The 115343-nt window shown below is 68.0% G+C and carries 109 protein-coding genes, 1 pseudogene and 1 riboswitch (2 of these 111 cut by a window edge); of the genes and pseudogenes, 55 read left to right on the top strand and 55 right to left on the bottom strand.

Features of this window, described 5'->3' with window-relative positions:
• From Q9K23_RS09660 to Q9K23_RS09605, 12 genes are all read left to right on the top strand, one after another.
• On the top strand, positions 1-37 hold the end of the coding sequence (locus tag Q9K23_RS09660; RefSeq protein WP_053777417.1) for an MmgE/PrpD family protein. 1355 nt of this gene lie to the left of the window's left edge; 37 of the gene's 1392 nt are visible here — the last part of the coding sequence; its start codon lies beyond the left edge, outside the window; the stop codon is at positions 35-37.
• A 66-nt stretch (positions 38-103) separates the two neighbouring features.
• On the top strand, positions 104-1267 hold the full coding sequence (locus tag Q9K23_RS09655) for an acyl-CoA dehydrogenase family protein (RefSeq protein WP_020793201.1): 1164 nt from the start codon (positions 104-106) through the stop codon (positions 1265-1267).
• On the top strand, positions 1264-2103 hold the full coding sequence (locus tag Q9K23_RS09650; protein WP_053777416.1) for a CoA ester lyase: 840 nt from the start codon (positions 1264-1266) through the stop codon (positions 2101-2103). The genes Q9K23_RS09655 and Q9K23_RS09650 overlap by 4 nt, the downstream gene beginning before the upstream one ends.
• Positions 2104-2270: 167 nt before the next feature.
• A complete protein-coding gene (locus tag Q9K23_RS09645) occupies positions 2271-3599 on the top strand; it encodes an MFS transporter (RefSeq protein ID WP_160319600.1) in 1329 nt (442 codons plus the stop codon).
• Between the two features lie 44 nt (positions 3600-3643).
• Positions 3644-4549, top strand: coding sequence for an SMP-30/gluconolactonase/LRE family protein (locus Q9K23_RS09640; protein WP_305950487.1), 906 nt, complete (start codon positions 3644-3646; stop codon positions 4547-4549).
• A 36-nt stretch (positions 4550-4585) separates the two neighbouring features.
• Entirely contained in the window at positions 4586-6523 is a 1938-nt protein-coding gene (locus Q9K23_RS09635; RefSeq protein WP_053777412.1) for a helix-turn-helix domain-containing protein, read from the top strand.
• Between the two features lie 151 nt (positions 6524-6674).
• A complete protein-coding gene (locus Q9K23_RS09630; RefSeq protein WP_020789501.1) occupies positions 6675-7949 on the top strand; it encodes a hydroxymethylglutaryl-CoA reductase, degradative in 1275 nt (424 codons plus the stop codon).
• Complete coding sequence (locus tag Q9K23_RS09625; RefSeq protein WP_053777411.1) at positions 7946-8908, top strand: hydroxymethylglutaryl-CoA lyase; 963 nt, start codon at positions 7946-7948, stop codon at positions 8906-8908. The genes Q9K23_RS09630 and Q9K23_RS09625 overlap by 4 nt, the downstream gene beginning before the upstream one ends.
• A gap of 124 nt (positions 8909-9032) precedes the next feature.
• The gene (locus Q9K23_RS09620; RefSeq protein WP_020789503.1) at positions 9033-9935 is read left to right on the top strand and encodes a PPK2 family polyphosphate kinase; all 903 of its coding nucleotides are present in this window, start codon (positions 9033-9035) and stop codon (positions 9933-9935) included.
• 108 nt (positions 9936-10043) lie between these two features.
• Positions 10044-12398 (top strand): endopeptidase La, encoded by a 2355-nt coding sequence (gene lon / locus Q9K23_RS09615; protein WP_053777410.1) that lies wholly within the window; start codon positions 10044-10046, stop codon positions 12396-12398.
• Between the two features lie 151 nt (positions 12399-12549).
• Positions 12550-13548, top strand: coding sequence for an intradiol ring-cleavage dioxygenase (locus Q9K23_RS09610; protein ID WP_053777488.1), 999 nt, complete (start codon positions 12550-12552; stop codon positions 13546-13548).
• A gap of 1153 nt (positions 13549-14701) precedes the next feature.
• The gene (locus tag Q9K23_RS09605; RefSeq protein ID WP_261977944.1) at positions 14702-15202 is read left to right on the top strand and encodes a hypothetical protein; all 501 of its coding nucleotides are present in this window, start codon (positions 14702-14704) and stop codon (positions 15200-15202) included.
• Positions 15203-15290: 88 nt separating this feature from the next.
• Here Q9K23_RS09605 and Q9K23_RS09600 read toward each other — a convergent pair whose 3' ends face one another.
• The 4 genes from Q9K23_RS09600 to Q9K23_RS09585 form a co-directional block, all read right to left on the bottom strand.
• Positions 15291-16322, bottom strand: a complete 1032-nt coding sequence (locus tag Q9K23_RS09600; RefSeq protein WP_305950541.1) for an IS630 family transposase — start codon at positions 16320-16322, stop codon at positions 15291-15293.
• Between the two features lie 236 nt (positions 16323-16558).
• Positions 16559-18460, bottom strand: coding sequence for a DUF2339 domain-containing protein (locus Q9K23_RS09595; protein WP_305950486.1), 1902 nt, complete (start codon positions 18458-18460; stop codon positions 16559-16561).
• A 103-nt stretch (positions 18461-18563) separates the two neighbouring features.
• Positions 18564-19184, bottom strand: coding sequence for a response regulator transcription factor (locus Q9K23_RS09590; protein WP_053776294.1), 621 nt, complete (start codon positions 19182-19184; stop codon positions 18564-18566).
• Positions 19185-19222: 38 nt separating this feature from the next.
• A complete protein-coding gene (locus Q9K23_RS09585) occupies positions 19223-20434 on the bottom strand; it encodes an ATP-binding protein (protein ID WP_082365702.1) in 1212 nt (403 codons plus the stop codon).
• Between the two features lie 299 nt (positions 20435-20733).
• On the opposite strand from Q9K23_RS09585, the gene dnaK reads away from it, so the two are divergent.
• From dnaK to Q9K23_RS09560, 5 genes are all read left to right on the top strand, one after another.
• On the top strand, positions 20734-22584 hold the full coding sequence (gene dnaK, locus Q9K23_RS09580; protein ID WP_020790090.1) for a molecular chaperone DnaK: 1851 nt from the start codon (positions 20734-20736) through the stop codon (positions 22582-22584).
• Positions 22581-23207 (top strand): nucleotide exchange factor GrpE, encoded by a 627-nt coding sequence (gene grpE / locus Q9K23_RS09575; protein WP_053776290.1) that lies wholly within the window; start codon positions 22581-22583, stop codon positions 23205-23207. The genes dnaK and grpE overlap by 4 nt, the downstream gene beginning before the upstream one ends.
• 137 nt (positions 23208-23344) lie before the next feature.
• Positions 23345-24556, top strand: a complete 1212-nt coding sequence (dnaJ, locus tag Q9K23_RS09570) for a molecular chaperone DnaJ (protein ID WP_053776289.1) — start codon at positions 23345-23347, stop codon at positions 24554-24556.
• A gap of 3 nt (positions 24557-24559) precedes the next feature.
• Positions 24560-24961, top strand: a complete 402-nt coding sequence (locus tag Q9K23_RS09565; RefSeq protein WP_053776288.1) for a helix-turn-helix transcriptional regulator — start codon at positions 24560-24562, stop codon at positions 24959-24961.
• Positions 24962-25134: 173 nt separating this feature from the next.
• Positions 25135-26346 (top strand): hypothetical protein, encoded by a 1212-nt coding sequence (locus tag Q9K23_RS09560; RefSeq protein WP_305950485.1) that lies wholly within the window; start codon positions 25135-25137, stop codon positions 26344-26346.
• A gap of 48 nt (positions 26347-26394) precedes the next feature.
• On the opposite strand, the gene Q9K23_RS09555 is transcribed toward Q9K23_RS09560, so the two are convergent.
• Positions 26395-27546 carry an FAD-binding oxidoreductase gene (locus tag Q9K23_RS09555; RefSeq protein WP_020790001.1) on the bottom strand — a complete coding sequence of 384 codons (1152 nt, stop codon included), beginning with the start codon at positions 27544-27546 and terminating at the stop codon, positions 26395-26397.
• Positions 27547-27722: 176 nt separating this feature from the next.
• On the opposite strand from Q9K23_RS09555, the gene Q9K23_RS09550 reads away from it, so the two are divergent.
• Positions 27723-28838 (top strand): amidohydrolase family protein, encoded by a 1116-nt coding sequence (locus tag Q9K23_RS09550; RefSeq protein ID WP_020790000.1) that lies wholly within the window; start codon positions 27723-27725, stop codon positions 28836-28838.
• A 63-nt stretch (positions 28839-28901) separates the two neighbouring features.
• Here Q9K23_RS09550 and Q9K23_RS09545 read toward each other — a convergent pair whose 3' ends face one another.
• Both Q9K23_RS09545 and Q9K23_RS09540 read right to left on the bottom strand, forming a co-directional pair.
• Entirely contained in the window at positions 28902-29843 is a 942-nt protein-coding gene (locus Q9K23_RS09545) for a serine/threonine-protein kinase (protein ID WP_020790004.1), read from the bottom strand.
• A 9-nt stretch (positions 29844-29852) separates the two neighbouring features.
• Positions 29853-30275 carry a nitroreductase family deazaflavin-dependent oxidoreductase gene (locus Q9K23_RS09540; protein WP_053776293.1) on the bottom strand — a complete coding sequence of 141 codons (423 nt, stop codon included), beginning with the start codon at positions 30273-30275 and terminating at the stop codon, positions 29853-29855.
• 31 nt (positions 30276-30306) lie between these two features.
• On the opposite strand from Q9K23_RS09540, the gene Q9K23_RS09535 reads away from it, so the two are divergent.
• Positions 30307-31674, top strand: a complete 1368-nt coding sequence (locus tag Q9K23_RS09535) for an FAD-linked oxidase C-terminal domain-containing protein (RefSeq protein ID WP_020790006.1) — start codon at positions 30307-30309, stop codon at positions 31672-31674.
• Between the two features lie 15 nt (positions 31675-31689).
• Here Q9K23_RS09535 and Q9K23_RS09530 read toward each other — a convergent pair whose 3' ends face one another.
• The 5 genes from Q9K23_RS09530 to ald form a co-directional block, all read right to left on the bottom strand.
• Complete coding sequence (locus Q9K23_RS09530; protein WP_053776287.1) at positions 31690-34107, bottom strand: acetyl-CoA acetyltransferase; 2418 nt, start codon at positions 34105-34107, stop codon at positions 31690-31692.
• Positions 34108-34180: 73 nt separating this feature from the next.
• Entirely contained in the window at positions 34181-35872 is a 1692-nt protein-coding gene (locus Q9K23_RS09525) for an acyl-CoA dehydrogenase family protein (protein WP_053776292.1), read from the bottom strand.
• Positions 35873-35931: 59 nt separating this feature from the next.
• Positions 35932-36564, bottom strand: a complete 633-nt coding sequence (locus tag Q9K23_RS09520) for a TetR/AcrR family transcriptional regulator C-terminal domain-containing protein (RefSeq protein ID WP_053776286.1) — start codon at positions 36562-36564, stop codon at positions 35932-35934.
• A 100-nt stretch (positions 36565-36664) separates the two neighbouring features.
• Entirely contained in the window at positions 36665-38566 is a 1902-nt protein-coding gene (locus Q9K23_RS09515; RefSeq protein ID WP_305950484.1) for a DUF222 domain-containing protein, read from the bottom strand.
• A gap of 503 nt (positions 38567-39069) precedes the next feature.
• Positions 39070-40170 carry an alanine dehydrogenase gene (ald, locus tag Q9K23_RS09510; RefSeq protein WP_020794216.1) on the bottom strand — a complete coding sequence of 367 codons (1101 nt, stop codon included), beginning with the start codon at positions 40168-40170 and terminating at the stop codon, positions 39070-39072.
• Between the two features lie 446 nt (positions 40171-40616).
• Here ald and Q9K23_RS09505 point away from each other — a divergent pair, with 446 nt between their 5' ends.
• Entirely contained in the window at positions 40617-42071 is a 1455-nt protein-coding gene (locus Q9K23_RS09505) for an NAD-dependent succinate-semialdehyde dehydrogenase (protein WP_053778147.1), read from the top strand.
• Between the two features lie 12 nt (positions 42072-42083).
• Here the strand turns inward: Q9K23_RS09505 and Q9K23_RS09500 are convergent, their stop codons facing one another.
• From Q9K23_RS09500 to Q9K23_RS09485, 4 genes are all read right to left on the bottom strand, one after another.
• Positions 42084-42725: a helix-turn-helix domain-containing protein gene (locus Q9K23_RS09500; RefSeq protein ID WP_082366034.1), complete on the bottom strand. Its 642-nt coding sequence runs from the start codon at positions 42723-42725 to the stop codon at positions 42084-42086.
• Between the two features lie 127 nt (positions 42726-42852).
• Positions 42853-44046, bottom strand: a complete 1194-nt coding sequence (locus Q9K23_RS09495; RefSeq protein ID WP_020791250.1) for an FAD-binding oxidoreductase — start codon at positions 44044-44046, stop codon at positions 42853-42855.
• A gap of 54 nt (positions 44047-44100) precedes the next feature.
• Positions 44101-45327, bottom strand: coding sequence for an allantoate amidohydrolase (locus Q9K23_RS09490; RefSeq protein WP_082366035.1), 1227 nt, complete (start codon positions 45325-45327; stop codon positions 44101-44103).
• 3 nt (positions 45328-45330) lie between these two features.
• Positions 45331-45924 carry a HutD family protein gene (locus tag Q9K23_RS09485; RefSeq protein ID WP_020790721.1) on the bottom strand — a complete coding sequence of 198 codons (594 nt, stop codon included), beginning with the start codon at positions 45922-45924 and terminating at the stop codon, positions 45331-45333.
• A 111-nt stretch (positions 45925-46035) separates the two neighbouring features.
• Here Q9K23_RS09485 and Q9K23_RS09480 point away from each other — a divergent pair, with 111 nt between their 5' ends.
• A complete protein-coding gene (locus Q9K23_RS09480) occupies positions 46036-46929 on the top strand; it encodes a LysR substrate-binding domain-containing protein (protein ID WP_020790717.1) in 894 nt (297 codons plus the stop codon).
• A gap of 165 nt (positions 46930-47094) precedes the next feature.
• Here Q9K23_RS09480 and Q9K23_RS09475 read toward each other — a convergent pair whose 3' ends face one another.
• The gene (locus Q9K23_RS09475; RefSeq protein ID WP_082366039.1) at positions 47095-48756 is read right to left on the bottom strand and encodes an MDR family MFS transporter; all 1662 of its coding nucleotides are present in this window, start codon (positions 48754-48756) and stop codon (positions 47095-47097) included.
• Positions 48757-48990: 234 nt separating this feature from the next.
• The gene (locus Q9K23_RS09470; protein WP_020790714.1) at positions 48991-49470 is read right to left on the bottom strand and encodes a MarR family transcriptional regulator; all 480 of its coding nucleotides are present in this window, start codon (positions 49468-49470) and stop codon (positions 48991-48993) included.
• 182 nt (positions 49471-49652) lie between these two features.
• Here Q9K23_RS09470 and Q9K23_RS09465 point away from each other — a divergent pair, with 182 nt between their 5' ends.
• Complete coding sequence (locus Q9K23_RS09465; protein WP_053778150.1) at positions 49653-50153, top strand: hypothetical protein; 501 nt, start codon at positions 49653-49655, stop codon at positions 50151-50153.
• Between the two features lie 34 nt (positions 50154-50187).
• Here Q9K23_RS09465 and Q9K23_RS09460 read toward each other — a convergent pair whose 3' ends face one another.
• The gene (locus Q9K23_RS09460; RefSeq protein ID WP_053778151.1) at positions 50188-50814 is read right to left on the bottom strand and encodes a glyoxalase; all 627 of its coding nucleotides are present in this window, start codon (positions 50812-50814) and stop codon (positions 50188-50190) included.
• Between the two features lie 112 nt (positions 50815-50926).
• On the opposite strand from Q9K23_RS09460, the gene Q9K23_RS09455 reads away from it, so the two are divergent.
• The gene (locus Q9K23_RS09455) at positions 50927-51562 is read left to right on the top strand and encodes a TetR/AcrR family transcriptional regulator (RefSeq protein WP_053778152.1); all 636 of its coding nucleotides are present in this window, start codon (positions 50927-50929) and stop codon (positions 51560-51562) included.
• A gap of 16 nt (positions 51563-51578) precedes the next feature.
• On the opposite strand, the gene Q9K23_RS09450 is transcribed toward Q9K23_RS09455, so the two are convergent.
• Complete coding sequence (locus Q9K23_RS09450) at positions 51579-52451, bottom strand: oxygenase MpaB family protein (RefSeq protein ID WP_053778153.1); 873 nt, start codon at positions 52449-52451, stop codon at positions 51579-51581.
• A gap of 97 nt (positions 52452-52548) precedes the next feature.
• Positions 52549-53154: a TetR family transcriptional regulator gene (locus Q9K23_RS09445; RefSeq protein ID WP_020791172.1), complete on the bottom strand. Its 606-nt coding sequence runs from the start codon at positions 53152-53154 to the stop codon at positions 52549-52551.
• Positions 53155-53336: 182 nt separating this feature from the next.
• Here Q9K23_RS09445 and Q9K23_RS09440 point away from each other — a divergent pair, with 182 nt between their 5' ends.
• The 3 genes from Q9K23_RS09440 (at position 53337) to Q9K23_RS09430 (ending at position 55596) form a co-directional block, all read left to right on the top strand.
• The gene (locus Q9K23_RS09440; protein ID WP_020791170.1) at positions 53337-54488 is read left to right on the top strand and encodes an acyl-CoA dehydrogenase family protein; all 1152 of its coding nucleotides are present in this window, start codon (positions 53337-53339) and stop codon (positions 54486-54488) included.
• A 78-nt stretch (positions 54489-54566) separates the two neighbouring features.
• Positions 54567-54884: a putative quinol monooxygenase gene (locus tag Q9K23_RS09435; RefSeq protein WP_053778154.1), complete on the top strand. Its 318-nt coding sequence runs from the start codon at positions 54567-54569 to the stop codon at positions 54882-54884.
• A 4-nt stretch (positions 54885-54888) separates the two neighbouring features.
• Positions 54889-55596, top strand: coding sequence for a nitroreductase (locus Q9K23_RS09430; RefSeq protein ID WP_053778155.1), 708 nt, complete (start codon positions 54889-54891; stop codon positions 55594-55596).
• A gap of 16 nt (positions 55597-55612) precedes the next feature.
• On the opposite strand, the gene Q9K23_RS09425 is transcribed toward Q9K23_RS09430, so the two are convergent.
• From Q9K23_RS09425 to Q9K23_RS09410, 4 genes are read right to left on the bottom strand one after another with little or no spacing between them, the layout of a single operon-like run.
• Entirely contained in the window at positions 55613-56767 is a 1155-nt protein-coding gene (locus Q9K23_RS09425) for a CoA transferase (RefSeq protein ID WP_053778156.1), read from the bottom strand.
• Between the two features lie 2 nt (positions 56768-56769).
• Positions 56770-57996: an acetyl-CoA C-acetyltransferase gene (locus Q9K23_RS09420; RefSeq protein ID WP_020791167.1), complete on the bottom strand. Its 1227-nt coding sequence runs from the start codon at positions 57994-57996 to the stop codon at positions 56770-56772.
• A 19-nt stretch (positions 57997-58015) separates the two neighbouring features.
• Positions 58016-58762 carry a 3-oxoacyl-ACP reductase FabG gene (gene fabG, locus Q9K23_RS09415; protein ID WP_020791176.1) on the bottom strand — a complete coding sequence of 249 codons (747 nt, stop codon included), beginning with the start codon at positions 58760-58762 and terminating at the stop codon, positions 58016-58018.
• Between the two features lie 43 nt (positions 58763-58805).
• On the bottom strand, positions 58806-59984 hold the full coding sequence (locus tag Q9K23_RS09410) for an acyl-CoA dehydrogenase family protein (RefSeq protein ID WP_020791169.1): 1179 nt from the start codon (positions 59982-59984) through the stop codon (positions 58806-58808).
• 133 nt (positions 59985-60117) lie between these two features.
• On the opposite strand from Q9K23_RS09410, the gene Q9K23_RS09405 reads away from it, so the two are divergent.
• On the top strand, positions 60118-60795 hold the full coding sequence (locus Q9K23_RS09405; RefSeq protein WP_053778157.1) for a GntR family transcriptional regulator: 678 nt from the start codon (positions 60118-60120) through the stop codon (positions 60793-60795).
• Positions 60796-60826: 31 nt separating this feature from the next.
• Here the strand turns inward: Q9K23_RS09405 and Q9K23_RS09400 are convergent, their stop codons facing one another.
• Together Q9K23_RS09400 and Q9K23_RS09395 are read right to left on the bottom strand one after the other, a co-directional pair.
• On the bottom strand, positions 60827-61636 hold the full coding sequence (locus tag Q9K23_RS09400; RefSeq protein WP_020791168.1) for an SDR family oxidoreductase: 810 nt from the start codon (positions 61634-61636) through the stop codon (positions 60827-60829).
• 23 nt (positions 61637-61659) lie between these two features.
• Complete coding sequence (locus Q9K23_RS09395; RefSeq protein WP_020791171.1) at positions 61660-63195, bottom strand: MFS transporter; 1536 nt, start codon at positions 63193-63195, stop codon at positions 61660-61662.
• 111 nt (positions 63196-63306) lie between these two features.
• Here Q9K23_RS09395 and Q9K23_RS09390 point away from each other — a divergent pair, with 111 nt between their 5' ends.
• A complete protein-coding gene (locus tag Q9K23_RS09390; RefSeq protein WP_261978041.1) occupies positions 63307-63849 on the top strand; it encodes a MarR family winged helix-turn-helix transcriptional regulator in 543 nt (180 codons plus the stop codon).
• Between the two features lie 55 nt (positions 63850-63904).
• Positions 63905-64768: an SDR family oxidoreductase gene (locus tag Q9K23_RS09385; RefSeq protein ID WP_053778168.1), complete on the top strand. Its 864-nt coding sequence runs from the start codon at positions 63905-63907 to the stop codon at positions 64766-64768.
• A 275-nt stretch (positions 64769-65043) separates the two neighbouring features.
• Here Q9K23_RS09385 and Q9K23_RS09380 read toward each other — a convergent pair whose 3' ends face one another.
• Entirely contained in the window at positions 65044-65877 is an 834-nt protein-coding gene (locus tag Q9K23_RS09380; RefSeq protein WP_020789792.1) for a siderophore-interacting protein, read from the bottom strand.
• Between the two features lie 151 nt (positions 65878-66028).
• Between Q9K23_RS09380 and Q9K23_RS09375 the strand changes: the two genes are divergently transcribed.
• The 7 genes from Q9K23_RS09375 to Q9K23_RS09345 are packed head-to-tail and all read left to right on the top strand — an operon-like array spanning position 66029 to position 71295.
• Positions 66029-67258 (top strand): alkane 1-monooxygenase, encoded by a 1230-nt coding sequence (locus tag Q9K23_RS09375; protein WP_053778158.1) that lies wholly within the window; start codon positions 66029-66031, stop codon positions 67256-67258.
• Positions 67255-67419 carry a rubredoxin gene (locus tag Q9K23_RS09370; RefSeq protein WP_020789789.1) on the top strand — a complete coding sequence of 55 codons (165 nt, stop codon included), beginning with the start codon at positions 67255-67257 and terminating at the stop codon, positions 67417-67419. Before Q9K23_RS09375 ends, Q9K23_RS09370 begins: the two co-directional genes overlap by 4 nt.
• Positions 67416-67595, top strand: a complete 180-nt coding sequence (locus Q9K23_RS09365) for a rubredoxin (RefSeq protein WP_020789793.1) — start codon at positions 67416-67418, stop codon at positions 67593-67595. Before Q9K23_RS09370 ends, Q9K23_RS09365 begins: the two co-directional genes overlap by 4 nt.
• The gene (locus Q9K23_RS09360; RefSeq protein WP_053778159.1) at positions 67592-68770 is read left to right on the top strand and encodes an FAD-dependent oxidoreductase; all 1179 of its coding nucleotides are present in this window, start codon (positions 67592-67594) and stop codon (positions 68768-68770) included. The genes Q9K23_RS09365 and Q9K23_RS09360 overlap by 4 nt, the downstream gene beginning before the upstream one ends.
• On the top strand, positions 68767-69378 hold the full coding sequence (locus Q9K23_RS09355; RefSeq protein ID WP_020791317.1) for a TetR family transcriptional regulator: 612 nt from the start codon (positions 68767-68769) through the stop codon (positions 69376-69378). Before Q9K23_RS09360 ends, Q9K23_RS09355 begins: the two co-directional genes overlap by 4 nt.
• 5 nt (positions 69379-69383) lie before the next feature.
• Complete coding sequence (locus tag Q9K23_RS09350; RefSeq protein ID WP_244882730.1) at positions 69384-70250, top strand: sulfurtransferase; 867 nt, start codon at positions 69384-69386, stop codon at positions 70248-70250.
• Positions 70251-70284: 34 nt separating this feature from the next.
• Positions 70285-71295, top strand: a complete 1011-nt coding sequence (locus Q9K23_RS09345) for a putative zinc-binding metallopeptidase (RefSeq protein WP_020791318.1) — start codon at positions 70285-70287, stop codon at positions 71293-71295.
• A 1-nt stretch (position 71296) separates the two neighbouring features.
• On the opposite strand, the gene Q9K23_RS09340 is transcribed toward Q9K23_RS09345, so the two are convergent.
• Both Q9K23_RS09340 and Q9K23_RS09335 read right to left on the bottom strand, forming a co-directional pair.
• Positions 71297-72535, bottom strand: coding sequence for an NADH:flavin oxidoreductase (locus Q9K23_RS09340; RefSeq protein WP_059037729.1), 1239 nt, complete (start codon positions 72533-72535; stop codon positions 71297-71299).
• Entirely contained in the window at positions 72532-73164 is a 633-nt protein-coding gene (locus Q9K23_RS09335; protein ID WP_305950483.1) for a TetR/AcrR family transcriptional regulator, read from the bottom strand. The genes Q9K23_RS09340 and Q9K23_RS09335 overlap by 4 nt, the downstream gene beginning before the upstream one ends.
• 140 nt (positions 73165-73304) lie before the next feature.
• On the opposite strand from Q9K23_RS09335, the gene lpdA reads away from it, so the two are divergent.
• Positions 73305-74690: a dihydrolipoyl dehydrogenase gene (lpdA, locus tag Q9K23_RS09330; protein ID WP_082366038.1), complete on the top strand. Its 1386-nt coding sequence runs from the start codon at positions 73305-73307 to the stop codon at positions 74688-74690.
• 372 nt (positions 74691-75062) lie between these two features.
• On the top strand, positions 75063-75560 hold the full coding sequence (locus Q9K23_RS09325) for a hypothetical protein (protein WP_053778160.1): 498 nt from the start codon (positions 75063-75065) through the stop codon (positions 75558-75560).
• Position 75561: 1 nt separating this feature from the next.
• On the opposite strand, the gene Q9K23_RS09320 is transcribed toward Q9K23_RS09325, so the two are convergent.
• The 6 genes and pseudogenes from Q9K23_RS09320 to Q9K23_RS09295 all read right to left on the bottom strand — a co-directional run bounded on the left by Q9K23_RS09320 (position 75562) and on the right by Q9K23_RS09295 (position 79877).
• The gene (locus Q9K23_RS09320) at positions 75562-76377 is read right to left on the bottom strand and encodes a hypothetical protein (protein ID WP_053778161.1); all 816 of its coding nucleotides are present in this window, start codon (positions 76375-76377) and stop codon (positions 75562-75564) included.
• The gene (locus Q9K23_RS09315; protein ID WP_053778162.1) at positions 76374-77090 is read right to left on the bottom strand and encodes an ATP-binding cassette domain-containing protein; all 717 of its coding nucleotides are present in this window, start codon (positions 77088-77090) and stop codon (positions 76374-76376) included. Before Q9K23_RS09315 ends, Q9K23_RS09320 begins: the two co-directional genes overlap by 4 nt.
• Positions 77087-77452: pseudogene (locus tag Q9K23_RS09310) on the bottom strand (hypothetical protein); the annotation flags it as partial. The pseudogene Q9K23_RS09310 and the gene Q9K23_RS09315, both read right to left, overlap by 4 nt.
• A gap of 559 nt (positions 77453-78011) precedes the next feature.
• Positions 78012-78677 carry a helix-turn-helix domain-containing protein gene (locus tag Q9K23_RS09305; RefSeq protein ID WP_053778163.1) on the bottom strand — a complete coding sequence of 222 codons (666 nt, stop codon included), beginning with the start codon at positions 78675-78677 and terminating at the stop codon, positions 78012-78014.
• 40 nt (positions 78678-78717) lie between these two features.
• Positions 78718-79065 carry a hypothetical protein gene (locus tag Q9K23_RS09300; RefSeq protein WP_020793809.1) on the bottom strand — a complete coding sequence of 116 codons (348 nt, stop codon included), beginning with the start codon at positions 79063-79065 and terminating at the stop codon, positions 78718-78720.
• Positions 79062-79877 carry a class I SAM-dependent methyltransferase gene (locus tag Q9K23_RS09295; protein WP_053778164.1) on the bottom strand — a complete coding sequence of 272 codons (816 nt, stop codon included), beginning with the start codon at positions 79875-79877 and terminating at the stop codon, positions 79062-79064. The genes Q9K23_RS09300 and Q9K23_RS09295 overlap by 4 nt, the downstream gene beginning before the upstream one ends.
• 192 nt (positions 79878-80069) lie before the next feature.
• On the opposite strand from Q9K23_RS09295, the gene Q9K23_RS09290 reads away from it, so the two are divergent.
• The 6 genes from Q9K23_RS09290 to Q9K23_RS09265 all read left to right on the top strand — a co-directional run bounded on the left by Q9K23_RS09290 (position 80070) and on the right by Q9K23_RS09265 (position 87461).
• Entirely contained in the window at positions 80070-80954 is an 885-nt protein-coding gene (locus Q9K23_RS09290; protein WP_053778173.1) for a 3-methyladenine DNA glycosylase, read from the top strand.
• A 546-nt stretch (positions 80955-81500) separates the two neighbouring features.
• On the top strand, positions 81501-83084 hold the full coding sequence (locus Q9K23_RS09285; protein ID WP_305950482.1) for an HNH endonuclease signature motif containing protein: 1584 nt from the start codon (positions 81501-81503) through the stop codon (positions 83082-83084).
• Positions 83085-83655: 571 nt separating this feature from the next.
• Complete coding sequence (locus Q9K23_RS09280) at positions 83656-84705, top strand: ABC transporter substrate-binding protein (protein ID WP_261977891.1); 1050 nt, start codon at positions 83656-83658, stop codon at positions 84703-84705.
• Positions 84702-85556 (top strand): ABC transporter permease, encoded by an 855-nt coding sequence (locus Q9K23_RS09275; protein WP_020791754.1) that lies wholly within the window; start codon positions 84702-84704, stop codon positions 85554-85556. The genes Q9K23_RS09280 and Q9K23_RS09275 overlap by 4 nt, the downstream gene beginning before the upstream one ends.
• The gene (locus Q9K23_RS09270; protein WP_187343544.1) at positions 85553-86290 is read left to right on the top strand and encodes an ABC transporter ATP-binding protein; all 738 of its coding nucleotides are present in this window, start codon (positions 85553-85555) and stop codon (positions 86288-86290) included. Before Q9K23_RS09275 ends, Q9K23_RS09270 begins: the two co-directional genes overlap by 4 nt.
• Positions 86291-86297: 7 nt before the next feature.
• Positions 86298-87461, top strand: a complete 1164-nt coding sequence (locus Q9K23_RS09265) for an LLM class flavin-dependent oxidoreductase (protein WP_053777181.1) — start codon at positions 86298-86300, stop codon at positions 87459-87461.
• Here the strand turns inward: Q9K23_RS09265 and Q9K23_RS09260 are convergent.
• Genes Q9K23_RS09260 through Q9K23_RS09250 form a run of 3 tightly spaced genes read right to left on the bottom strand, consistent with a single transcriptional unit; the run spans position 87442 to position 90517 of the window.
• The gene (locus Q9K23_RS09260; RefSeq protein ID WP_261977890.1) at positions 87442-89028 is read right to left on the bottom strand and encodes a glycerol-3-phosphate dehydrogenase/oxidase; all 1587 of its coding nucleotides are present in this window, start codon (positions 89026-89028) and stop codon (positions 87442-87444) included. The two genes, Q9K23_RS09265 and Q9K23_RS09260, sit on opposite strands and share 20 nt — an antisense overlap.
• A complete protein-coding gene (locus Q9K23_RS09255) occupies positions 89025-89852 on the bottom strand; it encodes a phosphotransferase (RefSeq protein WP_020791441.1) in 828 nt (275 codons plus the stop codon). The genes Q9K23_RS09260 and Q9K23_RS09255 overlap by 4 nt, the downstream gene beginning before the upstream one ends.
• Positions 89849-90517: a class II aldolase/adducin family protein gene (locus tag Q9K23_RS09250; RefSeq protein WP_187343543.1), complete on the bottom strand. Its 669-nt coding sequence runs from the start codon at positions 90515-90517 to the stop codon at positions 89849-89851. Before Q9K23_RS09250 ends, Q9K23_RS09255 begins: the two co-directional genes overlap by 4 nt.
• A gap of 83 nt (positions 90518-90600) precedes the next feature.
• Between Q9K23_RS09250 and Q9K23_RS09245 the strand changes: the two genes are divergently transcribed.
• The gene (locus tag Q9K23_RS09245; protein ID WP_261977888.1) at positions 90601-91305 is read left to right on the top strand and encodes a TetR/AcrR family transcriptional regulator; all 705 of its coding nucleotides are present in this window, start codon (positions 90601-90603) and stop codon (positions 91303-91305) included.
• Here Q9K23_RS09245 and Q9K23_RS09240 read toward each other — a convergent pair.
• From Q9K23_RS09240 to Q9K23_RS09220, 5 genes are read right to left on the bottom strand one after another with little or no spacing between them, the layout of a single operon-like run.
• On the bottom strand, positions 91287-92546 hold the full coding sequence (locus tag Q9K23_RS09240; protein ID WP_305950481.1) for an MFS transporter: 1260 nt from the start codon (positions 92544-92546) through the stop codon (positions 91287-91289). The genes Q9K23_RS09245 and Q9K23_RS09240 overlap by 19 nt on opposite strands.
• Positions 92543-93331, bottom strand: coding sequence for an ethanolamine ammonia-lyase subunit EutC (eutC, locus tag Q9K23_RS09235; protein ID WP_053777180.1), 789 nt, complete (start codon positions 93329-93331; stop codon positions 92543-92545). Before eutC ends, Q9K23_RS09240 begins: the two co-directional genes overlap by 4 nt.
• On the bottom strand, positions 93328-94734 hold the full coding sequence (locus Q9K23_RS09230; protein WP_053777179.1) for an ethanolamine ammonia-lyase subunit EutB: 1407 nt from the start codon (positions 94732-94734) through the stop codon (positions 93328-93330). The genes eutC and Q9K23_RS09230 overlap by 4 nt, the downstream gene beginning before the upstream one ends.
• Before the next feature lie 6 nt (positions 94735-94740).
• On the bottom strand, positions 94741-96090 hold the full coding sequence (locus tag Q9K23_RS09225) for a polysaccharide biosynthesis protein (protein ID WP_053777178.1): 1350 nt from the start codon (positions 96088-96090) through the stop codon (positions 94741-94743).
• A gap of 11 nt (positions 96091-96101) precedes the next feature.
• The gene (locus Q9K23_RS09220) at positions 96102-97457 is read right to left on the bottom strand and encodes a M1 family metallopeptidase (RefSeq protein WP_053777177.1); all 1356 of its coding nucleotides are present in this window, start codon (positions 97455-97457) and stop codon (positions 96102-96104) included.
• A 162-nt stretch (positions 97458-97619) separates the two neighbouring features.
• Here Q9K23_RS09220 and Q9K23_RS09215 point away from each other — a divergent pair, with 162 nt between their 5' ends.
• Complete coding sequence (locus Q9K23_RS09215) at positions 97620-98042, top strand: DoxX family protein (protein ID WP_053777176.1); 423 nt, start codon at positions 97620-97622, stop codon at positions 98040-98042.
• Between the two features lie 39 nt (positions 98043-98081).
• Here Q9K23_RS09215 and Q9K23_RS09210 read toward each other — a convergent pair whose 3' ends face one another.
• Entirely contained in the window at positions 98082-98660 is a 579-nt protein-coding gene (locus tag Q9K23_RS09210; RefSeq protein ID WP_053777183.1) for a hypothetical protein, read from the bottom strand.
• Between the two features lie 91 nt (positions 98661-98751).
• Between Q9K23_RS09210 and Q9K23_RS09205 the strand changes: the two genes are divergently transcribed.
• Positions 98752-99234, top strand: coding sequence for a DUF5709 domain-containing protein (locus Q9K23_RS09205; RefSeq protein WP_053777175.1), 483 nt, complete (start codon positions 98752-98754; stop codon positions 99232-99234).
• A 24-nt stretch (positions 99235-99258) separates the two neighbouring features.
• Here Q9K23_RS09205 and Q9K23_RS09200 read toward each other — a convergent pair whose 3' ends face one another.
• Complete coding sequence (locus Q9K23_RS09200; protein ID WP_305950480.1) at positions 99259-99972, bottom strand: Clp protease N-terminal domain-containing protein; 714 nt, start codon at positions 99970-99972, stop codon at positions 99259-99261.
• Between the two features lie 173 nt (positions 99973-100145).
• Between Q9K23_RS09200 and egtB the strand changes: the two genes are divergently transcribed.
• Positions 100146-101399: an ergothioneine biosynthesis protein EgtB gene (egtB, locus tag Q9K23_RS09195; protein WP_020789802.1), complete on the top strand. Its 1254-nt coding sequence runs from the start codon at positions 100146-100148 to the stop codon at positions 101397-101399.
• Positions 101396-102340, top strand: coding sequence for an L-histidine N(alpha)-methyltransferase (gene egtD / locus Q9K23_RS09190; protein WP_305950479.1), 945 nt, complete (start codon positions 101396-101398; stop codon positions 102338-102340). The genes egtB and egtD overlap by 4 nt, the downstream gene beginning before the upstream one ends.
• A 599-nt stretch (positions 102341-102939) precedes the next feature.
• On the opposite strand, the gene Q9K23_RS25180 is transcribed toward egtD, so the two are convergent.
• Positions 102940-103170, bottom strand: coding sequence for an atrazine chlorohydrolase domain protein (locus tag Q9K23_RS25180; protein ID WP_020789800.1), 231 nt, complete (start codon positions 103168-103170; stop codon positions 102940-102942).
• Between the two features lie 413 nt (positions 103171-103583).
• On the opposite strand from Q9K23_RS25180, the gene Q9K23_RS09180 reads away from it, so the two are divergent.
• Complete coding sequence (locus Q9K23_RS09180) at positions 103584-104825, top strand: HNH endonuclease signature motif containing protein (protein WP_305950478.1); 1242 nt, start codon at positions 103584-103586, stop codon at positions 104823-104825.
• Positions 104826-105628: 803 nt separating this feature from the next.
• On the opposite strand, the gene Q9K23_RS09175 is transcribed toward Q9K23_RS09180, so the two are convergent.
• On the bottom strand, positions 105629-106669 hold the full coding sequence (locus Q9K23_RS09175; RefSeq protein ID WP_082365860.1) for an LLM class flavin-dependent oxidoreductase: 1041 nt from the start codon (positions 106667-106669) through the stop codon (positions 105629-105631).
• A gap of 102 nt (positions 106670-106771) precedes the next feature.
• On the opposite strand from Q9K23_RS09175, the gene Q9K23_RS09170 reads away from it, so the two are divergent.
• Together Q9K23_RS09170 and Q9K23_RS09165 are read left to right on the top strand one after the other, a co-directional pair.
• Positions 106772-107155, top strand: a complete 384-nt coding sequence (locus Q9K23_RS09170; protein WP_020794859.1) for an SHOCT domain-containing protein — start codon at positions 106772-106774, stop codon at positions 107153-107155.
• Between the two features lie 201 nt (positions 107156-107356).
• The gene (locus Q9K23_RS09165; RefSeq protein WP_020792680.1) at positions 107357-107740 is read left to right on the top strand and encodes a cupin domain-containing protein; all 384 of its coding nucleotides are present in this window, start codon (positions 107357-107359) and stop codon (positions 107738-107740) included.
• A 16-nt stretch (positions 107741-107756) separates the two neighbouring features.
• Here the strand turns inward: Q9K23_RS09165 and thiD are convergent, their stop codons facing one another.
• Positions 107757-108611 (bottom strand): bifunctional hydroxymethylpyrimidine kinase/phosphomethylpyrimidine kinase, encoded by an 855-nt coding sequence (gene thiD / locus Q9K23_RS09160; RefSeq protein ID WP_020792681.1) that lies wholly within the window; start codon positions 108609-108611, stop codon positions 107757-107759.
• A complete protein-coding gene (gene thiC / locus Q9K23_RS09155) occupies positions 108608-110197 on the bottom strand; it encodes a phosphomethylpyrimidine synthase ThiC (RefSeq protein ID WP_053777148.1) in 1590 nt (529 codons plus the stop codon). The genes thiD and thiC overlap by 4 nt, the downstream gene beginning before the upstream one ends.
• Positions 110191-110302: riboswitch (TPP riboswitch) on the bottom strand. Its footprint overlaps the gene before it by 7 nt.
• A gap of 215 nt (positions 110303-110517) precedes the next feature.
• Here thiC and Q9K23_RS09150 point away from each other — a divergent pair.
• The 3 genes from Q9K23_RS09150 (at position 110518) to Q9K23_RS09140 (ending at position 112162) form a co-directional block, all read left to right on the top strand.
• The gene (locus Q9K23_RS09150; protein ID WP_020794869.1) at positions 110518-110868 is read left to right on the top strand and encodes a GNAT family N-acetyltransferase; all 351 of its coding nucleotides are present in this window, start codon (positions 110518-110520) and stop codon (positions 110866-110868) included.
• A 72-nt stretch (positions 110869-110940) separates the two neighbouring features.
• On the top strand, positions 110941-111699 hold the full coding sequence (locus Q9K23_RS09145) for a siderophore-interacting protein (protein WP_053777147.1): 759 nt from the start codon (positions 110941-110943) through the stop codon (positions 111697-111699).
• A 52-nt stretch (positions 111700-111751) separates the two neighbouring features.
• A complete protein-coding gene (locus Q9K23_RS09140; protein ID WP_261977869.1) occupies positions 111752-112162 on the top strand; it encodes a hypothetical protein in 411 nt (136 codons plus the stop codon).
• A gap of 1 nt (position 112163) precedes the next feature.
• On the opposite strand, the gene Q9K23_RS09135 is transcribed toward Q9K23_RS09140, so the two are convergent.
• The 5 genes from Q9K23_RS09135 to Q9K23_RS09115 all read right to left on the bottom strand — a co-directional run.
• Entirely contained in the window at positions 112164-112682 is a 519-nt protein-coding gene (locus tag Q9K23_RS09135) for a barstar family protein (protein ID WP_020794608.1), read from the bottom strand.
• Positions 112679-113248: a ribonuclease domain-containing protein gene (locus Q9K23_RS09130; RefSeq protein WP_053777146.1), complete on the bottom strand. Its 570-nt coding sequence runs from the start codon at positions 113246-113248 to the stop codon at positions 112679-112681. The genes Q9K23_RS09135 and Q9K23_RS09130 overlap by 4 nt, the downstream gene beginning before the upstream one ends.
• Positions 113245-114099 carry a hypothetical protein gene (locus Q9K23_RS09125; protein WP_053777145.1) on the bottom strand — a complete coding sequence of 285 codons (855 nt, stop codon included), beginning with the start codon at positions 114097-114099 and terminating at the stop codon, positions 113245-113247. The genes Q9K23_RS09130 and Q9K23_RS09125 overlap by 4 nt, the downstream gene beginning before the upstream one ends.
• A gap of 113 nt (positions 114100-114212) precedes the next feature.
• Positions 114213-114833 (bottom strand): peptide deformylase, encoded by a 621-nt coding sequence (locus Q9K23_RS09120; protein WP_020794065.1) that lies wholly within the window; start codon positions 114831-114833, stop codon positions 114213-114215.
• A 10-nt stretch (positions 114834-114843) separates the two neighbouring features.
• Positions 114844-115343, bottom strand: partial view of a hypothetical protein gene (locus Q9K23_RS09115; RefSeq protein ID WP_020794067.1) — the 3' portion only. 325 nt of this gene lie beyond the right edge of the window; 500 of the gene's 825 nt are visible here — the last part of the coding sequence; the start codon falls outside the window, past its right edge; it ends in the stop codon at positions 114844-114846.

Here is a 115343-nt window from a genome sequence, read left to right as displayed (position 1 = left end):
CCTCGCGGCCGCCGTCGTCGCCGGTCACCGACCGTAGCCTCCCCCCGCCTGCCGGCCATGCCGGCGGACTCTTCGGACATGTCTCCAGATCAAGGATGATGCAATGGATTTCAGCTTCACAGAGGAGCAGCGCGACTTCCGGTCGGCGCTTCGCCAACTCGTCGACAAGGAGATCATCCCGGTCGCCAACGAGTGGGAGCGCACCGGACGCTATCCCACCGAGATCGTCGCCCGGATGCGGGAGATGGGGTTGTTCGGCATCACCACGCCCGAGGCCTACGGCGGTCTCGAACTCGACATGGTGTCGTTCACGCTCGTCTACGAGGAGATCGCCCGCGGCTGGATGGGTGTCGCCGGCATCCTCGGTAGCCACAATCTGGCGTGCTGGATGATCGCCCGGCACGGTACCGAAGAGCAGAAGCAGCAGTGGCTGCCGCGGCTGGCGAGCGGTGAATGCCGCACCGGTATCGGTCTCACCGAGCCCGGTGCGGGTACCGATCTGCAGGGTATCGCCACCACCGCCACCCGCGACGGTGACGAGTACGTCATCCGCGGCACCAAGACGTGGATCACCAACGCCCGCCATGCGAACGTGCTGCCGGTGCTGGTCAAGACCGACCCGTCGGCCGCGCCGGCACACAAGGGGATGGCCATCCTGCTGGTCGACACCACCACGCCCGGGTTCGAGGTGCAGCGCGACCTCGGCAAGCTCGGCTACAAGGGCACCGAGTCGTGCGAGATCCTGCTCGACGAGGTCCGCGTCCCGGCTTCCGCGCTCCTCGGCGGGGTCGAGGGCCGCGGGATGCAGCAGGCCCTGTCCGGTCTGGAGATCGGCCGGCTCAACATCGCCGGCCGTAGCGTCGGGATCGCCCAGGCGTCCTACGACGCCGCGCTGACCTATGCCCGCGACCGTCATGCCTTCGGCAAGCCCATCGCCGACTTCCAGGCCATCCAGCTGAAACTCGCCGACATCGCCACCCAGCTGCAGGCCGCCCGGCTGATGACGTATTGGGCTGCGGCCAAGGCCGATACGGGGGCGCGAGTGGACGGCGAGGCCGGGATGGCGAAGTACTTCGCCTCCGAGACCGCGATCACCGCCAGCCTCGAGGCGATGCGCATCCACGGCGGTTACGGCTACTCCACCGAGTTCAACGTCGAGCGCTACTACCGTGACGCACCGCTGATGTCGATCGGCGAGGGCACCAACGACATCATGCGGACGGTGATCGCCAAGTCGTTGGTCAACGGCACCGTGACGGTCGGATGACCACGGAGCTGATCTTCCTCTACGTTCCCGCCGATCGTCCCGAACGGTTCGACAAGGCGGCGGTGTCGGGCTGCGACGCGGTGGTCCTCGACCTCGAGGACGCGGTCCCGTTGGCGGCCAAGGACACCGCTCGCGCAGCCGCGGGGCGGTGGCTCGGGTCGCGTGAGCGGTCGGCGGCGGGCGCGTGGGTGCGGGTCAACCCCGGGACGGAACTCCTCGACGACCTGGCCATGGCCGTCCGGTCCGGTGCCGACGGGATCTGGCTCCCGAAATGTGACGACGCCGCGACCCTGCACCGCGTGGACCAGGTGCTCACCGAGCTCGAGAATCGTTGGGGCCGGCCGCGAACACCGGTCTCGCCGTTGATCGAGACCGGTGCCGGGCTGTGCAACGCCGTGCAGATCGCGGCGGCCCCGCGCGTGGCATTCGTCCAGATCGGTGAGGTCGACCTGGCTGCCGATCTCGGGGTGTCTCCCGTCGTCGGGGAGGAATTGCTCTGGGCTCGTTCGCAAGTGGTGGCGGCCTCTGCTGCCGCCCGGATCCGCCCGCCGCTGGGTGCGGCGTCGCCGGTGATCGACGATCCGGAGACGTTCGCCGCCGAGACCAGACGCCTGACCGGTCTGGGTTTCTTCGGCCGGGCCTGCATCCATCCACGGCAGATCCCGCCCGCCCGCGCCGGGATGGCCCCGTCCGACGACGAGATCGCCGGTGCGCGGGAGGTGCTGGCCGCGTTCGGTGCCGCGGGCGGGGCCGCGGTCACCGACCGCAGCGGCCGGCTCGTGGACGAGGCGGTGGCCCGAATCGCCCGCCGCACGCTCGCCCGGGGCCGCGGCTGATCGTCGCCGATCGGCATGTGTTCTGGGCCCACAACAATCGGTCTTCGATGGGGCCTCGACCCATATTGCGTTCGTGTTCGTCCGCTTAGCCTGTGATGGCCGCCACTTGGCGAGCGACGAGTACGCACCCCCTGATCTGGGGCGGTGAACAGCAAGAAGGGCAGCTCATGTCGAATGAGGTTCCTGCGGCCGTGCCCGCGACATCCGGTGACCGGCAGGCCCCGTCGGGTCCGGTGGACTCCACCGCTCGGCGACGACCGGGCCTTCTGATCAGAGGCGTCAACCGAAGGGCATGGCAGATCACCCTGCTCTCGCTCGGCGGCTGGCTGCTGGTCAACATGGACGGCAGTCTGTTCAATCTCAACTACCCACTGCTGCAAGAGGATCTGGGTCTCTCCGACAACGACATCGGCAACCTGTACGCGATCATCTACGCCGTCGGTGCAATCTCCACCATCATCTCCGGGCCGTTCATGGACCGGTTCGGGCGTAAGCCGGTGTTCCAGCTGTGCATGTTCGCCGCGGCACTGGGCAGTCTCGTCACCGCGGGCGCCGGTGGCTTCATGATCCTGCTGCTGGGCCGGGCGATCACCCAGGCCGGGGCCACCACCGAGTGGATGGCCGGCCAGGTGATGGTCGCCGAGGAGTCGCCGGCCCGCTCCCGTGGACGACTGATCGGATTCGCCCAGATCGGTTACCCGCTGGGGTTCTTCGCCGGCTCGCTGCTGTCCTGGCTGATCGTTCCCAACTTCGGCTGGCGCTGGCTGTTCGTCGTCGGCGTGATCCCGATCTTCCTGTTGCTGTGGGCACGTCGCGGGGTCGACGAGACCGAGCGGTTCCGGCTCCACTCCGAGGCGGTGACCACCACGTCCTCGCCCGCCCCGGGCCGATTCCGCCAGCTGTTCGCCGCGGACCTTCGTCGCTCGTCGATTCTGGCCTCGACCTGGCATCTCGTCTATGCCTTCGGCGTCGCAGGCATCCTCAGCTACCTGCCGTCGGTCTACACCCACTACGGCGTCTCGATGGAGAACCTGTACGTGTCGTCGGCCATCGCCACCGGCATCGCCGCGGTCGGCTACTACCTCTGTTCGGTTGTCGGTGACCGTATCGGCCGACGTGAGGCCGCCGCGCTGTGGCTGATCCTCGGCGCGGGGTCCGGTGCCCTCCTCGCATTCGCCGGCCGCGACGTGATCGCGCTGACGATCTTCTACTCGATGGTGTACTTTTTCACTCTCGGCCACATCACCGCCGCGGCAGGCTTTGCCGCCGAGGTCTTCCCGACGCGGGTGCGTGCCACCGGCGCGAACCTCGTCGCCGGTATGGAGTGGGTCGGATTCGTCGCCGCGGGTCTCGCCGGACCCCGGATGTTCAACGGGATCGGGTTCGCATGGACACTGACCATCTGGCTGGTGATCTGCCCGTTGATCGCCGCCGCCTGTGCTCTGGGCATGAAGCGGGTGGCCCCGGGCGCCACGTTGGAAGAGATCGCCCGCTGACCGACCGCACCGCCCCACCCTGTACCCGAGGATTGGAGAACATCATGGTCTCGACCGAGATTGCCGTGACCGGACTGCATTTCGCCGAATCGCCGACCACCGGCCCCGATGGCCGCCTGTACGTCTCGGACTTCTACGCACACCAGCTCCTGGCCGTGGACCCGAGCACCTTCACCACCGAAGTGGTGGCCGAGGTCCCCGGCCAGCCGTCGGGCATGGGCTGGCTTCCGGATGGCACCCAGCTGGTGGTGTCGATGCGCGACAAACGGGTACTCGCCGTAGCCGCCAACGGAACCACCTCGTGCCACGCCGATCTGAGCGGTCTCGCCCGCGGGGCGACCAACGACATGCTCGTCGACACGGCGGGTCGGGCCTGGGTCGGGACCTTCGGATTCGACTTCTACGCCGAGCTGGAGGCCGATCCCGCGGCAGATCCGCTCTTCGGTCCCGGCGCAAATCCTCCGACGGCAGATCTCATCCGAGTCGATCCGGATGGATCGGCGGAGGTGGCTGCAACCGGTCTCCGTTTCCCCAACGGGACGGTGACCCTGGCCGACGGCACGCTGGTGATCGCCGAGACGGTGGGCGCCGCTCTGACCGGATTCACCGTCGGTGCGGACGGCGCGTTGGGGGAACGACGCACCGTCGTGGACCTGTCGACCGCCGGGGTCGACGGCGCCGCGGTGCTCCCCGACGGGATCTGCGTGGATGCAGCGGACGGGATCTGGGTCAGTGATCCGGTCTCGGGCCGGGCGCTGCGGTTCGACGCCGCCACCGGCACGCTGACCGAGGTGGTCACGACCTCGCAGCCGTGTTTCGCCGTGGGCTTCTGCGGCGACGACCTGCGCACGCTGGTGTGCTGCACCGCCGAGTCGTCCAACCCGAACGTCGCGGGCACCCGCCGGGGCGGCCGTCTGGAGACCGTCACGGTCGGCGTCGGCGGACGGTGATCGCCTGCGCGGCGGTCGATGGGGCAGGGTGAAGGGATGCACGATTCCCCGTCATCGTCGGCCGTGATCGCCGCGTTGCTCACCGACATCGTCGACGGTGAGGCCGGAACCGCCGATCATGGCACCGGTCTGGACCACCTCGACGTGCCCGCCGCCGAGCGTGCCGAGGTCATCCGGGCCGTCGATCGTCTCCGCGCCGAACTCACACGTCTGCGACGTCGCGAACACGAGCTGTCGGCGTTGTTCTCCAGCGCCCGCGAACTGGCCGAGTCCCGAGACCTCGACACGTTGCTGGTGCGGCTGGTGTCGCGTGCCCACCAGATCATGGGAACCGATGTCACCTATCTGTCCGAGTTCGACCCGTCGTCGGACGAACTGAACGTCCGCAAGACGATCGGGGCGGTGACCCCGCAGTTCCAGAGCCTGCGGGTGCCACCGGGGATGGGTCTGGCCTCCGGGATCGCCGCGTCACGGACCGCGCAATGGACGCAACGGTATGCCGAATACAGCGGGGACCCACACGATTCGGGCATAGACGATGCGGTGACCGCGGAGGGGATCGTGTCCATTCTGGGGGTGCCGCTCCTCGCCGACGACGAGGTGCTGGGCGTGTTGTTCGCGGCGACACGCCACGAGCACGTGTTCACCGCCGAGGAGATCGCCCTGCTGTCGGCGTTGGCGGACCATGCGTCGGTGGTCATGCAGACGGCGGGAATCCTCAAGCAGCTGAGGGAATCCGAGGACGAGGCGCGAACGGCCTTCGCGCGGCTGACCGAGCATGTGGAGGAGCGTGACCGGTCCAATGTGGTTCACCAGCAACTCATCCAGGCGGTGCTGTCGGGGCAGGGGTTCCCCGCGGTCGCCGAGACCCTGGCCGCATCGCTGGGGCGTGGAGTGGCCATCGTCGACGCCGGTGATCGTGTCATCGCATCGGCCGGTGATGCGACGCGGCTTCGCGCCGACGACGTCACCGGCCCCGGGGCCCGCGCTGCGCTGGTGGCCAGCCGGCGCTCCGGACATTGTTGCGAGGTCGAGTCATCGTCGGGATCGTCCATCGAGGCGCTGGCGGCGATCACGGTGGGAGCCGACCACTACGGAGCCGTACTGCTGAGCCACGGTGAACTCGAGCTCGGGGCGGTGGACCGACGCACCATCGAGCGGGCCGCGCAGGTGTGTTCGCTGATGACATTGCAGCAGAATGCGGCAGACGATGCCGAGGGACGCACTCGAGCCGAGCTGGTGGCCGATCTGCTGGACCCGGCGCCGGCCCGCAGGCGAGATCTCGACCGTCGACTGCGTCATCGCGGTGTCGATCCGTCGAGGCTGAACACCGTGCTGGTGTTCGGGATCGAGTCCGAGCGGCGTACGTTGCTGGCGCGGCACCTCGCTGGTATCGACGCCGATCCCCTCCTGGTCGCCGAGGTCGACGGAACCGTTGTCGCCGTGATGGTCTCCGAGAATCCGGTGACGGCCGCGCAGACCGTACACCGGTCGATGTCGGCGGCGACGGGCGCTCCGGTCCTGGTCATCGCACCTCCCGTGGCCGCGTCGCCCGACGGTCTTCCGCGCGCCTTCGACGCCGCGCTGCGTACCGCCGCACTGGTCGATGTGCTCGGCATCGTCGACGGTGCCGTCGACACCCGGGACTACGAGTTGTTCTCGGTCCTGTTCGCCCACGATCCCGATGGTGTGGATCGATTCGTCCACGCCGCCATCGGTGCCGTGCTGGACTACGACGCGGCCCACAACACCGACCTGGTCACCACGCTGCGTGCCTTCGTGCGCAACGAGGGCTCGCCGACCAAGACCGCCCGCGTGCTGAACTATCACCCGAACACCATCCTGCAGCGACTCGAACGGATACGAAAACTGCTGGGGGACAACTGGCGTGATGACGAACGTCTGTTCCGGATCTCGGCGGCGGTCCGGCTGGAGGAACTCCGTGGGCACCGACTCGGCGACAGCCGCGGATAGTGGGTCGACACCACATGGATCGGGCGGTTTGATGTGTCATCGTCACATGGAATCGTCGTCGCGGTGGGACTTAGCGTTGGGGGGTGACCCGCGCGGATCATGATCTGGTGTATCTGCGCCACTCGATGAAACATGTTGTGGAGGAAACGTAGTGAGCACCACGAGCCGACTCTCTGGATTCAAGGACAGCACCATCGCGCAACGCCGCGAGACCGTCGCCGCCAACAGTGGTGTGGACCCCGCCGAGATGGGAGTGTTCGACCCGGCCGGCGGTCTCGGTGTCGAGTCCGCGAACCACATGGTGGAGAACGTCATCGGTACGCTGGCGGTACCGGTGGGAGTGGCCACCAACTTCACCGTCAACGGGATCGATCGCCTGGTGCCGATGGCCACCGAGGAGCCGTCGGTGATCGCCGCGGCCAGCAACGCCGCACGGATGGCGCGGGTGCACGGTGGTTTCCACACCTCCCACACCGGTCCGGTGATGCAGGCGCAGGTGCAGCTGTTGGACGTGGCGGACCCGGAGGCGGCCCGGCTACGCATCCTCGAGGCGGCACCCGAGATCATCGCGGCCGCCGATTCCCTCGATCCGATGCTCGTGGAATTCGGTGGGGGAGTGCGGGATCTGACCGTGCGTATCCTGCCGACCCGTGCCGGAACCCACGTCGTGGTGCACCTCGTCGTCGACGTGCGTGATGCCATGGGCGCCAACGCGGTCAACACCATGGCGGAGTCCGTGGCACCCCGGCTGGCGGAGATCGCGGGCGGACGGCCGCTGCTGCGGATTCTCACCAACAAGGCCGATCTGCGTGTGGTCCGTGCGCGAGCGGTCTTCGACAAGGATCTCCTCGGCGGTGCGGAGGTGGTCGACAACATCGTCGCCGCATCGGCATTCGCCGAGGCGGACCCGTACCGTGCCGCGACCCACAACAAGGGCATCATGAACGGCATCACCGCGGTGGTCCTCGCCACGGGCAACGACACCCGGGCCGTCGAAGCCGGATGTCATTCGCATGCAGTCGGTTCCGATGGACGCTACACCGCACTGTCACACTTCGAGAAGACACCGGACGGCAACCTGTCGGGTGTGTTGGAGACCCCGATGGCGGTGGGACTCGTCGGCGGGGCGACCAAGGTGCATCCCGTGGCGCGCACCACGATCAAGATCCTCGGTGTCGAGACGGCGACCGAACTGGCCGAGATCATCACCGCGGTCGGACTCGCCCAGAACCTCGGTGCCTGCCGGGCCCTGGCGGCCGAGGGAATCCAGCGGGGACACATGAGCCTGCACGCCCGGACGATCGCCGCGACTGCGGGTGCGACGTCGAGCGAGCTGGATCTCGTCGTCCGACGGCTTGTCGACGACAGCAACATCCGCGCCGAGCACGCCCAGGAGATCCTTGCCGAGCTCCGGTCGGGGCGATGACCGCAGTGGGATCCGCGTTCCCCGACGTCCATCCGCGTGCCGGTCTGCCCCGGCGTGTGACGGTGTACGAGGTCGGGCCGCGCGACGGTCTGCAGGCCGAGGCGACGACCGTCCCGGTCGAGATCAAGGCGGAGTACTGTCGCCGGCTCATCGGGGCCGGGATCAGCACCCTCGAGATCACCAGCTTCGTCTCCCCGCGCTGGGTGCCGCAGCTCGCCGACGCCGAGGTGCTCCTCGATCGGTTACGCACCGAGGGTGTGCTCGACACCGACGGGCTGCGGTCGGTGGTGTTGACGCCCAACGCCCGCGGCCTCGCCCGGGCGATCGCCGCAGGTGCGCGTGAGATCGCGGTCTTCGTCTCTGCCACCGAGACATTCGCCCGTCGGAATCTGAACTCAACCGTCGCAGAAGCCCTCGCGGATGCGAGTCGGGTGATCGCCGGGGCCCGCGCGGCGGGAATCGCTGTGCGCGGATACATCTCGATGTGCTTCGGGGACCCTTGGGAGGGGCGTGTGTCCCCGCGTGAGGTGGTCGCGATTGCCCGGCAACTCCTGGAGATGGGGTGTGCAGGGATCTCACTCGGCGACACCATCGGCGTGGCCACACCCGGCCACGTTCTGGCGTTGCTCGACGAACTCGGTCGGGCCGGGATAGCGGCCGACCGGCTCGCGGTGCACTTCCACGACACCTACGGTCAGGCACTCGCCAACGTTCTGTCCGCCCTCGAGTACGGGATCACCGAGTTCGACAGTTCGGCAGGCGGTCTCGGACGATGCCCGTACGCCGAGGGCGCGACCGGGAACCTGGCCACCGAGGACCTGGTGTGGATGCTGCACGGGCTCGGCATCGACACCGGGATCGATCTGGAGGAACTGGTCCGGACTTCGATGTGGATGAGCACGCATGTGGGGCATCCACCTGTGTCGCCGGTGGTGGCAGCGCTGACCTCGGGTGCGTGACGCGTACCGACCAGTTTGCGACACGGGTTCGTCGGGCACGTGTGCTCGTCACATCCCGACGCTAAGGTCCAGTGTATCCGAGGGCGCACCGCTCGGCGTCGCCCGGACACGAAGGGGCGTGCGCATGGGATCCGGAATCGACTACGCGAAGCTGGCACACAAGAGTGTCGTGAAGCCCGGCCGGCACGTGGACCTGACCGCCCACTTCGATCCGGGGCGCAAGCCGAGCGGGATGACCAAGGCGCAGGGTGCAGAGGCGTTGGAGGAGGCCAAGACGCGCCTGTTCGAACTCCAGGAGAAGCTGTACGCGCAGTCGGGTCGGGCCGTCCTGGTGGTGTTGCAGGCGATGGATGCCGCCGGCAAGGACTCCACCATCAAGCACGTCATGTCCGGTCTCAATCCGGTCGGCGTGGACGTGTACTCCTTCAAGGCGCCGTCGGCGACCGAACGCGAACACGACTTCATGTGGCGCCACCAGCTCGTGGTGCCCGCGCTGGGCCGCATCGCCGTGTTCAACCGCTCCCATTACGAGAACGTGATCGTCACACGCGTGCACCCCGAGATGCTCTGGCCGAGGACGTCGGTGGTCCGGCACGGACACGACCCCGACGCGATGTGGGACGAGCGCTACCGCGAGATCAACGACTGGGAACGGCGCCTCACCGAGAACGGCACCACCATCGTCAAACTCTTCCTGCACCTGTCGAAGGAAGAACAGCGCAAGCGTTTCCTGGCCCGGATCGACACCCCGTCGAAGAACTGGAAGGTCTCCCCGTCGGACATGGCCGAGCGCGCCTACTGGGACGACTACCAGGACGCATTCTCGCAGATGCTCAGCCACACCAGCACCGAGTGGGCGCCGTGGCATGTGATCCCCGCCGACCACAAGTGGTTCTCGCGCCTGACCGTGCTGTCGGTGCTGCTCACCACCCTCGACGGCCTCGGCCTGCACTATCCGGAGCTCGACGACGCCACGCGCTCCCACCTCGGGGACATCCGCAAGCAGCTCGTCGCAGAGAAGGGGTAGCCGTCGGTTCGGACACGGCCCGGCGTGTTCACCCCTGGCGAAATATCCCCGGGAACAAACATCCTGCCACCTGAGTTGAGTCGGTCAGACTGAACTTTGGAGGTTTGGATGTCTCAGACATATTCAGTGCCCGTCCTGTTCGTTCCCGACCTGGTCGTCCTGCCCGGCATGGTGGTGCCGGTTCCCCTCGACGATGCGGCGCAGGCGACGGTCGACGCGGCCCGGGCCAGTGAGTCCGGAAAACTGCTGGTTGCTCCCCGGCTGGACGACCGCTACCCGACGCATGGCGTGATCGCCTCGATCGTCCAGGTCGGGCGGATGCCCGGGGGCCAGCAGGCCGCCGTCGTCAAGGGCGAGAAGCGTGCCCAGATCGGCACCGGTGCCCCCGGCCACGGCACTGCGCTGTGGGTGGAGATCACCGAGGTCGACGACGCGCCGATCACCGACGAGACCAAGGCCCTCGCCGCCGAGTACAAGCAACTCGTGCTCGCGATGCTGCAACGCCGTGAGGCCTGGCAGATCATCGATGCGGTCAACAAGATGACCGACCCGTCGGCCCTCGCCGACACCTCCGGCTACACCGCGTGGCTCACCGACGTCCAGAAGCGTGAGCTGCTCGAGACCGCCGACGTCACCGCACGGTTGCGCCTGCTGATCGACTGGACCGGTGAACATCTCGCCGAGACCGAGGTCAACGACAAGATCGCCGACGACGTCCGCAACGGAATGGAGAAGCAGCAGAAGGAGTTCCTGCTGCGCCAGCAACTCGCCGCCATCCGCAAGGAACTCGGCGAGGACGAGCCGGACGGCGCCGACGACTACCGTGGCCGGGTCGAGACCGCCGATCTGCCCGACAACGTCCGCGAGGCGGCGCTGCGGGAGGTGGGCAAGCTCGAACGCGCCAGCGACCAGTCCCCGGAGACCGGCTGGATCCGCACCTGGCTCGACACCGTGCTCGACCTGCCGTGGCAGGTCAGCACCACCGATTCCACCGACATCGCCGGTGCCCGAGAGATTCTCGACGCCGACCATCACGGACTCGACGACGTGAAGGACCGTATCGTCGAATACCTCGCGGTCCGTGCCCGCCGTGCCGATCGGGGGCTGCAGGTGGTGGGCGGTCGCGGCTCCGGTGCCGTGATGGTGCTCGCCGGTCCGCCCGGTGTCGGCAAGACCTCGCTCGGGGAGTCCGTCGCCCGTGCGCTCGGCCGCGAGTTCGTGCGTGTCGCGCTGGGCGGTGTGCGCGACGAGGCCGAGATCCGCGGTCACCGTCGAACCTACGTCGGCGCCCTGCCCGGCCGCATCGTCCGTGCCATCGGCGAGGCGGGATCGATGAATCCCGTTGTGCTGCTGGATGAGATCGACAAGGTCGGCTCGGACTACCGGGGCGATCCGGCGGCTGCGCTGCTCGAGGTACTCGACCCGGCGCAGAACCACACCTTCCGTGATCACTACCTCGATCTGGATCTGGACCTTTCCGACGTCCTGTTCCTCGCGACCGCCAATGTCGTCGAGAACATCCCGTCGGCGTTGCTGGACCGGATGGAACTGGTGACCATCGACGGCTACACCGAGGACGACAAGGTGGTCATCGCCCGCGACCACCTGCTGCCGCGGCAGCGGGAACGGGCGGCGCTCACCGACACCGAGGTCGCCGTCACCGATGACGCGCTGCGTGAGGTGGCCGCGAACTACACCCGCGAACCCGGTGTGCGACAGTTCGAACGGCTACTCGCGAAGGCACTGCGCAAGGCCGCCACCAACATCGAGAGCGGCAAGGCGCAGATACCGGTCACCATCGACGAATCCGACCTCAAGGATTATTTGGGACGTCCTCGGTTCACCCCCGAATCCGAGGAGCGCACCGCGGTTCCGGGTGTCGCGACGGGACTCGCCGTCACCGGGATGGGTGGCGACGTGCTGTTCATCGAGGTCGGTAGGGTCGGTGGCACCGGCGCCGACGGCGAATCGGCCGGCGGCACCAGGCTGCAGCTGACCGGTCAGCTCGGTGACGTGATGAAGGAGTCCGCGCAGATCGCACTGTCCTATGTGCGTTCGCACGCAAGCGAACTCGGCATCGATCCGCACGCACTCGAGGGCACGGTGCACGTGCACGTCCCCGCCGGGGCGGTCCCCAAGGACGGCCCGAGCGCCGGTGTCACCATGGTCACCGCATTGGTGTCGATGGCGACCGGCCGCAAGGTCCGTGCCGATGTCGGCATGACCGGTGAGGTCACGCTCAACGGTCGGGTCCTGCCGATCGGTGGCGTCAAGCAGAAACTGCTTGCCGCACAACGCAACGGGTTGAAGACCGTCTTCATCCCGCAGCGCAACGAGCCCGACCTCGACGATGTCCCGGCCGAGGTGCTCGATGCGCTCGAGGTCAAGCCGATGGTCGACGTCGCCGAGATCGTCGCCCAGGCACTCGAACCCGTCCAGAACGGGGCGAGCGCCGCGGCCTGACGGCCGCACAGTGACCGGCCACCTGCACAGGGGTGCGCGGGTGGCCGGCCGCTCTGCGGTGTCCGCACCGCTACCACGTCACGCCGGTTGTACGCGGACTCGTCGTGAATCCGAAGCAGATTCACAGGCCGGGTCCGTAATGTTCGGTTCCATGACAGCCCAGCACGGCGATGTGACCGCGAACCCCGACAGTCCCCGCTCCACGAGACGATTCCCCAGCCGGCGTTCCGTGCTGGCCGGCACCGGTTCGCTGAGCATCGCCGGGTTGCTCGCCGCGTGCGGCGTCGGGTCATCCGACGACGACTCCGCATCGAGTGCGTCGTCGTCGGCGTCGAGTGGGTCGGTCGCGGCGTCGGCCTCGGTGACCGCTGCCGACCGCGAGATCCTCGACGGGCTGCTCGCCAAGTCGCCGGCATGCCCGCTCTCCAAGGACGTCACCGAGGGCCCCTACTGGTTCGACGTCGACCGCATCCGCTCCGACATCCGCGAGGATCGCCAGGGCGTCCCGCTCGAACTGGCGCTGCGCGTGGTGGACCTGGAGAACTGCACCGCCGACGGCGACGGGACCCCGATCCGCGACGCCGTCGTCGAGATCTGGCACTGCGATGCCCTCGGCATCTACTCCGGCTTCGAGGCGACGTCGAGTCAGCCGAACGGCGGCCTGGGTGCTCCCGGTGGCGACGGTGCACCGCCCGCCCCGCCGAGCGGTGCGCCCGGTGGTCCGCAGCCCCGCGACGGCGGCGCCCCGCAGATGCCCGACTCCGGTGTCGCCGACTCCGACGGCTCCTACAGCGAGGGCGAGCGGCAGAGCAAGACAACCGATTCCGAGAAGCACCTCCGTGGCGCCCAGCCGACCGACCAGAACGGGATGGTGTACTTCACCTCGATCTTCCCCGGCTGGTACTTCAGCCGGACCGTCCACATCCATGTGCGAGTACACATCAACCGCAAGGAAGTACTCACCACCCAGCTGTACTTCGACGACGAGCTGAGCAACAAGATCTACAGCACCACCGCGCCGTACAACACCCACACCAACCGCGACACGACCAACGCCACCGACCACATCTTCGACGCCACAGGGCTGCTGCAGGCGTCGCAGGCCGGCGGAAAAGTCTATGCGGCAATCAACCTGGGTGTGGATACGTAGTCACGACTGACGGGGCGTCGGCGGCTCGGTGCGTCGCACCCTGCCTCGCTCCGTGTCCTGACCAGCCCACCTCTCCCTGAAACCAGGGGAAGATCGCCTTCTGACCAGCCCGCTTCCCGAAACCAGGGGAAGGTCGCCTTCTGACCAGCCCGCTTCCCGAAACCAGGGGAAGGTCGCCTTCTGACCAGCCCGCTTCCCGAAACCAGGGGAAGGTCGCCTTCCCCTACTTTCGCTGCCTTCCCCGTGTTGCAACCCGGGGAAGGAGTCAAAACCAGGGGAAGGTGCGCTTTCCCTACTTTCGGGTAACAACGGTTCGGCTGGGCTCCGAAACCAGAATGGGCCCGCTTCGTCGAAGGCATGTCCCGGTGTGTGGAACCACTGCTCGCCAGGTTTCCTGCCCCGGGCCCATACCCCACACACCGAAACCAGGGGAAGCTCGTCTTCCCTTGGTTATCCAATGTTCCCCTAACTGCAACACGGGGAAGGTGGCGAAAGTGGGGGAGCGTCACTTTCCCCCACTTTCGGGCGGGTGGGTGACGTAGCGGCGGTAGCCGGACCGACGACGCGCTATCCACAGTCTGCGATATCCCCAGGTTTATCCACAACCTGTGAATTGTTGTCCGAATGGTCTCGATTCGGCTGCGAGCATCGGCGGATGACCGACATCGACGGCTTCGACTTTCGTACTCGAGAGAGTTCTGACGACCGGCGATCCTTCGCCGGAACGTGATCCGGACCGGTGCGACCGATCAAGATCTCCGACGTGCCGTGAACGACAACGCGATCGGCCGGATTCGCTGGGGAGCGTATCTGCCGGTCGAGACGCGAACGGGCGTCGACTCTCATGAGATCCAGATGTATCGATACCGCGAGATGATCCGGGCTGCTGTCGAGACCGGAACGGACCGAAGGTTTCTCAGTCATCAGTCCGCGGCGGTCGTGCACGGACTGCCGATGCTGAACCCCGACCTGACGACGGTGAACTTCACCGCGGTGAAGTCCGGTCGTACATCGCCCGGTCTGATCGTTCACCAAGCACGGATCACCGAATCCGACCTCATCACCATCACGGGCACAACGCTGACATCGCTCGGTCGTACCGTGTGCGACGTCGCCCGTTCTGGCACACTGCGCCAGGCGATCTGCGTCGTCGATGCCGGCCGGGCGATGGCTGCAGCAGGAGGAAGACCTCGATCTCGACGGTGTCGTCGGCCGCATGACCGGCCTCCACGGAATGCCCACCGTACGTTTGGCGATCGAGCACTCGGTGGAGGTATCGGGGAGTGTCGGCGAATCACTGAGCCGGGCCATCATGCTCGAGGAGGGGGTTCCGGTGCCCGAATTACAAGTTTTGGTGGAGCTTGCGGACGGCAGTACCAAATTCGGCGACTTCGGCTGGCGTGACGCGGAGGGTCGGCTGTGCGTCGTCGGCGAGTTCGACGGCCGATTCAAATACCACCGAGAATCCGCGGCGAGTGGTGGGCGTCTGGCCGAGGACGTCATCTACGACGAGAAGCTGCGCGAAGACGCCATTCGCGACTGCGGGATCATCGTCGTCCGATGGACGTGGGACGACCTACGCAATCCGCGGCGATTCCGGGAGAAGATTCTGACCGCGCTTCGTCGTGCCGGGCTGCTCACCGAGCTCGCCTGAAAGTAGGGGAAGGAGATCCTTCCCCTACTTTCGCAACCTTCCCCGTGTTGCAACCAGGGGAAGATGGAGAAACTAGTGTCGCGTGTCGTTAATTGGTAGGCGGTTGTGCTTTCGCGAGGATCTCGTCGGCGGTTTTGGTCCAAACGAAGGGGTGTTTGCGGGTGTTCCAGCCGTTGATGAATGCCCGGATCTTCGCGTTGAGGTCTTTGACGGAGGTGAAGATTCCGCGGCGGATGGCTTGGCGGTCGAGGATGCCGAACCAGACTTCGACGAGGTTGAGCCATGAGCCCGAGGTCGGGGTGAAGTGCACCTGGAATCGAGGGTGAGTGGCCAGCCAGGCTTTGACGGCCGGGGTTTTGTGGGTGGCGTAGTTGTCCATGACCAGATGCAGGTCCCCCTCGGGGTAGGCGCGATCGAGCTGACGCAGAAACGCCAGGAACTCCTGGTGTCGGTGTTTGGGTTTGACTGTGGCAGTGACGTTTCCGGTCGCAATCTCCAACGCGGCGAACAAAGTGGTGGTGCCGTGGCGGCGGTAGTCGTGGGTGTGACGTTCGATCGCGCCGGGCCGTATCGGCAGCATCGGTGCGGTGCGGTCGAGCGCCTGGATCTGGGACTTCTCATCGACACAGAGCACGATCGCGTTGTCCGGTGGGGCGAGGTAGAGGCCGACGACGTCGGTGACCTTGGCGACCAGTTCGGGGTCGGTGGAGAACTTGAACGTGCCCGCCCGCCACGGCTGTACCCCGTATTCCCACCAGGCGCGGGCCACCGTGGCGTTGCCGATACCCAAATGCGTTGCCAGCAACCGTGAGGACCAGTGGGTGACGCCGTACTTCTTCGGTGGCGGTCTGAGCGTGGCGGCCACGACATCAGCGTGGTCGAGCGTGCGGGGCCGGCCCGAGCGTGCGGCATCGCCGAGCCCGGCGATTCCGTGTTGCAGGTAGCGTTTACGCCACTTCAAGACCGTCACCACCGTCGTGCCGACCCGTTCGGCGATCCGAGTATTGGCCAGCCCCTGCCCGGCCAGCAACACAATCCGCGCCCGCATCACCAACCCCGCCGAGGCTGTGGTCGACCGCACGATCCGCTCCAACTCCTCGCTGTCACTGTCGCAGATCATCAATGCCGGAGCCGCAGAATTCGCCATAACTCATTCTCGCAGCATTGAATCCATTTAGGTACTTACGACACGCGGCACTAGGGGAAGGTGACCTTCCCCTAGTTTCGGCACGCCGCCCTGGTTTCGGTGCTTCCCCGGGTTTCGGACCTTCCCCGGGTTTCGGACCTTCCCCGGGTTTCGGACCTTCCCCGGGTTTCGGGACCTCAACCGGGTGAAGATCCGAAAACCGCAGTGGCTCAACCGATATGCATCGGCATGGTGGGTGGGCCGTTGGGGGTGAGGCGGTCGGTGTCGTCGGATCGGCCGGTCAACGACTGTGCGTAGGCCACACCGAGGGAGAGCAGCAGCAGTCCGACGACGATGAAGGCGATGGCCCGGAACAGGCCGTCGAGTGCGGTCAGATCGAACAGGAACAGCTTGGCCACCGCGGCGCCGATGACGCCGAGCCCGCCGGTCATCGCGAGGGTCTTCGGGGTTCCGTGCAGGCGACGCGCCCACAGCAGCGCGATCACCGCGGTCGAGGCCCAGACGATGGTGGCCGCCATGTGTCCGGCGCGGAACCCGCCGTCGGTGCCGTCGCTGATCCATGCGCCCAGCGACACACACAGGATGGTCAGCAGGCCCAGGCTGATCAATCCGGCGAGCATGACGATCGAACCCTGGGTGTTCTTGTCCGACACACGCATCCAGCAGTAGGCCAGGACGGTGACGGCGGCGACGGCGAGTGCGGCACCGACGGCGAGGGTGATCCGGAGCGGTTCGGCGACGGCGTCGGCGGTGAGGACCTGGTCGAGCGCACCCTGGCCGAGCATCACGAGCAGGCCGAAACTGCCGAGGACGGTGGCGATCACACGGAGGGCGGTGGCGAGCTCACCGGCGTAGCGGACGCTGAGTCCCATGGCCAGTGCGACGCCGAACAATCCGAGGGTGGCGCCCTGCGCTCCTGCTGCGAGTCCGATCGCGATGGCACCGGACGCCGCACCCGCCGACAACCAGACGGTGCGGATCTGCAGCGGTGCGGTGGTGATCAGTTGTGCGGTGAAGGCGAGGACGACGAGCAGGATGCCGGCGCTCGCCAGCATGATCGCGGCGATCGGGTGGCCGAGCAGATCGGTGGCGCCGATGATCGGCAGCACACCGACCGGTGCGATCAGGGCGAGCAGCATCGGGTGAGAGGTGGTGCGCAACAGGCAGACCGCCGAACCGAGGGTCAACAGGAAGGCGGCGGAGGCGACCAGGACGAACTGGACGACGGTGGTGTCGCCGGGGGCGACGAGGAGCAGCGCCGGCGGGATCACCGCGGCGACCGTGTTCAGTATGTACATCGCGGTCCAGTCGCGGCCGAGTTGCACACCCAGCGATGCGGTGGCGTAGACGAGCAGGAAGACCACGAGAGTCAGATCCACGCCGCCGGTGAGGAACGGCGCCAGGATCAACAGTGCCACCGCGAGTGTCACACCGAGGGGCTGAGAATCCCACCAGCGGGCGATGCCGAGTCCGGCGGCGGCGACAGCACCGGCCGCGATCAGCCCGGCGGTGCCCGGAATCCAGTGATAGAGCGAGGTGGCGGCGAGGATGGTGAACCAGGCGGTCGCGGTGCCGGTGGCCACCAGACCGAGTGCCCCGGTGCGTTTCTCCGGTGTGCGGCCGATGACGACGCCGGCCCCGAACAGGACCGCGGCGAGGACGGCGCCGCCGGCCACCCGGAGTTCGGGCCGCAGCCACCCCGCCTGGGCGGCGGCCACCAGCAGCAGGATGACGCCGATCAGGGTGATCGCGACACCGACGAAGGCGAGGACCTTGCCGATGATGCCGCGCTCGGCGGCGGCGGCGATCCGGTCGCGCAGCGGGATCGAGGGCTGTCGCGGCGGCAGCGGGACGCCGGGATGCTGTCCGGGGCCGGGATAGGGGGCCATCTGCGGGCCGAACGGGGCCATCTGCGGGCCGAACGGGGTGACCGGCGGGATGTGGGTGATCGGCGGAACCGGCGGGCGGGGCCCGGGCGGCGGATAGGGCGGGGCCATCGGCGGCATCGGCGGCATCGGTGCGGTGACGCGCGGCGGGACGAGGGGGCGAGGCCCGGCCGGGTGCGGGGTGGCGGGATCGGGGGAAGGAGTACCGGGGGAAGCAGTGGTCATGCGTTCCAGCCTCGCGGCCACCGCCGCCTCGCGGATGCGTGAAACTACTCAGATCACCTGAGTACTTGACCGTCGGGGACCCGGGGACCAGGGCAGACGGCGGTCAGGACAGGCCGTGCTCCATGGCATAGCGGGCCAGTTCGACCCGGTTGCCCAGCTGGAGTTTCCGCAGGGTGGCGCCGATGTGGTTCTCCACGGTCCGGGGGCTGATCGACAGCCGTTCGGCCACCTGCCGCGACGAGAGGCCCTTGGCCACATGCCGCAGCACCTCGGTCTCGCGCTCGGTCAGGGCCGGGGCGTCGGGCTCGGGGGAGCGCGCCATCCGACGGTACTCACCGAGCACCAGCCCGGCCAGCCCCGGGGTGAAGACCGGTTGTCCGTCGGCGGTGGCCCGCACCGCCGCGATCAGCTCCGACTTCTGGGCACTCTTGACCAGATACCCGGTGGCACCGGCCTTGATCGCCTCGAGGACGTCGTCCCGCTCATCCGACGCCGACAGGATCAGCACCCGGGAGCCGGGGCTGCCCGCGATCACCGCGCCGGTGGCCACCGCGCCCGTGCCGTCGGGTAGGTGCATGTCCATCAGCACCACATCCGGTCGGCAGGCGGGGGCCAGGCGGGTCGCCTGGTCGACGCTGTCGGCGGTGGCGACCACCTCGAAGCCCTCGTCGGCGAGGTCCCGGGCGACGCCGTCGCGCCACATCGGGTGGTCGTCGACCACCATCACCCGGATCGGGGCGGGCGCTGCGGTCTCCGGTTCGGTCACGGTGCACCGTCCTTGTTCGTTCGGGGAGAGTTCGTTCGGGTCGGGGTCGTCCGCGTCGCGATCGGGATGGTCAGCTCCCATTCTGTGCCCGCACCGGGTGCCGTTTCCAGGTGTGCGGTGCCACCGAGCTGTTCGATCCGTCCGACGATGGATCGCGAGATCCCCATCCGGCCCTCGGCGACGGCGGCGTCGAGGCGGCCGTCGGGAATGCCGACGCCGTCGTCGCGCACCGACAGCACGATCTCGTCGTCGAGGTCCTCGAGCAGCATGAACACCCTGGTACCGGCGCCGGCGTGCCGGTCGGCGTTGTCGAGGATGTTGCGGACCGCGGCGACGATCTGGGCGACCGACGATGCGGCGAGCGGCACCGGGTCGGGCGGCGCGCTCACCGACACCGACTCGGTGACGAGTCCGCGCAGTGCCGCCGTCAGGTCGACGTCCGCCGTCGGCGCGGGGAGGGCCGTGTCGGTCGCCGGGATGGCCGGGCTGTCGGCGATCAGTCGCCGGAGTCGTCGTTCCTGCTCGGCGGCGAGATCGGCGAGCTCGGCACTCGGTCCGCCGATCTCCCGGCCGCGGCGGGTGATCAGCGCCAGCACCTGCAGCACGCCGTCGTGCACCTCGCGGGCGAGCCGTTCGCGTTCGGCGGCCGCGGCGGCCACACGCACCGCGGCGGTGAGCTTCTCCGCCGACACCCGGGCACGGGTGGCGGCCATCCCGACGGCGAGTCCGGCGGCGACGATCAGCAGGATGGTGGCATTGCGGCCGAAGTTCAGCATCAGCTCACCCTTGACATAGAAGTTGGTGAGCCCGATCACCAGGCCGCCGGCCACGCCCCACCACGGGCCGCCGAGCAGCGCCGCCGACAGCATGCCGTTGGCGCAGAACAGGGTGGTGGGCCAGGTCTGGTTGCCGGTGACCCAGGCGTCGTCGGCGACGTACGACGTCGACAGCATCATCACCACGAACACCGACAACTCGATGGCCACGAACCACCAGCGTCGTCCGAAGCCGACGAGATAGCCCGTCGCCCACCACACGTTGGCGGCGGTGAGCAGACCGAAGAGCGCCCACGTCAGGCCCGGACGGGTGAGGTCGGCGTCGATCGCGATGAGGAACCCGAGGGCGTAGACGAACGACACCAGCCGGAAGATCTGCGCGGCCCGCCACAGCGGGGCGACCGGATCGCGATCGTCGTTCACATCTCCCATCCTCTCTCATCCGGTCCGCTGACCAGCGTGTTTCAGACATGAGTGAACTTCGCTCAACTTTTTTCGAGAATCGGGAATGATCCGCGCAGGACACCGGTTGTACCCTTCGAGAAACCTGAGTCATCAAGACTCAACTTGAGTTGACCGCGCCGACTCGACCCGGTAGGACATTGAGTCGGACGCACTGAAGTCGAGTCCTTGGCCCAGGTTTGCACAAACCACTCCCCGCGGTGGTGCACCAGCTCGACCCGGGGCCATGACTTGGGTGCATACCCGGATACATAGGAGGAATCGCAAAGATGTCTCGTGCTGTCGGAATCGACCTCGGCACCACCAACTCCGTGGTCGCCGTCCTCGAAGGTGGCGAGGCCACCGTCATCGCCAACGCCGAGGGCTCCCGGACCACCCCGTCGGTTGTCGCGTTCGCGCGCAACGGCGAGGTGCTCGTCGGGCAGCCGGCCAAGAACCAGGCGGTCACCAACGTCGACCGGACCATCCGTTCGGTCAAGCGCCACATGGGTGAGGGTGACTGGACGGTCGCCATCGACGACAAGAAGTACACCCCGCAGGAGATCAGCGCCCGCACGCTGATGAAGCTGAAGCGCGACGCCGAGGCCTACCTGGGTGAGGACGTCACCGACGCGGTCATCACCGTGCCGGCATACTTCAACGACTCGCAGCGTCAGGCCACCAAGGAAGCCGGTCAGATCGCCGGCCTCAACGTGCTCCGCATCGTCAACGAGCCCACCGCCGCGGCACTGGCGTACGGCCTGGACAAGGGTGAGAAGGAACAGACCATCCTGGTCTTCGACCTCGGTGGCGGTACCTTCGACGTCTCGCTGCTCGAGATCGGCGACGGTGTCGTCGAGGTCCGTGCGACCTCCGGTGACAACAACCTCGGTGGTGACGACTGGGATCAGCGCGTCGTCGACTGGCTGGTCGAGAAGTTCAAGAGCACCAGCGGCATCGACCTGACCAAGGACAAGATGGCCATGCAGCGTCTCCGTGAGGCTGCCGAGAAGGCCAAGATCGAACTGTCGGCATCGCAGTCGACCTCGATCAACCTGCCCTACATCACCGTCGACGCCGACAAGAACCCGCTCTTCCTCGACGAGCAGCTGTCGCGCAGCGAGTTCCAGAAGATCACCTCGGACCTGCTCGAGCGCACCCGTGCGCCGTTCACCGCGGTGATCAAGGACGCCGGCATCTCCGTCGGCGACATCGACCACGTCGTGCTCGTCGGCGGTTCGACCCGTATGCCCGCCGTCACCGACCTGGTGAAGGAACTGACCGGCGGTCAGGAGCCCAACAAGGGCGTCAACCCCGACGAGGTCGTCGCCGTGGGCGCCGCTCTGCAGGCCGGCGTGCTGCGCGGTGAGGTCAAGGACGTGCTGCTGCTCGACGTCACCCCGCTGAGTCTCGGTATCGAGACCAAGGGCGGTGTGATGCACAAGCTGATCGAGCGCAACACCACCATCCCCACCAAGCGCTCGGAGACCTACACCACGGCCGAGGACAACCAGCCGTCGGTGCAGATCCAGGTGTACCAGGGTGAGCGTGAGATCGCCTCGCACAACAAGCTGCTCGGCAGCTTCGAGCTCGGCGGTATCGCACCGGCCCCGCAGGGTGTCCCGCAGATCGAGGTGACCTTCGACATCGACGCCAACGGCATCGTGCACGTCACCGCCAAGGACAAGGGCACCGGCAAGGAGAACTCGATCCGCATCCAGGAGGGCTCGGGCCTGTCCAAGGACGAGATCGACCGGATGATCAAGGACGCCGAGGCGCACGCCGAGGAAGACCGCAAGCGTCGTGAGGAGGCCGAGACCCGCAACCAGGCGGAGTCGCTGGTCAACCACACCGAGAAGTTCCTCAAGGACAACGAGGACAAGGTCCCGGCCGAGGTCAAGACCAAGGTCGAGGCGTCGATCGCCGAGGCCAACGAGGCCCTCAAGGGCACCGACATCACCGCGATCAAGTCGGCCATCGAGAAGCTGTCGGCCGAGTCGCAGGAGATGGGTCAGGCCATCTACGCCGCATCGGCCGCCGAGGGTGGCGACGGTGCAGCCGCAGGTGACGCCTCCGGTTCCGCCGACAGCGACGTCGTGGACGCCGAGGTCGTCGACGAGCCGACCGGAGACAACAAGTGACGCAGGCGGACCCGCACGGTCCGGCCGGTGACGAACCGATCACCGTGACCGACAACCGACGGGTCGACCCGGAAACGGGTGAGGTCCGCGGCCAGGGTGAGTCCACCCCGGCGGACGGGAGCGATTCGGCTCCCGCCGCCGGGGCGGCCCCTGCCCCGGAAGAGTCCGCCACCGCGGCGTCCGACGAGGTCGCCGAGCTCACCGCGGCACTCCAGCGCGAGCGTGCGCAGTTCGCCAACTTCAAGCGGCGTTCGGAGGAGGAGAAGCAGGGCCGGGTGGCCTACGGCAAGCAGGTGCTGATCGAGAAGCTGCTGCCGATCCTCGACGATCTCGACCGTGCCCGCGAGCACGGCGATCTCGAGACCGGACCGCTGCGCGCGGTCGCCGACAAACTGGCCGGCACCCTCGACTCCGAGGGCCTGGTCAAGTTCGGTGAGTCGGGCGACGAGTTCGATCCGGATCTGCACGAGGCCGTCCAGCACGACGGCAGCGGCGCCGAGCCGGTGATCGGTTCGGTCTACCGCAGCGGATACCGATTGGCGGACAAGGTTATCCGGACCGCCATGGTGACCGTCACCGATCCGGTCCCGGCAGCCGGTGACGCCGCAGGCAGTGGTGCATAATCACCTGCACACCCTTTCGGTGGTGCGCTGACGCCGACCCCGGCGCGCGCACCACCGAAACCGGTACAACCGAAGACCGGCACGACAACAGACACAACTTCATCCAGACACGTTCATATCGAAGGAGGTGACGTCTGGTGGCTCCGCAACGAGAATGGCTCGAGCGGGATTTCTACAAGGATCTGGGCGTTGCTTCTGACGCTTCGTCTGAAGAGATCAAGAAGGCTTACCGCAAGCTCGCCCGCGAGCTGCACCCCGACGCCAATCCCGGGGACACGAAAGCCGAAGAACGATTCAAGCGGGTGTCCGAAGCGCACAGCGTGCTCTCCGATGCCGACAAGCGCAAGGAGTACGACGAGACCCGCGCGATGTTCGCCGGCGGCCGATTCCGCGGTGGCGGCAACGGTTTTCCCGGTGGCTTCCCCGGCGGGGGCGGCGGAACCCGGTACTCCACCGACAGCGGCGCCGACTTCAACATCGGCGATCTCTTCGGCGGCGGTGGCGGCGAGTCCGCAGGCGGTTTCGGTGACCTGTTCGAGGGCCTGTTCAACCGCGGCGGTGCCGGTGGTGGCCGGGGTACCTCCACGGCGACCCGCCCCCGGCGTGGCAACGATCTCGAGACCGAGACCACGCTGACCTTCACCGATGCGGCATTGGGTACGACCGTCCCACTGCGGGTGACCAGTCCGGCCCCCTGCACCACCTGCCACGGCAGCGGTGCCAAGCCGGGCACCAGCCCGCGGGTCTGCCCCAACTGCAACGGTTCGGGATTCGTCAGCCGCAACCAGGGCGCCTTCGGGTTCAGCGAACCCTGCCAGGACTGCCAGGGCACCGGCTCGCGGATCGACGATCCGTGTAGCGACTGCGACGGCAGCGGCGTCAAGGTTCGCGCCCGCACCATCAACGTCCGTATCCCGGCCGGTGTCGAGGACGGCCAGCGTATCCGGCTGGCCGGTCAGGGCGAGGCCGGACGCCGCGGCGCACCGTCGGGCGACCTGTACGTCGTCGTCCATGTGACCCCGGACCGGGTGTTCACCCGCAATGGTCACGATCTGCGCGTCCAGCTGCCCGTCTCGATCTCCGAGCTGGTGCTCGGCGCGACGGTGTCGGTGCCGACGCTCGACGGCTCGGTGGGCGTCAAGATCCCGCCCAACACCACCGACGGCCGTACCCTCCGGGTCCGCGGGCGCGGTGTGCCCAAGCGGGCCGGCGGTGCCGGTGACCTGCTGGTGACCGTCAAGGTGGAGGTTCCCCGCAAGCTCGACGACGCCGCGGTGGAGGCCATGAAGGCCTACGCCGAGGCCGAGCGGGCCGGCGGATTCGATCCACGGGCGGGCTGGGGGCGATGAACCATGGCCGCAGTACGCAAGAACCGGAATGACCCCAACGCCACCTTCATGATCTCGGTGGCGGCCGAACTGGCCGGCATGCATGCGCAGACCCTGCGCACGTATGACCGGCTGGGGCTGGTCACCCCACAACGCACCAGCGGCGGCGGGCGACGGTACTCCTCGCGCGACGTCGAGGTGCTGCGCGAGATCCAGCGACTCTCCCAGGAGGAGGGCGTCAACCTCGCCGGCATCAAACGCATCATCGACCTGACCAATCAGGTCGACGCCCTGCAGCAGCGCGTCCGTGAGCTGCAGGGCGAGGTGGAGGCGCATCGGTCACGACGCGGGGGCGAGCTCGTCCCGGTGCCGCGGACCAATGCGCTGGTGGTGTGGCAACCACGCCGCCGGCGCGGGACGGAGTGAGGCGGGCCGACCCCACGGTCGCCGGCCCACACGCCGGCCCGACCCGGCCGGCCCCAAGCACGTTCACAGCAGATCCGATCCTCAGGTGGCCTGTCGCCGCCTGAGGATCTCGCGTTAACCTGTGGCGTTGACGAGAGGTCGTGGGCAAGCGCGGCCGGGAGAGGAGAAGACGGGTGAGCCAGCCTGCGGAGTTCTCCGTCGCCGAACCGGCCGTGTTGGGCGTGTCGGTGCTCGGCGAGGAGATCGCGATGGTGGTGCGTGACGCCACCGGCGACATCGTGGCCAGCAATCTCGTCGAACTCACCGATGGCGCCCCGGCCTCGGCGGCCGCGGCCTTCGCCGATCTGGTCGAGTCCGCGCCGTTCCGGGTCGCCGACATCGTGATCGCCTGCGCCCGCGACGACGTCCGCGCCCACCTCGAATCGGTGATGCACGGACCGTCGGCGCCCGCCTGGGCGTCGTCGGTGGGCTTTGTCGACCTGCCCTCGGTGCTCGCCCAGGCCGCGCGCCGCGAAGCCGACGGTGTGGTGGTCGCCGTGGCCCTCGACGGCTCCGGTGCGGTGGCCGCGGGCCGGACCATCGCCCTGGTCGACGCCTCGCACGGGACCGCGGTCGAGGCTCTGGAAGTTCCTGTCGGACAACAGGTCCCGGTGACATACCCGGAGGGTCTGCAGCCGCTCGCCGACTATCTCGCCGCATCGTCGGTGCCGCGTGTGGTGTGTGTCGGCTCCGGCGCCGACACCCCCGGTGTGGTGGGCGCGATCGAGTCCGCCGGCGTACGGGTCACCGTGGTCCCGGCACCGGTCTTCGCCCTGGCGCAGGGAACCACCCAGCTCCTGGCCACCACGACCCACCGGATCACGCCCGCTGTCGGCGCCGCCGCACCCGTCCCGGTCGCCGCGGTTGCTGCCGCCGTACCGCCCGGTGCGGCGCCCACGGCACCGGCCGACCCCGCCCTCCTGGCCACCGCGCCGACCACGAGTTCTGCGCGCGGACGGACCGGCTTCGGCCTGCGGTGGTGGGCGATCGGTGGTGCGGCCGGCGTCGCCGCCCTGGTCTGCCTGACCGTGCTGGTGGCACTGTTCACCGGCGACGACGGGACCAGTCCGGCCGCCACCACCTCCACCGTGACCGTTCCGGGTACGACGGAGCAGGTCACGGTCACCCGCACGGTGGCCGGTGACGCCGCCACGGTCACCGACGAGCAGACCGTCACCCGCACCGTCACCGCCTCACCACAGACCCGGACCACCGAGCGCACGGTCACCGAGACCGTCACCGAGACCGCCGAGGCCACGGTCACCGCCACCGAGTCGGAGACCGTCACCGAGACGGTGACCGAGTCACCCCAGGGCCAGAGCGGCGGATTCGGCCCGCAGGAATAGGGCCCGGGGTTCGCCGGATCTCAGTACCCGGATCTCAGTACTCGGATCTCAGTACATGGGGTCGTGCTGGATCAGGCTGGCACGGACCCCGGCGATGATCAGGCCGCGCCGGGTGTTCTCCACCATCCCCGGTGACCCGGTGATCAGCGTCTGGTGGTCGTCCCACGGTCCGGCCGCACCGACGACGTCGACGAGCCGGCCGATCTGGTGCTCGATCCCCAGGTCTGCCGGGGCCACGGTCCCCTCCAGCCACCACGGGTCCTCGGCGGTCTCCGACACCGCGGTGATCCGCAGCCACGGGTTGGTCGACGCGATGCGTCGCAGCACGGGCAGGTCGTACAGCTCGCCGGGGTGGCGGGCACCGTAGAAGACATGTGTCGGCGGGGCATCGGCCCGCGCCGACATCTCGATGAGCAGGGCCCGCAACGGGGCCAGCCCGGTTCCCCCGGCGACCATCAGCACCCGACGATCACGATCGACGTGCAGGGTGCCGTGTGCCTGGGCGAGGGTCCACACGTCACCGATCCGGGTCTGCCCGACGATCGTCGTGCTGACCGGGCCACCCGGCACGGATCGGACGTGGAACTCGAGTTCGCCGTGCGGGTTCGGCGGGATCGCCGGGGAGAGGTTGCGCCATTCCCGTGGCCACTGCGGGATCTGTGTCTCCAGGTACTGGCCGGTGTTGAAGCGCAGCGGCGACTGTGTGGTCAGCCGGACCACGGCGAGATCGCGGGTGATCCGGAACTTCTCCACCACCTGCGCGGTCCACGTCGCCGGCCCGACCGCGGTCTGGGCGGCTCCCCGCATCACGCCGGTCACCAGCATCATCGCCTGGCCGACGGTCCGTTGCGCCTCGTCGTCCCAGTAGGTGCCCAACAGGGCCGCGAACTCACCCATGAGCGCCTGATACATCGCCTGGTAGTTGTCCGCGGTGACCCCGAACTTGCGGTGGTCGCGGCCGAGCTGCGCGAGGAACTCGACGAGCTCGGCCTGACCGGTCTCGGCCGGGATCACCTCGAGCACGTGGTCGATCACGTGATAGAACGCCTTGCGCTGAGTGGTCATCATGGCCCCGAACAGCTCCCGGAGATCGGGGTCGATGGCGAACAGCCGGGTGTAGATGTTCGTCGAGAACCGTTCGGGATCGCGATTGACCAGTTCTCGCAACTGGTGCAGCACATGGCGCGAATGGTTGGCCACGCCGGCACCTCCACACACTCTCGGATCCCACGATCGCGCCGGCGAACTCCTGCGGTGCTCGCACGGATCCGTCGGCGCGGGTCCCATTCTGCCCTCATCCCCCGTCCGGATGACGAATGGCCTGCCGCGCCGGGTGTCGTACATGTGACCTGGACAGGTGTGGCAGGGTGGGAAGAGTGACGACGCTCGACGGCCTGATTGACGGGATCGTCGACACCCATGTCCAGCAGTGGAATCCGCGCCGCAGTCCGCGTCTGGGCCGGCGGATGTCACGGGTGCAGCGGGTTGTCCCGCGTTTCGGGGACAGGGTGTTCTCGGTGGTGTCCTCTCAGGCCGAGCGCGAGTATCTGCTCACCCCGCGGCTGGTGGCACGCGCGTACGAACCGCGGCAGTACTCCAACGACGTGGCTGCGGTGTCCGCGGTGTGCGGGGTGCCGATCGAGTCGGTCGTGGTCACCGACGCCTACACACCCCTCGACGAGGGCGAGTACCCGCCCGACGACCACTGCGTGGCCGAGGTGGACTATCTGCTGGGATTGCCGTTCGGGACGGCGTCTGCGCCGGCGCTCGGGGCGATGATGGTGCGCGGCAATCCGACGCTGGACGGGTTCGGCGAGCGCCTCGACTCCCAGCTGGCGGTGTCGGACCGGATCCGGGGTATCCAGATCAATGCGAGTCGCCATCCGGATCCGAAGGTGCGCGACGGGTGTCAGACCGATGGGCTGCTGGCCACCCCGGCGTTCCTGCGCGGGATGGAGGCGGTGGCCGGGCGGGGCCTGGCCGCGGAGATCTTCGTCTACTCCCATCAGCTGTACGACGTGGTGACCGTGGCCCGGGAGTATCCCGACACCACCATCATCGTCGACCATCTCGGCTGCCCGGTGGGGGCCTTCGGGCCGGTCGGGCTGCGGACCGGTACCACCGCCGCGGCGCGCGCCGACATCCTGCGATTGTGGCGGGAGCGGATGACGTCACTGGCCACCCAGACCAACATCGTGATCAAGCTGTCGGGTCTTGCCTTGCCGGTGCTGGGATACGGTAGCGAGCCATGGGGCAACATCGGTGCGCGTGACACCCTCACCCACATGGTCGGTCCGCTGGTCAAACATGTTGTCGCGCACTTCGGTTCATCCCGGGTGATGTTCGGATCCAACTTCCCGCTGGACAAGCCCAATGCGTCCTTCGAGATGGTTGTCGGGAGTCTGCTCGACGTTCTCGAACCCTGGGGTGAGCACGTGCTGCGCAGCGTGTTCCGGGAGACCGCGCGGAAGGCCTATCGCATCGGCGACTGACCTGTCGCACAGTCGTTTCCCGTGCACCGCACCGGCCCCGACGAGCATCGGGCCCCGACGATCTCAGCGACCGCGGAACCATCCGGTCCGTGATGGACGCTCCTCGGGTACGGGGACGTCGCGCAGGGTGCGGATGACGATGTCGACGAACTCCGCGCAGTGCTGGTATCGGTCCTCGGGTTTCTTGGCGAGCGCCTTGGCGAACACCGAATCGAGCGACGACGGCAGCCACTGTCGACGTCGGGTGAGTCGGGGCGGGGTGTCGCGGAGGTGGGCGTAGGTGATCGCGAAGGCGGTGCTCCGGGGGAACGGCGGCAGGCCGGTGAACAACTCCACCAGGCTGCACGCGAAGGAGTAGATGTCGCTGGCCGGTGAGAGTTGTTGGGCCTGAAGTAGTTCCGGAGAGGCGTAGGCGATGGATCCCTGCACGCGGCCGTTGCGGGCCAGGGGTCGGGTGTCGTCGAGCAGTTGGGCGATCCCGAAGTCCGACAGGAGCATGCCGGCGTCGTCGGAATCGGAGGTCAGCAGGATGTTCGCGGGTTTGACGTCGCGGTGCAGGACGTCGCAGGAGTGGGCGTAGTCGAGCGCCTCGCCGATCTGTTGGGCCAGCCGCAGCACCATCGGGACCCGTGGCTGCCGGTTCTCCCCGGGGATCAGCGACACCGCCGACGGGCCGGCGGCGTACTGCATGGCCAGCCACAGGGTGTGGGGGCGTCGGCGGCCGTCGGGGTCGCGCTCGGTCGAGGCGGGATCGGCGGACTCGGCGATCTCACCGCTGGCATACATCGACGCGACGTGCGGGTGGTGCAGCAGGGAGGCGATCGAGTACTCGCGTTCGAAGCGCTCGCGGGCGCGTGCCGCGTCGGCGCCGTGGGTGTAGAGCACCTTGAGCGCGACGGGTGTCGCGTCGCCGGTGCGGTGGGCGCGGTAGACGTCGGCGCTGCTGCCGTGTCCGACCATCGTGTCGACGATGTAGTCGGCCACCGCGTCGCCCTGTCCCAGCACGCGTCCAGATTAGTGCGGTGTCAGCCGGAAGATCGGGAACGCGCGTCCCTCGGCGGTCTCGGTGTACTGCGCGAAGCCGTCGGAGACCGCCAGGAACAGCTGCCATGCCTGCTCGCGCTGCACCGGATCGAGTTCGGTGGCCCGCGCGGTGTAGGTCTCGACGCCGACGTCGCCGGGCCGTTCGACGGTGACCTCGGGGTGCTTGCGCAGGTTGTGCACCCAGGCCGGGTCCTTCGGTGAGCCGGCTGCGCTGCCGACGATCAGCCGGCCCCCGGATTCCTCGGGGATCGACATCAGCGGGTTGATGCGCTCGGCCCCGGACCTGGCGCCGACGGTGTGCAGGAGGATCAGGCCACGACCGAAACCGGCTGTGGTCACGGTGCCGTTGTTGGCGCGGAACTCGTCGATGATGGTGGTGTTGAAGTCACTCACGGCTTCCATGGTGCCACTTAGGGTGTAGTCCATGAGCGATGTTGACCTGAGTGAGTTGATTGCCGACCTTCCCGCGCAGATGGTCGTCACCGACCCCGATATCCTCGCCGGATATCGCCAGGATCGCGCTCAGGACCCCGACGCCGGCACCCCGCTCGCACTGATCCGAACCACCACCACGGCCGAGGTGCAGACGGCTGTGCGCTGGTGTGCGGCCAACAAGGTGCCGCTGATCACCCGCGGTGCCGGCACCAGCCTGTCCGGTGGTTCCACCGCGGTCGACGGCGCGGTGATGATCTCGACGGAGAAGATGCGCGAGTTCACCATCGACACCGCCACCCGCACGGCCGTGGTCCAGCCGGGGTTGCTCAACGCGGAGGTCAAGGCGGCCGCGGCGGCCAACGGACTCTGGTATCCGCCGGACCCGTCGTCGTTCGAGATCTGTTCGATCGGCGGGAACGTGGCGACCAATGCGGGCGGACTGTGTTGTGTGAAGTACGGAATGACCACCGACTACGTCCTCGGTCTGCAGGTGGTGCTGGCCGACGGTCGCGTCATCCGCCTGGGCGGCAAGCGGCTCAAGGACTCCGCGGGTCTCTCCCTGGTCAAACTGTTCGTGGGCAGCGAGGGGCTGCTCGGGATCGTCACTGAGGTCACGCTGCGACTGCTCCCACCGCAGGCGTCGGCCTGCACCGTGGTCGGCACCTTCGCCTCGGTGCGCGAGGCCAGCGAGGCGGTCCTCGCGATCACCGCTCGCATCCGTCCGGCGATGCTCGAGTTCATGGACGGGGTGTCGATCAACGCCGTCGAGGACATGCTGCGGATGGGTCTCGACCGTGAGGCGGGTGCGCTGCTGGTGGCGCAGTCCGATGCCCCCGGCCCGGCCGGTGTGGCCGAGGTCGCGATCATCCGGGAGGCCTTCGAGTCCCACGGTGCCGCAGATGTTTTCGACACCGACGATCCCGCCGAGGGGGAGGCGTTCACCGCCGCGCGCCGTGCCGCGATCCCGGCCGTGGAGAAACTCGGTTCGCTGTTGCTCGAGGATGTGGGGGTGCCGTTGCCTGCGCTGCCCGATCTCGTCGACGGCGTGGCGGCGATCGCCGCGGGGAACCGGGTGATGATCTCGGTGATCGCGCATGCCGGCGACGGCAACACCCATCCGCTGATCGTGTTCGATCCCGACGACGCCGACGAGCACGACCGTGCCCAGCGTGCCTTCGGTCAGGTGATGGATCTGGCGATCTCGTTGGGCGGCACCATCACCGGCGAGCACGGCGTCGGCCGGCTGAAGAAGGGCTGGCTGCCCGACCAGCTCGGCCCCGACGTCATGGAACTCACCGCCACCATCAAGCACGCCCTCGATCCGGAGGGACTGCTCAATCCGGGTGTGCTGCTGTAGGTCTCACCCCGGCGGCTACCGGCCCGTCCAGTTCGGTGCGCGTTTGGTGACGAAGGCCAGCACGCCCTCCATCGTGTCCTGGCTGATCAGCAGGTCGTTCAGCACCGCCGGGGTGGTCGCGCCGATGGCCTCGACCGGGTCGGGGATCTGCTCTGCGGCGGCCATCGCGGCCAGCGAGGCCCGCACCGCGGTGGGTGATCCCGCCAGGATCTCGGCGGCCACCGCACGGGCGACCTCGAGAGACCGTCCGTGCTCGGCGATCCGGCTGACCAGGCCGATGCGGTGTGCCTCGGCGGTGTCGATGCGGCGGCCGGTGAGGATCATGTCGCGGGCCAGTGCCGGGCCGAGGGCGCGCGGTAGCCGCACGAGGCCGCCGGCTGCGGCGGCCAGGCCCACCTTCACCTCGGGCAGCCCGAAACTCGCCTGCTCGTCGGCGACGATGATGTGGCAGGCCAGTGCGATCTCCAGGCCGCCGCCGAGTGCGAGTCCGTTGACCGCGGCGATCACCGGTTTGGGCATCGTGGGCCGGGAGGTGAGACCGCCGAAACCGTTCTTGGGGACCGCGAGCAGTGCGTCACCGGCCATGTGTGCCAGGTCGTTGCCGGACGAGAACGCCTTGTCGCCGGCGCCGGTGAGGATCGCCACCCACAGGTCGGGGTCGGCGAAGTAGGCGTCGAAGATCTCGTCGAGCTCGGCGTTGGCCTTCGGGTTCAACGCGTTCCGGGAGCCCGGACGGTCGATGGTCACCTCCAGTAGGTGACCCTCGCGTCGGATCCCGATGTGCTCGTAGGCGTCTCGGAATCGGTGGGTGGTGACCGGGAAGAGTTCGGTCATCCGTTCCTCCGACACCGCCACTCGGTTGCCGTGGGCGAACGACCGGACGAACACCGCGGTGCCGATCGGGTCGTCGGCGGTGGCCAGGCGGTCGAGTAGTTCCTCGTCCGCGTCGGCGACATTCGCGATGAAGCGGCGTCCGGGATCGTTCGGGGTGTCGTCGTCGAGCCGGCCGATGACGATCGTCCGCCGACGTCCCTTCCGGTCGGGTGGGGTGATCGTATAGGTCTCGATGGTGGCGGTGCCGTCGGCGTCGTGGCAGTCGTCGACGCCGGGCGCCGCGTCGAGCTCACACTGGCGCCGTGCATCGTCGGCGGCGTGCCAGGCGACCGGGTCGGTGGAATAGATGCCGACCGAATACTTGCTCAGCACACCGCCGTTCGCGGCGACCAGACCGAGTGTTCCGGGACGTGCACGGACGCGGCCGGCGATCTCGGCGATCGCGTGCATGGAGTAGTTGTTCCCGGGACCACCGAAGTAGGGCAGGCCGCCGGTGACGGTGAGACCGCGCGGGTCGTCGGCGGACAGTCCGAATGCGTCGCACACGGTGAACACCGCGATGGGGAAGCAGCTGTAGAGGTCGAGGAAGGCGATCTCGTCGAGTTCGGTGCCGGCCATCTCGAGGGCCGCTCCGAGCGCTGCGGTGGCCGCGGGCCCCTGTGACAGGTCGGGACGCTCCATCAGCGGGCGTTCCCGCAGGTCCGAGTGGCCGTGCAGGAAGACACATCTCGCCGGGTCGATCCCCAGCGCCCGTGCCCTGCCGACGGACATCAGGATCACCGAGGCGGCCTGGTTGACCTGGTCACGCGAGACCAGCAGTCGGGTGTACGGGTCGGTGAGCGCACGATTGCCGTTCGTGGTGTCGAGCAGTTCGTCGGCGGTACGCGATTGTCGGGACGCCGCATGCGGATTGGTGGCGGCGACCTGTGACATCGGTGCGAACAGCTCGGCCATGGATCGCGCGTACTCGGTGCGGGACAGTCCGATCCGGTGGCGCCGTGCGTTCTCGAGCAGCGCGTACTGCAACAGTGGTTCGATCAGGTGATGCCGGGCCTCCTGAGCGGTGGTGAGTCCGGCGAGCCCGAATCCCCGGTCCTCGTGTGAGCCGTCGACGTGCTCGGCGAAGTCCGGCCGATCCTCCGCCGCGAGTTCCGACATCGCGTGCCGCACCGTCGAGATCACCTCGGCGCCGACGATCACCACACCGTCGGTGCGGCCGTCGGCGATCCGCTGGGCGAACTCGGTGACGAGTTTCTGCGGGCTCTGGCCGCCGACCACCTCGGTGATCGCGGTGGCCGGATCGAGTCCGGTGCGGGCGGCGACGGCGCGCGGCATGTTGTCGGGGCGGCCGAGCGGGGCCGCCGACAGCGGGCTGGACACCTCGAACGACCGCACCGCGACCACCGTGTCGATCTCCGCGGCCACCGACGCCGGATCGATTCCGGTGTCGGCGAGTGCCTCGCGGACCGCCTGCGCGGCGAGGTCGGCCTCGCCGAGCCCCCGGTAGTCGGGGTCGGTCAGGCGTTCGGAGGCCTGACCGACGCCGATGAGCACGGGCGTGCGGGGATCGAGCTCGTCGAGCGATACACGCGGGGCCACCGGGCGCCTCCTCCGGGTTGTGACACAGGTCTCGGTGATTGTGTCATCCGATCCCGGATGCGCCCGCGGGAGGTCAGTGCCGCGCCAGGATTGCTCCCAGATCGGTGCCGGTGGGCAGCGCCCCGTACTCGAAGGCGCGGTCGGCGCCCAGGCGTGCGGCGATGAACGCATCGGCCACCGCGGCCGGCGAGAAGCGGACCAGCAGGGACGCCTCGAGCGCCAGCGCCATGGATTCGACGACGCGACGTGCCCGGCGCTGGGCGGATGCCGCGTCGAGTCCGGCGAGTTCACCGAGGTCGCGGCGCAGCTGATCGAGGTGCGCGTCGAGGGTCGGGTCGGTGCCGCGCGCCAGGTTCACCTCGGCGTCGAAGGCGCCGACGGAGTCGGGTTCACGCGTCATCGCGCGCAGCACGTCGAGGGCGATCACATTGCCCGATCCCTCCCAGACGGCCATCACGGGCTGTTCGCGGTAACGCATCGACAGCGGGAAGTCCTCGGTGTACCCGTTGCCGCCCAGGCATTCCAGTGACTCGTAGGCGTGATGCGGTCCGCGCTTGCAGATCCAGTACTTGGCGACGGCGGTCGCCAGCCTGCGGAACGACTTCTCGGAATCGCTCGCGTCCTCGTCGTGGGCACGGGCCAGGCGCATCGCGGTGACGGTCGCCGCCTCGGATTCGAGGGCGAGGTCGGCGAGCACGGCGGTCATCGCCGGCTGATCGACCAGGGTGGCGCCGAAGGCGGCCCGGTGCCGGGCATGCCAGAGTGCCTCGGCCACCGACTGCCGCATGCCGGCCGCGCTGCCCAGGACACAGTCGAGGCGGGTCTGGGCGACCATCTCGATGATGGTCCGCACGCCGCGGCCCGGCTCGCCGATCATCACCGCGACCGTTCCGTCGAGCTCGATCTCGCTGGAGGCGTTGGACTTGTTGCCCAGCTTGTCCTTGAGCCGCTGGATGCGGAACGAGTTGCGGGTGCCGTCGGGCAGGACGCGGGGGAGCAGGAAACACGAGAGTCCTTCGCCGCCTTGGCCTTGTGCCTGTGCCAGGACCAGGAAGGCATCCGACATCGGTGCCGAACAGAACCACTTGTGTCCGGTCAGCAGGTACTCGGCGCCGGGGCCGCCGGTGCCGACCGGCACTGCGACGGTGGTGTTGGCCCGGACATCCGAGCCGCCCTGCTTCTCGGTCATCGACATGCCGAAGATCGCCGACGACTTGTCCGCCGACAACTCGGGGGAGTAGCTGCGCGACAGGGCCTTCGGAACCCACTGTGCGGCGACGTCGGGCTGCAGTTCCAGCGACGGGATCACCGCGTGGGTCATCGAGACGGGGCAGGCGTGCCCGGGCTCGATCTGGCCGAACAGATAGAACGCCGCGGCGCGCACGACGTGGGAGCCGGGCTGCGGATCGGCCCAGCAGCGGGTGTGTGCACCGTGGGCGATCGAGGCGCTGATGATCCGGTGGTACGACGGGTGGTACTCGACCTCGTCGATCCGGTTGCCCCAGCGGTCGAACGGGTGGAACTGCGGGGTGATGGTGTTGGCGAGCTTCGCGTCGTGCTGGAACTGTTCGGTGCCGACCAGCGCGCCGATCTCGACGAGTTCCGCATCACCCCACCCGCCGTCGTGGCGGGTGATGGCCTCGCGCAGAACCTGATTGGCCTCGTACTCGTTGACGTCGACGCGCGGGACGGATTGGTTGAGCACGGTGTGGGTGAGGTGTGGTCGCGGATGGGCCGTGGTCGGCGACGCGGGTGTCTGGGTCATGTCGGGCTCCGATCGGGTGACGGCGGATGGGGGTCGGCCGGTGTGGCCGGTCACTGTGGTCAGTCGGCGAGGACGAGCGGTTGATCGAGGACGGTGTCGGGGATCTGCAGGGCGGCGAAGACCACCGCCACCGAGTCCTCGAGGGTGTAGCCGAATTCGTCTGCGGTGGCGGCTTTCTGGACGATGAGTCCGAAGATCGCCGACCAGAACGCGCGGGCCTCCACGTCGATGTCGGCGCGCAGTTGCCAGCCGGTGCGCACCAGGGTCTGCATCAGGGCGTCCTGGCCGCGCTCGTGCAGGGTGCGCAGGGTCTCGGTGATCTGTTGGCGAAGATCGGTGCGACGCGACACCAACAGCATGGCGGTGGTGAACAACTCGACGTTGCGGGCCTGCGGGCCCAGCAGGGTGCCGATCAGGATGTGGGTGTACTCGCGCACCGTCGTCGCCGACGCAGCGGACTCCTCGGCGTGCCGACCGGCGCGCAGCACCGCCGCGCAGGCCACCTCGACGAACAGTTGCTCCTTGGAACCGAAGTAATAGGTGACCTGGTTGGGGAAGGCTTCGGCACGCGCGCAGATCTGGGCCACCGACGCGGTCTCGCCGTGCTCGCTGAACACCTCGCTCGCGGCATGCAGCAGTGCCTGGCGGGTGGCCTTGCCGGCATCGCGGCTGGCCCGGCGGGTTGGGGGCATGAATCGATCACCTCGAGCGCACTTGTTTGTATGACAAACAATAACTGTTTCGTGTGTGACGGTCAACACCTCGCCGTGTGGTGGAGTAGGAGCGCATCCCTCAGAAGGGCGGGTCGGGTGAGTCCGTCTGGGTGGCGGGAGTCTGGTTGCGGGCACGGTTGCGTTGCCGCTCGAGTCGTCGACGGTGATGTTTTCGGGCCAGTGTGGATTCCCGGTCCAGGATTCGTTCCCCATCCGGTTTCAGATACGCACCCGGCGGGCCTGGCGGTCCTGGTGGGGTGGGTGGGGCTTGTGGTGGGTCGTCGAACCGGTAGCGGCGTAGGCCGGGGAAGAAATCTTCCATGGTTTCCGCCGGTCCGGGCAGGATCAACCCTTCCGGGGTGGTGTATTCGATGATCAACCGACCTGTGTGGGGGTCACGGTGTTGATCATCGACCCACTCGGAATGGGTTTTGTGGAGATGATCGAACCGGCACTTCGGATTCAACCCGATCGGGGTGGTCTGCCCACCCGCCGCCGGATTGTGGTGGTCGTATTCGGTGACATGATCGAGATCGGCATCGAATGAGCTTCGAGTACACGCCACATCAGCACACGTGCCATACGACAGACGCACGTACTCGTCGAGGGCGGCGGACGGCCGGTACGGATCCGAAGGCAGAGTCGGCGGCAACACCACATCCTCGGGCCGCACACCCCGGGGGACGAGCCGCGTGAATCGGGCGTTCGGGTGGGAGGCGAGGTCCCGCACGAATTCCGGGGCGATCACACCCTTGCCGAACAGATACCCCGGTGCCGCACCCGCGGGTAAGTCGGAGGAACCGGTGGACGGATCATTCGGTGTGACAACCGGATTCGCGGGCATGTCGATACCGGCCGGTTCCTCCTCGACCGCCTCGGCCGCCGCGTCATGCTCGAGGCGGGCCGACCGACGGGTGTCGTCAGGTGTGGGAGTGTCGTCGGGTGTAGCAGTGTCGTCGGGCCGCGTGGTGGCACCGGTCGCAGGGACGTCGGAGTCGAGCTGAGTCTCAGAACTGTTGCCGCTGTGCACTTCCGGCTCAGGTGCGGGTTGGGGTTGGGGTCGGCCGGTGACGGTGTCGAGGTCGGCGACGGTGGCCTCGTTGGCCAACAGGTGGATCACGTACTGCACCTTCGGGATCGACCCGGCCTCGGGGATCTCGGCCGGGCAGTCCGCACGTCCGCATTCACACTCGAACTGGGTCCCCGACAGGAGAGCGAACATGGCATCGGATTTCCGGTTCTGCGAGGATCGCCCATCATGTGGGCACACCGTGTTCGCGAGGGCACCGATCACGAGGCCGCACAGTTCGACCCGGTCGGCGGCCATGGTGCCGGCGATCTCCCCGGTCCCGTCAGTGCTGAACGAGGTCCACACACCCCGTTTGTCCAGACACCGTTCCCGGGCTTCACGGACGGCGTCACGGTCGTGGCGGAACACGACCCGGTCGGCCATGTCGGTGATGGTTTTCTTCGACCACAGTCGTCGGCGTCGGCGGATCAACTCGGCGATCTCGGCGTCGACCTTGGGTGCCGATTCGCGACCGTGGACCAGCGCGGTCCGCGACACCACCACCTTCATCAACTCGGGAGTGATCCAGCCGTCCCGCAACACTTCCGCCACATGAGGCAGGTGGTGGAGAACGGCGATGGATTCGTCCATGAGGAGTTCGGCGGCGCGTTGGGTGATGCCACGCACACGCGAGATCTTCTTGGCCAGGTCGACGAATCCGGATGGTGCTCCGGCGACACCGCGGTCGGCGTCGACGTGGCGGCCGACGAGTTCGATCACCGATCGGTAGGTCGACCAGGCCAGAAACGATCGTCCTCGATCGATCTCGCGTAACCCGATCAGTAGGTCGTTGGTGGAGGATTGTTCGGGTGTTTTCGGGTCGACCCCACCCAATAGATCGGCATTGTCGTGTGGCAATTGCGGCCAGCGGGAATCGGTGAACGACAGGGACGTCGTGGGTGTGTTCGTCATCTGATTTCCTCCCCCCGGAGTGCCTGTGACCTGCAACAAAGAACTTGTGTTCGATTACAGATCACGGTACACGAGGCCACCGACAAAACTCCCGCGAGCAGAAGTGGGTTCACCGGATGGTGGTCACCTCGTGGAGGTCGGGCGGTGGAGGTTTCGACTCGACTTGTCGCGGCGCTCCGCGTCGGCTCGACCAGCGTGAACGTGCGCCGGCCCACCTTCGGTGGTCGAGCCGGGACCGAGCCTCTGGGCGAGGACCCGTGTCGAGGCCTGGTGGGTTGAGGGTGTCGGTGGCCATCTCCTATGTGGTCACCTCGTGAACGTGGCCGGTGGAGGTCTCGACTCGACTTGTCGCTGCGCTCCGCGTCGGCTCGACCAGCGAAGAGGGTGTGTCCGTCGTGGTGGTGGGGTTGGGATGTCGCGCTCCGCGTCGGCCCGACCAGCGGTGGTGTGGTGCGGGATGGACGGTTGGTGGATTGTGGGAATGTGCTTGCCGACAGCGGCCGTCAGGCCGGGACCGCGGTGTATCCGTGGGCGTCGGCGACCTCTTGTGACAGGAGCCGGCCCGCATGGGTCGACAGACCGGCGCGCAGACCGGCGTCGGCGGCGGTGGCGTCCTGCCATCCGCGGTCGGCCAGCGCGACGACGTAGGGCAGGGTGGCATTGGTCAGGGCGTTGGTCGAGGTGTTCGGCACCGCACCGGGCATGTTGGCGACACAGTAGAAGACCGAATCGTGTACGGCGAAGGTCGGTTCCGCATGCGTCGTGGGCCGTGAATCCTCGAAACAGCCGCCCTGGTCGATGGCGATGTCGACGAGGACCGAACCCGGGCGCATCCGGGAGACCAGGTCGTTGGAGATCAGGGTGGGGGCCTTGGCGCCGGGCACCAGCACCGCACCGATCACGAGGTCGGCCTCGAGCACGGCCTGTTCGAGGGCGTAGGCGGTGGAGACGATCGTGGTGACCTGGCCCTGATAGAGGCTGTCGATCTCGCGGAGCCGCGCGATGGACAGATCGAGCACGGTGACATCGGCTTTCATGCCGTGGGCGATCGCGATGGCGTTGCGGCCGGAGACCCCGGCACCGATCACGACGACCTTCGCCGGCGCCACTCCCGGGACGCCGCCCATCAGGACCCCGCGGCCGCCCTCCGGCCGCATCAGGTGGTAGGCACCGGCCTGCGGCGCGAGGCGCCCGGCCACCTCGCTCATCGGGGCGAGCAGCGGCAGTGAACCGTCCGCTGCCACCACCGTCTCGTAGGCGATCGACGTGGTGCCCGCCGCGAGCAGTGCGTCGGTGCACTCCTTGGATGCCGCGAGGTGCAGGTAGGTGAACAGCACCTGATCCGACCGCAGCCGCGAGTACTCCTCGGCGATGGGCTCTTTGACCTTCAGCACGAGATCGGCCTGCGCCCAGACGGCGTCGGCGGAGTCGAGGATCTGGGCGCCTGCCGCCTTGTAGCCGGCGTCGTCGAACGACGAACCCGCCCCGGCGCCGGCCTCGATGATCACCTCGTGGCCGCGAGCGACGAGCTCGTTGACGCCTGGCGGGGTGATCGCGACCCGGTACTCGTGGTTCTTGATCTCGCGGGGGATTCCGATCTTCATCAATGGCTCCTGTGATGGCGTGACGGGTCCGGATACGGACGATGAATGGGGGGTGGCACGCTGCCGACGGCAATCCGCCGATCGTGCGGGACGTCGTTGTCTCCGCCGCATCGGCCGGTTCGTCAATGGTGAACAAACTTCATCCCACAGCCAACATCAATGAAGATAATTCTCTGACAAAGCATGATTTGGAGAATTCTCCGGGATCGGCCCGATTGAGGGTAGGTCTCACAGAAGGATCTTCGGGCGGCGTCCTGGGCCTCGCTGCATGCGGTGCCGGTTCGGTTGACGGGTTCGGAGCAGCACACCTAGCATGGATATGCAAACGTTCTTGCAATCGATTTCGCCATCCTTCTCGCGGGCGGATGATCCGCCGGTGCGCAAGGTGACGTCACGGACCCCGAGCGGTGCGAATTCGGCGTCGGCTCAACAGAAAGAGGACAGACATGGGTGACCTGGGACGTATCCCGGCCGACTTGCCCACCGGGCTCTGGATCGACAACGCCGTCACCCCGGCCACCGGCGGCGCCACCTTCGAGGTGCGCAACCCGTCGACCGGGGAACTGCTGACCGCCGTGGCCGACGCCGGCGCCGACGATGCGCTCAAGGCACTGGACTCGGCCGCCGCCGCGCAGGCGGCCTGGGCCGCGACGTCGCCGCGCGAACGATCGGTGATCCTGCGCACCGCGTGGGAGGCGATCCTCGACCGCACCGACGACTTCACCACACTGATGGCGCTCGAGATGGGCAAGACGGTCACCGAGGCCCGCGGTGAGGTGACCTACGGCGCCGAGTTCCTCCGATGGTTCAGCGAGGAGGCTGTCCGGATTCAAGGACGTTATGCCGCATCACCTTCCGGCAACGGCCGCATCCTGGTGAGCAAGGTCCCGGTGGGTCCGGTCCTGGCCATCACCCCCTGGAACTTCCCGCTGGCGATGGGGACGCGCAAGATCGCACCGGCACTCGCGGCCGGATGCACCGTCATCTCCAAACCCGCCGAGGACACACCGCTGACCATGCTCCTGCTGGCGCGGGTCCTCGCCGACGCAGGTCTGCCGGCCGGGGTGCTGTCGGTCCTACCCGCTCTCGACGCCGCCGCCGTCACCGGCCCGCTCCTCGCCGACACCCGACTGCGCAAGGTGACCTTCACCGGGTCCACCCGGGTCGGCAAGCTGCTGATCGAACAGTCCGCACAGAACGTCCTCAAGACGTCGATGGAACTGGGCGGCAACGCACCGTTCATCGTCTTCGACGACGCCGACCTCGACGCCGCGGTCGACGGCGCCATCGTCGCCAAGATGCGCAACGCCGGTCAGACCTGCGTCTGCGCCAACCGCATCTACGTCGCGAACGCGGTGCGCGAAGAGTTCACCACCCGGCTCACCGCCCGCATCGAGGCTCTCCAGGTGGGCCCCGCGATCCAGGCCGACGTACAGATCGGCCCGCTGGTGAACGCCAAACAGTGTGACCGCGTGGCCGGCCTCGTCGCCGACGCCGTCGACGACGGTGCCCGCGTCCGCACCGGTGGACATGCCATCGACGGTCCCGGCACCTTCTTCGCACCGACCGTGCTCGACGACGTCGCCGCCGGTTCACGAATCCTGCGTGAGGAGATCTTCGGCCCGGTGGCCGTGGTGGTGGGATTCGACACCGAGGACGAGGTGGTGGCCGCGGCCAACGACACCGACTACGGACTCGCCGCCTACCTCTACACGCAGAGCGTCGACCGGGCCTTCCGCGTCTCCGAGCGGCTCGAGAGCGGGATGGTGGGCGTCAACCGTGCCCTCGTCTCCGACGTCGCGGCACCGTTCGGCGGGGTCAAGCAGTCCGGACTCGGCCGCGAAGGCGGGACCGAGGGGATCGAGGAGTACCTCGAGACCAAGTACCTTGCGTTCACGTGAGATCCGGGGCATTCACCTGAGATCGGGGCCATCAGCTGAGGTCCGGGTCCGCCGGGGACGGGTTCCGTCCTCGGCGGACCTGTGTACGTAGGCGGTCGGGGAGACACCGGTCTCCTGCCGGAAGACCCGACTGAAATAGGCGGCATCGGCGAATCCCGATGCCGCAGCGATCGATGCGATCGACGAGCCGGTGACGGCCCTCTTGTCCAACAGCTTGCGGGCCTCGGCGATCCGCCGGCCCCGAATGGTGCCCGACACCGTCTGGTCGTCGTCGGCGAACAGCTTCTGCAGGTAGCGCTCGGAGAGATTGATCTCCGCCGCCACATCCCGCGCAGTGAACTCGGGATCACGAAAACGCTTCTCCACGAGAAGGACTGCGCGCTGGCGGTGTGCCGTGCGCACCGCGCTCTCGCCCGTGTGGGGATTGGCATTGGCCATCATCAGCGCCAGCAGGTCGAGGAACTGATCCTGCAGTCCCGGTGCGAGCCGGCCGGAGAACCGTGCGGCATTGGCCGTTGTGCTGGAACGGAATCCGGGTGCGGTGGGTACCGCCTTCGGTGCGGCCCGGGAGGCGGGTGTGCTCTTGCGTCCGCTCGGTGGTGCACTCGCGGTGTCGCCGCCGCTGACCTTCACCGAGTCCGATCTCGACCTCATGCTCGCCGGAATCGAGACCGGCCTCGACGCACTCGTCCGGTAGGTTCCGGGGTCGGGGTCGGGGGCGATGACGGTGTCCGCCGGGTGGATTCACGTGAAACCACCCGGCGGACACCGTTGCATGCGCTCAGCGCATCTCGCCGGCGCCCTCGTACGGGTGGAGGCTGGTGAGCAGGTCACCCTCGGCGAACCGCGAGTACCGGAAGTCCTGCGGGTCGACGTGCTTGAGGGTGGTGGTGCCGGTCAGCACCATGTCGGCAACGAGTTTGCCGACGGCGGGGGAGATCTTGAATCCGTGCCCGGAGAAGCCGGTGGCCAGGAACAGGCCGTCGACCGGCGACGGGCCGATGATCGGGTTGTAGTCGGGGGTGACGTCGTAGGCGCCCACATACGAACTGGTGATCCGCGGGTCGGGCATGTCCGGCAGACGGTGGCCGAGCTTCATGACCACCTTGTCGACGGTGCTCTCGTCGGCACGGTTGATGTAGTTGTCGGGGTCGATGTACTGCGGGGCCGAGTGATCGGAGTTGCCCACCAGCAGTTCGCCGTTGGGCTCGCGGCAGATATAGGACAGGCCGGCGAGGTCGGAGAGCACCGGGACCACCGGGGTGGGTGCCCCCTGGTCGACCAGGATCAGCTGTGCGCGCTGGGCCTGGACGTCCACGTCGACGTCCACCCCCGCGGTCAGGGCCGGGGTCCACGGGCCGGCGGCGACGATCACGGTGTCGGCGTGGATTTCGTCGCCACTGGCCAAGCGGGCGCCGATCACGCGACCGTCCTCGCCCTGCAGCAGTTCGGCGACGGGGGTGGACTGCTTGATGGTGACACCGAGCCGGCGAGCGGCCGCCGCGAAGGCCATGCCGGCCATGTAGGCCTCGCCACGTCCGCCGAGGGGCTCGTAGGCGAAGGCGGCGAAGTCGTCGAGGTGCAGGCCCGGCCACAGTTCGGCCATGGTGTCGTGGCCGATCAGCGAGACGTCGACGCCGATCTCCTGCATCATCGCGACATTGGCCTCGAGCGGGGCGATGTTGTTCTCGCCGACGCCGACGACGTAGCCGCACTGCTGGAAGGCCATGTCGTCACCGAAGAGTTCGGTTGCGCGGGTGAAGATGTCGACGCCGTACCACGACATCGCGACCAGCGACGGATTGCCGTAGTGGCAGCGGACCACACCGCTGGACTTACCGGTCATGCCCGAGCACAGGGTGTCGCGCTCGACCACCATGACATCGGTCTCGCCCTGATCGGCCAGCGACCAGGCGATGGCGAGGCCCTCGAGGCCGCCGCCGACGATGAGGAATCGGGTTGTGGTGGTGGTCATGTCACTTCGCTTTCTTCGAGAACTGCAGTGGGACAACGCATGGGGTGAGAGGAATCAGGACAGGAGGTCGGTGAGGACGGTGGCGAGGGCATGGCCACCGGCGTCGGCGTCGGGGTCTTCGACGTACTCCTCGGGGGAGTGCGAGACCCCGGTAGGGTTGCGCACGAACAGCATCGCGGTGGGGATCTCGTCTTTGAGCACCCCGGCGTCGTGGCCGGCGCCGGTCGGGAGGATCGGTGCGTCGGGCAGGACGCTCGAGACCCGGCCGCGCAGCTGCGGGTCGAAGTCCACGCGCGGGCTCATCGACGCCTCGGTGAGGGTGAATTCGCAGTTCTCGGCGAGGGCGTGGGCCCGGGCGGCCGCGGCGATGTCGGCGACCAGTGCGGCCACCACGGCGTCGTCGGAGTGACGGACGTCGAGCCAGACGTCCACGCGGGAGGCGATCACATTGCTGCCGCCGGGAACCGGGTCGAGCTTGCCGACGGTGGCGCGGGCCCCGTCGACCGCCGCACCGAGTCGTCGCACATCGAGAACCGTTGCCGCGGCGGCGATCATCGGGTCGTGGCGGTCGGTCATCAGGGTGGTGCCGGCATGGTTGCCCTGGCCGCGGAACGACAGCAGCCAGCGGCCGTGGCCGAGGATCGCCGACCCGATCGCGATGGCCGAGCTGGTGTCGACGAGGCCGCGACCCTGCTCGACGTGGAGTTCGACGAAGCACCCGATCTGGTCGAGCCGTTCCTGGTCGCGGCCGATGTAGCGCGGATCGAGACCGTTGCGGGTGGCGAGATCGGCGAAGGTCTCGCCGTCGGCGCCGGTGAGCGCCCAGGCGCGCTCACGGCTGACGCGACCGGTCATCAACTGGGATCCCAGGCAGGCCAGTCCATATCGTGAACCCTCCTCCTCCGGGAAGACGGCGAGGGCGAGCGGACGGCTCGGTACCAGACCGGAGGCCGTCAGCTCGTCGACGGCGACGAGCGCCGACGCCACACCGAGCGGACCGTCGAAGGCCCCGCCGCCGGGGACGGAGTCGAGGTGGCTACCGGTCACCACGGCGTCGGTCACGGCGAGTCCCGCCGGGTTCCACCATGCCCAGATGATGCCGTTGCGGTCGGTCTCGATCTCCAGCGACCGTTCGGTGGCGGCCGACAGGAACCATTCGCGCAGTTCGAGTTCCGCGGCGGAGTAGACCGGACGGCTGTATCCGCCGCGCGCCGGGTCGGTGCCGATGTGGGCGATCTCGGCCATCAGGCCGCTGACCGTCGCAGTGGATGCGGTGCTCACGGATCAGTCCTCCGATGCTGCTGTGGGATGAAGATGGACGCGGGCGACGGTGCCCGTTCCGTGGACGGTGACGGCCTTTGACCCGACGAGGATGGTGTCGAGCGGCTCCAGTGCGTCGTCGGCGGTGCGTAACGAGCCCGAGAGCACCAGGTAGGCGACGGTGCCCTCCGCCGAGAGCTCAACAGATCCGCGCACGTTCTGCAGGGTGAGATCGCTCCGGCCGAATGTTCGGCGAACCATCAGATTGAGGATCTGCGTGGTGCCGTGGGTGGGCTCTCCGGCGACCTCGTCGTCGCCGGAGAAGTGGATGCGGTCGAGATGCACGAGGTGATGGTCGGTGCCGTCGACGGTCAGCATGACCGGGTCGGCGCCGAGGATCAGCGCGGTGCGCTCGAATCCGTCGAATCGGGAGAAATCACCGGCTGCCTCGATCTCGGCGATGCTCAGCGTCCAGTCCGGGGCAGTCGTCGAACCGCCCGTGGCGATCCGGCGGGTCACACCTGCACCGTTGCGCCACGGTTGCAGCGGCACGTCGGCGCCGCGGATGACACCGGACCGGGGAACGTGCCCATCGCGGTGGGGTGTTCGGGTGGACATGTGGCTCGTGCTCTCGACTCGGGGGTGGGTGTCCCTCGAGTACACGCTGGCGATTGGGAAAAGAGAAATACCCATATGGAAGAGATTGTTCTGGGTGGCAGAATAATGCCTATGGAGCTCCGCCACCTGCGCTACTTCCAGGTCCTCGCCGAAGAACTGCACTTCGGGCGGGCCGCCGCCCGGCTGCACATCTCGCAGCCACCGCTCACCTCGCACATCAAGGACCTCGAACGGGAGGTGGGGGCGCGACTGTTCGACCGGACCACCCGCCGGGTGGACCTCACCGAGGAGGGGCGGCTCTTCCTGGACCGGGTCGGCGCGGTACTCACCTCGCTCGACGACGCGGTGGAGGAGGTGCGCGACCATGCTGCGGGTCGGCGCGGCCGGATTCGGGTGGGCTTCGTCAGCTCCGCGTCGGGGACGGTCATCCCGCCTGCCCTGCGCCGGTTTCGCGACCTCAATCCACATGTCCGCGTGGATCTCTCGCCGCTGACCACACGCGAGCAGATCGACGCCCTGCAGGCCGGTCGCCTGGATCTCGGGTTGATCCGCGCCGGTGGACGGGTGGAGGACCTACGCGTCGAACCCCTCGTGGAGGAGGCCCTCGTGGTGGTCCTGCCCACCCATCACCGGCTGGCCGACCAGGCGGAGGTGGACATCGGCGACCTGATCGGGGAACGGCTCATCCTCTTCCCGCAGACCCTGATGCCGGCCTACCTCGCCCAGATCTGGGGGCTGTTCGCCGAGTGCGGTGCCGAGCCGTGGGTGGTGCAGGAGGCGATCCACCACGAGACCGTCCTGGGGCTGGTGTCGGCCGAGGTGGGGCTCTCGATCCTGCCGGAGTCGGTGTCCTGGTTCGGTACCGATCGCATCGCGATCCGGCCGCTGGTCCAGAAGGTGACCACCGCGCTGATGATCGCCCGCACAACCGAATCCGCCAATCCGGCCGAGGCGGCATTCGTCGACTGCCTGTATGCGGCGATGGGGGAGATGCCGTCCGGATGATCCACCGGTCGAGATCTCGACCGTCGTCGTCGGCACGCCGCGGAACGGGTTGGGCCCGGACACCGACGGACCGGTATGCGAATCGCATACCGGTCCGTCGGTGTGAGCGTGTCGCTCACCGGGTGCACTTCGGGAGATGGTGCTCCCGTGCACTTTTCGCGATCGTCACCTCACCGTGGTGGCCTCGCCGTGATCGCGTGCGGGGGTGACCCCGGCGTCGGATCCCGGGTCGTCGGTGGTCTCGAGGACGGCGACGAGCTCGGGCCGGCGATCATCATGTCCGTCGTCGGTGGCCGAAGGGGTTGCACCGTCGGCGATCTCGGACATCCGCTGCTCGTCGACGCTCTCGGTCTTGAGCGCGACCTCCTTGATGAACACGATGGCGACCAGGCTGATCGCGGCCATGATCCCGGCGATGAGGAACACCCGGGCGGTGCCGTCACCGTAGGCGCCACGCACGATGGCCTCGATCGGGCCGGGCAGTTCGTTCAGGTTGGCCAGGCCGGCACCGCCGGTCTGTCCGGGATCGATCCCGACGGCGGCGAGGCCCTGCTTGATCAGGTCGGTCACATGGTTGGACAGGACGGCACCGAGAACCGAGACGCCGGCCGCACCACCGAGTGAACGGAAGAACGTCACCGTGGAGGTCGCGGAGCCGAGTTCGGCGGGTTCGACGTTGTTCTGCACTGCCAGAACCAGGTTCTGCATCGTCATACCCATACCGAGGCCGACGATGAACAGGTAGCCGCCGATGACCACCATGTTGGTGTGGGCGTCGATGGTGCCGAGCAGGCCGAAGCCGATGGCCATCGCGATCGCCCCGACCACCAGGTAGCGCTTCCACTTGCCGAAGCGGGTGATCAGCTGGCCGGACACGGTGGCCGAGATCATCGAACCGATCACCATCGGCAGGGTCAGCAGACCTGCGGCGGTGGGGGAGTAGCCGCGGGCGATCTGGAAGTACTGTCCCAGGAACACCGCGCCGCCGAACAGTGCGACGCCGACCGAGATGCTGGCGATGGTGGCCAGGCTGATGGTGCGGTCGCGGAACAGGTGCAGCGGGATGATCGGGTCCTTGGCGCGCGACTCGACGAAGACCGCGATGGCCAGCAGTGCCAGACCCAGCACGACCAGGCCGAACGACATCCCCGACACCCAGTCGAAGTTCTTGCCGGCGAGCGTCACCCAGATGAGCAGGGTGCTGACGCCGCCCGCGATCAGGACCGCACCGAGGTAGTCCAGCGACACCTCCTTGCGGATCACCGGCAGGTTCAGGGTCCGCTGGATCACAGCGAGTGCGATGACGGCGAGCGGGACACAGACGTAGAACGTCCAGCGCCATCCGAGCCAGCTGGTGTCGACGATCACGCCGCCGAGGAGCGGTCCGGCGACGATCGCCAGGGACATGACGGCGGCGATCGGACCCTGGTAGCGACCGCGTTCACGCGGGCTGAACATCGAGGCGATCACGATCATGACCAGCGCCTGCAGGCCACCGAGGCCGAGGCCCTGGACCACCCGGAAGCCGATCAGCATGCCCACCGACTGGGAGAACCCGGCCAGCACCGATCCGAGGGTGAACACCGCCAGGGACGCCTGGACCAGCAGTTTCTTGCTGACCAGGTCCGACAGCTTGCCCCACAGCGGCGTGGTGGCGGTGGAGGCGAGCAGGGTGGCGGTGACCACCCAGGTGTACTGGTCCTGGCTGCCGTGCAGATCGGTGATGATCACCGGCAGCGCGTTGGAGACGATGGTCGAGGACAGGAATGCGACGAACATCCCGAGGAGGAGTCCCACCAGGGCCTGGATCTTCTGGCCGTGGGTCATCGGGGTGTTGTCGCCGGCAGCGGCGTCGGGGCGCTGCGCAGCGGTTGCTGTCATGCGGAAACCTCCAGAAGGTCTGTTCGTACCTCGCGGCGGGGCCGTGGGCCGGGGCTGACGGCGCCGATGGTGGTCGGTCGTCGCTTCGGGTGCGCTGAGAAGTGCGCGGCGAATAGTTGAACGACGCAACTATAAGCGTGATGGATGCAACCCGCAACTATCTGGAAGTATTCCCTGACCTCAGGATTCGTCTGAATCGGGCAAATCCGGAGCTGCGTGTGCAGGCTCACTCGTGCGCACCGCCGACAGTCGACGCAGCAGTCGCGTGAGGGTGCGGATGTCGTCCGGATCCCACTGGGCGAGCTGGTCACGCCACTCCTGGACGAACGTGGCGATCACCGTCTCGAACTTGTGCCGGCCCGCCGGGGTGAGCGACACCACCCGCGCCCGGGCATCCCGAGGATCGGGATGCCGCTCGGCGAGTCCCATCCGGACGATCGTGTCCACCTGCCGGGTCACCGTCGACTTGTCGAGGCCCAGCTCGGTCACCAGCTCCGACATCGGCACCGACTCGTGCCGCGCGAGAACGGTCAGCAGCAGATAGTGCGTGGGATCCAGACGTGGCTCGATGGCTCGCGCCCGTCGTCGGGCACGGTCGCGGCCCTGGCGCCAGAGATCGGCGAGCTCGTTCTCGAGATCGGCGATCGGTTCGTCACCCATCGGCCCGCGAATCCCTTCGTCGGCGGTGTTCGGTGAGACACGCTACCGCCTCGGACGATCGCGGTGTCGACGTCGCCGGCGTGGAGGCCGGTCCTGAACAGCGACGACCATGAGCAGTGTTAACGACACCGACGGCCCGAACGATCCGACAGGCAGGGGGAAACCCGACCGCGGAGGACCATATGAACGTCACCGCCACGCCGCATCCCCGTGCGATGTACCCCCGTGCGATGTACCCCCGTGCGATGTACCTCCGCAGAATCGGCGTCGGCCTGATCGCCGCCACCGCACTCGTCACCGGGATCGTCACGACCGCCGGGCCCGCGCAGGCGGCGCCACCGCGCGTTGCACCCGCTGCACAGATCAGCATCGACGTGCCGTCGACCTACCTGTGGCTGTCCGACCCGTTCCCCTTCGGCGTGGAGACCCTGCGCGTCACCGTGACCGGCCCGGGAGTCCTGACGATGACCCTCGGGCCGATGTGCGCATCGCTCAACCCGCGCGTCTGTGCGACCTACTCACTGCCCATGCAGGTCGGCTGGATCAACCTGAACACCGGCCGCAGCGGAACCCTGACCGTGACACCCAAGGGCGCCGAGGTGACCACCGGGTCCGGACTGATCGGGATCGGCGATCTCTTCGGCATCCCCTCGGTACCAGGCGCGGCGACGATCCGGGCGTGACGGGTGCGGTGTGAAAGGGCTGCGGGGTGCCCGATCACCCGGCCTGCAGGACGAAGCCGTCGGGATCGGTGGCCGCCGCGCCCGCGGTCCAGCCGAGCACCAGGCGATGATCCCCCGAACCGTCGGCGCTCACCCCCGCGTCCTTGGCCGCGGCCTTGCGCCCGTACAGCGCGAGCTTCACCGCGTCGTCCTGGGCCGCGAACTCCACATACTTGCGGCCGAAACCCTTGGCGACGGCGAATCCGTGCCCGGTGTAGAACTCCCGCGACGCGGCCACGTCGGCGGCGCCGACGAGCAGCACCACATCGTCCACCCGGCGCAGCGGGGCGCCCGTGTTCTTCTTCGATGACGCCGCCACCTTCCAGATCGCACCGTCCGGGGCGCGGACCACGCCGCCATAACCCCAGAACGACTTCGACGCCGGCTTGAGCGGTGCGGCGCCCGCCTCGATCGCCGGGATGAGGAAGGAATCGACGACGGCCGGTTCGGCGACCACCAGCGAGATCGAAAAGCCGCGGAAACCGCTGGTGGGGGCGTTGGACTCGTGCAGCCGCAGGCGGTCGTCGAGGCCGAAGGCGGCGTCGTAGAACGACCGGGCGGCGTCGACATCCGGGACGCCGAGGGACAGGGAATCGAGTGCGGAGGTCAGTGAAGTGGTCATGTCCTCGACGGTAGGAGTGTGGTGGGGTCCGGGACTTCTCGATTCCTGACCGATCTGGCCGCGGGGTTAGGATGGCCCTTTGACAAGCGACGAGCCGAGGCAGGAGGAACGCATGACCGATGCGGTATCCGCTGAGGCCACGGTGCCGGACTGGCGTGTCTACCCGCCGATGGAACTGCCCCGGATCCTCGAGGTGGCCCTGACCGAGATCGTCGAGCACGGCTACGACGCCACCAGCGTTCGCACCATCGCGCGTGAGGTCGGGGTGACCGTGCCCGCGCTGTACTACCACTACGAGAACAAGCAGGCGATCCTTGTCGCGCTGCTCGAACACGCCATGACCACCGTCGGTGGCCACATCGACGGTGCGCTCGCCGACGCCGGCGACGATCCGGTGCGCCGGCTCAGCGCCGTGGTGGAGGCCACCGCGCTCTACATGGCGACCTATCGGGACCTGGCCTTCCTCGACTCAGAACGACGCTCACTGACGCCGGAGAACCGGGTCCGCTACGCCGGACACCGTGACCGGATCGACGGATTGCTGCGCTCGGCCATCGAAGATGGTTGTCGGACAGGTATTTTCGCCACTCCGGTCCCGGACTCGGCGCGCCGCGCGATCTTCACCATGTGCCAGGGCATCGCCACCTGGTACCGCCCCGACGGCCCCCGGACCCCCACCGAGACCGCGCGGGACTATGTGCGGATCGCGTTGTCGGCGGTGGAGTGCCGGGACGTGCGCGGCGACTGAGGGTCGATCCGCTCGCTCAGCCGGCCTTGGCGGACGAGTGTGCCACCGGGCAGCCGGGGGCGAAGGTGCCGAGGCGTGAGACCTCGAAGCCGTTGGGGTAGCTGCGGATTCGGGGCATCTCGTGTACCAGCAGCGGCTTGCGGCGCGACGGGAGCAGGGCGACGAAGCGGGCGCGTGCCCGCAGGCCGGCCACCGACAGCCGGCGGGCGAGGCGGCCGGGTTCCCGGTAGTGGAACGCATCCAGTAGCGGCTCGTCCATCAGCGATCGGCTGAAGATGTCGATGACGGGTGCCAGCGGCTTGGGGTAGAACGTCTTGAGCAGGCCCAGGGTCGAGTCGGCGACCTTGACCGCGTCGGCGTCGAAGGCGAAGTGCTCGCGCTCGTAGTCGTCCATCAGATGGGCGAAATCTTCGTAGGTGTCCGGGATGTCGGTGATGGCCATGTGCTTGCCCAGCGTCTGGTAGTACCGCACCGAGGCGACCACCTCGTCATAGGTCAGCTTGCGCCAGCCGTAGGAGTCGATCCACCGTTTGGGGACCACCACGAACGTGGCCAGCACGTAGAGCATGTCGTCGTTGCTGATGTCGTAGCGCTTGTGCATCTGGTTGATCCGGCGGATCGCAGACTTGCCCTCGGGGCTCGAGAATCCTTCCAGCAGTGGAACTTCCAGGAGCAGGGCGGTGTCGTCGTAGCGGCGCTGCACGTTGTCGGTGAACTCCGCGGTCTGCGCCAGCAGCCGGCCGACGCTGGGTACCGCGTAGGTGCGGAACAGCGCGAAACTCAGGGCCTGGTTCATATCCCAGGGGAAGTCGTAGACGGTCAGGTTCCGGTAGATCTCGGCGAACCGGGTTTCGGCGTCGAGACCGTGATTGCGGTCGATGGTGAGCATGGGGCCTCCTCGGCAACGATCTGCCCTCGACTGTAAGTCGACTTACACTTATGTGCAAGGGGTCACACCACGAAAGGGTTGTGATGGGTGCTGCTGCTCAGTTCTCGGGAGTCGACGGGCCCGAACCCGGGGCGGCATCGTCGTCGAGCCGGCCGATCGCCAACGCGAGGAAGGTGCGCATGCCGAAGTCCAGGGCATCGAAGGAACGCAGGGTCCCGCTCTCGTAGCCGACGAGCAGGTACATCGAGACGGTGGCGAACCGTTCGGCATCGGTGTCTTCGCCCATCGCCTCGCGGTAGGTCTCGGCGATGAAATCGCGCCGTTCGCGGTCGACTTCTTCCTGGTGGGCGTGGACCTCGGGATCCTGGGCCGCCCAGATGCGGATCGCCGACTCGGAATCGTGCGGCAGCGACAGTCCGACCCGGATGAGCTCGGTGAGCCGTTCGCGGGGATCGGTGACCTTGCGGGCCTCGGCGATCGGACGACGACTCTTCTCCTCGCGCCAGTAGGCGACCAGGGCCGAGGTGAACTCGGCCCAGTTGTCGAAGGCGTGATAGAAACTGCCGGTCGTCGCCTCGGCGCGGGTGCAGACCGCGGCGAGTTTGAGGGCGCCGTAGCCGTCCTCGGCCAGAACGGTCAGTCCGGCCTCGAGGAATCGCACACGCGCGTAGCGTGACGGTGTCGATCTCCTCTCGCGGGCCATATCCGAAGATCCTAGTTCATCATCTGTGCTGGTCGGCCGATCGAGTGACAGGGTGCGATCGGATGGATGTTGATCTGGGTCACATCAACGTGTTACAAGTTAGCGAGCGATAAGTAGGCCTGCCACCCGCGAATTTCGGTCGGCGTGTGGGCCGCCCCGACATCGAACGGATCTGAGAAACGATGAAGCGTACGGTCTTCGAGCCCGAACACGAGCAGCTGCGCGAGAGCGCCCGCGAGTTCCTCGCCCGCGAATGCGCACCCAACGTCGAGAAGTGGGATGCCGCGGGCCAGGTCGACCGGGAGGCCTACAAGAAGGCCGGTGATGCGGGACTGCTCGGCTTCAACATCCCCGAGGAGTTCGGCGGCGGTGGCGTGGAGGACGACTTCCGCTTCAACGCCGTCGTCGTCGAGGAGTTCGCCCGCTTCGGCGGTGCCGCGCCCGGCCTGAGCCTGCAGAACGACGTGCTCGTGCCCTACTTCCTGCACCTGGCCAACGAGGAGCAGCGGGCCCGCTGGATGCCGGGGATGGCCACCGGTGAGACCATCCTCGCCGTCGCCATGACCGAGCCCGGCGCGGGCAGCGACCTGGCCGGCATCAAGACCTCGGCCCGCCTCGACGGCGACCATTACATCCTCAACGGCTCCAAGACCTTCATCTCGTCCGGGATCAACTCCGACCTGGTCGTCGTGGTGTGCCGGACCGATCCCGATCCCGCCGCCGGGCACAAGGCCTTCTCGCTGCTCGTCGTCGAGCGCGGGATGGAGGGCTTCGAGCGTGGCCGCAAACTCGACAAGATGGGCCTCAAGGCGCAGGACACCGCCGAACTGCACTTCACCGATGTCCGGGTGCCCAAGGAGAACCTGCTCGGCGTGGAGGGCCGCGGCTTCTACCACCTGATGCAGAACCTGCCGTCGGAGCGACTGTCGATCGCCATCGGCGCCACCGCCGGTGCGCGTGCGGTCTTCGAGGAGACCGTGCAGTACACCAAGGACCGCAAGGCCTTCGGCCGTCCGATCGGCACCTTCCAGGCCAATCGGTTCACGCTGGCCGAGATGTCCACCGAACTCGACATCGCCGAGCAGTACATCGATCGCTGCCTGCGCGCCGTGGTCGACGGTGAGCTCACCGCCGTCGATGCGGCCAAGGCCAAGTGGTGGTGCACCGAGCTGGGCAAGAAGGTCATCGACCAGTGCGTGCAGCTGCACGGCGGCTACGGCTACATGAACGAGTACCGCGTCGCCCGCGCCTACACCGACGTGCGAATCCAGACCATCTTCGGCGGTACCACCGAGATCATGAAGGACCTCATCGGCCGGGACATGGGCCTCTGACGATCCCTTCCGCTGCCGGACGCACGCGGAGTAGCGTTGCAGCGCAGTTCCATTCAACTACCGAAGGTGAAGGTACCGATGTCCGCAGTGATCGTGGTCGCGACCCTGTCCCCGCAACCCGGCAAGGAGCAGGCCGTCAAGGACGCCATCCTGGCCGCCATCGACAAGGTGCACGGCGAGCCCGGGTGTGACCTGTACGCATTGCACCAGGCCACCGACGGCACCGACTTCGTGATGATCGAGAAGTGGGAGTCCGCCGACGCGCTCAAGGTGCACGGTGGCGCGCCGGCGCTGGCGGAACTCGGTGCGGCGATCGCCGATTCACTGGCCGGACCGCTGGACGTCAAGACCTTCACCGCGATCCCCGCCGGCGACGCGGGAAAGGGTGCGCTGTAACGCCATGACGGACTCTCTCATCGAACCGGTGGCCGGGGAGCGGGCCGAGGTACTCGATCAGTTGCTCGCGCAGCGGTGGAGCTGCCGGTCGTACCGGCCCGATCCGGTGCCCCGCGAGATCGTCGAACAGTTGCTGACGATGGCACAGCGGACGGCGTCCTGGTGCAACACCCAGCCCTGGCAGACCATCGTGCTGTCGGGGGCGGCCACCGACCGGTTCCGGGAGGCGCTGAGCGCCCACGTCGCCACCGGCGCAGAAGGGGCCTTCGACTTCGAGGCGCCCGGTCAGTACCAGGGTGTGTATCGGGATCGTCGCCGCGAAAGCGGCTGGCAGCTCTACGATGCCGTCGGGATCGAGAAGGGGGACCGTGCGGCGTCCACCACCCAGATGCTGCAGAATTTCCGGTTCTTCGATGCACCGCACGTCGCGATCGTCACCACCGACGCGCAGCACGCGACCTACGGTGCCGTCGACGGCGGGCTCTACGTCTCGACGTTCCTGCTCGCGGCGCAGAGCCTGGGGCTCGGCACCGTCCCGCAGGCCGCGGTGGCCGGGTACAGCCCGTTCGTGCGGGAGTACCTGGGTATCGGTGAGGACCGGAAGATCCTGGTGACCATCCCGTTCGGGTACCCCGATGCCGAGCATCCGATCAACGGCTACCGCACCGATCGTGCGGATCTGTCGGAGGTGGCCACCTTCATCGACGAGTGAAGGCGGCCAACCGCATTCACGGGGCCGGCGTATCCGCACCCAGCTGCGGCGCCGGTCCCGTCGCGTAGTACTCGCCGTCGAAGGTGGCAGGCAGCGCCGCGGCCAGGTAGGTGCCGATCCCGGGCTGATCGAGCTCGGCGAACAGCGGATTGGCGGTCAATGTGCCCGCGGCCACCACCTCGTCGAAGCTGCGGTAGCGTTCCGACAGTACCGACGACGCCGCCAGTGCCTGCGTGACCTCGTCGGTGGAGTGATCGGCGAACCACTTGCCGAACAGGGCATTGAGTACCGCGCGATGTGTGTAGCGGTCGGCGTCGCGGGCGAAGTCCGCGTCGAGCGCCTGCTGCAGTGACTCGATCACCGACTCGGTCCCGGTGAGCCGCACGAGATCCCGGAAGTGTCGGGGGGTGAGCGCGACCAGCATGAACCGGTCGCCGTCGGCGGTGACGACGTCGGTGCCGTAGGTGCCGTACACGTCGTTGCCGGTGGCCGGCCGGCTCTGTGCGTTGACCTGCGGTTCGGTGAGATATCCGAGGGTGCCGGCCACCGCGAGCGCGGTGTCCTCCAGCGGCAGCCGGATCCGGGTGCCGCTGCCGGTCTCGTCGCGTCGTCGGACGGCGGCGGTGACCGCCAGCGCCGCATACAGTCCGCACACCACATCCCAGGCGGGCAACACGTGGTTGACCGGACCGTCGTGACTGAGCGGGCCGGTGATCAGCGGGAACCCCAGGCCGGCGTTGACGGTGTAGTCGACGGCGGGGGAGCCGTCGGAGCCGCCGAGCAGTTCCAGGGTGATCACGTCGGACCGGAGTGCGGCGAGGGTGTCGTGCGACATCCATTCTCGACCACCGGAATTGGTGACCAGGATGCCGCCGCCGGGACCGGATTCGGTGACCAGTCGTTGCACCAGCGACTGTCCCTCGGGGGAGCGGAGGTCCGCGGTGACCGACTTCTTGCCCCGGTTCAGCCCGGTCCAGTAGATCGACGTGGTCCCGTCGTCGGTGAGCGGTAGCCGGTTGATGTCGGCGGCCCCGCCGACCGGGTCGACGCGGATCACCTCCGCCCCGAGCTGGGCCAGGGTCAGCCCACACAGGGGGGAGGCGACGAAGCTCGACACCTCCACCACTCGAATCCCGGTGAGGGGACGGCGATTGTCGGTTGCTGCTGTCATGGTCACACTGCCTCCACGAGTGCGGCGAGCCCTTGCCCGCCGCCGATACACATGGTCACCACGCCGGATCCGCCACCACGACGGTGCAGTTCGTGCAGCAGCGTGGTGGTCATCCGGACGCCGGTGGCGCCGATCGGATGTCCCAGCGAGATACCCGAACCGTTGATGTTCAGCCGGTCCTGGTCGTTCCAGCCCCATCCGTCGAGGACCGCGAGGACCTGGACGGCGAAGGCCTCGTTCAGCTCGACCAGATCGACCGAGTCGAGTAGTGCTGCGGCCGAATCGAATCCGTGCCGCACGGCGAGCTTCTGCACCGCCGGGACCGGGCCGATCCCCATCCGGGACGGCTCGCTTCCGGCCGATGTCCAGCCGGTGAAGAAGCCGATCGGCTCGAGGCCCAGGTCGTCGAGGGCGTCCTCGGCGACGATCAGGCACGCGGCGGCGGCGTCGTTCTGCTGGCTGGCGTTGCCCGCGGTGACGACGCCGTCGGGCATCAGTGCCCGTAGCCGTGCCAGGGATTGCGGGGTGGAGTCCGGGCGTACACCCTCGTCCCGGCCGAAGACGATCGGATCGGACTTACGTTGGGGGACGGTGATCTCGACGATCTCGTCGTCGAACCTCCCGCCATCCCATGCGGCGGCGGCGCGTCGATGGCTACGGGCGGCGTAGGCGTCGGCGGCGTCTCGGGAGATGCCGTGGTCGCGGGCCAGGTTCTCCGCGGTCTCGATCATCCCGGAGATCTCGCCGAACCGCCAGACCGGCTGGGAGCGTTCACGTCCGCGATCGAGGCGGTCGTACATGGTGACGTTTCCCGAGCGGGACCCCCACCGTTGGGTGGTCGAGTAGTACTCGATCCGGCTCATCGATTCCACGCCGCCGGCGATCACGGCGTCGGCGGCACCGGTCTGCACCATCATCGCCGCGGTCGCCAGTGACTGCAGTCCGCCGCCGCAGCGACGGTCGAGTTGCATGCCGCCCACCGAGATCGGCAGGCCGGCGTGCAGTGCGAGCCAGCGTCCCACACACGGGACCTCGGAATTGGCGTAGGACTGGGCGAAGACGACGTCGTCGATCCGTTCGGGGTCGATCCCGGAGCGGGTGACGGTGGCCTTGACCACGGCCGCACCCAGGTCCTCGACCGGGACATCACGCAGTGCGCCGCCGTAGGTGCCGACGGCGGTGCGGTTGGGGGCGACAATCGCGGCGCGTCGCAGGGTGGGGGTACTCATCGGGGGTTCTCCGGCCGGCTCACATGAACCGTCCGCCGGTGACCTCCATGACCGTGCCGGTCATGTAGGACGACAGCGAGGAGGCGAGAAACAGTGCGACGCCTGCGACTTCGTCGACCTCGCCGGCGCGCTTCATCGGTATCTCGGCCATCTTCTGATCCCAGGCCTTCTGCGGCATGGCCTCGGTCATCGCCGAGCGGATCAGTCCGGGCTGGATGGCGTTGATCCGCACACCGTGGTGGGCCATCTCCTTGGCAGCGGCCTTGGTCATGCCGACGATGCCCGCCTTGGCCGCGGAATAGTTGGTCTGGCCGACCATGCCGACCTTGCCGGACAGCGACGAGAGGTTGACGATCGCACCGGACTTGCGTTCGCGCATGATGGCCGCGGCCTTGCGGGTCCCGTTCCAGGTGCCCTTCAGGTGGACGTTGATCACCTGGTCGAACTGCTCCTCGGTCATCGTGCGCATGGTGGCATCGCGGGTGATGCCGGCGTTGTTCACCATCACGTCGACCGGTCCGAACGCGGAATCGGCTGCGGCGAGCAGTGCATCGACGTCGTCGCTGCCGGTGACGTCACAGCGCACACCGATCGCCACCTCGGTGCCACCGAGCTCGGTGGCGGCCTTCGCCGCGGCGTCACCGTCGATGTCGCCGACGACCACACGCGCCCCCTCGGCGACGAAGAGCTTTGCGATGGCGAAGCCGATTCCCTGTGCGGCGCCGGTGATCACGGCGGTCTGCTGGTTCAGAAGCGGTCCGGGCATGGAGATGTCCTGTCTCGTGGAGGTCGTCGTCGGAAAGCGTGGGTTACTTCGAGGCGGCGCGGATCAGGTTGCCGCCGATGATGAGTCGCTGGATCTCGCTGGTGCCCTCGTACAGGCGGAGCAGGCGGACGTCGCGGTAGATCCGTTCCACCGGGACCTCCCGCATGTACCCGGTGCCGCCGTGGATCTGGACCGCGAGATCGGCCACCTTGCCGACCATCTCGGTGCAGAACAGCTTGGCCACCGACGGTGCGGTACGCCGGTCCTCGCCGGAGACGTACTTGGCCGCGGCATCGCGGACCAGCGCGCGGCCGGCCATCACGCCGGTCTGCTGGTCGGCGAGCATCGCCTGGACCAGTTGGAAAGAGCCGATGGGCTTTCCGCCCTGGGTGGCGTGTGCGGCGTAGGCGACCGACTCGTCGAGGGCACGTTGCGCCTGACCGACGGCGAGTGCGGCGATGTGCACCCGGCCGCGGGCCAGCGAGGTCATCGCGGCACGGTAGCCGGCATCCTCGTCGCCTCCGACGAGCGCGGCGGCGGGCACCCGCACGCCGTCGAAACCCACATCGGAGGTCCATGCGCCCTCCTGACCCATCTTGCGGTCCTTGACCCCGACGGTGACGCCTTCGGTGCGGGCGGGCACGAGGAAGACCGCGATCCCGGTGCCGGAGTCGTCGGCCGGACGTGTGCGTGCGAAGACGATGAAGAGGTCGGCGAGCGGAGCGTTGGTGATGAATCGCTTCTGGCCGTCGATCACCCAGTCGTCGCCGTCGCGGCCGGCGGTGGTGTGCAGCCCGGCCGGATTGGAACCGGCCCCGGGTTCGGTGAGTGCGAAGGAGGCGACGACATCGCCGGAGGCGATGCGCTCCAACCATTCCCGCTTCTGTTCGTCGGTGCCGAAGTTCACCAGGACCTGGCCTGCGATGCCGTTGTTGGTGCCGAACATCGAGCGCAGCGAGAGGCTGGTGTAGCCGAATTCCATGGCCAGCTCGACGTCCTGGGTGAGGTCGAGGCCGAGGCCGCCCCATTCCTGCGGGATGGCGTAGCCGAACAGCCCCATCTCGGCGGCCTGGGTGTGGATGTCGTCGGGGATGGCATCGGTCTGCATGATCTCGAGTTCACGGGGCACGACGGAGGTGCGGATGAAGTCGTGGACCACGGAGCGGATCTGCGCGAAGTCGTCGGCGTCGACGGCCGGTGACGTCTCCTGGGGCGATGCCATGGCTCGAAATTATCAAATCAGCCGGGACATGAACAGTGAGGAGCAGATATATGCAGGTTGCGGTGTTCCCGGTCTGCACCTGATTATCAGATTCTGGTAGCGTCGCTGCTGATCAGATGTCGAGGAGGGGCCGGTGACCAACACCCGGGAGCATCCGGTGGGGGATACGTCCGCGTCGGCGGTGCTCAAGCAGGGTGCCGCGCAGGAGATCCGTCGGGCCATCTTCTCCGGCGAGTTGAGACCGGGCACGAAGATCGATCAGGATGCGATCGCCGAGCGGCTCGGGATGAGCAAGCTCCCGGTGCGGGAGGCGCTGATCGCGCTGAGCGGCGAGGGCATCGTCGAGACCATCCCGCGGCGTGGTGCATTCGTCGCCGACCTGTCGCCCGAGGACATCCGCGACCACTACTGGATGCTGGGGGTGATCTCCGGGCTGGCCGCCGAGCGGGCCGCGGCCAACCTCACCGAGGCCGAGCTCGACGAGTTGCGCGAGGTGGCCTCACGGATGGAGTCGAGTGCAGATCTGTTCGAGATCGACCGGCTGAACTTCGATTTTCACCGGATCATCAACAAGGGCACCCGGTCCCGGCGTCTGATCGCCGAGCTGAAGCTGCTCAGCGGGGCCATCCCGGAGGGGTTCTTCGATGCCCATCCCGAATCGGTCGCGTCGTCGTTGCGTGATCATCAGGAGATCGTCGACGCCCTCGCGAGCCGTTCGCCGGGGATGGCGCGGACGCTGATCGAAGGGCACTTCCTCCGCGGCGGTCATCGTGCCGTCGCGCTGCTGCGTGAGCGCGGGTTCTGGGGGTAGCGCGACCCGCCGTCGCGTGCGGGTCGTCGGATCACTTCTTGCGGTAGAGGAACGTCCCGACCTGGAGATAGGCGGCGCGCTCGGCGAGGCGTGAGCTGACGCGGCGCAGACCGTTGAACACGTGGGCGTCCTTGCCGATGACGACGCGCATCCGCCCGTCGAGGGTGGCGTCGATCATCTTGGTGGCGGCCTTCTCCGGCTTCATCGCGAACACCTCGGCCACCTTCTCGGGTGTACCCAGGTGGTTGGCGCTCGTGCGGACGATGTCGGTCCAGATGGTGCCCGGCAGCACGGTGGTCACGGTGACCTTGGACGATCCCCGGAGATCTTGTGCCAGAACGTATCCGAAGACGGCGAGGGCGGCCTTCGAGGCGCCGTAGACGGCTGCGCCCGGAAACGGGACGATGGCCGACAGGCTCGAGGTGTTCATGATGACCGCGCCGTCGGGCCGGTCCTCGAGATGGGGGAGGAAGGCGCGGGTCATCGCAACCGTGCCGAAGAAGTTGACCTTCATGATCGTGTCGAGCCGGGCGTCGGTGATCCCGGCTGCGGTCTCGAAGTCCTGCGCGATCCCCGCGATGTTGAACAGACCGTCGACGCGGCCGTGCTCGGCGATCACCGTTTCCGGGAAGGCCGCCACGGCCGCGTCGTCGGAGATGTCCAGGAGGTGGCTGGTGAAGCGCTCCGGCCGGCCGATCAGCCGGGCGGTCTCCTCGAGACCGCCGGCGTCGAGGTCGGCGCCGGCCACGGTGCCGCCGCGGGCGACGAGCTCTCTCGCCACCCGACGGCCGATACCGTTTCCGGCACCGGTGACCACGAAGATGTTCCCCTCGACCTGCACCAGCGCTCCTTGTCGGCCGTCCGTCAGCGTGTTGCGGGGGCGGCTGCGTCGTCGGCGGCTGCCTCGTCGGTGATGACGACGCCTTCCGGGATCGGCTGCGGTCCCCGCTTGGGGATCATAAGCGTGATGGCCACGCCCACGAACGCCGCGATGGCACCCACCAGGAAGCAGAGCCGGAACGAGGTCATCGACGGCAGCGACTGCCCGCCCAGCTCGATGGTCGCGGTGGTCAGCAGGACGGCCATCACGGCCGACGACACGGTGGTGCCGACCGAACGCATGAGGCCGTTGAGACCCACGGCGGAGCCCGCCTCGGTGATCGGGACCGCACCCATGATCAGCGTCGGCATGGCGGCGTAGCCGATACCGACACCCGACGCCATGATGATCGACGCGAGCATCAGCTGCCACGGCGAATTCATCAGGAACAGGGCGATCAGGTAGCCGACACCCAGCACGGTGGCACCGATGGCCAGGGTGAGCTTGGCGCCGATCTTGTTCATCAGGGTGCTCGAGACGGGGGCGAAGACCAGCATCATCAGGCCACCGGGCGCCATCCACAGGCCGGCGGCGAGCATCGTCTGGCCCAGGCCGACGCCGGTCGACTCCGGCATCTCCAGCAGCATCGGGATGACCACCGACTGGGCCATCATGCCGAAGCCGATCGCGACGGCGGCGATGTTGGTCAGGAGCACCGCCGGGCGGGCGGTGGTCCGCAGGTCGACCAGCGGCTCCGGGGTCTTGAGCTGGTGGAGGCCCCACAGGAGCAGCACCACCACACCGCCGACGATCATGCCGATCGTGGTGCCCGAACCCCAGCCCCAGTCGTTGCCCTTCGAGACGCCGATGAGTGCGGCGCACAGGCCGATCGCGAGACCGATCGCACCGACGATGTCGAGGCGGCCACCGGTGGCATCGGCGACATGCGGGACGAGGAAGACGACGGCGGCGATGATGACGAGCGACAGTGCTGCCGCGGTCCAGAACAGGCCGTGCCAGTTCCAGGTCTGCGCGATCCACGCCGACAACGGCAGGCCGATCGCACCGCCGACGCCGAGGGTGGCGCTCATCGCGGCGATCGCCATGGTGGTGATCTTGGGCGGGGTGACCTCACGCATCAGGCTGATGCCGACGGGGATGAAGCCCATGGCCAGACCCTGGATCGCGCGGCCGGTGACCATCGGGATCAGCGACGAGCTGAGGGCACACACCAGCGAACCCACGAGCAGCAGGATGGAGCTGCCGACCAGCACTCGTTGCTTGCCGAACATGTCGCCGAGGCGACCGGCGATGGGCATGGCGACGGCGGCGGCGAGCAGGGTCGCGGTGATCACCCAGGACGCATTCGAGCGCGAGGTGCCGAGCAGCTCGGGCAGCTCGGGCTGGATCGGGATGATCAGCGTCTGCATGAGGGCGGCCACCAGGCCGCCCAGACACAGTGCGACGACGGTGGCGATGGCACCGCTGCCGGACGACGATTCGGCGTGCGGCGTGGATTCGGTATCGAGTTGCTTCCCGGCCGCGCCTTCGGCGGCCGTGGATGGCTCGTTCGGGGACATAAGCACCTCCTTGGACTTATGTAGGGTACATATGTACGGTACATATGCAAACTCGTGGCATGATTCACGAGAAGAATCGGACATTTTCTGTCTGGGCAGAGAGGATGTGCGGTGAGTGCTGACGCGGTGAGTTCCGGCACGGCGAGTTCCGGCGCGGTGAGTGACGACGACCACGCCCCGTGGCCGTCGCCGCTGATCCGAGACCTCGTCGACGAGCTGCGCCGGTTCAACCGCCGCAAGACCGAGTTCTATGCCGAGTCCGTGCTCGAGGCCTCGGCGTTCGCGATCATGCTGGTCCTCTCCGACGGTCGGGCTCGCACCCTGCGTGAACTCACCGAGGAACTCGGCCTCGAACAGTCGACGGTCAATCGACAGGTCAACAACGCGATCAAACACGGCTACCTCGAACGCTTCGAGGTGGCGGGATCGCTGAGCCGCTTCGTCCGCCCCACCGACACCGGCCGCGAGGCCTTCCACCACGACGGAATGCTGCGCGCGGCCCGCATCGAGGCGACCTTCGCCGACCTCGCCCCCGGAACGCCCGAGGGTCTGTTGCGTGAACTCCGGGCGTTCAATCAGGCATATGACCGGCGGGTACTCCGCGAGACAGGCAAGGATGTGGAGGCGACCGGCGAGCACCGCCGGCACGGCTGAATCGTCACCGCCGGCACGGCTGGGCGCCACTGCGGCGCGGGAGGGGGACATCTCGGTGGGAACCTATGTGGTGACCGGATCGGCGTCGGGGATGGGGCAGTCCGTCGCCGACGCGCTGCGCGAGCAGGGACACACGGTGATCGGTGTCGACCGCGACGGCGGCGAGGTCACCGCCGACCTGTCGACCGCATCCGGCCGGCGGGCCGCGATCACCGAGATCCTCGACCTGCTCGACGGTCGTATCGACGGCGTGGTGCTGGCCGCCGGCCTCGGCCCCGCGCGGGGACGCGAACGCACGATCATCGAGGTGAACCTGCTCGGCGTGGTGGAGGTGCTGGAGGCGCTCCGGCCGCTGCTGGCCGCCGCAGACAAGGCCAAAGTGGTTGTCTTCGGCTCGAATTCGACAACGGCCACGCCGTTCGTGCCGCCGCGCCTGATCCGGCGGCTGCTGCGCGGCGACCTCGACGCCGCCACCGCGATGATCCGGCGCCGCGGACCGCAGCTCTCCGGACCGATCGCGTACGCGTCGTCGAAGATCGCGGTCACCCGCTGGAGCCGCATGGTGGGGACGAGCGCCGACTGGGCGGGTGCCGGAATCCGGGTCAACGTGATCGCCCCGGGGCCGGTGATGACGCCCCTGCTGCGGACGCAGCTCGACGGCGCGAACTCCGCGAACGTCCGCTCCTTCCCGATCCCGATCCGCGAGTACGGAACCTCCGAACAGCTGGCGTCATGGGTGATGCAGATGCTCTCACCTGCAGCCGATTTCATGTCCGGGACGGTGATCACCGTCGACGGCGGCACCGAGGCACTGCTGCGTGGTGCCGACTGGCCGCGACCGGTGCCGCTGCACCGCGTACCGGCTGTGCTGTGGCGGATGTATCGGGCGCCCAAGAAAGGCCAGGTCGCACGGTACTGAACCGGCATCGGCCGGGGTTGTCGAGGTGGCCACCTCTGGGGTGGTTGGGGCTCGGTCCCGGCTCGACCATCGTTGGGGGAGTGCGTGTTACGGTGGTTGAGCCGGTGAGGAGCGTAGCGACGAGGCGTGTCGAAACCTCGGTGAGGTGGCGTCGGGTGGTGACCACTTCTGGGGTGGTTGCCAACATTGTCGGCTCACCGGGCCTCGACACGGGTCCTCGCCTTGGCGGCTCGGTCCCGGCTCGGCCATCCATGGTGTTTCGATGGCCGATCGAGCTAGAGGCCGAGCTTCTCGAGGGCTTCGTCGAACTCCTCGGCAGCCTGCTTCTCCGACCTGCCTGCGTCGATCGCGTTCTGGTACACCGCGAACAGTTCGTCGCCGTACTGGGCGAAGCGTTGCGCCCAGCGTTCGCCGTCGAAGCGCCAGTAGCCGATGGCGTCGTAACGGTTGCTCGGCCAATGAAGTTGATGCCGTAGGTGTTTGCGCACTATCCGGGACTGCGCCGCCTCGCCGGCGAACCAGCAGTATCCGGGGCCGTCGGGCAGGCCGACCTCGGTGACGGCGGTGCCGAGCCGGCTGGGGGACACGCCGTTGCCGCTGCCGATGATCGGTACGACCTCGGCAGGGGCGACCTGCCCGAGGTAGGCGAGATCCGCGTCGTCGACCACCTCGGCGAGCACCAGGATCTGTACTGGATCATGCTGTGCGCGTAGTTCTTCGAGGATACGTGCGGCGGCCGGGAGGCCCGCGAGGTCGGTGGCCAGCAAGAGCCACCCGGTCCCGGCGGGAGGGGCGAACCAGCCTCGGGCGTGTGACATCTCCACCCGATCGCCGGCCGTGGCACCGGCCGCCCACTCGGTGACCGGCCCGTGCTCGTGCAGGACGACGTCGACGGCGAGGGTACGAGCCTCGTGGTCGACGTGACGGATCGAATAGTTGCGGCCCTCGGTGGGATTCGGTCCGTCCGGGGTCGGCACATACATGCCGACTGCCTCGTCCGGCATCCCGGGGAGCGCGAGGCCGGAGAGATCCGGGACATCGAAATACAGCCGTCGCAGATGCGCGGAGATCGACTCGGTGCCGGCGACGGTCGCGGTGATGGGCCCCATGCTGCCGCAGGGTACACGGCTTCTGAGGGCACCCTATCTTTTCCGCGCCTCCCATTGCTTTACATCAGATACTCAAACGTCTAGACAGACGACTTATCAATGGCTATTGTCGAAATCTGAGAGTGACCCGCGACACAGGAGGAGATGCGCGATGTCATCGCACGAGACCGTGGCGAGCACCCCGGAGGTGCTCGACTGGAAAGACAAGAAGCGGTATCTGTGGCTGCTCGGCCTGATCCCGCCCACCGCCCTGTTCATCGGCACCGGCCTGGTGGCGGCGTTCAACGCGCTCGGCTGGGATGTGGTGGCCCCGGTGTGGTGGTGGTTCGGTCCGATCCTGCTCTACATCCTGTTGCCGATCGCCGACCTGTTCTTCGGTCCCGACGGCCAGAACCCGCCCGAAGAACTGATGGCGCAGCTGGAGAACGACAAGTACTACCGCTACTGCACCTACGCGTTCATCCCGTTCCAGATGGCCAGCCTGGTCTTCGCCTGCTATCTGTGGACCGCGTCGGACCTCTCCTGGCTCGGCATCGACGGCGGGCTGGGCCTGGCGTCCAAGCTCGGGGTCACCTTCACCGTCGGGGTGATGGGCGGGGTGGGTATCAACACCGCCCACGAGATGGGGCACAAGAAGGAGGAGCTCGAACGCTGGTTCTCCAAGATCACCCTCGCGCAGACCGCCTACGGCCACTTCTACATCGAGCACAACCGCGGCCACCACGTGCGCGTCGCGACCCCGGAGGACCCCGCGAGCTCACGTTTCGGTGAGAGCTTCTGGACCTTCTTGCCGCGCAGCGTGTTCGGTAGCCTCCGCTCGGCCTGGGAGCTGGAGGCCAAGCGGATGGAACGCCTCGACCGGCCGGTGTGGCACCCCAGCAACGACGTCGTCAACGCCTGGGCGATGACCATCGTGCTGTGGGGGGCGCTGGCGGCGATCTTCGGCTGGCAGGTGCTGCCGTTCGCGCTGATCCAGGCAGTCTACGGGTTCTCCCTGCTGGAATCGGTGAACTACCTCGAGCACTACGGGCTGCTGCGGCAGAAGACCGCGAGCGGGCGCTACGAACGATGCGCCCCGCGACACAGCTGGAACTCCGACCACATCTGCACCAACATCTTCCTCTATCACCTGCAGCGGCACAGCGATCATCACGCCAACCCCACCCGCCGCTACCAGACGCTGCGGTCCTTCGACGAGGCGCCGAACCTGCCGAGCGGATACGCCAGCATGATCGGTCTCACCTACATTCCGCCGCTGTGGCGCAAGGTGATGGACCATCGGGTCCTCGACCACTACGACGGCGACATCACCCAGGCGAATCTGCAGCCGCGCAAGGCCGCCCGCATCCTGGCCCGGCACGGCGTGGAGACGGCCGGATGAGCGCCTACCTGTGCCCGGTCTGCGACTACGTCTACGACGAGACCGCCGGTGCGCCGCGCGAGGGATTCCCCGCCGGAACCGCCTGGACCGACGTGCCCGACGACTGGGCCTGCCCCGACTGCGGGGTCCGAGAGAAGATCGACTTCGAGGAGAAACCATGAACTACAAAGTCTTCCGCTGCGTCCAGTGCGGCTTCGAGTACGACGAGGCGCTCGGTTGGCCCGAGGAGGACATCAGTCCCGGAACCCGCTGGGACGACATCCCCGACGACTGGAGCTGCCCGGACTGCGGGGCCGCCAAGGCCGACTTCGAGATGGTCGAGGTGACCCGCGCGTGAGTGCCACGGCGGTGATCGCAGGCGCCGGGATCGCCGGGATGACCGCCGCGGAAACGCTGCGTGCCAACGGCTTCCCGGGCCAGATCACCGTGATCGGCGACGAACCGGGACTGCCGTACCGGCGCACCGCGCTCTCCAAGGACCTGATGCGCGCGGACCTCTCGGCCGACCGGATCGCGCTGCGTACGCAGTCCCAGTGGGCCGACCGGCAGATCACGCTGCGGACCGGGCTCACCGTCGAACACATCGACCCGGACCGGCGGATCGTGCTGCTCGACGACGGCACCGCCCTGCGCTATGACGTCCTGATCCTCGCCACCGGCGGTACCGCCGTCACCACCGGCGCCGACGATGCCGCGATGACCCTGCGCACCCGCGTCGACGCCGAACGCATCCGGGCCCAGATCGGTGACCGGGGCGCGCTGAGGGTGATCGGCGCCGGACTCATCGGGCTCGAACTCGCCGCCTCGGCGGCCGCTGCCGGATACCCGGTGGACGTCCACGAGCGGTCCGGGCGGGTGATGGAACGGGTTGTCCCCGAACCTGTCTCGGAGTTCTTGGCCGAGTTGCACACACGTCACGGGGTGCGCCTGCACTGCGGTGGGGCGCCCGGCGGCATCGGTGCCGCGGCCACTGCTCCGGCCGTCACCCCCGCTCCGGCCCTGGTGGAGGCCCTCGGCATCCGCCCGGATGTGCGTGCGGCCGAGACCGCCGGGATCACCGTCACCGCGGCGGGCATCGTCGTCGACGATCGGCTGCGTGCCGGGATCGACGGGAGGTGTGCGGCCGGTGTCTATGCGGCCGGTGACGTGGCCGCGCCACCCCACCCGCTCACCGGGGAGCCGTCGCGCGCCGACCACTGGATGGCGGCCACCGAACAGGGCAAGGCGGCCGCACTGTCGGCGATCGCCGACCTCGACGGCCTGCCCGCCCCGGCCTACACGGGTGTGCCGCTGGCCTTCACCGTGCAGTACGGGATCAGCGTCCAGATCGCGGGATGGCCCGGCGGGTCCGGGCCGGATCGTCGGATCGAGGTGGACGGTGACCTGCACGCGCGGGACGCCACGGTCCGCGTGTTCACCGGATCGACCCTCGTCGGCGGGGTGACGGTGGGCCGACCCCGCGAAGGCCGGGCGGTACAGCAGGAGATCGCGTCGGTAACCTCGTCGGCGTGACCACCAGGCGGACGTTCGCGGAGGCAAGCAAGGCGCTGCTGCGGACGACGCTGCTCGACGGGCTGCGCGACCTGCTGCTGGACAAGGACTGGCCGGCGGTGACGATGGCCGACGTCGCGGGGATCTCCGGGGTCAGCCGCCAGACCGTCTACAACGAGTTCGGCTCCCGCAACGGCCTGGCGCAGGCGTACGCGCTGCGGCTGGCCACCGAGTTCGCCGGGGTCATGCGCGAGGCCGTCGAGGGCCATCCCGGTGACGCCGACGCCGCACTGCACGACGGGTTCGCGAGGTTCTTCACCCAGGCCGCGGCCGATCCGCTGATCGGTTCCCTGCAGCGTGGTGAGGCCAAACCGGACCTGCTGCGACTGATCACCACCGACGCCGGACCGCTGATCACGTCTGCGAGCGCACTGCTGACCGAGACCTTCAGCGAGTCGTGGACCGGCCTCGCCGCCACCGACGCGGAACGGATCTCGCGTGCCATCGCACGGATGGCACTGAGTTATGTCGCGATGCCGCCCGAGGGCGACCGTGACGTGGCGGCCGACCTGGCCGCCGTGATGGCCCCGGCGGTCGAGGCCGCCCGCGAGGGCAGAGGAAGGGTGTGAGGGTGGTGAGCGACATCCTGATCGGTGTCGAGGAACTGACCGATGCGATGCTGTCGTCGGCACCGCCGGTGATCCTCGACGTGCGCTGGCAGCTCGGCCGCACCGACGGACACGAGCGGTACCGCCAGGGACATCTCCCGGGCTCGGTGTACGTCGACCTCGACACCGAACTCGCCGACCCGCCGTCGCCGGAACTCGGCCGGCATCCGCTGCCGTCGCCGGCTCGACTGCAGGACGCCGCCCGGCGCTGGGGGCTCGACGACACCAGCCGTGTGGTGGTCTACGACGACATCGGCAACCTCGCCTCGGCCCGCGCCTGGTGGCTGCTGCGCTGGGGCGGGCTCACCGACGTCCGGATCCTCGACGGCGGACTCGGTGCCTGGGATGCCGCCGGGATGCGTCTGTCGAAAGGGGATGCGACCCCGCGGCCCGGTCGGGTGACGTTGTCGGCGGGCCATCTGCCGACGGTCACCGTCGACGAGGTGGCCGACCTCTCCGCACGCATCGCGGCCGGGGACACGCCGTCGCCTGCGCTGCTGCTCGATGCCCGCGCCGGTGAACGCTACCGCGGTGAGACCGAACCGGTCGATCCCCGCGCCGGACACATCCCCGGTGCGCACAGCGTTCCCACCGCCGGGAACCTCGACGCCGACGGCCGGTTCCTGTCACCGTCGCAGTTGCGTGAGCGTTTCACCGCGGCCGGGGTCACCGACGCAACGCGCGCCGTCGTCTACTGTGGGTCCGGGGTGAACGCGGCCCATGAGTTGGCCGCGATCGAGATCGCCGGATTCGAGGGGATTCTGTTTCCGGGTTCGTGGTCGCAGTGGTCGGCTGATCCGAATCGTCCTGCCGGATCGGGTGCGCAGCCCTAGACCGAACCGTCGACCAGTCGTCAGGAGTACGGCAATGCGCGATTTCTTATGTCGGGAATGTGGCCAACAGCTGACCTTCGAGAACTCCCTGTGCCTCAATTGTGGTCGGGCGCTGGGTTTTCACCTGAAGTCTCGGACCATCGTGGTGCTCGACGACGACGGCCGTGCCGACGTCGACGGCACACCGCTGCAACGGTGTGCCGATGCCGATGTGGCCGCGTGCAACTGGCTCGTCGAGCGCGGCGAGGGATCGCCGTCGCTGTGTGAATCGTGCCGGCTCACCCGCACCCGGCCCGGCGACGACGACGCCGATGCCCTGGCCGCCTGGGCCGAATCCGAACTCGCCAAGCGCCGTGTGGTGCTGGAACTCGACGAACTGTCGCTGCCGATCATCGGCAAGGACACCGATCCCGACAACGGCCTCGCCTTCGACCTGCTCTCCAGCGCGGTGAACCCGGTGACCACCGGCCACGCCAACGGGGTGATCACCCTCGACCTCGCCGAGGGTGACGACGTGCACCGCGAAGAACTGCGCGTGTCGATGGACGAGCCGTACCGAACCCTGATCGGCCACTTCCGCCACGAGATCGGGCATTTCTACCAGATGGTCCTCGTCGGCGACGGGCCGAATCGCGAACGCTACGAGGAACTGTTCGGCGATCCCGACACCGACTACCAGGCCGAGCTGGACCGTCACTACTCCGAGGGGCCGCCGTCGGGCTGGGCGGACGACTACGTGTCGTCCTATGCCACCATGCATCCCGCCGAGGACTGGGCCGAGACCTTCGCCCACTACCTGCACATCCGCGACACCCTCGACACCGCAGCGGCATTCGCCCTGGCACCGGCCGGCGCCACCCTCGACGCCGACCTGCCGGGCACGGTGGGCTTCGAGCGGATCATCGAGTGGTGGCTGCCGCTGAGCTGGTCGCTCAACCAGATCAACCGGTCGATGGGACACCAGGATCTCTACCCGTTCGTCCTGCCGCAGCCGGTCCTGGACAAGATGGAGTTCATCCACACACTGGTGACCGCCGACCGGTAGGTCAGCGCACGGCGGCCTCCTCGCGGATGGGGCACTCGGTGCGGGTGTAGATGGTCGGCATGCACAGATTGCAGTGGATGCACTGCGACTGTGTGGTGGGGTCTGCGCTGATCCGTTGCGGCAGATCGGGTTCGCGCAGCAGGGCGCGTCCCATCGCGAGGAAGTCGAAGCCCTCGCCGAGCACCTCGTCCATACTGGCGCGGTCGGTGATGCCGCCGAGCGCGATGATCGGCAGGTCGACGGCCTCGCGCAACCGCCGTGCCAGTGGCAGCAGGTATCCGGAGTGGTACTGGTAGCGCTTGAGGAAGAACGGGCCGCCGACCTTGAGTCCCCACTTCATCGGACCGCTGAACGCATCGGCGAACGCGGCGCGGGGGGCCTCGCCGTGGAACAGATACATCGGGTTGAGAAGTGAACTGCCCGCGGTGGGTTCGATGGCATCGAGGTGGCCGTCGGTCTCGAACAGCTGCGCCACCTGGCATGCTTCGTCGACGTTGAAACCGTGCCAGGGTCGACGCGGTGCGCCGATCGCACCCACGCCGTCGTACATGTTGAGTTTGGCCCAGACCGCGACGCCGTCGCCGACCTCCTCACGAACCGATTCGAGGACCTCGCGCGCCAGCCGTGCCCGGTTGACCAGCGATCCGCCGTATCCGTCGTGACGGCGGTTGAGCAACGGTGACAGGAACGAACTGATCAGATAGTTGTGGCCACAATGGATTTCGAGCGCATCGAATCCGGAGTCGACGGCGATACGGGCCGCACGGCGAAAGGTCGCGCGCAGGGCCGCGATGTCGTCGGCGTCGGGAGATTTGCACAGTGCCATGCCCATCGGGGCCGGAATCCGTGAGGCGGCCAGTGCCGGAGCACGATTGGAGATGGAGTTGGCGACCGGGCCGGCATGTCCGATCTGCGCGGCGGCCAGGGCACCCTCGCCGTGGATGGCGGCGGTCAGCTGGGTGAGGCCGGGTGCGGCCTCGGGGCGCAGGTAGATCTGATGGCGGTCGGTGCGACCCTCCGGTGACACCGCGCAGTAGGCGACGGTGCTGATCGCGACGCCACCGGCCGCGGTCTCCCGGTGGAACTCGATGAGGTCCTCGGTGACCAGCGCGTCGGGGGTGCGGCCCTCGAAGGTGGCGCATTTGATCAGCCGGTTGCGCAGGTGCAGCGGTCCGAGCCGGGCGGGGGCGAACGGGTCGGGGGTGGCGGGGTCGGGCGGGATGTGGGCCGGGCTGGTCATCGATCTCTCCTCTGGGGCTGTGCCGGATGGGGCTGTGCCGGATCGGCGGGGGCGTCGAGACCGGCGTTGACGAACTGCGTGAGGGTGCTGATCGACTCCGCCGACAACGACCGCTGCCCGCCGAACCGCGTCAGCAGCAGGGCGAAGGCCAGCGCCCAGCGGCGGCGGGCATTGGCGGCGTCGAGGCCGGGGACCAGTGCGGTCAGGACGGTGGCCCACTCGTCGAGGTGGAACCACGGGCGCGACCAGGTGGCATCGGGGTGGTCGTCGACGAACCGGGCCAGCAGCTGCAGGTGCAGGTGTCCGAGCGGATCGGCGTGCAGGGCCACGAACGGTGCGACGATCACCGTCACCACGTCGGCGACCGTCGTGCCGGCATCCGGCGAGGTGTCGATGGCCTCGAGGGGATCGGCCCACAGCGGTGCCAGACGGGTTTCGATCAGGGCTGTGGTCAGGCCGTCCTTGGAGCCGAAGTGGTAGTGCACCGCCGCCGGGTTCACACCCGCGCCGGCGCAGATCGACCGTACCGACACCTTGTCGTAGCCGTCGGCCAGGAACAGTCGTTCGGCGACGGTCAGCAGCATGTCCCGGGTGTCGGCCCGATCGGGAAGTGGGCTGATGGGGGCCATGGATTCTGATTCAAGCACAGTTCAATCACTGATTCAATCAGTGATTGAAACCGGGTTGTGCGGCCGTCCCGTGACCGGGTTACCGACCGGTAGTGGGGACGCACTGCGGCCCGGATGGCCTGCGACGTAGGCTGGAGGGCGTGTCTGAACACTTCCAAACAGTTGTCCTGGGTGCTGGTCCAGGTGGGTATGTGGCCGCGATCCGGTCCGCCCAACTGGGCATGAAGACCGCCGTCATCGAAGAGAAGTACTGGGGCGGTGTCTGTCTGAACGTCGGGTGTATCCCGTCCAAGGCGCTTCTCCGGAACGCCGAACTGGCCCACATCTTCAACCATCAGGCCAAGACCTACGGCATGTCGGGCGAGGTGTCGTTCGACTTCGGCTCCGCGTTCGACCGCAGCCGCAAGGTCTCCGAGGGCATCGTCAAGGGTGTCCACTTCCTGATGAAGAAGAACAAGATCACCGAGATCGACGGCTACGGTGTCTTCACCGACGCCAAGACCATCCAGGTCGGCGACCGGACGATCACCTTCGACAACGTCATCATCGACACCGGCTCCACCGTCAAGCTGCTGCCGGGTGTTCAGCTCTCCGACAACGTCGTGACCTACGAGACCCAGATCCTCACCCGCGACCTGCCGTCGTCCATCGTCATCGTGGGTGCCGGCGCGATCGGCATGGAGTTCGGGTACGTCCTGGCCAACTACGGCGTCGACGTCACCATCGTCGAGTTCCTCGACCGCGTCCTGCCCAACGAGGACGTCGACGTCTCCAAGGCCATCGCCAAGGAATACAAGAAGCTCGGCGTCAAGGTCCTCACCTCCACCAAGGTGCAGACCGTCACCGACAACGGCGGCAACGTCACCGTCACCTACAAGGACGCCAAGGACAAGGACGGCTCGATCACCGTCGACAAGGTCCTCATGTCCGTCGGCTTCGCGCCGCGCGTCGAGGGCTTCGGCCTGGACAAGACCGGGGTGGCCCTCACCGACCGTGGCGCCATCGCGATCGACGACCACATGCGCACCAACGTCGACGGCATCTACGCCATCGGCGACGTCACCGCCAAGCTGCAGCTCGCCCACGTGGCCGAGGCGCAGGGCGTGGTGGCCGCCGAGACCATGGCCGGCGCCGAGACCATGACCCTCGGTGACTACCGGTTCATGCCGCGCGCCACCTTCTGCCAGCCGCAGGTCGCCTCCTTCGGCCTGACCGAACAGCAGGCACGCGACGAGGGCTACAACGTCAAGGCGACGTCGTTCCCGTTCAGCGCCAACGGCAAGGCCCAGGGACTCGGCGAGACCGCAGGCTTCGTCAAGCTGATCACCAACGCCGACACCGACGAACTGCTCGGCGGACACCTCGTGGGCGACAACGTCTCCGAGATGCTCCCCGAGATGACCCTGGCCCACAAGTGGGACCTCACCGCCAAGGAACTCGCCCGCAACGTCCACACCCATCCGACGATGAGTGAGGCACTGCAAGAAACGTTCCATGGCGCGATCGGGCACATGATCAACCTGTAGGAACAGCTACGATCCCGACGAGAACTCCCACCCACACGATCTGCGGGTGGGAGTTCTCGTCTTTCACCCTGCAAGTGACAGTGGATGGTTGAGCCGATGAGGAGCGTAGCGACGAGACGTGTGTCTTCGGTGGTTGAGCCGATGAGGAGCGTAGCGACGAGACGTGTCGAAACCTCCGCCGGCCGAACTCGGATGTCGACCACTTCGGAGGTGGGTGCGTCCAACTCTCGAGCTGTACTCCTTGAACCGCAAGGGAGATAGCGCGCAAAGCGGGCTTTCGCGACCAATCGGGGTAGTGACCTCGGCGGTGGATGCGCCTACACTGACGATCACGTGACCGATCCGACTCGTCCACGAGAGGGAGTGGTTGTCATGAACATTCGTATCCGCCGTGCGGTCACGGCAATCGGGATCAGCGTCATCGCAGTCGGCGGGGCCGGTGTCGCCGTGGCGCCGGCATCCGCGGAAAAGCCTGCGATGCTCGATATCTCGGGAGATCTCGCGATCGCCCCCGGAGTGCACCTGCTCCACATCGAAGCCCACGGTGACCGGACGAAGTCCGGTGAGACCAGCGGCACCTATGTCGCGACCGTGATGGACGGCCGCAACCGCCTTCCGGTGCAGGTCAAGGGGCCGGTGACGTGCATCTACACCAAGGGCGACACCGGATCTCTGATCTATCCGATCGATGCGACATCGCCCGACCTGGTCCCGGCCGGCCTGAAGGGCGCCTATGCCGTCCAGATCACCGTCCGCAAGGGCGCGCCCGACATGGTGGGTGTGGTGGGGCCGATGGCGACCTCCTCCTTCCATGGATGTGAGCCCGGCACAACGCCGTTCACCTTCGACGGAAAGATCGGTCTGGACTAGATCATCGCGCGGATCGCGCGGAGCGACGCCACACCTGGGCGCCACACCCGGCGGCGAACACACACAGCGTGATCGCGGCGTAGTAGACCATCGCGCCGTTCGGTCCCCAGGGCGGGGTGAACGCGAGATCCTGTCCGGTTGCGAACTGCCCGTTGAGAAACGGCATGTAGCCCTGCACCGTGTAGCCGCCGTGAGGGATGAGGGCGATGGCGTTCTCGATCACATATGCCCACCCGAGCAGTACGATCGCGGCGACGGCCGGATGCGCTATGAGGGCGCCGAGTCCCGCACCGATCCCGCAGGCCAGGAACGCATAGATCGGTACCGCCACGACGAGCCGGGCGCCGTCGGACGTCCACAGATCCACGCCACCATAGACTTTCGGGAAGCCCGCCGACAGGATCAGCATGATCGCGGCCACCAGGATCGCACTCGAGATCGCGGCGCACACCCCGTAGGCCAGCCAGCGGGCGAGCGGTCCGGTCCAGGTGCGCGGGAACAGATAGCGTTGCCGATCCCGCTGATCGCCACGGGAATTGGTGGCCTCGGCGACGGCCGCGATCAACGCCCACACGATCGCGGTGAACTCGATGACCCAGAACACCGAGTTGGTGGTGGCGACCGCGGTCACCGAGATCGTGCTGGACAACGACGCGAACCGCTCCGACACCAGCGCCACCACCAGCGTGACGGCCAGCGGCAGGACGATCGCACCCGGGACGGCGGCCAGTACGAACGCACCCCGCCGGCCGCCGGCACGGATGAACTCGGCATCCACTGCACGCCACAACTGTTGTACTGCAACGGGACCGGTCATGATGCGACCGCCGTTCGCGGGGTGGTCAGGGCGACATACGCCGACTCCAGGTCCGCATGGGAACCGATGAAGCCGGCGATCGGGGCGTCGGCGGCGACGCGGCCACCGTCGAGGACCACCACGCGGTCACCGGTCCGGGCCACCTCGTCGAACATGTGGGAGGCGATCAGCACCGCACATCCGCGCGCGGTGAGATCGGCGATCAGCCCACGGAACCAACGGATTCCGTCGATGTCGAGGCCGTTGAGCGGCTCGTCGAGGATCAGGGCGGGGGCACGGCCGAGCAATGCCGCACCGATCCCCAGGCGCTGACGCATCCCGAGCGAGTAGGCGCTGACCCGACGTGAACCGACATCGGCCAGACCGACCTGGGCCAACACCTTGTCGACCCGGGCGGAATCGACGCCCCCGGCCGCGGCCAGCCACCGCAGATAGCGGCGGCCGGTGTGCCCTCCCGGCGCGGTCACATCCCCGCCGAGGTGGACGCCGAGGGCGGTCATCGGGGTGGGCAGCGACCGGGGCGGACGCCCGCCGATGTGTACCCGGCCCGAGCTCGCCGGCTGTGCGCCACAACAGGCGCGCAGCAACGTCGACTTGCCGGCACCGTTGCGTCCCAGCAGGTAGACCAGCTCGCCGGGTGCCACCGTCATCGAGACGTCGTCGAGGACGGTGACACCGCCGAGCCGGACCGTCAGATTCTCGGCGGTGATCATTGGTTGCAGTAGATGTTGAGGCCGACGGTCTTGACGCCCTGGCACAGCGAACTCGCCGACAGCCGCCAGTTCCCGTCGATCCGCTTGAACTGGATCGGCACCCGGATGGTCGGCCGACCGGCCGAACCGCTGGTCAGGGTGGCGGTGATGGTGTCACCGTCCTGCTTCGGGTCGGACACCTGATGCCAACCCAGCGGCGGGCGGAACAGGCCGAGCGTGTACACCGTGCGAGGCACGATCACCGCATTCATCCCACCCTCGAGATTCGCGGCCTTCGCCGAGTCCGACGCCGGTGTGGCGACCAGGAACTCGATGATGCTGTTCAGCTCTGCGGCGGTCGGCTGCTCGCTGGTGACCCGAAATCCTGCCGGTGCCGCGGTGGTCGCGGTGCCCGCGGGGGCGGTCGGCTCGGTGGTCCCCGGTGCCACCGCCACCGGAACATCTTGTGCCGGAACATCCTGGGCGGGGACCTCACCGGCGGGGACCTGGGCGGCAGGAGCCCCGGCCGCGGGTGTCGACGCGCCGGAGGCGGCCGGCCGCGTGGGCGTCGTCGAGGCACCCTGTCCGAGTGCGACGGTGACCACCGCCGGTGGTGCGGAGGCGACCTCGCGGTCGGCGGTGACGACCATCCCGACCACGCCGATCGTCACGATCACGGCGGCGATGATCGCGGACACCCCGGCCGCGGCCAACACCGTCGGAAGGTGGACTCCACCCGACGTCGTGGGTTCTGATGGCGGGGGTCCCGCCGGTTCGGGATCGGCCGACGACCCGGGATCTGCCGGCGGGGCCTGTGGCCCGGCGGAGACCGGTGCGGTCGGGTAGTCGGTGCCGTACTGATCGTCGACACCATAGGGAGCATTGCTCACGGTCGGTTCTCCTCGGTCGTGGCGGTCGCCCGGACGGAACCGAGGGCCGCGGTCAGCCCGTCGAGGATTCGACGGGGGAGCGGCGCCGGCTCAGCCGGAGAGTGATCTCGCAGTCGCCGTCGGGCGCCGGGGTCACGGTGACCCCGTAGTGGTCGGCGAGCGTCGGTGACCCCGAGGCCAGGGCGAACTCGATGGCGCCCCGGGCGATCCCCCGGGCCACCTCGGGGTGGGCGGCGCCCACCTGGCGCAGCGGGCAGGAACAGATGCGGATCTCGTGGGTGCCGAAGGCGCTCATCACATCCGAGACCCGAAAGCCCAGGTGGCGCAGGGTATCGGTGGCGATGGTCACCGGGTCGGGCAGATCGGTGTCCGTGGGTGGCGTCGGCATCCCGCCGGAGAGTGCCGATGCCCATGCCCGTCCGGCGCGCGCGGCGGCCTCCTCCCGGTCCGATGCCGTGGTCCCGAGTTGCTCGAACAGCGCCGACAGCAGCGGGTCGACCGCCATCTCGGCGATCGCCACATATCCGGTGCGGGGCCGGCCGCGGGAATCCGAGCGCAGGGTCAGCGCCGACGCCTTGCCGTCGTCGACGAGATTGCGCAGGTGGAAGCGCGCCGTGGTGGTGTGGATTCCCAGCCGCTGTGCCACATCCGGCGCCGCCAGCGGGGCGTCGGAGGCACGCAGCACCGACAGCACGGCGCTGCGTGGTTCGCTGCTCATGAGTGCACTCCCGGACCGATGGTGAAGGACTCATTCCACGTTACTTCCTGGGGGTCAGGACCATCAGGGTAACCACGGCGTCGGTGACGGCGGTCAGCGCGTGGGTGACCTGGGCGGCGACGTGAACCGCCACACCGGGAGACACGCTGACATGCTCGCCACCGACCGCGAAGTCGATCTCACCGGTCTGACCGAGTACCAGGATCGGATGCACCGCGCGGTGATCGGCCATCACCTGGCCGGCACGAAAAGCGATGCGCACCACGGTGACCCCGTCGGCCCGCGCCATCGCATCGATGGTCGGGCCGTCGGAATCGGCGGGCGCCGGGGACCGCAGACCGTCGATGACGGTGTACACCCCGGCATCGGTGGTGTGCGCGGTGCTCATCGGTCGGCCGGCTTGCGGGCGATGACCTCGATCGCGGCGAGGTTGTCACGGTAGGTGGTGAAGGTCTTGCGCATGCCCAGGACCCGCTTGCGGGCGGCGGGCTGCCGGATGACGTTCGCGACGAAACGCAGTGTGCGGCCCACACCCTCGTCGGCGATCACACGCCGCGGCTGCAGCAGCGCCATCGGGGCGAAACGTACCGTCTCGATCTCGAAGCCGGCATCGGTGAGCACCGTGCGCCATTCGGCCTCGGTGAGCGGCCGGGCGTTGACCTTGATCGAGCGGGCGAGGGACTTGCGGATCTCGGTCTTCTGGTCGTCGGAGAGGGTGTCGGGGTTGAGGGCGAGCTCATGGATGGCATAGCGCCCGCCGGGGCGCAGCACGCGGAAGGCCTCGGCGATGATGTCGGCCTTGTGTCGTTCGGACTGCATGGTGAGCATCGCCTCGCCGATCGCGGCGTCGACGCTGGCGTCGTCGAGGCCGGTGGAGTCGGCGTCGGCGGTCACCACGCGGCCCCTGCTGCCGACGACCTGCTGCGTCAGCGACACGGCGTCGGCGTCGGCCTCCACGCCCACATAGCTGCGCGGGTTGCGTTCGAGGATCGAGGTGGCGGTCTTCCCCAGGCCGGGCGCGATCTCCAGCACATCGGCATCGGTGAGGTGGGCGTCGTCGAGCAGTTGCTCGGTGAGTGCGCGGCCACCGGGGCGCAGCACTCGTTTGCCCAGGTGGGCGAGCAGCCAGTGCCCGGGCAGGTCCTCCACCTTGCGTTCGGCGAGGGGCAGGCGATCCCCGGAGGGGGCGGTCTCGGACATGGCAACTCCCGGATGGATGAATTAAAAGGAACATCCATACTCTAAATTCACGCAGCCGATAAGGCAAGGGTTGCCTAAGTGTGAATTGTCCGACTTGCCGGCCGGGGGAGTGAGCCCGACGAGATGCCGACACCCGGGTGGTGTGGACGGCCCGGGTGGTGTCGACGGATGGGCGACTACAGTCGGCGACTGATGGTGACAGCGGAACGAACCCGGATCTGGACGCCGCCCTGGCGTGTGGATCTGCGGACGACCGTGGGTCTGCACCGGCGAGGTGGTGGTGACCCGGCGTTCCGGTACGGCAACGACGGTTCGCTGTGGCGTGCGGTGCACACCCCCGACGGCCCCGGAACCCTCACGATGCGGCATGCCGGCGGTGAGGTGGTGGCCCGGGCATGGGGGTCTGGTGCGCCCTGGCTGCTCGACCACGTGCCCACGATGCTCGGCGTCGACGACGACCCGACGGCCATGCCGATCCACGACGACGTGGTGCGCGAGTTGGCCAGGCGTGGTGAAGGTTTGCGTATCGCCCGCACCGACAGGGTCTGGGAGGCCCTCGTCCCGGCCGTCCTGGAACAGAAGGTGGTGGGTGCCGAGGCGTGGCGTGCTTGGCGATACCTGTTGCGGCACTTCGGTGAACGCGCCCCCGGTCCGGTCCCGGACACGATGCGGGTGCCACCGCCGCCGACGGTATGGGCCGACATCCCCGGATGGGAGTGGCATCGCAGCGGGGCCGAACCCGTCCGGATGCGTACCATCCGCGGCGCCACCGCCATGGACGTCGAGGCACATCCCGATCGGCTCGACGTGCTGCGCGGCGTCGGTCCGTGGACGGTGGCCGAGACCCGCGCACGGGCTGTCGGCGATACCGACGCGGTCCCCGTCGGCGACTACCACATCCCGAAACTCGTGGGTTACAACCTGATCGGTGAACCCGTCGACGACGACGGAATGCTCGAACTCCTCGAACCCTATGCCGGGCAGCGATTCCGATTGATCCGCCTGATCGTACTGTTCGGGGTGTGGCCCGAACGCCACGGACACCGGATGAGTGTCCGCGACCATCGGGAGATGTGACGCCGAGAGCCGGCCATCTCTGAGACGGTCGCGAGTCGGCGCGACATGACAGGGGCTCCGCCAAGTCAACCGGCCACCCGCACACGATGATTGAGCCGACGCGGAGCGCAGCGACAAGTCGTGTCGAAATCTCCGCCAGCCGACCTCACCACGCAACCACGCACCGGCATACGATGATTGAGCGACACGGAGCGCAGCGACAAGTCGAGTCGAGATCAACCACCGCGGATGAATCACCCACCGGCACAAGATGATTGAGCCGACGAGGAGCGTAGCGACAAGTCGTGTCGAAATCTCCGTCACCCGACCTCACCACGCAACCACCTCAGAGACGGTCACCTACGAGAGCAACTAGACGGCCTGCTCAACCACCCACCTGCATACGATGATTGAGTCGACGCGGAGCGCAGCGACAAGGCGAGTCGAAATCTCCGCGACCCGACCTCACCACGCAACCACCCACACCCCCAGTCACACAACAATTCCTGTCACACCCCCCGACTACACTGGAACACAAGATCGAACACCACCCGAGGGGGCGACCACATGACCACCAACACCGACACCGACACCGATGTTGAAGTCATGTCGGTGTTCACCCTCACCGACCCGATCACCGATTACACACGCATCCAACACCTTTCCTCCACCCACGTCGACACCATCGCCGAAAACCTACAACGCGACGAATACCGACTGATGGCCCGCAAAGTCCTCACCGCCCACCAGATCGCCCGACACACCATCGACCACATGCTCGTCACCACCACCTCCACCACCGCGCGTATCGCCCGCACCGCAGACAAAGCCGCCACCTCCCAAGTCGCCATCGCACTACGCACCTCACCCGCGATCGCCGCCGACTGGATCTGGATCGCCGGACTCCTCACCGGATGGGACCGCCTACGCCAAGCGTTCCTCGACGGCCACTGGAGCTTCACCCGCACCCGCTACCTACTCACCGAACTCGCCCACCTCACCGACCCCGACGTCCGCACCTACGCCGAAACCTGTGCCCTCGCCCTCGCCGACCGGCCCACCGCCGACCGCACCCTGCGCAACCAGATCGCCGAAATGGTCATCGCATTGGACCCCGACGCCGCCGCCGACCGCCGCGAAGAATTCGCCGACACCGAACAAAACGTCACCATCACCGACGACACCCACGGCCACATGCGTCTCCACGCCACCATGCCCGCCGACGTCGGAGTGTTCCTGGCCACCAGCATCCGCAACCTCATCAACGAACGGATCTGCCCCCGCGACCCCCGCCCCACAGGCCGGCTACGCGTCGAAGCACTCAAAGAACTCCACCACATGCCCGACGCCGTACTCGCCTGCACCTGCGACGACGAACACTGCACCCGCGCCATCCCACTACCCCCGACACCAGCCCCCGACCCCGAACTCGACCTCGACTACACCCCACCACCCACACCCACGCCCGCACCCGCACCAGCGCTGGTCGACGACGACGTCGAGATCGAGGCAGAAACCGACGAGGGCGCCGGGCCGCGACCTCCGATCGCGTTGATACCCGCACAATCATCGTTGACCGTGATCACCGACCCCACCGGTGTGGCCGCACCCCGCCTGGTCGGTTACGGGGCGATCGACCCCCAGCATTGGCACGACATCGCCGACGGACACCTCGTCACCCGTATGGACCTACCCGAACTCGAGTTGCCCGAACTCGATGATCCCGGAATCGATCTCGCCGCGATCGGCCGTAACCTCGCCGCCTGGCAAACCGTCACCACCATCACCGAACGCGGTCTGGCCCCACCGGTCGACCCCACCGGGCACGGCGGATATGTGAACCCACCCCGCTGGGCATTGTGGTACCAACCCCGAGACTGGCTACGGCAGAAGATCATCTGGGACAAGACCTGCCGGTACCCCGGGTGCGGGCGTGATGCCGCCGACTGCGAACTCGACCACCTCGTCAAATTCAACCGAGCCGACCCCCGAGCCGGTGGGTGGACCGTCGAATACAACCTCATCCCGTTGTGTCGCGCCGATCATCAGCGCAAACACCTCGGATTGTGGATCCCGACCATGCTCGCCGACCGTGCCGTCACCTGGCGCAACCCGGTATCCGGGAAGACCGTCACCACGTTCCCCGGATAGCGGTGGTGTGTCCGGATCTGGTTACGGACACACTCGTCTCACCGGGTTTCGACACGGGTCCTCGCCTCGCGGCTCGGTCCCGGCTCAACCATCCAAATACGCTGTTGCCATGGGTGGTTGAGAGAATCAAAGTAGCGCTCTCATCCAAACAAGGTGTTCCCGTTGATGGTTGAGCCGACGAGGAGCGTAGCGACGAGCCGTGTCGAAACCTCCGCCGGCCGACGTCCGATGGCGACCACCCTGAAGACCGGTTGCGGACACGCTCGTCTCACCGGGTTTCGACACGGGTCCTCGCCTCGCGGCTCGGTCCCGGCTCAACCATCGAAATATGCTGCAGCACCGGCAATTAAGGATATGCGCATCTCGCGGAGTTCAATCTTGGATACACCATCGGAACCGCCACCACTGCCCGAGACGGTTGCGGACACCCCTGCTTGATCGAACCGGTGTGAGTGCTGGTCGAACAATGCTCGCCGAGTGGCGACATCGGCTCACGCCGACTCGAATCATTGTGGAGCCACCCTTGTGCCGACAGACTCGTGACCCGATACCGAGACTTGGGGGTAGAACTGTGTCCGAGAAGTCCACGCACACCGGGTACACGCGGCCCGGCCGCACCAGATCCCGTTGGGGCCGACTGGGGGTCGCGGCCGTCGCCGTCGCCGCGGTGACCGGCCTGACGCTGTCGGGCTGCTCGTCGTCGGACGACGAAGCGTCCGACTCGTCGAGTAGGGTCACCCTGACCATCGGTGACCAGGTCAAGAGCACCCAGTCGCTGCTGGAAGCCGCCGGTGAGCTCGACAACCTGCCCTACGACATCACCTGGGCCTCGTTCGAATCCGGTCCGCCGCTGCTGGAGGCCGCCGGTGCCGGCAAGGTCGACTTCGGCGGGACCGGCGACGTCCCGCCGGTGTTCGCCCAGGTCGGTGGAGCGCCGATCAAGATCGTCGGGGTACAGGCACGTACCGAACCCAACGACTTCCTGCTGGTCCCGGACGGTTCGCCGGCCCGATCGATCGCAGATCTGAAGGGCAAGAAGATCGCCTTCGCCAAGGGATCGAGCTCGCACGGCCTCGTCCTTGCCCTGCTCGAGCAGGCGGGTCTCGAACCCGACGACATCGACGCGACCTATCTGTCTCCTACGGAGGCGTTGTCGGCGTTCTCCTCCGGGCAGGTCGACGCGTGGGCGGTATGGAACCCGTACAGCACACTGGGACAGGCACAGGCACACGCCAAGGTGATCGCCGACGGTGCCGGACTGACCACCCAGCAGGTTTACTACCTCGCCTCCGATCAGGCCCTGGGTGACGCGCGCAAGCGTGAGGCACTCAGCGATCTGCTCGGCCGTCTGACCCGCGCCAACCAGTGGTCGGTGACACACGCCGACGAATGGGTGCCGATCTTCAGCAAACTCACCAAGCTGCCCGAGCCGATCGCCCGTGCGACCTTTGCCACCGGCTCCGGACCGCTGGTTCCCATCGGTGACGAGCAGATCGCCAAGCAGCAGAAGCTGATCGACCTGTTCGCGGGCGCCGGTGAGATCCCCAGGGCACCCAAGGCCGCCGACTACTTCGACGCACAGTTCAACAGCGCGGTCACCGGAGCAGGGGTGAGCGGATGACCGGGGCGGTCATCGAACGCTCCGCGCCGTCGGCCCGGGCAGAGCCGGGCCAGCATCGGAAGAGCACATCGGGTCGTCGGCGAGGCCGGCTGCAGCGCATCGGTTCCGGTCCCTGGATTCGACTGGTCTCCCCGCTCGTGATCCTCGCGTTGTGGCAGATCCTGTCGTCCCGGGGGGTGATCCCGGAGAGCAAACTGGCACCTCCGACTCAGGTGTGGGCTGCGGCGCAGGAACTCTGGGCCGACGGCAGCCTCCAGGACGCGCTGGCGGTGTCGTTGCAGCGCGTGGGGATCGGCCTTGCCCTCGGCGTGACGGTGGCGGTGTTGCTCGGGCTGCTGGTCGGCTTCTTCCGGGTGGCCGACCTCGCCATCGACCCACCCCTGCAGATGCTGCGTACCGTGCCGTTCCTCGGACTCATCCCACTGTTCGTGGTGTGGTTCGGCATCGGTGAGGAACCCAAGATCCTGATGGTGGCGCTGGGCGTTCTGTTCCCGCTGTACCTGAACCTGGTGTCCGGTATCAAGGGCGTCGACCCCAAGCTCATCGAGGCCGGTCGCGCGGTGGGACTGGGCCGGCTCGGTCTGGCGCGCACCGTCATCATCCCCGGGTCGATGCCGGAGGCCCTCACCGGTTTCCGGCTGTCCCTCGGCGTCGCGTGGCTGTCGCTGATCGTGGCCGAACAGATCAACGCCGACGCCGGCCTCGGCTATCTCGTGATGAACGCGCGCACCTACTTCCGCAACGACATCATCGTGCTGGGGCTGGTCATCTACGCATTGCTGGGACTGATCAGCGACACGATCGTGCGCGGCCTGGAGAGCCGGCTGCTGCGATGGCGGGTGGTCCGATGAGCAGCCGCGTGGTGGTGGACGCCGTCGGCATCTCCCGGTCGTTCGGCGAGGTCGACGTGCTGCACGGGATCGACCTCACCCTGCACGCCGGGGAGATCGTCGCCCTGGTCGGCCGATCCGGCTCCGGCAAGTCGACATTGCTGCGGATCATCGCCGGGCTCGACGAGCAGCACGGAGGGTCCCTCGAGGTCGCCGGTTCCCGTGCCGTCGCCTTCCAGGAGCCGCGACTGCTGCCATGGCGCAAGGTCGCCAAGAACGTGTCGCTCAACCTCCGGCGGCCCGACTCCGATCGGCTCGCCGAGGACGCTTTGGGCGAGGTGGGTCTCGCCCACCGTGCGGACGCGTGGCCGCTCACCCTGTCCGGCGGTGAGGCACAACGGGTCTCACTGGCCCGGGCCTTGGTCCGCAATCCCGACCTGCTGTTGCTCGACGAACCGTTCGGCGCATTGGATGCACTCACCCGACTCGAGGCCCATGCACTGCTGACCCGGCTGTGGGAGACACATGGGTTCGCCGCCCTGCTGGTCACCCACGACGTCGAAGAGGCCGTCGTGCTCGCCGACCGGATTCTGGTACTCGAAGACGGATCCATCGCCCACGACGTTGCCGTCGACCTGCCCCGCCCGCGAGTCCGTGACGACCGCGCCCTGGTGGAACTGCGCGAGCAGGTGCTCGAACACCTCGGTGTCGGCGCCCGCGTCGGCGCGGTCCCGTCACCACCCGAGAGAGGATGAGCCCGCAATGAACAGCCCGACGACCCGGCGCGCGGACACCGACGGCCCCGCCCACTTCCACTGGTTCCTGCCCACCTCTGGCGACGGCCGCGAGGTGATCGGCGGCCTACAGTCGGCGGGGGTCCTGGGCACCGCGTCGACGATCCGGCCACCGGACCTGGATTACCTTGCGCTGGTGGCCAAGACCGCCGAACGGCTCGGATTCGAGTCGGTGCTCACCCCCACCGGGACCTGGTGCCACGACGCCTGGCTGACCACCGCGGCACTGATCCGGGAGACCAGCAGGCTCACCTTCCTGGTGGCCTTCCGGCCGGGCCTGATCACCCCGACACTCGCCGCACAGCAGGCGGCGACCTTCGCCGAGTTCTCCGGAGGCCGTCTGGCACTGAACATCGTGTGTGGGGGCGACGCGGAGGAGCAGCGTCGCTTCGGTGACCGGCTGACCAAGGAACAACGGTACGCCCGTGCCGGTGAGTTCCTCACCATCGTGCGACAGGCATGGACGGGGACACCGTTCGACTTCACCGGCGAGTACTACGACGTGTCCGGGGCTGTGGTCGCCCATCCGCCGGTTCCCGCACCGCCGGTGTTCTTCGGCGGCGCAAGCGAACCCGCCCGCGAGGTGGCCGCGTCTTCGGTGGACACCTACCTCACCTGGACCGAACCGCCGGGCAAGGTGGCGGCGTTGATCGCCGACGTGCGTGCCCGGGCCGCCCGGCACGGACGCACCCTGTCGTTCGGTATCCGGGCGCACGTGATCAGCCGCGACACCAGCGAGGAGGCCTGGGCCGAAGCACGCCGGCTCGTCGACCGGATGGACCCGGCGCTCATCGCCCTCGCCCGGGAACGGTTGCTGCAGTCCGAATCCGAAGGACAGCGCCGACAACTCGACCTGAACGCCGACCTCGACCGGCTCGAGGTCCATCCCGGGCTGTGGGCGGGATACGGACTCGTCCGTCCCGGCGCGGGAACCGCATTCGTCGGCAGTCATGCCGAGGTGGCGGCACTGATCGCCGAGTACCGTGCGATCGGCGTCGACCACTTCATCCTCTCCGGGCAACCGCACATCGAGGAGGCCTTCTGGTTCGCCGAGGGTGTCGTCCCGCTGGTGCGCGCGGCCGAGCGGGCCGCCGCCGGCCCGGCCGCGGTGGTCAGTGGTCGGGAACGCTGAGTTCGGCGCGGCTCGCCTTGATCTCCGCGTCGATCCGGGTGTCATCCCAGCCGAGTTCCGCGCCGGCGACGGCCGCCATCTCGGCCAGGTCGTCGTCGGCGGGGAGTCCGACCGTGCCGATCCCGGTGCGGCGCAACAACAGGTCGGACAGTGACCGCGGCGACTCGAAGCGTGCGGAGTAGGCGAGGGCGGCCAGTGGGATGCCGTCGTGGGTGACGATGCGCGCCAGCCGCGAGTCCTCGTCGGCGAGTGTATGCACCGCGGGTGCGGCACCGCCGTAGAGCTGTTCGACGATGCCGGAGTCGGCGTCGGACGCGGCGCAGCCGACCAGGATCGCCGTGGCCGACGTACTCGGCCGTACCTGCAGGCCGCCGATCGCGGCGAGGGTGTCCACAGTGCTCTCGGCGAAGGCCCGCGACGTGGTGTACTTGCCGCCGGTCGCCGACACGATGCCGTCGAGTCCGTCGGCGCGGTGATCGACGAGTTCCGATGCGCGACTGGCGTTGTAGGTGTCGGTGGAGGTCTGCTCGGTCAGCGGACGCAACCCGCCGTAGGCGGCGAGTACGTCGTCGGGTCCCAGCTGCACCGGCAGCATCGAGGTGGTGTTGACCGTCTCGAGGAAGTCGTCGATCGATGAGCGGGTGAGCCGCCAGTCGTCGACGTCGCCGTGATAGGGCGTCTCGGTGGGGCCGATCAGGCTCAGGCCGCGCCACGGCGCCACGCTGAAATGGCTGTGCCCGGACACGGTGAGCACCATCGTCGTCGACAACTGCCGGGTGACCAGGTAGATGCCCTCCGACCGCACCGGCGGGGCGGGCGGGGTGAGGACATCGGTGACCGGGCTGTTCGCCAGCACGTCACGCGCCCACGGGCCGGTGGCGTTGACCGTGACTCGGGCCCGGATCTCGCCCTGCCGGCCGGTCCGCCCGTCACGCACCTGCGCGCCGACGACGCGGCCACCACCACCGATGATCGTCTCCACGGCGACGTCGTTGGCCAGTTGTGCGCCGTAGGCACCGGCACTGCGCAGGAAGGCCAGGGTGAGCCGCTCCGGATTCGGCATCATCGCATCGTGGAACAGCGCACCCGACCGCAACCCGGTCAGGCCCCGCCGGGACAAGTCGTCGCGACTGAGAATCCGGTGCCGCGGAATCCGTTTGGAGCGATCGGCGATCCGGTTACGGTCGAAGGACAGCAAGTCGTAGGCGGTCAGCCCGACCCGCTCGACCAATCCGGGCTCGGGGAGCACCATGCCGATCGGGTCCACCAGATTGGGGGCGATCGACATCAGGGTGCGACGTTCGGCGAGCGATTCGCGCACCAGCCCGATGTCGAACTGCTTGAGGTAGCGCAGACCGCCGTGGACGAGTCTGCCGGTGGCCGCCGACGTCGCCCCGCCGTAGTCGGCGCGCTCGACCAGGGCCACCTGCAGGCCGCGGCTCGCCGCCTCGTAGGCCACGGTCGCACCGGTGATCCCGCCGCCGATGACCAGGACGTCGACGGTGGTGGTGCGACCGCCGAAATCGCTGCGCTGCAGAGGGTTCGGTGACCCTTCTGTGCCGGTCACGAGGTGGTCGCGATCGACGCGCGGATACGGGTGAGCAGGGGTTCGCGTTCGCTCTCGACGTCGAGCCACCCCAACCGCAGGATGCGTGCGGTGGTCATCCAGGGTGCGATCTCGGCCCGGCCGATCCCGGTGATCCGGGTGTACTCGGCGAGATAGGACCGCAGCATCACCCGGCGCACCGACTGATAGAGCGCCCGCTGGAATGCCGAGATACCGGGGAACAGTTCGGCTTCGGTGAACAGCAGACAGGTGGCGGCGACATCGGCTGCGGGGTGACCGGATGCGGTGGACTGCCAGTCGATGGTCGCGATCCCGGTGCCGTGCTCGAAGGTGTTGAGTGGGTGGAAATCCAGATGCAGCACCGAATTCCCCTCGGGCAGTGCCTGGATCTGCCTGCGCAGCGCGTCGCGCTCGCCCAGGGTCAGGCCCGACAGGGGACAGGTGTGCAGAAGGTTCTGGGCCACGTCGCGGACATCGTCGAAATCGGTGGTGGCGGTGGCGTGGATGGCCGTGTGCTCGCGCGCGAGTCGTCGTGCGACGGAGGCGATCTTGTACGGCCGGCGCTCGGCGACGGTGGTCAGGGCGTCGCCGTGTAGGCGGTCGACGACGATTCCCATCCGGCCGTCGGGCATGGTGACCGCACCGTGGTAGCGGATCGGGGTGACACCGAGCTGGTGGACGGTGGCCGAATCGCGGATCTCCTTGGCGATCATCGCGGTGTCGACGTCGTCCTTGAAGACCTTGATCACCTTGTCGTCGCCCCAGACGTGGATGTCGCTGGTGCGGCCGGTGGCGAGGAGCTCCCCGAGGCCGGTCTCGGTCATGCCTGCCTCACAGTGCCGTAGCCGATCTGCAGCGCATGCTCGACGACGGCGCGCTGTTGCTGTTCGGTGAGCTCTCTCGGTGTGCCCAGGGAGCTCGCATGCCAATAGATCTCGCAGAGCCACTCCAGCAGGAGGGCGTTGTCGGCGGCATTATCGACACCCATGCCGAGGGCCACCGCGCCGTGGTTGGCCATCAGTGCGGCAAGTCGACCCGACAGCGCCCGATGGACGGCGTCGGCGAGCTCGGGCGTGCCGAAGGTCGCGAACGGGGCCACACGCAGGGCACCACCGAGTGACAGCTGCTGATAGTGGATCACCGGGAGGTGATCGCGTACCACCGACAATGCGGTGGCGAAGCGGGAATGGGTGTGGACCACCGAGGTCATCGCGGCGAACTCCGGGCGCCGGTACACGCCGAGGTGCAGGTCGATCTCCGACGACGGGCGGGGGCCGTCGACGACCTCTCCGGACAGGGTGACCAGGGTCACCTGGTCGGCGGTGATGGCGCGCAACTGGGCGCCGGATGCCGTGATGGCCACGACGTCGTCGGAACGGGCACTGATATTGCCTGCGGTACCGACGAATACACCGGACTCGGCCAGGCGTCGAGCAGCCGTGGCGACGGTTTCTCGCAAGGTGGCGGCAGGTGAGGGGCCTGAGGACACGGGGTTCAGCCTGAAGGCCCGGGAAACCAAAGTCAAGTCTGGTTTCTGTGGAGGTAACCCGTGAGTCGGGTTATGGTTGCCTGGTGTCAACCGACCCCGATCAGCGTAGCGCCGAAGAGGCGGAGGCGCCGGGCGGGCATGTCCCGCAGGAAGACCTGGGCGGGGTCCCGCAGGAAGATCTGAGTAGGGTCCCGCAGGAGGATCTGAGCGGGGTCCCGCTGCGGCGCACGCCGACCCAGATGCGTTCCCGCGAGAAGGTGTCCCGGGCGCTGGCCGCGGCGGATCGGATCGCGGCCACCGAGGGGGTCGAGGCGCTCACCCTGACCCGGGTAGCCGACGCCGCCGGGTTGTCACCGGGAGCGCTGCATCAGTACCTGCCCGACCGGGAGGCCATCGCCGCAGCGCTCGTCGCGCGCTACCACGGTCGGATCGAGGCCCTGATGGACGTCGTGATCAGCCGCGTCGCCGAAGAGGACGTCGACGACCCGGTTGCCGAGGTGATCGGCCAGATCGCCCGCATCTACTCCGAGGAACGCATCGTCCGGCTGGTGCGGTCGGTGACCTCGGTGCCCGGTGACACCGGCCGGGCGCACAAGAACCGCATGGCCGCCAAGGTGCACGAACTCATGGTCGCGTGCGGCGTCCGCCGCACCGATGCGGTGGCCGCACGTGTGGTGTTCACGGCCACCGATGCGGTGATGCACGAGGCCTTCGGCGGCGACGAACCCGACCTCGCCCTGCTCGACGAACTCGAGTCGATGCTGCGTACCTACCTCGACGGCGACTGATCGGCCGGCGACTGATCGGCCGCTGACCGGCCGGCGACCACCGAACCGGTGTGCGCGTGGATCCGGCGTACGGCCGGGATCACCGCGAGCAGACCCGCCGCGGGGATCAGGAACGCCGGTCCGATACCGGAGCCGGACGCGATCGCGCCGATGGTGACCGCACCCAGGATCACGCCGACGTAGTTGAACAGGTTGACCCGCGCGATCACCTCGTCGCGGCGGGCGGGCAGGATGCGGCCGGCGGCGGCGAATGTCACCGGCACCAGCATGCCGACGGCCACGCCGGCGATCGCGAAACCGGTGACCGCACCGGCGAAGGTGGGGACCGCGGCGACGACGATGCATCCGGCGAGCCCGATGACGATCGCGGCGATCGCCAGCCGGGTCACCCCCCACCGCATCTCCAGCCGGTCGGTGAGCAGCCGTGAGATCAGCGTGGTGGCCTGATAGAGCGCATATCCGAGGGGCGCGAGGCGGGCGACACCGTCGAAGGCCTCGGTGAGATAGACGGTGCTCCACGTCGACACCGCCGAGTCCAGCATGTACGCGGCCATCAGCACGATCCCGACCACCCAGATCGCGCGACGCGGCAGGACCGGCCGCGCGTCGTCGGCGGCCCGCGGATCGGTCTTCGGGGCGGCGCGTTCCCGCGACGGGTCGAGCGCCCCGAATCCGAACGCCGCGACCGCGATCTGCACCACGGCGGCGGTGAACAGCGCACCCACCGCGCCCGCCGAGGACGACAGGAATCCGCTCATCGCCACCGCACCGAGTGCCGCGGCCGCGGTGTAGGCGGCATAGAACCGGCCCAGATGGGCGATGCCCGTGCGGGCCTCGAGCATGGTGCCCTGCATGTTGACCGCGGCGTCCATGGTGCCCAGCCCGATTCCGTAGACGATCACCGCGGCCAGGAACACCCCGTACGCCGGGGCGAGTGCCATGGTCGCGATCGCGACGGTCTGGACGGCGAGCGCGGCACACACCGCGACCCGGCTGCCGCGGCGGACCGCGAGGAAATCGGCGGCCACCGAACCGAGTCCGGCCATCACGCACGTACCCAGCAGGATCAGCGACACCCCGGTCTCGTCGATGCCCCACGTGTCCTGGAAGGTGGGCAGCGCGGTCATCACCGCCGCATAACCGAGGCCCTGTGCGGCATATCCCGCGGCGACCGCGGCCTTGCGGGCCCGCAGGCCACCGCCGACCGGCAGGTCTGGTCCGGTGGAGGAGTGGGTCGTCACGATGCGGTGTCGCCTCCTTCGGTGCCGCCGGGCATCGGGTCGAGTGCGGTGCGGTCGGAGGTGTCCTTCAGGGCCACACCCGATGCCCCGAGCCGGCGGGCCCCGTCGACCAGGGCCCGCACGATCCGGGCGGCCTGGACGTAGCCGAGGCCGTCGGGCGGGTGCACGTTGGAGATGCAGTTGCGTTCGGAATCGCGTCGCCCGGGTCGGGGCAGGTGGGTCAGGTAGATGCCGAGGCTGTCGGCGACCGACAGGCCTGGGCGCTCACCGATGATCACCAGCAGGGTCTGCACGCCCAGCACCTCACCGATGTGGTCGCCGAGGGCCACCCGTGCGCCGGTCGCGACGACCGGTGCCGCCACCTGCAGATCCGGGGTGAGGGCGTCGACGACGGCCGCGGTCAGCGCCACCGCGTGAGTGCTCACCGCCGTCGCCGAGAGGCCTTCGGCCACAACGATTCCCACATCGGCTCCGCCATCGGGTGGGGTGAGGGCGCCGAGATCGGCGGGCAGACGGCCGAGATCGGGGCGTCGCAGATACTCCGCGCGCGATGCAGCGCGCCCGGCCACCACGGCGGGTTCGCCGAGCCCCAGCCGGCGCAGGCCGACGGTCAGTGCGTCGACGTCGAGCGGGGTGTGCACCGCGTCCCGGGCCGCGGCGTGGTCGGCCTGGAACCGCAGCAGATCGGCGGTGGAGGAGGCATAACCGCTGCGCTGCAGTCCGATTCGTGCCTGGGTGTACCCGCGCAGGGGATTCCAGGGGTCCGGGAACTCGGGGGAACTCATGACGCGGCCAGCCCGCGCAACGGCGACTGCGACGGATCCAGCGGCAGGATGCGACCACCCGAATCGGCCATCCCCTGCCGTTGCAGCCACGTCTCGAACTCCGGAGCTGCCCTCAGGCCCAACACATTCCGCAGATACAGCGCATCGTGGAACGAGAGGCTCTGATATCCGAGCATGATGTCGTCGGCGCCGGGCACGGTGATCACGAAGGCCACCCCGGCCAGCCCGAGCAGGCTCAACAGCGTGTCCATGTCGTTCTGGTCGGCCTCGGCATGGTTGGTGTAACACACGTCGACGCCCATCGGCAGGCCGAGGAGCTTGCCGCAGAAGTGGTCCTCGAGGCCGGCACGGATGATCTGCTTGCCGTCGTAGAGATACTCCGGGCCGATGAACCCGACGACGGTGTTGACCAGCAACGGCCGCAGCTCCCGGGCGACCGCGTAGGCGCGGGCCTCCAGGGTCTGCTGGTCGACCGGCCGCCCATCGGTACCCAGGTGCGCTCCCGCCGACAACGCCGACCCCTGCCCGGTCTCCAGATACATCACGTTGCTGCCGACGGTGCCGCGCCCCAGCGAGCGGCCCGCCTCGTCGGCCTCCCGCAGGATCGCCAGGTCGACGCCGAAACCACGGTTGGCGCCCTCGGTGCCGGCCACCGACTGGAACACCAGGTCGACCGGGGCGCCCTGCTCGATCAGGCCTATGGTGGTGGTGACGTGCGAGAGCACACACGACTGCATCGGGATGTCGTAGCGCATCCGGATGTCGTCGAGCAGTTCGAGCAGCGCGGTGGTGGCCTGCGGGGAGTCGGTGGCGGGGTTGATCCCGACCACCGCGTCACCGCTGCCGAGCAGCAGGCCGTCGAGCATCCCGGCGGCGATTCCACGGGGGTCGTCGGTGGGGTGGTTGGGCTGCAGGCGGGTGGCCAGCCGTCCGGGCACGCCGATGGTGGTGCGGAAGGCGGCGGTCACCTCGATCCGCCGGGCGACGGCGACCAGATCCTGGTTGCGCATCAACTTGCTCACCGCCGCAACCATTTCCGGGGTCAGGCCCGGACCCACCTCGCGGAGGCGCCGGGCTCCGTCGGGCGCGACGACCTGCTCCAGCAGCCAGTCGCGCAGACCGCCGACCGTGAGCGGGGCGAGCGGCGCGAACGCGGTCCGGTCGTGGGTGTCGATGATCAGGCGGGTGATCTCGTCGGTCTCGTACGGCACCACCGCCTGCTCCAGGAAGACCGTCAGCGGCAGATCGGCGAGCACCCATGCGGCCGCAGCGCGCTGCGCATCGGATTCGGCTGCGCACCCGGCCAATTCGTCACCGGAACGCGCCGGGGTGGCCTTGGCCAGCACATCCACGAGACCGGTGAACTCGTAGGTGTGTCCGCGCAGCGTCTGACGGTATCTCACACGAGGTCAAGCTACGCCATCTGCCAGGTCTTGGCTGTCCATGTGGCGTGGCACCCGGGGCAGGGCGATCAGGTGCACCGCGATCCCGATCAGGGGACCACAGATCAGGGCCAGCGCCACACGGTCGGTGACCGCGATCGGCAGGAGCAGCAGGAGTACCGACGCGACCGTCGCACACCACCAGCCGATCGCATACAGCCGGTGCGCGCCGACGGCGAGGGCCGCCGCACCGGTGATGGTGAGCAGGGCCAGCGCGGTGGCGCCGAGGGTGAACAACGCCAGGGCGGTGCCGTCGAGCCGGAAACCGGCACCGAAGACCACCCGCAGCAGCCACGGGCCGACCAGCGCGGCCAGTCCGGCACCGACCACCCCGATCGCGGTGACCGCGGCCAGCGGCAGCGCCGCCGAGGCGACCAGACGATGGCGCGCGGCGACGAACCGGGAGATCAGCACCCCCTGAAAACTGTTCAGCGGCACCAGCAGTGGTGCGCGCGTCAGGGTGATGGCCAGGATCACCGCGCCCACCACGTCGGGGTCGTCGGCGGCCCGGGAGGTGAGCGAGATCAGCACCGGGAAACCCATCACCACCACCGCACTCGCGGCGGCGGCGGCCATCGCGGTGAGGGTCTGCACGGTGAATGTGCGGGTGCCGACGTCGGCGGGGCTGTTGACCACCGCCCGTGCGCGAGCCGAGCCGAGCAACAGCAGCATCCACGACACCGACCCGATCACGGTGATCACCAGGAATGCCGTCGTATCCCAGCCGAGCGCCAGGGCCAGGCCGGCGCCGGCCAGCCGGATCAGTGCATCCACCGACAGCAGTACGGCGAAGACACCCCACGACAGCGTCCCCGACAGCGCACCGGACAGGTGCGCGTAGACCGCGAAAGAGGCCACACCACACGCCAACAGCACCACCGACAGCCAGCGGTGGGCGTCGAAGACCGCCCCGCTCCACAACGGTGCGGTCACGGCGACGGCGACGGCCAGCCCGACACCGATACCGAGGTTGACCCGCAGGGGCCGGGCCCGCGGGTGCCGGCCGCCGGTCCCCGTGCTCGTGGTGGTCGGCCCGGTGGTGGTCGGCCCGGTGATGGGGGAGCCGGCCGCTCGGATCGCCCGGGTGGTCTCCTGCAACTGGCCGTTCTGGGTGCCGGTGACCAGTCCGTAGGCCGCCCAGAACACCGCGAACACGGCGTAACCGCCGGGGCCGAGGGCCCGTGCGGCGATGAGCAGCACCAGATACCCCGACACCGCGGCGATCGCGGTGGCCACGGTGACGCGTCCGAGGGCGCCCGGCGGTGACCCCGATCCGGTCGGTTCCGGTCCGGTCGGCGAGGGTGTCGGGTCGGCCATGTCCGGCGCGGTCAGGAGGGTCCCGGGTACGGCGGGAGCGCAGGGGTGAACAGCCAGCGCTGCCACAGGTCGTGCAGGGGGATCGACGAGTAGTTCGCGGCCAGCGCGATGAAGTCCTCGGTGGTCACCGAGCCGTAGCGGTACTTCTCCGTCCACCGTTGCAGCAGTGCGAAGAAGTTGCCGTCGCCGATGGTCAGACGCAAGGCGTGCAAGGTGATCGCGCCGCGTTTGTACACCCAGTCGTCGAACATCCTGCGCGGCGTCGGATCGGCCAGCGGCACGCGCACCGGGGCCGCCGCCAGCTTGGCGTAGTAGTGGCGGGCCCATTCGTCGGCGCTGCGCCCACCGGACCGCTGACTCCACAACCACTCGGCGTAGCAGGCGAATCCCTCGTGCAGCCAGATGTCGCGCCAGCGCGCGAGGGTCACCGAGTTGCCGAACCACTGGTGGGCGAGTTCGTGGGCGATCAGCCGCTCGGCGTCGCGGGTGCCGTCGCAGTGGTTGGCGCCGAAGGTGGAGAACGACTGCGCCTCGATCGGGATGTCGAGCGGGTCGTCGGTGATGACGACGGAGTACCGCGGGAACGGGTACGGGCCGAACATCTCGACGAAGGCCTCGATCATCTCGATCTGGCGGCCGAAGTCGTGGCCGAAGTCGTGCTTGAGCCGGGGCGGGTAGATCGCGTCCACCGGAATCGGTTTGGTGGCCAGCGTTTCCTTCCGGTACTGACCGATCTGGATCGACGCCAGATAGGTGGGCATCGGCTCCACCTGGTGATAGACCCAGGTGGTCTGTGCCGCACGCACCCGCTTGGACTCGAGGACCCCGTTGGCCAGCGCGTAGTACGGGCTGTCGGTGGTGATCGAGATGCGATAGGGGGCCTTGGCGATCGGGTGGTCGTCGCACGGGAACCACGACGCCGCACCGTTGGGCTGATTGGCACACAGGGCGCCGTCGGTGAGTTCCTCCCAGCCGACCTCGCCCCAGGCGCCGCGGATGGGTCGGGGGGAACCGGTGTAGCGGACCACGATCGTCATCGCCGCACCCGGCGGGATCGGGGTGGCCAGGGTGATCGTCAGCTTGTGGTTGCGATGGGAGTACCGCACGCGTTTGTCGTCGACGGCGATCCGTGTCACGTTGAGAGTGTTGGCCAGATCGAGGCTGAACCGTCGCAGGTGGATGTGCGAGGTCGCGGTGAGTGTGGCGGTGCCCTCGAGCCGGTTGCTCGCCACCTTGTACTCGAGTTCCAGGTCGTACCGGGAGATGCGGTACCCGAGGTTTCCGTTGTGTGGAAGGTACGGATCGAGTACATCGGTCGGCGATCCGAGCACCGGCTGTCGTGGGCTCTTGCCCGACTTACCCGGCACGCACCCCTCCTCGTCTGCTGGCTGATCCGGACCCGTCGATGGCGGCGGACCGGCCACTGCAGACTACCCGGCAGCGCGCAGGGTCACCGGGCGACAGCCCGCGGTTGATAAACGGACCACAGTCCGTATACCGTGGCGGGCAGAACTTCGAAAGGGACAGACATGTACGGACCACGAAGCATTGCCTTGCTGGTGTCGCGAGTGATCCTCGGCATCATCTTCATCAGCCACGGCGTGCAGAAGCTCAACAACGGCATCGACGCCACCACGGCGTTCTTCGACTCGGTCGGTGTTCCGGCACCGACCTTCTCGGCGTACTTCGCCACCTGGGTCGAACTGATCGGCGGCATCCTGCTGATCCTGGGTGTCGCCCTGCCGCTGGTCGCGACCCTGCTGATCATCGACATGATCGGCGCCATCGCCACGGTGCACTGGGATGCCGGATTCTGGAACTCCGACGGCGGTTACGAGTTCCCGCTCGCGCTGATCGCCGGACTCGTCGCGGTGGGCTTCGTCGCCGCAGGCGGATTCGCCGTGGACGGGCACATCGCCCGGCTGCGCGGCGGTTCCCGGGTCGGGTCGTAGCGGCGCACTCACGGTGAGCTGGATCGGCGGTCGGGTGGCTCAGGCCACCAGGCCGTCGATCGTCGTCCGTTCGAAGGCCGCGGCAACGGATTCGACGTCGCGGGGCAGGCCTGCGCGCAGATCGCGGAGATCGGCCAGTACGTCCTCGAGATGCCGGAGGCCGACGCCGTCGATGGTTCCCGGCGACGCCAGGGCCTCCGGGTCGACGTCGTGCCGGTGGGCCAGCGCCGCGCCGAGCAGCCGGTGCGCCTGCGGACGATCGATGTCCCACAGGGCGTCGGCGGTCAGCAGATAGAGACGCACGGCCGGCGGATGGTCGTTGAGGTGCACCAATGCCCACGCCCAGTGTTTGGCGACGTCGACCGTGTCGGCCTGGCCGCGGCCGTGGGTCCGCACGTACTTGCCGTGCAGCTCACGGCACAACGGCGTGGAATCCGACCACAGCTGCAGCTGTGACATGCAGCGCACGGAATCGTGCAGGTTGGACAGATACATCGGCGAGTAGGGGCCCTCGCGGCGGGAGCGGATCTCACGGAGAACCGAGAACTCGGCGAGCGCGTGACCGTACTCGCCGGCCTGCAGCAGGGCCCGGGCTTCGTCCTGCATTTCTTCGATCACCCCCACATTGTCGCCGAACAGCCCGGCAAAAGTGATCTGATTCACAAACCCGGGACGCACGGTGACCGATTCGAGTGGCATCGTGAGAAGCATGAGCGGTTACGAGAACGACACCATCGACGAGGGCTCGGACAGCGACTACAGCGTGGACGCCGACGACCAGTTGCAGCCCGAGGATTCTCTTGACGACCGCGGCGTCGACGATGTCCTGGACGAGGGATACTCGCCGCCCGATCGCGCCCCGAAGGGTGCCATCCACGGCCTGACCGCCCGCGAGATGCGCGACGGCGAGACCCTCGACGAACGACTCGCCGAGGAGGTGCCCGACGTGGGTGCCACCGATCCGCTCGACGACGCGACCGCGGACTGGCGGTCCCACGAGTCCGACGCCGACGACGAGTTCACCGCCGACGGGGAGGTGGGTGACCGCCGGGCCGGGCGGCTCGTGGCCCCGGATCTCGGTGACATCTCCGACACCGAGGCCGAGGCGCTCGCCACCGACTGCGGTATCGACGGGGCCGGGGCGAGTGCCGAGGAGGCCGCGGTCCACATCATCGCCGACGACGAGCGGTGACCGCGGCCCGCGAGTGCGGGTGAATTACCGGATCTGCGAGAGCGTTTCGACGACGATCGCCGACACCCCGTCGCGGTCGAGGCCGAGATCGGTCAGCCGGGCGCCGACGACGGGGTCGGTGAACAACGACAGCAGCAGGTGTTCGGTGCCCACGTGGCCGTGCCCGTGGCCGTGCCCGAGGCCGTGAGCGGTCTGCACGGTGTCCTCCAGGACGGTCTTGGCCGCGTCGTCGAACGGGACGAGTGACGGTGCGCTCGGGTCCCGGGTGGCCGGCGGCGTGGGGTCGGCCAGTGCGGTGATGTCGGCGCCCGCGTCGTGGAGCACCCGCGCGGCCAGGGACTCGCCGTCGAGGGTGAGCGCGTGTGCCAGATGGGTCGGGGTGACCGCATCGGAGTCGGTGGCGATGGCCTGGTTGTGGGCCGCGGCCACCGCGCTGCGTGCCCGGGGTGTGAAGCGGCTGAACGGATCGGTGTCGGCGGCCGGGCGGTTGACGAAGCGCTTCTGGGCCGCCTGTTTGCTCACGCCCATGCTGGTGCCGATGTCGCTCCAGGACGCGCCGGCGCGGCGGGCCTGGTCGACGAAGTGTCCGATCAGCGAATCGCCCACCTCGCCGAGGTGATCGGCGGCCGACATGGCGCCGGTGAGCTGGTCGAGCGGGTCGTCGTGGACCTTGCGGATGGCGGTGATCAGGTCGTCGAGGCGGACGCCGGTGATCTCGGTGGGAGTGTGTTGGGTCATGCGTCAACCGTAGGTTGACGATCCCACTCCGTCAACCTTTGGTTGACGCACGGTGGGGTGTGCCGGTCGGGGGACCGACGTTGACAGCCCGGACGGGCGTGGGAACCATGGATCAGACGGGGCGCGGTGCCCCTGTGTCCGAGCGGTGTCCCAGCGTCACGGGAGGAACTCCAGTGAGCATCACCCAGTCCGTCCACATCATTCCGGAAAGCTCTCCTGCACAACGATTTCGAGCGGTCCGCGAACTCACCGACCGGTTGTCGTCGCGGTTGTCGGCCGAAGACCAGACACCACAGTCGATGACCGAGGCCAGCCCGGCGAAATGGCATCGCGCCCACGTCACCTGGTTCTTCGAGGAGTTCGTGCTGCGCCGCGACCCCACCTACGTCGTTTACGACGAGAGCTACCGCTACCTGTTCAACAGCTACTACGAGGCGGTCGGCGAGCGACATCCGCGTCCCGACCGCGGGCTGGTGACCCGCCCCGGCGTCGACGACATCACCCACTACCGCAACTACGTCGACGGGGCGATGGAGGAGGCCCTGCAGCGCGGGACCCTCGACGACGAGGCCCTCGACCTGATCGAGCTCGGCTGCAATCACGAACAGCAGCACCAGGAACTGCTGCTGATGGACATCAAGCACCTGTTCTCCACCATCCCGCTGACACCCGGTCCGATCTACGTCGACCGTGACCCCGACCCCTCCCGGACCCCGCCACCGCTCGGCTGGCGGTCGGTGTCCGGGGGTGTGGTCGAGATCGGCGCCGCCGGAACGGGTTTCTCCTACGACAACGAAGGGCCCCGGCATCGGGTGTTCCTCGAGGACTTCGAGATCGCCGACCGCGCGGTCACCAACGCCGACTGGCTGGAGTTCATCGCCGACGACGGGTATCGCCGCCCCGAGCTGTGGCTCTCCGACGGATGGGCGCACATCCGGCAAACCGGCCGGCACGCACCGGGATACTGGCACTTCGACGACGACGGATGGACCACGTTCACGTTGTCGGGGAGGCGACGGCTCGTGCTCGACGAACCCGTCCTGCACGTCTCGTTCTACGAGGCCGATGCCTTTGCCCGCTGGGCCGGCGCACGACTGCCCACCGAGTTCGAATGGGAGACGGCGGCTCTCGCCGTCGACGACCGGCGCGCGATGCTGCTGGACACGGAGCGATGTCATCCGGGCCCGGCCGGTGGCGCGATGATCGGCGACGTCTGGGAATGGACGTCGAGTGCCTACCTGCCCTACCCGGGATTCGTCCCCGCCAACGGGGCGGTCGGCGAGTACAACGGAAAGTTCATGTCCGACCAGCATGTCCTGCGCGGGGCGAGCGCGATCACACCGGCCGGGCACGAGCGGGCGACCTACCGGAACTTCTTCCCCGCACCGTCACGCTGGGTGTTCGCCGGTCTGAGGCTCGCGCGGTGACCGTGCAACTCGACTCGGCGCTCGCCGCCGACGCATCGGTCGGATTGTGGCTCGATCCACCGGTCCTGCCGACGAAGTGGCTCTACGACGGCCGCGGCAGCAGACTCTTCGACGAGATCACCCGGCTGCCCGAGTACTACCCGACCCGGCGGGAGACGTCGATCCTCACCGACCGGGCCGGTGAGATCGTCGCCGAGACGGACGCGGTGATGATGGTCGAATTCGGTTCCGGCACATCCACCAAGACCCGTCTGCTGCTCGACGCCTTCAGCGCCGCCGGGCGGCCGTTCACCTACGTCCCGGTGGACGTGAGCGCCCCCATGCTCGCCGAATCATCGGCGATCCTCGCCCGCGACTATCCGACCATCGAGATCCGGCCGGTGGAAGCCGATTTCACCCAGCCCCACCTCACCCTGCCGCACGCCGACGGCCCGCGCGTCGCGGTGTTCCTCGGCGGCACCATCGGCAACTTCGACGACGACGATCGCGGTGTCTTCTTCACCCGGGTGGCATCCGCACTCACCCCCGGCGACTACTTCCTGCTCGGTGCCGACCTGATCAAGGACACCGGTCGACTCGTCGCCGCCTACAACGACAAGACCGGCGTCACCGCCGATTTCAACCGCAACATGATCGAGGTGCTCCGCACCGGCCTCGGCGCCACCGGGCTCTACGCCGACGACTTCGACCACATCGCCCGATGGAACCCGAGCCGCCACCGGATCGAGATGTGGTTGCGCGCACGGCGCCCGGTTCACGCCACCTTCGCCGCGCTGGAACGGGACTGGGACCTCGCCACCGGCACCGAGATCCTCACCGAGATCAGCACCAAGTTCGAGTTGTCGGCGTTGCGTGAGGAACTGGCATCTGCCGGTCTCGCACAGGTCGACACATGGACCGACCCGTTCGGCGACTTCTCCCTGACCTTGAGTCGGCGGTAGGTGGGGCTGAGTCGGAGGTGGTTGCGTCGGGGACGTCGGTCGGCGCCTTTGTTGGTGATCGAGCCGGGACCGAGCGTAGCGAGGACCCGTGTCGAGATCTCCGCAGCCTGCGTCGGGTGGTGAGCACTTCGGAGGTGGGTGGGTTGGCGATGTCGGCTGTCTGAGGTTTCGACTCGACTCGTCGCTTCGCTCCTTGTCGGCTCAACCATCAACGGCCTGTTGGCTTTTGATGGTGGTGGATGTCGCTTTCGTTGGTGATTGAGCCGGGACCGAGCGTAGCGAGGACCGGTGTCGAAATCTCTGCAGCGTGTGTTGGGTGGTGAGTACTTTGGAGGTGGGTGGGTTGGCGATGTCGACTGTCTGAGGTTTCGACACGTCTCGTCGCTGCGCTCCTCGTCGGCTCAACCATAAACTGGCTATTGACTTTTGATGATAGTGGATGGCGCTTTTGTTAGTGATCGAGCCGGGACCGAGCATCGCGAGGACCCGTGTCGAGATCTCCGCAGCGTGCCTTGGGTGGTGACCACGCAACGGCCCCTCGACGATGGGTCGGCCCTCGGTTCGCTCGATCCCGTGCTCGATCATCGTGCATGCCCCGGTCAGCTGCTCAGCGCCGCCAGTTCTGCGGTCAGGGCGGCGACGTCGATCCGGGTACTGCGACCATCGGCGACGACGACCTCGCCGGCCACCCGGACGGTGTCGACGATCTTCGGCGACGCGGTGGTCAGCAGCGATGCCGCCGGGTCGAGGATCGGTCGACAGGCGAAGTCTCGGTCGAAACGCGGGAGCGTCAGATCCGCGTTGCGGCCCTCGGTGACACCATCCGGCACCCGACCCTGCGGGAGACCGAGGGCCGAGGATGCACCGTCGCAGGCGGGGCCGGAATGTCCGAGGTCTCGAAGGCATTGGCCAGTCTACGCTGCGCCCGTTGCAGATAGGCGCCGGCGCGTAGCGTCTCCAGCATGTCCTGCCGATCGTTGAACCGGTACCGGTGACGCCGAATCCGCCGAACGTGCTGCCGCAGCACATGTCTGCGCGGTCCGGGTCCGGATGCGCCGGTTGCGGCAGTCGGCTGCAGACTGAGGCAGTTGCCGGCCGTCGATCGGACTGGCGGGCTCACCACGGGTGTCCCACGGGTGAACCCGAGCCTCCTGGGTGAACAGCTTTCACAAGTTGTCCACAGATGTTGTTCTGCAGACTGATTCGCTGATAGTTCGCCTATGTGTTCGCTATAATGGAACATATGCAGGGGGAGCTGGAGACCATTCTCGACGCACTCATCGATTGTCGTTTCGACGACGATCCGACCGGGCCGGACGTGTTCATGGAAATGCGGACACTGGTCACCATCAGGAATGTCGTGGATGCATTGACCGCGGCCGGGGCCGGGCACTTGGATCGGCTGGGGGTGGCGCAACGGCACGGGCACAAACCGATCGCCTTGTTGATCGAGATGGGGTACGCGCCAGCTGTGGCTGCGCGGATGCAGCGAATCGGGACGTCGGCGGTGGTGGAACGCACGCTGAAACACGCTGCCGACGGCGCGATCTCGGGTGAGCATGTCGATGCGATCGTGCGCGGGCTGAACCAGATCGGGCTACGTGCCGGGGAACCGCCGGACGCTGAGACCTGGGCGACCTTTGAGGGCGATCTGTTGGCGCAGGTGTTGTCGGGGGCCAAGCCTGCTGAGGTGATGGCCCGGGCGCATCAGCTTGGTGACCATCATGCTGGCGATGCCGAGGGTGGACGTCCGGCGAAGGAAGACCGCAATCTGAATGCTCTGGATATCGGGCGGACCGATGATGGGCGGGTCGCTGTCTCGGGGAGTCTGGATGTTGTTGTCGGCGAGAAGTTGGCGACGGCGATCGAGAAGCTGTCGGCGCCGGTCCCGCAGCCGGATGGTTCGAAAGATCCGCGTGAAGCGCCTCGACGTCGGGCGGATGCGTTGGAGATGGTGTTGGATATGGCGGCTGGTGCGGGGGATCGGTCGGTGACCGCGCTACCTGCGGCGTTGATCAATCTGTCGGTCCCCGCGGATACACCGGGCAAGGCCGAGTTGGCGTTCGGTGGGTCGATCACCCACAGCACCTTGTTGGAAACCAGTTGTGACGGTGTGGTTGTCATGACGATCGTCGACGGCGAACGCGTCCCGTTGGATATGGGCCGGTCGAAACGCTTGTTCACAGCTTCGCAGCGGCGGGCGTTGTTCGAGCGGGATCGGTGTTGCATCAAGTGCGGTGCCCCGGCATCTCGGACTCAGGCTCATCACATTGCGCATTGGTCGGATGGTGGTGCGACTGATCTGGCGAATGGGTGTTTGTTGTGTTCGTCGTGTCATGCCGATGTGCATCACAACGGGTGGGATGTGTATATGGGTCCGGATGCGCATCCGTGGTTGATTCCGCCTGAGGTGGTGGATCGGCGTCGTCGTCCGATCCCGGCGTATCACAGGCGGTTTGCTGACGAGCTACCGAATGCTGCCTGACCTTTTGTAGAAGCTTGTGTTCTTTGAGAACTCCATAGAGATGATGGTGGGTGTCGGAGCCTCCGTTGGTTGCGTTGGCGAGTTCGGCCGGCGGAGGTTTCGACACGCCTTGTCGCTTCGCTCCTCGTCGGCTCAACCATCAACGGCTGGTTGCTGATTGAGCCGGGACCGAGCATCGCGAGGACCCGTGTCGAAATCTCCGCAGCCTACGTTGGGTGGCGAGCACCCCAGAAGTGGTTACGTCAGCAACTCGGCTGTCTGAGGTTTCGACACGTCTTGTCGCTTCGCTCCTCGTCGGCTCAACCATCAACGGCTGGTTGCTGATTGAGCCGGGACCGAGCGTAGCGAGGACCCGTGTCGAAATCTTCGTAGCGTGGGTTGGGTGGTGAGCACCTCGGAGGTGGTCACGTCAGCAACTCGGCTGTCTGAGGTTTCGACACGTCTCGTCGCTTCGCTCCTCGTCGGCTCAACCATCAACGGCTGGTTGCTGATTGGGCCGGGACCGAGCGTAGCGAGGACCCGTGTCGAAATCTCTGTAGCCGACGTTGGGTGGCGAGCACCCCAGAAGTGGTTACGTCAGCAACTCGGCCGGCTGAGGTTTCGACACGTCTCGTCGCTTCGCTCCTCGTCGGCTCAACCATCAACGGCGGGTTGCTGATTGAGCCGGGACCGAGCGTAGCGAGGACCCGTGTCGAAATCTCCGTAGCTGATGTTGGGTGGTGACCATGTCGGGGGCGGTTGGTGACCCAACCGTCAACGCGCAGTTCATGGGTGAGTCGAGGGGCCGTGGCTGAATCTGCCGTTCACTCGGGTTCGGCCAGCAACTCCCGGACTCGGGGGATCACCTGGGTGCCGTAGAGCTCGATGCTGCGCATCATGGCCCGATGGCCCAGGGTGCCGTGGGAGTACTTCATGTCGAAACGCGCCAGACCCAGCGCACGGGCGGTGTGGGCGATCTTCTGTGCCACCGTCTCCGGCGACCCGACGTACAGGGAGCCGCCGGGGCCGGTCGAACGGTCGAACTCGATCCTCGTCGGGGCCGGCCAGCCACGCTCTGCGCCGATCCGGGCGACGTAGCCGCGATAGTGCGGCCACAGCTCGTCCCGCGCCTGCTCGTCGGTCTCGGCGACATGACCGGGGGAGTGCACGCCGACCGGCAGATCCTCCGGCTTGCCGAGCTGGTTCAGGGCCCGCCGATACAGGTCGACATACGGGGCGAAGCGCAGCGGGTCACCGCCGATGATCGCCAGCATCAGCGGCAGACCGTGCCGGGCGGCGCGCACTACCGATTCGGGGCTGCCGCCGACCGCGATCCACGTCGGCAACGGGGGAGCGGCGAGCTGCGGATAGACCACCTGCCCGGTCAACGGCGGACGGGTGACGCCCTCCCAGCTGACCGGCCGACCCGTGCGCAACTGTGCGAACAACGAGAGCTTGTCGGAGAACAACTCCTCGTACTCCTCGAGGTCGAACCCGAACAGCGGGAACGACTCGGTGAACGATCCGCGACCCAGGATGACCTCGGCGCGACCCGAGGAAAGCGCATCCACCGTCGAGAATCGCTCGAACACGCGGATCGGATCGTCGGAACTGAGGACCGTGACCGCCGATCCCAGCCGGATGCGCGAGGTGCGGCCGGCGATCGCGCCGAGCACCACCTCCGGTGCCGACACCGAGTAGTCGTCACGGTGATGCTCGCCGACGCCGATGAAGTCGACGCCCACCTCGTCGGCGAGGATCGCCTCATCGAGCAGGTTGCGGATCGACTGCGCGGCGGTGCCCGGTGCACCGTCGTCGTCGACCGACACATCGCCGAAGGTGTCCAGGCCCAGTTCGATTCCCACGAATAATCCTCCTGCATGGGTGATGTCCCCATGCCTCAGGTGTGCAATGCTTGATCCCGGTTTGTTCGCACCCCGCGTCACATCATCTAAAGGAGACCTCCCGTGTGGGACTCGTTCTGGAACTTCCTGTGGTCGATGGTCATCATCTTCGCCTTCGTGGCCTACCTGATCGTCCTCTGGTACATCATTGCCGATCTCTTCCGCGACCATAAGGCGTCCGGCTGGTCCAAGGCCGTGTGGGTGGTCTTCCTCATCATCTTCCCGTACCTGACGGCACTGGTGTACCTGCTCGCCAAGGGCAAGGGAATGTCCGAGCGTGCCCAGGCGGCGGCGGTCGAGTACAAGAAGGAATCCGACCAGTACATCAAGACCGTCGCGGGAACCTCGCCGGCGCAGCAGATCTCGGAAGCCAAGCAGCTACTCGACTCGGGTGCGATCACCCCCGAGGAGTTCGAGGCGCTCAAGGCCAAGGCACTCGCACACTGACGTCCCGGCAAGGTCGTTAGTCGCCCGAAATAGTTCTGGCGCAACGGCACTCGACCTCAGACGCACACACCCGGCGGATCGGAATCCGCCGGGTGTGTCTTTTCCTACCCGAGGGTAGGGGAGACAATTCAACTGTCTGATCCGCAGACGATCCTCGCATGTCCACCCGTATCAGGGGTCCGTCGAACCGAGGAGGACGACATGCAAACCACCGAACACCAGAGCTTCGGCAAGCCCACCGAGGTGCGGGAATTCCCGCACGGAAGAGCCGAGATCCTCTCCGTCGGCGACAGCGACATCGGCCGGCTGATCCTCCAGCCCGGGTGGCGCTGGTCCGTCGACATCAAACCCTTCGCCGGCACCGACTCCTGCCTGGCTCCGCACTTCCAGTACCACGTCTCCGGGCTGCTGCACATCAGGATGGACGACGGCACCGAGTTCGACGCCGGACCCGGCGACGTCACCAGCCTTCCGCAGGGGCATGACGCCTGGGTGGTCGGCGACGAGCCGGTGGTGGTGGTCGACTGGTACGGCGCCACCGACTACGCCCGCGAACCCGAGGTGGAGCACATGGGGACCGCATGAGCGTGGAACCGTCCGGCTAGGGCCCGGCCACCCGCCACAGCGGATTGACCGGACCGTGCCCGGCGCCGAGCGGATAGGCGGCCTGCAGTCCGCAGGTGACCCACCGCTTGGCGAAGGTGATCGCATCCGGCACCGGATACCCGTGCGCCAGGGCGCACACCGTCGCCGCGGCGAGGGTGTCGCCGGCGCCGTGGTCGTGCCCGGTGTCGATGCGCTCATGCGTGAACTCGCCGAACTCCGAGCCGTCGAAGAGGAGGTCCGGGCTCTGCGCACTCGACCGCAGATGGCCGCCCTTCACCAGTACCCACTTGGGGCCCAGGTCGTACAGGGCGCGCGCGGCATCGCGCTGGGACGCGGGGTCGGTGACCTCGACCCCGGTGAGCAACCGCACCTCGTCGAGGTTCGGGGTCACGACGGTCGCGAGCGGGAACAGCCGTTCACGCAGGGTGTCGAGGGCCTCGAGGGCGAGCAACCGATCGCCGTGCATCGACGCACACACCGGGTCGACGACCAGCGGGATCGCTCCGTTGCCGCCGATGCCGAGTTCGGTGCACACCTCGGTGACCGCGGTGATGATCGGCGCCGATGCGAGCATGCCGGTCTTGGCCGCGCTCACCCCGATGTCGGAGACCACCGACCGGACCTGCGCGGCGACAACCTCCGGCGGGATCTCGTGGAAGCCGGTGACCCCCAGCGAGTTCTGGACGGTGGCGGCGGTGAGGGCGACGGTTCCGTGCAGGCCGAGCAGCGCGAAGGTTCGCAGATCGGCCTGGATGCCCGCGCCGCCACCGGAATCCGAGCCGGCGATGGTCATCACCCGCACCGGGGTCTGGCCGGGGGCGGCGGTGGGCAGCAGCCACGGATCGGTCACCGCGTACTCACTTCGAGCGGCAGCAGGGTGGCGTCGGACTCGGCCTGGGCCCGGATGTCGTGGGAGATCCGCATGGAACAGAACTTGGGTCCGCACATCGAGCAGAAGTGGGCGGTCTTGGCCGGTTCGGCGGGCAGTGTCTCGTCGTGGAACTCGCGGGCGGTGTCGGGGTCGAGCGCCAGATTGAACTGGTCGTGCCACCGGAACTCGAAGCGCGCCTTGGACAAGGCGTCGTCGCGTTCCTGCGCACGCGGGTGCCCCTTGGCGAGGTCGGCGGAGTGGGCGGCGATCTTGTAGGTGATCACGCCGACCTTGACGTCGTCACGGTTGGGCAGGCCCAGGTGCTCCTTGGGAGTGACGTAGCAGAGCATCGCCGTGCCGGCCTGCGCGATCATCGCCGCGCCGATCGCCGAGGTGATGTGGTCGTAGGCGGGCGCGATGTCGGTGGCGAGCGGTCCGAGCGTGTAGAACGGTGCCTCCTCGCACAGTTCCTCCTCCAGGCGCACGTTCTCGGCGATCTTGTGCATCGGCACATGCCCCGGTCCCTCGATCATCACCTGCACCCCATGTGATTTCGCGATGGTGGTGAGTTCGCCGAGGGTACGGAGCTCGGCGAACTGGGCGTCGTCGTTGGCATCGGCGATCGATCCGGGACGCAGTCCGTCGCCGAGCGAGAAGGTGATGTCGTAGCGGGCGAAGATCTCACACAGCTCGGCGAAGTTGGTGTACAGGAACGATTCCTGCTGATGGGCCAGGCACCAGGCGGCCATGATCGACCCGCCGCGCGAGACGATGCCGGTGACCCGCCTGGCGGTCAGCGGCACATACCGCCACAGCACCCCGGCGTGCACGGTCATGTAGTCCACACCCTGCTCGGCCTGCTCGATCACGGTGTCGCGGTACAGCTCCCACGTCAGTGCGGTGGGGTCGCCCTTGACCTTCTCGAGCGCCTGGTAGATCGGCACCGTCCCCACCGGGACCGGCGAGTTCCGCAGAATCCACTCACGTGTCTGGTGGATCTCGGCGCCGGTGGACAGGTCCATGATGGTGTCGGCACCCCATCGGGTGGCCCACACCATCTTCTCCACCTCCTCGGCGATCGAACTGGTCACCGCCGAGTTGCCGATGTTGGCATTCACCTTGACCGCGAAGCGTTTTCCGATGATCATCGGCTCCGACTCGGGGTGCCGGTGATTGACCGGGATCACCGCACGGCCGGCGGCCACCTCGGTGCGGACCAGCTCGACGTCGACGCCTTCGCGCGCTGCGACGTATCGCATCTCGTCGGTCACCAGACCTGCTCGTGCCCAGGCCAATTGGGTGGATGCGCCGTCGACCGGGGCCGGGCGCCGCCAGCTGTCGCGGGTACGGGGCAGGCCGCGTTCGAGGTCGATGGTCGCGGTGTCGTCGGTGTAGGGACCCGAGGTGTCGTAGACGTCGAGGTGTTCACCGTTGGTGAGTTCGATCCGGCGCTGCGGGATGCTCAGGCCGTCGATCTCGAGGTGCCGCTTGTGACTTCCGGAGATCGGGCCGGTCGTGACCGCATTGCACGCGACCGTCGTTTCGGTGGATACAGGTGTCCCCATGATTGCTCTCCCTACGCCGGCATTATCCGGACAGGTTCGGGCGGTCGACGGCCGTCCTGCCGTCATCTCAGCCCTCGGTTCGTGAGAGCCCCCGCGTCGGTGAAGTTGTGGTGTGGTGCGGGCGACAGCTTACGCGCCCTCCGTGATGCCGTCATGACGGGGGCGACACGCGTGGACATTCCGGCAACCTCTTGCGCTCCCTACGGAAGCGTAAGGTAGCCTGTGACGCGGATCACAACGGTTGATCCCCGTCCGGGCTGGGGCACCGGCCGGTACGACGTCGGGTGCCCGCCGAATGGGCGTCGAAGGGGTGAGGACGGATGCACCGAAAGAACCGACACCATCAGCCGCCACAGACGGCGCAGTCGATCCTGCAGCAGATCTCGCAGGTCGTCCACAATCGGGACCGCGAGCGGTTCGAGCTGTGGGTGGCCGGTGATCTCGTGGGAGTGCTCGGCTACTCCGACGAGGAGATCGACGGGCAGCGCACGATCACCGTGCTGCACACGGTGCTCTACGACGAGTACACCGGCCACGGGCTGGGGACCCGGCTGACGCGTGGGGCGCTCGCCTACTGTCGCGACCAGGGGGTCCGGGTTCGCCCGATCTGCTCGTTCACCAAGGACTTCCTCGATGCCCATCCCGGGATCGTGCCGTTGGCGCCGGTCTGAGCGGATCCGGGATTCGACTGTCTGGTTAGGCTACCCTTTCCTCGAATGCATGTACCCGAGGGAAGGATCGGCATGGCCGACACCCGACAGAAGTCCCCGTCGCGCGGATGGCAGGGTGCCGTCCTCAAACTCCTGCGTGCCGACGACTACGAGTTCACCGTCACCGGCAGTGAGAAGGTCACCGACCATTACCTGCGGATCACCTTCACCGGCGGCGGGCTGCTCCGCGACCGGCCGGTGCATCCGACCATGTGGGTGCGACTCTGGTTCGAGTCCGACGGCAAGGCGCATCAGCGTGGGTACACCCTCGCCGATCCCGATGCCGCGGGCGACACCTTCGCGATCGAGTTCGCCATCCACGACGGTGCCGCCGCGCGCTGGGCGCAGTCGGCCAAGCCCGGCGACACGATCGGCGCCACGTTCATGGGCTCGAAGTTCGCCATCCCCGAGCCTGCGCCCACGGGATGGCTGGTCGCCGGTGATCCGGCGGCATTGCCCGCGATCAACTCGCTGCTCGACGCCTTGACGGTGTCGTCGCCGGGTGTCCCGGCGACGGTCTGGTTCGAGTACACCCACGACGACGACCGTGATCTCCCGCTGCATGCCCGCGAGATCGACACGATCCACTGGATTCGACGCGAGCGCGACGGTGCCGCGCTCGTCGATGCGGTGCGGTCGGCGGCGCATGCGGCCACCGGCCACTTCGGCTGGGTGGCGCTGGACACGGTGAGCACCCGCGCGGTCGCCGAGTTGTTCCGCACCGATTTCGGTCTGGGTAAGAAAGGGGTCAAGGCGCAGGCGTACTGGCGTCCGGATGCCGACCCGTCCTGAGTCGTCGGGGCGACGGGTGCCAGGGGAGGGGCATCGGGGGAGGGCTGGGTCGATGTCGAGACACCCGGCCTGCTCGTTCGCCTACATGTACGGCTCCGATCAGTTCTCGGTGCTCGGCGATCCGAACGACGGCGCCGGAAAACTGTTCAGCTCACTGGGACTCACGATGGCGCCCAGGGTGATCGCGCAGGCACAGTCGACCGGTGAGCCGCGCTTCGCGCTCAGCGTCGAGAACCTCGGCTGGCTCGACTCCGATCTGCTGGTGATCGCCACCGAGAACGAGGGCCTGCGTAAACGTCTGGTGGGGCTGCCCGGCTACAAGAACCTGCGGTCGGTGAAGTCCGATGCGGTCACCCAGATGACGCAGATGTCGGTCACCGGGCTCAACGAACCGTCGCCCGGGGCCACCGTCTACGTACTCGACCAGCTGCGCCCGGCACTGGCCCGCGCCGCCGGCGAATAGCTCACACCGACACGGAGACGGGCGGCATACCCACCGAACCCCAGCGGTCGACGACCTCTGGCCGGGCGGCCTCCGGTGCCGTCAACAGCACGGCGAACGGTGCGGGCGGGGAGGCGACGTCGCGGTAGTGGCCGCGGTAGAAGGCGATCGAGTCGGCGAACCACGCGAACTCCTGCGCCGATGTCAGCAGCCGCTGCGCCCCGGTGATCACCGTCAGATACCCCGTCGGCGTGGGCCTTCCGGCGTCCCGGGCGAACTCGTCGAGATCGCGCATGCACTCGTCGAAGGCATCGGCGTTGTTGCCGAAGTAGTCGGGGAAGGTCCAGATCCGGGCGAACTCGGTGAACAGGGCCCTGCGCGTACGTAATCGGGCGGCGTCGGTGACCCGCAGCTCGACGCCGTCGGGTAGCGAGGCCGGCAGGGTGGCGATGGCGTCGTCGGTCGACATCCGCCGGTCGGCGAGCCCCGGCAGCGCGCCGCAGGACAGGAACTCGGTCAGGGAAAGCGCTTGAGCGGTCACGAGTTCGGCCCCCGGATACGGTTGAAGGTCTGATAGTGGTCGGCGGTGTACCACGCCGTTCCGTCGCTGCCGGTCACGATCCGCTCGGCGTCGCGGGACCGTCCCTGCTGTTTGGGATTGACGTCCCACTCCTGATAGGTGATCCGCTGACCCGACGCGCTGGTCCGGGGAAGTCGCCCCTCGCTGTTGCGGAAGGTGACCCCGCCCTTGGTGCCCGGTGCGTTCGCCGCCTCGGGCCACTGCCCGGCATCGATCAGCGCCAGTGTGCGCATCACATGGGCGGGTGCGGTGCCCGCGGTGGGGTGGGTGCTCGTGGCGCGCGACGTCCCCGGCCTGGCGGCCGCCGCCTTCGATGTCGCGGCAGCTGTCGATGTCGTGGCAGATGTCGATGCCGCGGCGCTGGTGGTCTGCGATGACGTCGAATCCCGGTGCGCCGAATCCTGATCGGTGCCCTGGCCGTCGATCAGCCAGGTGATCACCACGACGACCGCGACGACGACCAGGCCGATCGCGCTGATCAGTGCCTGGCGCCGGCGTCGGGCCGGGGTCGGTGCGCCCGCGTTCACCGGGACATCCCCGCCGGACTGAGGTGTCTGCTGCGGTGATGCAGTGTGAAACCCCTTGTCCGATAGAGATCTCCGGCGGCGACGTCATCGGCGGGGAGCCGGGCGTAGGCACGCTGCGCCCCGAGTCCGGCGGCCCACACCATGCGCTCGGCGAGCGTGGCGTCGTCGGTCGCCGAGATCCCCGCCCACCGGGTGCCGTCGGCGGCGGTGCACACCACCGCATCCCCATGATCGTGGTGAACCGGCGCCGGGTCGGGGTCGATCCCCCGGGTGGCGGTCGCGCCGGAGCCGGGGAGATCGCAGGTCAGGATGTGGATCTCGGGTCCGGCCGGGGTGCCGTCGACCTGCCGCGGCAGCAGGCGCTCGGGAATCGACAGCAGCACCGGCAATCCGCGTGCGGTGTAGAAGCCCTCGATCGCGGCCAGGGTGTCGGGGTCGGCGTGCACGGACCGCTCCAGCGGTACCGCCGAGGGGTCGGGGCCGTCGGCGCGCACCAGCCATCCGCCGATCCACTCCTGCTCTCGCCCCGCCCCGGCGGTGGCCATCACCTGTTCGAGGGCGCGGATCTCGCTGTTGCGCACCGGAACCGCCGACAGCAGCCGGATCGAGGTGATCGCCGACTGCGGGATCGACTCGATCACGCCGTCACGTTCGAGACGGACCGGGTCGCCGCGGTCGACGAGGAAGCCGGTGACATCGGACCGGGTCGGCCCGCCGACCGGTGCGGGATTGGGCGTCGGACGCCAGTCGGCCGGTGCCGCGGCACCGAGCAGATACCGCACCACCACCCGGTCACCCCGAAAGGCCGGCACGCCCCGAAACGGGTCGGACGACATGGGTTCTGTGGTCATGGGTGTTCAGCGGTCATGAGTTGTCAGCGGTCATGGGTTGTCGGTGGTCACTGGAGTCTGTGGTCACGGGAGCTGGTCACGGGAATCGGCGGCCGTCGATGTCCGGTCGGCGCTCAGTCGTCGTCTTCCTCTTCGTCGTCGTGACCGAACGGGTCGGCCTGCGCACCCGGCAGCCACGTCAGGCCGGGAGTGCCCCAGCCGTTGCGCTTGACCGCCTTCTTCGCCGCGCGGGCGTTGCGGCCGACGAGGACGTCGACGTAGAGGAAGCCGTCGAGATGGCCCACCTCGTGCTGCAGCATCCGCGCGAAGAACCCGTGGCCCTCGATCACCACCTCGCCGCCGTCACGGTCGACGCCGGTGACCCGCGCCCAGTCGGCACGACCGGTGGGGAACTGCTCGCCCGGCACCGACAGGCAGCCCTCGTCGTTGTCGTCCGGGTCGGGCATGGTCTCCGGGATCTCGGAGGTCTCGAGCACCGGGTTGATCACCTCGCCGCGCCGCCGCGCCGCCGTCCGGGACTCGCCGTCCGGGCAGTCGAAGACGAACATGCGTGCACCGACGCCCACCTGGTTCGCCGCGAGGCCGACACCGTTGGCCGCGTCCATCGTCTCGTACATGTCGTCGAGCAGGGTGACCGTCTCGGCGGACGGACGGCCCTGCGCGTCGAGCGGCACGGGTTCGGTGGGACGGTGCAGCACCGGCTCGCCGATGATGCAGATCGGGAGAATCGCCATGACCGACAGATTACTTCGGTGCCTTCAGGTCGGGATACACCGTCTGCTTCCAGGTGAAGCCGTCCACGGGATCGGTCACCACCTGTCCGGGGCACTGCCCGCGCAGCGTCGCCCGCACCGGGTCGGCGATCTGCGGGGTGGCCGGTTCGACGGTGTGGTCGAAGCCGGTGCCCGACAACGGCACCGGAACATATGTCCGGCACTGTGCGGTGCCGTCGAGGCGTCCGTCGACCCATTCGCCGTCGCTCTGCACCACCGAGTACCGCGTCGGACCGGGGGCGTCGGGCCCCTCGTTGAGCCGCTTGATCAGGGGTGAATCGGTGCAGGTGTCATAGCCCTTGCCGACCGGCTGGGAACACCCCGACGGCGATCCGTACTGGGGGACGCCGATCGCCACGTACTCGTCGACCAGATCGGCGCCGCCGAGGAACTTCAGGAAGTACCGGCCGCCGAGTCCACCGGCGGAGTGGGACACCAGCCCGACGAAGGATGCCGACCGGGCCGCCGGGC

It is taken from the genome of Gordonia sp. NB41Y (assembly GCF_030718915.1).
GTDB lineage: Bacteria > Actinomycetota > Actinomycetes > Mycobacteriales > Mycobacteriaceae > Gordonia > Gordonia desulfuricans.
The sequence above is the reverse complement of the archived record's forward strand: the minus strand, read 5'-3'. Positions and strand labels throughout refer to the sequence as shown.

Excerpts from the sequence above, each read along its gene's own strand:
- Q9K23_RS09655 (WP_020793201.1), top strand. The coding sequence starts at position 104 with ATGGATTTCAGCTTCACAGAGGAGCAGCGCGACTTCCGGTCGGCGCTT.
- Q9K23_RS09650 (WP_053777416.1), top strand. The coding sequence starts at position 1,264 with ATGACCACGGAGCTGATCTTCCTCTACGTTCCCGCCGATCGTCCCGAA.
- Q9K23_RS09645 (WP_160319600.1), top strand. The coding sequence starts at position 2,271 with ATGTCGAATGAGGTTCCTGCGGCCGTGCCCGCGACATCCGGTGACCGG.
- Q9K23_RS09640 (WP_305950487.1), top strand. The coding sequence starts at position 3,644 with ATGGTCTCGACCGAGATTGCCGTGACCGGACTGCATTTCGCCGAATCG.
- Q9K23_RS09635 (WP_053777412.1), top strand. The coding sequence starts at position 4,586 with ATGCACGATTCCCCGTCATCGTCGGCCGTGATCGCCGCGTTGCTCACC.
- Q9K23_RS09625 (WP_053777411.1), top strand. The coding sequence starts at position 7,946 with ATGACCGCAGTGGGATCCGCGTTCCCCGACGTCCATCCGCGTGCCGGT.
- Q9K23_RS09620 (WP_020789503.1), top strand. The coding sequence starts at position 9,033 with ATGGGATCCGGAATCGACTACGCGAAGCTGGCACACAAGAGTGTCGTG.
- lon (WP_053777410.1), top strand. The coding sequence starts at position 10,044 with ATGTCTCAGACATATTCAGTGCCCGTCCTGTTCGTTCCCGACCTGGTC.
- Q9K23_RS09610 (WP_053777488.1), top strand. The coding sequence starts at position 12,550 with ATGACAGCCCAGCACGGCGATGTGACCGCGAACCCCGACAGTCCCCGC.
- Q9K23_RS09605 (WP_261977944.1), top strand. The coding sequence starts at position 14,702 with ATGCCGGCCGGGCGATGGCTGCAGCAGGAGGAAGACCTCGATCTCGAC.
- Q9K23_RS09600 (WP_305950541.1), bottom strand. The coding sequence starts at position 16,322 with ATGATCTGCGACAGTGACAGCGAGGAGTTGGAGCGGATCGTGCGGTCG.
- Q9K23_RS09595 (WP_305950486.1), bottom strand. The coding sequence starts at position 18,460 with ATGACCACTGCTTCCCCCGGTACTCCTTCCCCCGATCCCGCCACCCCG.
- Q9K23_RS09590 (WP_053776294.1), bottom strand. The coding sequence starts at position 19,184 with ATGGTGGTCGACGACCACCCGATGTGGCGCGACGGCGTCGCCCGGGAC.
- Q9K23_RS09585 (WP_082365702.1), bottom strand. The coding sequence starts at position 20,434 with ATGGGAGATGTGAACGACGATCGCGATCCGGTCGCCCCGCTGTGGCGG.
- dnaK (WP_020790090.1), top strand. The coding sequence starts at position 20,734 with ATGTCTCGTGCTGTCGGAATCGACCTCGGCACCACCAACTCCGTGGTC.
- Q9K23_RS09565 (WP_053776288.1), top strand. The coding sequence starts at position 24,560 with ATGGCCGCAGTACGCAAGAACCGGAATGACCCCAACGCCACCTTCATG.
- Q9K23_RS09535 (WP_020790006.1), top strand. The coding sequence starts at position 30,307 with ATGAGCGATGTTGACCTGAGTGAGTTGATTGCCGACCTTCCCGCGCAG.
- Q9K23_RS09525 (WP_053776292.1), bottom strand. The coding sequence starts at position 35,872 with ATGACCCAGACACCCGCGTCGCCGACCACGGCCCATCCGCGACCACAC.
- Q9K23_RS09520 (WP_053776286.1), bottom strand. The coding sequence starts at position 36,564 with ATGCCCCCAACCCGCCGGGCCAGCCGCGATGCCGGCAAGGCCACCCGC.
- Q9K23_RS09515 (WP_305950484.1), bottom strand. The coding sequence starts at position 38,566 with ATGACGAACACACCCACGACGTCCCTGTCGTTCACCGATTCCCGCTGG.
- ald (WP_020794216.1), bottom strand. The coding sequence starts at position 40,170 with ATGAAGATCGGAATCCCCCGCGAGATCAAGAACCACGAGTACCGGGTC.
- Q9K23_RS09505 (WP_053778147.1), top strand. The coding sequence starts at position 40,617 with ATGGGTGACCTGGGACGTATCCCGGCCGACTTGCCCACCGGGCTCTGG.
- Q9K23_RS09500 (WP_082366034.1), bottom strand. The coding sequence starts at position 42,725 with ATGAGGTCGAGATCGGACTCGGTGAAGGTCAGCGGCGGCGACACCGCG.
- Q9K23_RS09495 (WP_020791250.1), bottom strand. The coding sequence starts at position 44,046 with ATGACCACCACCACAACCCGATTCCTCATCGTCGGCGGCGGCCTCGAG.
- Q9K23_RS09485 (WP_020790721.1), bottom strand. The coding sequence starts at position 45,924 with ATGTCCACCCGAACACCCCACCGCGATGGGCACGTTCCCCGGTCCGGT.
- Q9K23_RS09480 (WP_020790717.1), top strand. The coding sequence starts at position 46,036 with ATGGAGCTCCGCCACCTGCGCTACTTCCAGGTCCTCGCCGAAGAACTG.
- Q9K23_RS09475 (WP_082366039.1), bottom strand. The coding sequence starts at position 48,756 with ATGACCCACGGCCAGAAGATCCAGGCCCTGGTGGGACTCCTCCTCGGG.
- Q9K23_RS09470 (WP_020790714.1), bottom strand. The coding sequence starts at position 49,470 with ATGGGTGACGAACCGATCGCCGATCTCGAGAACGAGCTCGCCGATCTC.
- Q9K23_RS09465 (WP_053778150.1), top strand. The coding sequence starts at position 49,653 with ATGAACGTCACCGCCACGCCGCATCCCCGTGCGATGTACCCCCGTGCG.
- Q9K23_RS09460 (WP_053778151.1), bottom strand. The coding sequence starts at position 50,814 with ATGACCACTTCACTGACCTCCGCACTCGATTCCCTGTCCCTCGGCGTC.
- Q9K23_RS09455 (WP_053778152.1), top strand. The coding sequence starts at position 50,927 with ATGACCGATGCGGTATCCGCTGAGGCCACGGTGCCGGACTGGCGTGTC.
- Q9K23_RS09450 (WP_053778153.1), bottom strand. The coding sequence starts at position 52,451 with ATGCTCACCATCGACCGCAATCACGGTCTCGACGCCGAAACCCGGTTC.
- Q9K23_RS09445 (WP_020791172.1), bottom strand. The coding sequence starts at position 53,154 with ATGGCCCGCGAGAGGAGATCGACACCGTCACGCTACGCGCGTGTGCGA.
- Q9K23_RS09440 (WP_020791170.1), top strand. The coding sequence starts at position 53,337 with ATGAAGCGTACGGTCTTCGAGCCCGAACACGAGCAGCTGCGCGAGAGC.
- Q9K23_RS09435 (WP_053778154.1), top strand. The coding sequence starts at position 54,567 with ATGTCCGCAGTGATCGTGGTCGCGACCCTGTCCCCGCAACCCGGCAAG.
- Q9K23_RS09430 (WP_053778155.1), top strand. The coding sequence starts at position 54,889 with ATGACGGACTCTCTCATCGAACCGGTGGCCGGGGAGCGGGCCGAGGTA.
- Q9K23_RS09425 (WP_053778156.1), bottom strand. The coding sequence starts at position 56,767 with ATGACAGCAGCAACCGACAATCGCCGTCCCCTCACCGGGATTCGAGTG.
- Q9K23_RS09420 (WP_020791167.1), bottom strand. The coding sequence starts at position 57,996 with ATGAGTACCCCCACCCTGCGACGCGCCGCGATTGTCGCCCCCAACCGC.
- fabG (WP_020791176.1), bottom strand. The coding sequence starts at position 58,762 with ATGCCCGGACCGCTTCTGAACCAGCAGACCGCCGTGATCACCGGCGCC.
- Q9K23_RS09410 (WP_020791169.1), bottom strand. The coding sequence starts at position 59,984 with ATGGCATCGCCCCAGGAGACGTCACCGGCCGTCGACGCCGACGACTTC.
- Q9K23_RS09395 (WP_020791171.1), bottom strand. The coding sequence starts at position 63,195 with ATGTCCCCGAACGAGCCATCCACGGCCGCCGAAGGCGCGGCCGGGAAG.
- Q9K23_RS09380 (WP_020789792.1), bottom strand. The coding sequence starts at position 65,877 with ATGGGGCCCATCACCGCGACCGTCGCCGGCACCGAGTCGATCTCCGCG.
- Q9K23_RS09375 (WP_053778158.1), top strand. The coding sequence starts at position 66,029 with ATGTCATCGCACGAGACCGTGGCGAGCACCCCGGAGGTGCTCGACTGG.
- Q9K23_RS09370 (WP_020789789.1), top strand. The coding sequence starts at position 67,255 with ATGAGCGCCTACCTGTGCCCGGTCTGCGACTACGTCTACGACGAGACC.
- Q9K23_RS09365 (WP_020789793.1), top strand. The coding sequence starts at position 67,416 with ATGAACTACAAAGTCTTCCGCTGCGTCCAGTGCGGCTTCGAGTACGAC.
- Q9K23_RS09345 (WP_020791318.1), top strand. The coding sequence starts at position 70,285 with ATGCGCGATTTCTTATGTCGGGAATGTGGCCAACAGCTGACCTTCGAG.
- Q9K23_RS09340 (WP_059037729.1), bottom strand. The coding sequence starts at position 72,535 with ATGACCAGCCCGGCCCACATCCCGCCCGACCCCGCCACCCCCGACCCG.
- Q9K23_RS09335 (WP_305950483.1), bottom strand. The coding sequence starts at position 73,164 with ATGGCCCCCATCAGCCCACTTCCCGATCGGGCCGACACCCGGGACATG.
- Q9K23_RS09325 (WP_053778160.1), top strand. The coding sequence starts at position 75,063 with ATGAACATTCGTATCCGCCGTGCGGTCACGGCAATCGGGATCAGCGTC.
- Q9K23_RS09320 (WP_053778161.1), bottom strand. The coding sequence starts at position 76,377 with ATGACCGGTCCCGTTGCAGTACAACAGTTGTGGCGTGCAGTGGATGCC.
- Q9K23_RS09315 (WP_053778162.1), bottom strand. The coding sequence starts at position 77,090 with ATGATCACCGCCGAGAATCTGACGGTCCGGCTCGGCGGTGTCACCGTC.
- Q9K23_RS09305 (WP_053778163.1), bottom strand. The coding sequence starts at position 78,677 with ATGAGCAGCGAACCACGCAGCGCCGTGCTGTCGGTGCTGCGTGCCTCC.
- Q9K23_RS09300 (WP_020793809.1), bottom strand. The coding sequence starts at position 79,065 with ATGAGCACCGCGCACACCACCGATGCCGGGGTGTACACCGTCATCGAC.
- Q9K23_RS09295 (WP_053778164.1), bottom strand. The coding sequence starts at position 79,877 with ATGTCCGAGACCGCCCCCTCCGGGGATCGCCTGCCCCTCGCCGAACGC.
- Q9K23_RS09290 (WP_053778173.1), top strand. The coding sequence starts at position 80,070 with ATGGTGACAGCGGAACGAACCCGGATCTGGACGCCGCCCTGGCGTGTG.
- Q9K23_RS09285 (WP_305950482.1), top strand. The coding sequence starts at position 81,501 with ATGACCACCAACACCGACACCGACACCGATGTTGAAGTCATGTCGGTG.
- Q9K23_RS09275 (WP_020791754.1), top strand. The coding sequence starts at position 84,702 with ATGACCGGGGCGGTCATCGAACGCTCCGCGCCGTCGGCCCGGGCAGAG.
- Q9K23_RS09270 (WP_187343544.1), top strand. The coding sequence starts at position 85,553 with ATGAGCAGCCGCGTGGTGGTGGACGCCGTCGGCATCTCCCGGTCGTTC.
- Q9K23_RS09265 (WP_053777181.1), top strand. The coding sequence starts at position 86,298 with ATGAACAGCCCGACGACCCGGCGCGCGGACACCGACGGCCCCGCCCAC.
- Q9K23_RS09255 (WP_020791441.1), bottom strand. The coding sequence starts at position 89,852 with ATGACCGAGACCGGCCTCGGGGAGCTCCTCGCCACCGGCCGCACCAGC.
- eutC (WP_053777180.1), bottom strand. The coding sequence starts at position 93,331 with ATGAGTTCCCCCGAGTTCCCGGACCCCTGGAATCCCCTGCGCGGGTAC.
- Q9K23_RS09225 (WP_053777178.1), bottom strand. The coding sequence starts at position 96,090 with ATGGCCGACCCGACACCCTCGCCGACCGGACCGGAACCGACCGGATCG.
- Q9K23_RS09215 (WP_053777176.1), top strand. The coding sequence starts at position 97,620 with ATGTACGGACCACGAAGCATTGCCTTGCTGGTGTCGCGAGTGATCCTC.
- Q9K23_RS09205 (WP_053777175.1), top strand. The coding sequence starts at position 98,752 with ATGAGCGGTTACGAGAACGACACCATCGACGAGGGCTCGGACAGCGAC.
- Q9K23_RS09200 (WP_305950480.1), bottom strand. The coding sequence starts at position 99,972 with ATGACCCAACACACTCCCACCGAGATCACCGGCGTCCGCCTCGACGAC.
- Q9K23_RS09180 (WP_305950478.1), top strand. The coding sequence starts at position 103,584 with ATGCAGGGGGAGCTGGAGACCATTCTCGACGCACTCATCGATTGTCGT.
- Q9K23_RS09165 (WP_020792680.1), top strand. The coding sequence starts at position 107,357 with ATGCAAACCACCGAACACCAGAGCTTCGGCAAGCCCACCGAGGTGCGG.
- thiC (WP_053777148.1), bottom strand. The coding sequence starts at position 110,197 with ATGGGGACACCTGTATCCACCGAAACGACGGTCGCGTGCAATGCGGTC.
- Q9K23_RS09150 (WP_020794869.1), top strand. The coding sequence starts at position 110,518 with ATGCACCGAAAGAACCGACACCATCAGCCGCCACAGACGGCGCAGTCG.
- Q9K23_RS09145 (WP_053777147.1), top strand. The coding sequence starts at position 110,941 with ATGGCCGACACCCGACAGAAGTCCCCGTCGCGCGGATGGCAGGGTGCC.
- Q9K23_RS09140 (WP_261977869.1), top strand. The coding sequence starts at position 111,752 with ATGTCGAGACACCCGGCCTGCTCGTTCGCCTACATGTACGGCTCCGAT.
- Q9K23_RS09125 (WP_053777145.1), bottom strand. The coding sequence starts at position 114,099 with ATGACCACAGAACCCATGTCGTCCGACCCGTTTCGGGGCGTGCCGGCC.
- Q9K23_RS09120 (WP_020794065.1), bottom strand. The coding sequence starts at position 114,833 with ATGGCGATTCTCCCGATCTGCATCATCGGCGAGCCGGTGCTGCACCGT.